Source organism: Ruegeria arenilitoris (assembly GCF_013035425.1).
Lineage (GTDB): Bacteria > Pseudomonadota > Alphaproteobacteria > Rhodobacterales > Rhodobacteraceae > Ruegeria > Ruegeria arenilitoris_A.
In genome coordinates this window covers 170,013-283,151 of sequence record NZ_WQHX01000004.1, presented here as the reverse complement: position 1 = coordinate 283,151, position 113,139 = coordinate 170,013, and the positions used below count along the sequence as shown (strand labels likewise).

The 113,139-nt window shown below is 53.2% G+C and carries 116 protein-coding genes, 3 tRNA genes, 1 other RNA gene and 1 pseudogene (2 of these 121 running past the window's edge); 59 read left to right on the top strand and 62 right to left on the bottom strand.

Annotated features, from left to right (window positions below; all coding sequences use genetic code 11):
- The 5 genes from GOV45_RS13885 to GOV45_RS13865 all read right to left on the bottom strand — a co-directional run.
- A protein-coding gene (locus GOV45_RS13885) for a peptidoglycan D,D-transpeptidase FtsI family protein (protein WP_170478829.1) crosses the window boundary here: on the bottom strand, positions 1-1,786 show its 5' portion. Its footprint begins 2 nt before the window's first position; 1,786 of the gene's 1,788 nt are visible here — the first part of the coding sequence; it begins with the start codon at positions 1,784-1,786; the stop codon is cut by the window's left edge — 1 of its three bases falls inside, at position 1.
- Positions 1,783-2,151, bottom strand: coding sequence for a cell division protein FtsL (gene ftsL, locus GOV45_RS13880; RefSeq protein ID WP_170478827.1), 369 nt, complete (start codon positions 2,149-2,151; stop codon positions 1,783-1,785). The genes GOV45_RS13885 and ftsL overlap by 4 nt, the downstream gene beginning before the upstream one ends.
- Complete coding sequence (rsmH, locus tag GOV45_RS13875) at positions 2,148-3,140, bottom strand: 16S rRNA (cytosine(1402)-N(4))-methyltransferase RsmH (protein WP_170479045.1); 993 nt, start codon at positions 3,138-3,140, stop codon at positions 2,148-2,150. The genes ftsL and rsmH overlap by 4 nt, the downstream gene beginning before the upstream one ends.
- A 4-nt stretch (positions 3,141-3,144) precedes the next feature.
- Entirely contained in the window at positions 3,145-3,648 is a 504-nt protein-coding gene (gene mraZ / locus GOV45_RS13870) for a division/cell wall cluster transcriptional repressor MraZ (protein WP_170478825.1), read from the bottom strand.
- Between the two features lie 381 nt (positions 3,649-4,029).
- Complete coding sequence (locus GOV45_RS13865; protein ID WP_170478823.1) at positions 4,030-4,308, bottom strand: hypothetical protein; 279 nt, start codon at positions 4,306-4,308, stop codon at positions 4,030-4,032.
- 256 nt (positions 4,309-4,564) lie between these two features.
- On the opposite strand from GOV45_RS13865, the gene GOV45_RS13860 reads away from it, so the two are divergent.
- The gene (locus tag GOV45_RS13860; protein ID WP_170478821.1) at positions 4,565-4,789 is read left to right on the top strand and encodes a DUF1127 domain-containing protein; all 225 of its coding nucleotides are present in this window, start codon (positions 4,565-4,567) and stop codon (positions 4,787-4,789) included.
- A 368-nt stretch (positions 4,790-5,157) separates the two neighbouring features.
- Positions 5,158-5,448 (top strand): DUF1330 domain-containing protein, encoded by a 291-nt coding sequence (locus GOV45_RS13855; RefSeq protein ID WP_170478820.1) that lies wholly within the window; start codon positions 5,158-5,160, stop codon positions 5,446-5,448.
- A gap of 4 nt (positions 5,449-5,452) precedes the next feature.
- Here GOV45_RS13855 and GOV45_RS13850 read toward each other — a convergent pair whose 3' ends face one another.
- The gene (locus GOV45_RS13850) at positions 5,453-7,849 is read right to left on the bottom strand and encodes an ATP-dependent helicase (RefSeq protein WP_170478818.1); all 2,397 of its coding nucleotides are present in this window, start codon (positions 7,847-7,849) and stop codon (positions 5,453-5,455) included.
- A 181-nt stretch (positions 7,850-8,030) separates the two neighbouring features.
- Here GOV45_RS13850 and GOV45_RS13845 point away from each other — a divergent pair, with 181 nt between their 5' ends.
- The 6 genes from GOV45_RS13845 to GOV45_RS13820 all read left to right on the top strand — a co-directional run bounded on the left by GOV45_RS13845 (position 8,031) and on the right by GOV45_RS13820 (position 15,457).
- Positions 8,031-9,830 carry a sensor domain-containing diguanylate cyclase gene (locus tag GOV45_RS13845; RefSeq protein WP_170478816.1) on the top strand — a complete coding sequence of 600 codons (1,800 nt, stop codon included), beginning with the start codon at positions 8,031-8,033 and terminating at the stop codon, positions 9,828-9,830.
- Between the two features lie 274 nt (positions 9,831-10,104).
- On the top strand, positions 10,105-13,542 hold the full coding sequence (locus tag GOV45_RS13840; RefSeq protein ID WP_170478814.1) for a pyruvate carboxylase: 3,438 nt from the start codon (positions 10,105-10,107) through the stop codon (positions 13,540-13,542).
- A 75-nt stretch (positions 13,543-13,617) separates the two neighbouring features.
- Positions 13,618-14,001 (top strand): MAPEG family protein, encoded by a 384-nt coding sequence (locus GOV45_RS13835; RefSeq protein ID WP_170478813.1) that lies wholly within the window; start codon positions 13,618-13,620, stop codon positions 13,999-14,001.
- Positions 14,002-14,326: 325 nt separating this feature from the next.
- Positions 14,327-14,401, top strand: a tRNA-Gly gene (locus GOV45_RS13830).
- A 33-nt stretch (positions 14,402-14,434) separates the two neighbouring features.
- Positions 14,435-14,509 (top strand) — tRNA-Gly (locus GOV45_RS13825).
- A gap of 81 nt (positions 14,510-14,590) precedes the next feature.
- Entirely contained in the window at positions 14,591-15,457 is an 867-nt protein-coding gene (locus tag GOV45_RS13820) for a GNAT family N-acetyltransferase (RefSeq protein WP_170478811.1), read from the top strand.
- Here GOV45_RS13820 and GOV45_RS13815 read toward each other — a convergent pair.
- On the bottom strand, positions 15,454-15,693 hold the full coding sequence (locus GOV45_RS13815) for an Lrp/AsnC ligand binding domain-containing protein (protein WP_170478809.1): 240 nt from the start codon (positions 15,691-15,693) through the stop codon (positions 15,454-15,456). The two genes, GOV45_RS13820 and GOV45_RS13815, sit on opposite strands and share 4 nt — an antisense overlap.
- A 153-nt stretch (positions 15,694-15,846) precedes the next feature.
- Here GOV45_RS13815 and hisB point away from each other — a divergent pair, with 153 nt between their 5' ends.
- On the top strand, positions 15,847-16,434 hold the full coding sequence (hisB, locus tag GOV45_RS13810; RefSeq protein ID WP_170478807.1) for an imidazoleglycerol-phosphate dehydratase HisB: 588 nt from the start codon (positions 15,847-15,849) through the stop codon (positions 16,432-16,434).
- The gene (hisH, locus tag GOV45_RS13805) at positions 16,435-17,073 is read left to right on the top strand and encodes an imidazole glycerol phosphate synthase subunit HisH (protein WP_170478805.1); all 639 of its coding nucleotides are present in this window, start codon (positions 16,435-16,437) and stop codon (positions 17,071-17,073) included. It begins immediately after the preceding gene.
- Between the two features lie 4 nt (positions 17,074-17,077).
- On the opposite strand, the gene GOV45_RS13800 is transcribed toward hisH, so the two are convergent.
- Positions 17,078-17,479, bottom strand: a complete 402-nt coding sequence (locus GOV45_RS13800) for a DUF2147 domain-containing protein (RefSeq protein ID WP_170478803.1) — start codon at positions 17,477-17,479, stop codon at positions 17,078-17,080.
- 134 nt (positions 17,480-17,613) lie between these two features.
- Here GOV45_RS13800 and hisA point away from each other — a divergent pair, with 134 nt between their 5' ends.
- Together hisA and GOV45_RS23640 are read left to right on the top strand one after the other, a co-directional pair.
- On the top strand, positions 17,614-18,336 hold the full coding sequence (gene hisA, locus GOV45_RS13795) for a 1-(5-phosphoribosyl)-5-[(5-phosphoribosylamino)methylideneamino]imidazole-4-carboxamide isomerase (RefSeq protein ID WP_170479043.1): 723 nt from the start codon (positions 17,614-17,616) through the stop codon (positions 18,334-18,336).
- A gap of 96 nt (positions 18,337-18,432) precedes the next feature.
- Positions 18,433-18,732, top strand: coding sequence for a DUF2867 domain-containing protein (locus GOV45_RS23640; protein WP_367648679.1), 300 nt, complete (start codon positions 18,433-18,435; stop codon positions 18,730-18,732).
- An 81-nt stretch (positions 18,733-18,813) separates the two neighbouring features.
- Here the strand turns inward: GOV45_RS23640 and GOV45_RS13785 are convergent, their stop codons facing one another.
- The gene (locus tag GOV45_RS13785; protein WP_170478802.1) at positions 18,814-19,260 is read right to left on the bottom strand and encodes a DUF302 domain-containing protein; all 447 of its coding nucleotides are present in this window, start codon (positions 19,258-19,260) and stop codon (positions 18,814-18,816) included.
- A 118-nt stretch (positions 19,261-19,378) separates the two neighbouring features.
- On the opposite strand from GOV45_RS13785, the gene hisF reads away from it, so the two are divergent.
- The 3 genes from hisF to GOV45_RS13770 all read left to right on the top strand — a co-directional run bounded on the left by hisF (position 19,379) and on the right by GOV45_RS13770 (position 21,115).
- Positions 19,379-20,140 (top strand): imidazole glycerol phosphate synthase subunit HisF, encoded by a 762-nt coding sequence (gene hisF, locus GOV45_RS13780; protein WP_170478800.1) that lies wholly within the window; start codon positions 19,379-19,381, stop codon positions 20,138-20,140.
- A complete protein-coding gene (locus GOV45_RS13775) occupies positions 20,137-20,454 on the top strand; it encodes a phosphoribosyl-ATP diphosphatase (RefSeq protein ID WP_170478798.1) in 318 nt (105 codons plus the stop codon). The genes hisF and GOV45_RS13775 overlap by 4 nt, the downstream gene beginning before the upstream one ends.
- Positions 20,455-20,539: 85 nt before the next feature.
- Positions 20,540-21,115, top strand: coding sequence for a hypothetical protein (locus tag GOV45_RS13770; protein ID WP_170478797.1), 576 nt, complete (start codon positions 20,540-20,542; stop codon positions 21,113-21,115).
- Between the two features lie 4 nt (positions 21,116-21,119).
- Here GOV45_RS13770 and GOV45_RS13765 read toward each other — a convergent pair whose 3' ends face one another.
- The 4 genes from GOV45_RS13765 to rlmB form a co-directional block, all read right to left on the bottom strand.
- Positions 21,120-21,590 (bottom strand): CoA-binding protein, encoded by a 471-nt coding sequence (locus GOV45_RS13765; protein WP_170478795.1) that lies wholly within the window; start codon positions 21,588-21,590, stop codon positions 21,120-21,122.
- Between the two features lie 198 nt (positions 21,591-21,788).
- Positions 21,789-22,211, bottom strand: coding sequence for a YHS domain-containing (seleno)protein (locus tag GOV45_RS13760; RefSeq protein WP_170478793.1), 423 nt, complete (start codon positions 22,209-22,211; stop codon positions 21,789-21,791).
- A 134-nt stretch (positions 22,212-22,345) separates the two neighbouring features.
- Complete coding sequence (locus GOV45_RS23720) at positions 22,346-22,618, bottom strand: hypothetical protein (RefSeq protein ID WP_170479041.1); 273 nt, start codon at positions 22,616-22,618, stop codon at positions 22,346-22,348.
- A gap of 12 nt (positions 22,619-22,630) precedes the next feature.
- Positions 22,631-23,404: a 23S rRNA (guanosine(2251)-2'-O)-methyltransferase RlmB gene (gene rlmB / locus GOV45_RS13750; RefSeq protein WP_170478791.1), complete on the bottom strand. Its 774-nt coding sequence runs from the start codon at positions 23,402-23,404 to the stop codon at positions 22,631-22,633.
- 115 nt (positions 23,405-23,519) lie between these two features.
- Here rlmB and GOV45_RS13745 point away from each other — a divergent pair.
- A tRNA-Tyr gene (locus GOV45_RS13745) sits at positions 23,520-23,603 on the top strand.
- Positions 23,604-23,685: 82 nt separating this feature from the next.
- Here the strand turns inward: GOV45_RS13745 and GOV45_RS13740 are convergent.
- Complete coding sequence (locus GOV45_RS13740; protein ID WP_170478789.1) at positions 23,686-24,207, bottom strand: DUF2478 domain-containing protein; 522 nt, start codon at positions 24,205-24,207, stop codon at positions 23,686-23,688.
- A gap of 300 nt (positions 24,208-24,507) precedes the next feature.
- Between GOV45_RS13740 and GOV45_RS13735 the strand changes: the two genes are divergently transcribed.
- Entirely contained in the window at positions 24,508-24,657 is a 150-nt protein-coding gene (locus GOV45_RS13735; protein WP_170478787.1) for a hypothetical protein, read from the top strand.
- 126 nt (positions 24,658-24,783) lie between these two features.
- On the opposite strand, the gene GOV45_RS13730 is transcribed toward GOV45_RS13735, so the two are convergent.
- The 3 genes from GOV45_RS13730 to GOV45_RS13720 are packed head-to-tail and all read right to left on the bottom strand — an operon-like array spanning position 24,784 to position 28,860.
- Complete coding sequence (locus GOV45_RS13730) at positions 24,784-26,850, bottom strand: ABC transporter permease (protein ID WP_170478786.1); 2,067 nt, start codon at positions 26,848-26,850, stop codon at positions 24,784-24,786.
- Positions 26,847-27,899 (bottom strand): betaine/proline/choline family ABC transporter ATP-binding protein, encoded by a 1,053-nt coding sequence (locus GOV45_RS13725; protein ID WP_170478784.1) that lies wholly within the window; start codon positions 27,897-27,899, stop codon positions 26,847-26,849. Before GOV45_RS13725 ends, GOV45_RS13730 begins: the two co-directional genes overlap by 4 nt.
- Before the next feature lie 10 nt (positions 27,900-27,909).
- A complete protein-coding gene (locus tag GOV45_RS13720) occupies positions 27,910-28,860 on the bottom strand; it encodes an ABC transporter substrate-binding protein (RefSeq protein WP_170478782.1) in 951 nt (316 codons plus the stop codon).
- Positions 28,861-29,227: 367 nt separating this feature from the next.
- Between GOV45_RS13720 and GOV45_RS13715 the strand changes: the two genes are divergently transcribed.
- Together GOV45_RS13715 and GOV45_RS13710 are read left to right on the top strand one after the other, a co-directional pair.
- On the top strand, positions 29,228-29,890 hold the full coding sequence (locus GOV45_RS13715) for a DNA-3-methyladenine glycosylase I (protein WP_170478779.1): 663 nt from the start codon (positions 29,228-29,230) through the stop codon (positions 29,888-29,890).
- Between the two features lie 42 nt (positions 29,891-29,932).
- Complete coding sequence (locus GOV45_RS13710) at positions 29,933-30,619, top strand: hypothetical protein (RefSeq protein ID WP_170478777.1); 687 nt, start codon at positions 29,933-29,935, stop codon at positions 30,617-30,619.
- 2 nt (positions 30,620-30,621) lie between these two features.
- Here GOV45_RS13710 and GOV45_RS13705 read toward each other — a convergent pair whose 3' ends face one another.
- Positions 30,622-31,032, bottom strand: coding sequence for a c-type cytochrome (locus GOV45_RS13705; protein ID WP_170478775.1), 411 nt, complete (start codon positions 31,030-31,032; stop codon positions 30,622-30,624).
- 96 nt (positions 31,033-31,128) lie between these two features.
- Between GOV45_RS13705 and GOV45_RS13700 the strand changes: the two genes are divergently transcribed.
- Positions 31,129-31,566 carry a DMT family transporter gene (locus GOV45_RS13700; RefSeq protein WP_170479039.1) on the top strand — a complete coding sequence of 146 codons (438 nt, stop codon included), beginning with the start codon at positions 31,129-31,131 and terminating at the stop codon, positions 31,564-31,566.
- On the opposite strand, the gene GOV45_RS13695 is transcribed toward GOV45_RS13700, so the two are convergent.
- Together GOV45_RS13695 and GOV45_RS13690 are read right to left on the bottom strand one after the other, a co-directional pair.
- Positions 31,550-32,236, bottom strand: a complete 687-nt coding sequence (locus GOV45_RS13695; RefSeq protein WP_170478773.1) for an ABC transporter ATP-binding protein — start codon at positions 32,234-32,236, stop codon at positions 31,550-31,552. The two genes, GOV45_RS13700 and GOV45_RS13695, sit on opposite strands and share 17 nt — an antisense overlap.
- A complete protein-coding gene (locus GOV45_RS13690) occupies positions 32,229-33,515 on the bottom strand; it encodes a lipoprotein-releasing ABC transporter permease subunit (RefSeq protein WP_170478771.1) in 1,287 nt (428 codons plus the stop codon). The genes GOV45_RS13695 and GOV45_RS13690 overlap by 8 nt, the downstream gene beginning before the upstream one ends.
- 383 nt (positions 33,516-33,898) lie before the next feature.
- Between GOV45_RS13690 and GOV45_RS13685 the strand changes: the two genes are divergently transcribed.
- Positions 33,899-34,258 (top strand): hypothetical protein, encoded by a 360-nt coding sequence (locus tag GOV45_RS13685; RefSeq protein WP_170478769.1) that lies wholly within the window; start codon positions 33,899-33,901, stop codon positions 34,256-34,258.
- 29 nt (positions 34,259-34,287) lie between these two features.
- Here the strand turns inward: GOV45_RS13685 and proS are convergent, their stop codons facing one another.
- Positions 34,288-35,628 (bottom strand): proline--tRNA ligase, encoded by a 1,341-nt coding sequence (gene proS / locus GOV45_RS13680; protein WP_170478768.1) that lies wholly within the window; start codon positions 35,626-35,628, stop codon positions 34,288-34,290.
- Between the two features lie 343 nt (positions 35,629-35,971).
- Here proS and GOV45_RS13675 point away from each other — a divergent pair, with 343 nt between their 5' ends.
- Genes GOV45_RS13675 through GOV45_RS13665 form a run of 3 tightly spaced genes read left to right on the top strand, consistent with a single transcriptional unit; the run spans position 35,972 to position 39,329 of the window.
- Positions 35,972-37,045 carry an AI-2E family transporter gene (locus tag GOV45_RS13675; protein WP_170478766.1) on the top strand — a complete coding sequence of 358 codons (1,074 nt, stop codon included), beginning with the start codon at positions 35,972-35,974 and terminating at the stop codon, positions 37,043-37,045.
- Positions 37,046-37,735, top strand: a complete 690-nt coding sequence (locus GOV45_RS13670; RefSeq protein ID WP_170478764.1) for a DnaA ATPase domain-containing protein — start codon at positions 37,046-37,048, stop codon at positions 37,733-37,735.
- Between the two features lie 49 nt (positions 37,736-37,784).
- Entirely contained in the window at positions 37,785-39,329 is a 1,545-nt protein-coding gene (locus tag GOV45_RS13665; protein WP_254448005.1) for a Ppx/GppA family phosphatase, read from the top strand.
- A gap of 12 nt (positions 39,330-39,341) precedes the next feature.
- On the opposite strand, the gene GOV45_RS13660 is transcribed toward GOV45_RS13665, so the two are convergent.
- The 6 genes from GOV45_RS13660 to scpA form a co-directional block, all read right to left on the bottom strand.
- Entirely contained in the window at positions 39,342-39,716 is a 375-nt protein-coding gene (locus GOV45_RS13660) for a hypothetical protein (protein WP_170478760.1), read from the bottom strand.
- 37 nt (positions 39,717-39,753) lie between these two features.
- Positions 39,754-40,767: an endonuclease/exonuclease/phosphatase family protein gene (locus tag GOV45_RS13655; RefSeq protein ID WP_170478758.1), complete on the bottom strand. Its 1,014-nt coding sequence runs from the start codon at positions 40,765-40,767 to the stop codon at positions 39,754-39,756.
- A 3-nt stretch (positions 40,768-40,770) separates the two neighbouring features.
- Positions 40,771-41,451 carry a molecular chaperone DjiA gene (locus GOV45_RS13650; protein WP_170478756.1) on the bottom strand — a complete coding sequence of 227 codons (681 nt, stop codon included), beginning with the start codon at positions 41,449-41,451 and terminating at the stop codon, positions 40,771-40,773.
- Positions 41,452-41,496: 45 nt separating this feature from the next.
- On the bottom strand, positions 41,497-41,985 hold the full coding sequence (locus tag GOV45_RS13645; protein ID WP_170478754.1) for a GNAT family N-acetyltransferase: 489 nt from the start codon (positions 41,983-41,985) through the stop codon (positions 41,497-41,499).
- Positions 41,982-42,578 carry a VOC family protein gene (locus GOV45_RS13640; RefSeq protein WP_170478752.1) on the bottom strand — a complete coding sequence of 199 codons (597 nt, stop codon included), beginning with the start codon at positions 42,576-42,578 and terminating at the stop codon, positions 41,982-41,984. Before GOV45_RS13640 ends, GOV45_RS13645 begins: the two co-directional genes overlap by 4 nt.
- A 120-nt stretch (positions 42,579-42,698) precedes the next feature.
- Positions 42,699-44,825: a methylmalonyl-CoA mutase gene (gene scpA / locus GOV45_RS13635; protein WP_170478750.1), complete on the bottom strand. Its 2,127-nt coding sequence runs from the start codon at positions 44,823-44,825 to the stop codon at positions 42,699-42,701.
- Positions 44,826-44,993: 168 nt separating this feature from the next.
- Here scpA and GOV45_RS13630 point away from each other — a divergent pair, with 168 nt between their 5' ends.
- The gene (locus GOV45_RS13630; RefSeq protein ID WP_170478749.1) at positions 44,994-45,440 is read left to right on the top strand and encodes a DUF4174 domain-containing protein; all 447 of its coding nucleotides are present in this window, start codon (positions 44,994-44,996) and stop codon (positions 45,438-45,440) included.
- Between the two features lie 76 nt (positions 45,441-45,516).
- On the opposite strand, the gene GOV45_RS13625 is transcribed toward GOV45_RS13630, so the two are convergent.
- From GOV45_RS13625 to GOV45_RS13605, 5 genes are all read right to left on the bottom strand, one after another.
- Positions 45,517-47,562 (bottom strand): acetyl-CoA carboxylase biotin carboxylase subunit, encoded by a 2,046-nt coding sequence (locus tag GOV45_RS13625; protein WP_170478747.1) that lies wholly within the window; start codon positions 47,560-47,562, stop codon positions 45,517-45,519.
- A 120-nt stretch (positions 47,563-47,682) separates the two neighbouring features.
- Positions 47,683-47,886: a hypothetical protein gene (locus GOV45_RS13620; protein ID WP_170478745.1), complete on the bottom strand. Its 204-nt coding sequence runs from the start codon at positions 47,884-47,886 to the stop codon at positions 47,683-47,685.
- 556 nt (positions 47,887-48,442) lie between these two features.
- The gene (locus GOV45_RS13615) at positions 48,443-48,796 is read right to left on the bottom strand and encodes a hypothetical protein (RefSeq protein WP_170478743.1); all 354 of its coding nucleotides are present in this window, start codon (positions 48,794-48,796) and stop codon (positions 48,443-48,445) included.
- Positions 48,797-48,798: 2 nt separating this feature from the next.
- Complete coding sequence (locus GOV45_RS13610) at positions 48,799-49,215, bottom strand: DUF6497 family protein (protein WP_254442588.1); 417 nt, start codon at positions 49,213-49,215, stop codon at positions 48,799-48,801.
- A 141-nt stretch (positions 49,216-49,356) separates the two neighbouring features.
- Positions 49,357-50,889 carry an acyl-CoA carboxylase subunit beta gene (locus GOV45_RS13605; RefSeq protein ID WP_170478742.1) on the bottom strand — a complete coding sequence of 511 codons (1,533 nt, stop codon included), beginning with the start codon at positions 50,887-50,889 and terminating at the stop codon, positions 49,357-49,359.
- 182 nt (positions 50,890-51,071) lie between these two features.
- On the opposite strand from GOV45_RS13605, the gene GOV45_RS13600 reads away from it, so the two are divergent.
- Together GOV45_RS13600 and GOV45_RS13595 are read left to right on the top strand one after the other, a co-directional pair.
- On the top strand, positions 51,072-52,277 hold the full coding sequence (locus tag GOV45_RS13600; protein WP_170478740.1) for a multidrug effflux MFS transporter: 1,206 nt from the start codon (positions 51,072-51,074) through the stop codon (positions 52,275-52,277).
- A gap of 63 nt (positions 52,278-52,340) precedes the next feature.
- Positions 52,341-53,741, top strand: coding sequence for a helix-turn-helix domain-containing protein (locus GOV45_RS13595; protein WP_170478738.1), 1,401 nt, complete (start codon positions 52,341-52,343; stop codon positions 53,739-53,741).
- Between the two features lie 62 nt (positions 53,742-53,803).
- Here the strand turns inward: GOV45_RS13595 and GOV45_RS13590 are convergent, their stop codons facing one another.
- From GOV45_RS13590 to GOV45_RS13565, 6 genes are all read right to left on the bottom strand, one after another.
- Positions 53,804-54,043 carry a YdcH family protein gene (locus GOV45_RS13590; RefSeq protein ID WP_170478736.1) on the bottom strand — a complete coding sequence of 80 codons (240 nt, stop codon included), beginning with the start codon at positions 54,041-54,043 and terminating at the stop codon, positions 53,804-53,806.
- Between the two features lie 141 nt (positions 54,044-54,184).
- Positions 54,185-55,843, bottom strand: a complete 1,659-nt coding sequence (betA, locus tag GOV45_RS13585; RefSeq protein WP_170478734.1) for a choline dehydrogenase — start codon at positions 55,841-55,843, stop codon at positions 54,185-54,187.
- 73 nt (positions 55,844-55,916) lie between these two features.
- On the bottom strand, positions 55,917-57,425 hold the full coding sequence (gene betC / locus GOV45_RS13580) for a choline-sulfatase (RefSeq protein ID WP_170478732.1): 1,509 nt from the start codon (positions 57,423-57,425) through the stop codon (positions 55,917-55,919).
- A complete protein-coding gene (betI, locus tag GOV45_RS13575) occupies positions 57,412-57,993 on the bottom strand; it encodes a choline-binding transcriptional repressor BetI (RefSeq protein ID WP_170478730.1) in 582 nt (193 codons plus the stop codon). Before betI ends, betC begins: the two co-directional genes overlap by 14 nt.
- A 57-nt stretch (positions 57,994-58,050) precedes the next feature.
- Positions 58,051-58,986 carry a DMT family transporter gene (locus GOV45_RS13570; protein WP_170478728.1) on the bottom strand — a complete coding sequence of 312 codons (936 nt, stop codon included), beginning with the start codon at positions 58,984-58,986 and terminating at the stop codon, positions 58,051-58,053.
- Positions 58,987-59,025: 39 nt separating this feature from the next.
- Positions 59,026-59,625 (bottom strand): LysE/ArgO family amino acid transporter, encoded by a 600-nt coding sequence (locus tag GOV45_RS13565; RefSeq protein WP_170478726.1) that lies wholly within the window; start codon positions 59,623-59,625, stop codon positions 59,026-59,028.
- An 85-nt stretch (positions 59,626-59,710) separates the two neighbouring features.
- On the opposite strand from GOV45_RS13565, the gene GOV45_RS13560 reads away from it, so the two are divergent.
- On the top strand, positions 59,711-60,598 hold the full coding sequence (locus tag GOV45_RS13560) for a LysR family transcriptional regulator ArgP (RefSeq protein WP_170478724.1): 888 nt from the start codon (positions 59,711-59,713) through the stop codon (positions 60,596-60,598).
- Between the two features lie 9 nt (positions 60,599-60,607).
- Here GOV45_RS13560 and GOV45_RS13555 read toward each other — a convergent pair whose 3' ends face one another.
- Both GOV45_RS13555 and GOV45_RS13550 read right to left on the bottom strand, forming a co-directional pair.
- Entirely contained in the window at positions 60,608-61,876 is a 1,269-nt protein-coding gene (locus tag GOV45_RS13555) for an MFS transporter (RefSeq protein ID WP_170478722.1), read from the bottom strand.
- 160 nt (positions 61,877-62,036) lie between these two features.
- Positions 62,037-62,777, bottom strand: coding sequence for a YebC/PmpR family DNA-binding transcriptional regulator (locus GOV45_RS13550; RefSeq protein ID WP_170478720.1), 741 nt, complete (start codon positions 62,775-62,777; stop codon positions 62,037-62,039).
- Positions 62,778-62,887: 110 nt separating this feature from the next.
- Here GOV45_RS13550 and GOV45_RS13545 point away from each other — a divergent pair, with 110 nt between their 5' ends.
- From GOV45_RS13545 to GOV45_RS13530, 4 genes are all read left to right on the top strand, one after another.
- Entirely contained in the window at positions 62,888-64,660 is a 1,773-nt protein-coding gene (locus GOV45_RS13545) for an SLC13 family permease (RefSeq protein WP_170478718.1), read from the top strand.
- A 16-nt stretch (positions 64,661-64,676) separates the two neighbouring features.
- A complete protein-coding gene (locus tag GOV45_RS13540) occupies positions 64,677-65,411 on the top strand; it encodes a glutamine amidotransferase (RefSeq protein WP_170478716.1) in 735 nt (244 codons plus the stop codon).
- A 73-nt stretch (positions 65,412-65,484) separates the two neighbouring features.
- Complete coding sequence (locus tag GOV45_RS13535) at positions 65,485-66,342, top strand: bile acid:sodium symporter family protein (RefSeq protein WP_170478714.1); 858 nt, start codon at positions 65,485-65,487, stop codon at positions 66,340-66,342.
- Between the two features lie 11 nt (positions 66,343-66,353).
- Positions 66,354-68,015, top strand: a complete 1,662-nt coding sequence (locus tag GOV45_RS13530; protein WP_170478712.1) for an FAD-binding dehydrogenase — start codon at positions 66,354-66,356, stop codon at positions 68,013-68,015.
- Positions 68,016-68,027: 12 nt separating this feature from the next.
- Here GOV45_RS13530 and GOV45_RS13525 read toward each other — a convergent pair whose 3' ends face one another.
- The 3 genes from GOV45_RS13525 to GOV45_RS13515 form a co-directional block, all read right to left on the bottom strand.
- Positions 68,028-68,768: a YbaY family lipoprotein gene (locus GOV45_RS13525; RefSeq protein WP_254448004.1), complete on the bottom strand. Its 741-nt coding sequence runs from the start codon at positions 68,766-68,768 to the stop codon at positions 68,028-68,030.
- A gap of 96 nt (positions 68,769-68,864) precedes the next feature.
- Positions 68,865-70,643, bottom strand: a complete 1,779-nt coding sequence (locus GOV45_RS13520; protein WP_170479033.1) for an SLC13 family permease — start codon at positions 70,641-70,643, stop codon at positions 68,865-68,867.
- Between the two features lie 91 nt (positions 70,644-70,734).
- A complete protein-coding gene (locus tag GOV45_RS13515; RefSeq protein WP_170478710.1) occupies positions 70,735-71,547 on the bottom strand; it encodes a TIGR00282 family metallophosphoesterase in 813 nt (270 codons plus the stop codon).
- An 89-nt stretch (positions 71,548-71,636) separates the two neighbouring features.
- Between GOV45_RS13515 and GOV45_RS13510 the strand changes: the two genes are divergently transcribed.
- Entirely contained in the window at positions 71,637-71,864 is a 228-nt protein-coding gene (locus GOV45_RS13510; protein WP_170478708.1) for a putative hemolysin, read from the top strand.
- A 13-nt stretch (positions 71,865-71,877) separates the two neighbouring features.
- Here GOV45_RS13510 and GOV45_RS13505 read toward each other — a convergent pair whose 3' ends face one another.
- Together GOV45_RS13505 and mgtE are read right to left on the bottom strand one after the other, a co-directional pair.
- A complete protein-coding gene (locus GOV45_RS13505) occupies positions 71,878-72,441 on the bottom strand; it encodes a 5-formyltetrahydrofolate cyclo-ligase (protein ID WP_170478706.1) in 564 nt (187 codons plus the stop codon).
- Entirely contained in the window at positions 72,438-73,832 is a 1,395-nt protein-coding gene (mgtE, locus tag GOV45_RS13500) for a magnesium transporter (RefSeq protein WP_170478704.1), read from the bottom strand. Before mgtE ends, GOV45_RS13505 begins: the two co-directional genes overlap by 4 nt.
- A 138-nt stretch (positions 73,833-73,970) precedes the next feature.
- Between mgtE and guaD the strand changes: the two genes are divergently transcribed.
- The gene (guaD, locus tag GOV45_RS13495; protein WP_170478702.1) at positions 73,971-75,266 is read left to right on the top strand and encodes a guanine deaminase; all 1,296 of its coding nucleotides are present in this window, start codon (positions 73,971-73,973) and stop codon (positions 75,264-75,266) included.
- On the opposite strand, the gene GOV45_RS13490 is transcribed toward guaD, so the two are convergent.
- The 3 genes from GOV45_RS13490 to GOV45_RS13480 form a co-directional block, all read right to left on the bottom strand.
- A complete protein-coding gene (locus tag GOV45_RS13490) occupies positions 75,263-76,597 on the bottom strand; it encodes an 8-oxoguanine deaminase (RefSeq protein ID WP_170478700.1) in 1,335 nt (444 codons plus the stop codon). The genes guaD and GOV45_RS13490 overlap by 4 nt on opposite strands.
- A gap of 118 nt (positions 76,598-76,715) precedes the next feature.
- A complete protein-coding gene (gene hisN / locus GOV45_RS13485) occupies positions 76,716-77,507 on the bottom strand; it encodes a histidinol-phosphatase (RefSeq protein WP_170478697.1) in 792 nt (263 codons plus the stop codon).
- Positions 77,508-77,551: 44 nt separating this feature from the next.
- Entirely contained in the window at positions 77,552-77,923 is a 372-nt protein-coding gene (locus GOV45_RS13480) for a helix-turn-helix domain-containing protein (protein WP_170478695.1), read from the bottom strand.
- A 341-nt stretch (positions 77,924-78,264) separates the two neighbouring features.
- Here GOV45_RS13480 and GOV45_RS13475 point away from each other — a divergent pair, with 341 nt between their 5' ends.
- Positions 78,265-79,221: an NADPH:quinone oxidoreductase family protein gene (locus GOV45_RS13475; RefSeq protein WP_170478692.1), complete on the top strand. Its 957-nt coding sequence runs from the start codon at positions 78,265-78,267 to the stop codon at positions 79,219-79,221.
- A 3-nt stretch (positions 79,222-79,224) separates the two neighbouring features.
- On the opposite strand, the gene GOV45_RS13470 is transcribed toward GOV45_RS13475, so the two are convergent.
- On the bottom strand, positions 79,225-80,106 hold the full coding sequence (locus tag GOV45_RS13470) for a LysR family transcriptional regulator (protein ID WP_170478690.1): 882 nt from the start codon (positions 80,104-80,106) through the stop codon (positions 79,225-79,227).
- A 127-nt stretch (positions 80,107-80,233) separates the two neighbouring features.
- On the opposite strand from GOV45_RS13470, the gene GOV45_RS13465 reads away from it, so the two are divergent.
- Both GOV45_RS13465 and GOV45_RS13460 read left to right on the top strand, forming a co-directional pair.
- On the top strand, positions 80,234-80,452 hold the full coding sequence (locus tag GOV45_RS13465; RefSeq protein WP_170478687.1) for a DUF1127 domain-containing protein: 219 nt from the start codon (positions 80,234-80,236) through the stop codon (positions 80,450-80,452).
- Between the two features lie 175 nt (positions 80,453-80,627).
- Positions 80,628-81,404, top strand: a complete 777-nt coding sequence (locus GOV45_RS13460) for a Bax inhibitor-1/YccA family protein (protein WP_170478684.1) — start codon at positions 80,628-80,630, stop codon at positions 81,402-81,404.
- Positions 81,405-81,538: 134 nt separating this feature from the next.
- Here the strand turns inward: GOV45_RS13460 and GOV45_RS13455 are convergent, their stop codons facing one another.
- From GOV45_RS13455 to GOV45_RS23325, 3 genes and pseudogenes are all read right to left on the bottom strand, one after another.
- The gene (locus tag GOV45_RS13455) at positions 81,539-82,045 is read right to left on the bottom strand and encodes a lipoprotein (RefSeq protein ID WP_170478681.1); all 507 of its coding nucleotides are present in this window, start codon (positions 82,043-82,045) and stop codon (positions 81,539-81,541) included.
- Positions 82,046-82,264: 219 nt separating this feature from the next.
- Positions 82,265-82,432 (bottom strand): 50S ribosomal protein L33, encoded by a 168-nt coding sequence (gene rpmG / locus GOV45_RS13450; RefSeq protein WP_010441901.1) that lies wholly within the window; start codon positions 82,430-82,432, stop codon positions 82,265-82,267.
- A 124-nt stretch (positions 82,433-82,556) separates the two neighbouring features.
- Positions 82,557-83,093: pseudogene (locus GOV45_RS23325) on the bottom strand (DUF533 domain-containing protein).
- A 499-nt stretch (positions 83,094-83,592) separates the two neighbouring features.
- Here GOV45_RS23325 and GOV45_RS13435 point away from each other — a divergent pair.
- The 3 genes from GOV45_RS13435 to GOV45_RS13425 all read left to right on the top strand — a co-directional run bounded on the left by GOV45_RS13435 (position 83,593) and on the right by GOV45_RS13425 (position 85,484).
- Positions 83,593-84,228 carry a DUF1326 domain-containing protein gene (locus GOV45_RS13435; RefSeq protein ID WP_170478675.1) on the top strand — a complete coding sequence of 212 codons (636 nt, stop codon included), beginning with the start codon at positions 83,593-83,595 and terminating at the stop codon, positions 84,226-84,228.
- 13 nt (positions 84,229-84,241) lie between these two features.
- A complete protein-coding gene (locus GOV45_RS13430; RefSeq protein ID WP_170478672.1) occupies positions 84,242-85,084 on the top strand; it encodes a DUF2182 domain-containing protein in 843 nt (280 codons plus the stop codon).
- Between the two features lie 67 nt (positions 85,085-85,151).
- Positions 85,152-85,484 carry a GYD domain-containing protein gene (locus GOV45_RS13425; RefSeq protein ID WP_170478669.1) on the top strand — a complete coding sequence of 111 codons (333 nt, stop codon included), beginning with the start codon at positions 85,152-85,154 and terminating at the stop codon, positions 85,482-85,484.
- 7 nt (positions 85,485-85,491) lie between these two features.
- On the opposite strand, the gene rnpB is transcribed toward GOV45_RS13425, so the two are convergent.
- The 5 genes from rnpB to gatC form a co-directional block, all read right to left on the bottom strand.
- An RNA gene (gene rnpB / locus GOV45_RS13420) (RNase P RNA component class A) lies at positions 85,492-85,883 on the bottom strand.
- Positions 85,884-85,981: 98 nt separating this feature from the next.
- Positions 85,982-86,701 (bottom strand): N-acetylmuramoyl-L-alanine amidase, encoded by a 720-nt coding sequence (locus tag GOV45_RS13415; protein ID WP_170478666.1) that lies wholly within the window; start codon positions 86,699-86,701, stop codon positions 85,982-85,984.
- The gene (locus GOV45_RS13410) at positions 86,652-87,359 is read right to left on the bottom strand and encodes a hypothetical protein (RefSeq protein ID WP_170478663.1); all 708 of its coding nucleotides are present in this window, start codon (positions 87,357-87,359) and stop codon (positions 86,652-86,654) included. Before GOV45_RS13410 ends, GOV45_RS13415 begins: the two co-directional genes overlap by 50 nt.
- Before the next feature lie 43 nt (positions 87,360-87,402).
- Entirely contained in the window at positions 87,403-88,890 is a 1,488-nt protein-coding gene (gene gatA / locus GOV45_RS13405; protein ID WP_170478660.1) for an Asp-tRNA(Asn)/Glu-tRNA(Gln) amidotransferase subunit GatA, read from the bottom strand.
- A gap of 3 nt (positions 88,891-88,893) precedes the next feature.
- Positions 88,894-89,181, bottom strand: coding sequence for an Asp-tRNA(Asn)/Glu-tRNA(Gln) amidotransferase subunit GatC (gene gatC, locus GOV45_RS13400; RefSeq protein ID WP_170478658.1), 288 nt, complete (start codon positions 89,179-89,181; stop codon positions 88,894-88,896).
- Positions 89,182-89,420: 239 nt separating this feature from the next.
- Between gatC and GOV45_RS13395 the strand changes: the two genes are divergently transcribed.
- The 3 genes from GOV45_RS13395 (at position 89,421) to GOV45_RS13385 (ending at position 91,076) form a co-directional block, all read left to right on the top strand.
- Positions 89,421-89,579, top strand: a complete 159-nt coding sequence (locus tag GOV45_RS13395; protein ID WP_170478656.1) for a hypothetical protein — start codon at positions 89,421-89,423, stop codon at positions 89,577-89,579.
- Between the two features lie 140 nt (positions 89,580-89,719).
- Complete coding sequence (locus GOV45_RS13390) at positions 89,720-90,283, top strand: DUF4202 domain-containing protein (protein WP_170478655.1); 564 nt, start codon at positions 89,720-89,722, stop codon at positions 90,281-90,283.
- 37 nt (positions 90,284-90,320) lie between these two features.
- Positions 90,321-91,076, top strand: coding sequence for a class I SAM-dependent methyltransferase (locus GOV45_RS13385; protein WP_170478653.1), 756 nt, complete (start codon positions 90,321-90,323; stop codon positions 91,074-91,076).
- Here the strand turns inward: GOV45_RS13385 and GOV45_RS13380 are convergent.
- A complete protein-coding gene (locus GOV45_RS13380) occupies positions 91,049-91,726 on the bottom strand; it encodes a ceramidase domain-containing protein (protein WP_170478651.1) in 678 nt (225 codons plus the stop codon). The genes GOV45_RS13385 and GOV45_RS13380 overlap by 28 nt on opposite strands.
- Before the next feature lie 57 nt (positions 91,727-91,783).
- Between GOV45_RS13380 and GOV45_RS13375 the strand changes: the two genes are divergently transcribed.
- Both GOV45_RS13375 and GOV45_RS13370 read left to right on the top strand, forming a co-directional pair.
- Positions 91,784-92,476: a metal-dependent hydrolase gene (locus tag GOV45_RS13375; protein WP_170478649.1), complete on the top strand. Its 693-nt coding sequence runs from the start codon at positions 91,784-91,786 to the stop codon at positions 92,474-92,476.
- A gap of 10 nt (positions 92,477-92,486) precedes the next feature.
- Entirely contained in the window at positions 92,487-93,455 is a 969-nt protein-coding gene (locus tag GOV45_RS13370; protein ID WP_170478647.1) for an adenylate/guanylate cyclase domain-containing protein, read from the top strand.
- 26 nt (positions 93,456-93,481) lie between these two features.
- On the opposite strand, the gene GOV45_RS13365 is transcribed toward GOV45_RS13370, so the two are convergent.
- Complete coding sequence (locus GOV45_RS13365; protein ID WP_170478645.1) at positions 93,482-93,943, bottom strand: nucleoside deaminase; 462 nt, start codon at positions 93,941-93,943, stop codon at positions 93,482-93,484.
- Positions 93,944-94,004: 61 nt separating this feature from the next.
- Here GOV45_RS13365 and GOV45_RS13360 point away from each other — a divergent pair, with 61 nt between their 5' ends.
- From GOV45_RS13360 to GOV45_RS13295, 14 genes are all read left to right on the top strand, one after another.
- A complete protein-coding gene (locus GOV45_RS13360) occupies positions 94,005-94,820 on the top strand; it encodes a pseudouridine synthase (protein ID WP_170478643.1) in 816 nt (271 codons plus the stop codon).
- Positions 94,821-94,995: 175 nt separating this feature from the next.
- A complete protein-coding gene (locus GOV45_RS13355; protein ID WP_170478641.1) occupies positions 94,996-95,910 on the top strand; it encodes a 5-bromo-4-chloroindolyl phosphate hydrolysis family protein in 915 nt (304 codons plus the stop codon).
- A gap of 30 nt (positions 95,911-95,940) precedes the next feature.
- Positions 95,941-97,131 (top strand): toxic anion resistance protein, encoded by a 1,191-nt coding sequence (locus tag GOV45_RS13350; RefSeq protein WP_170478639.1) that lies wholly within the window; start codon positions 95,941-95,943, stop codon positions 97,129-97,131.
- A gap of 11 nt (positions 97,132-97,142) precedes the next feature.
- Positions 97,143-98,096, top strand: coding sequence for a DUF2927 domain-containing protein (locus tag GOV45_RS13345; RefSeq protein WP_170478636.1), 954 nt, complete (start codon positions 97,143-97,145; stop codon positions 98,094-98,096).
- A 28-nt stretch (positions 98,097-98,124) separates the two neighbouring features.
- Positions 98,125-99,267 carry an SPFH domain-containing protein gene (locus GOV45_RS13340; RefSeq protein ID WP_170478633.1) on the top strand — a complete coding sequence of 381 codons (1,143 nt, stop codon included), beginning with the start codon at positions 98,125-98,127 and terminating at the stop codon, positions 99,265-99,267.
- 39 nt (positions 99,268-99,306) lie between these two features.
- On the top strand, positions 99,307-100,398 hold the full coding sequence (locus tag GOV45_RS13335; RefSeq protein ID WP_170478630.1) for a TFIIB-type zinc finger domain-containing protein: 1,092 nt from the start codon (positions 99,307-99,309) through the stop codon (positions 100,396-100,398).
- Between the two features lie 66 nt (positions 100,399-100,464).
- Entirely contained in the window at positions 100,465-101,133 is a 669-nt protein-coding gene (locus tag GOV45_RS13330; RefSeq protein ID WP_170478627.1) for a nitroreductase, read from the top strand.
- Positions 101,134-101,160: 27 nt separating this feature from the next.
- Positions 101,161-101,598: a D-aminoacyl-tRNA deacylase gene (gene dtd, locus GOV45_RS13325; RefSeq protein ID WP_170478624.1), complete on the top strand. Its 438-nt coding sequence runs from the start codon at positions 101,161-101,163 to the stop codon at positions 101,596-101,598.
- Between the two features lie 67 nt (positions 101,599-101,665).
- Entirely contained in the window at positions 101,666-103,660 is a 1,995-nt protein-coding gene (locus GOV45_RS13320) for a CocE/NonD family hydrolase (protein WP_170478622.1), read from the top strand.
- Between the two features lie 119 nt (positions 103,661-103,779).
- Complete coding sequence (locus GOV45_RS13315) at positions 103,780-105,366, top strand: ABC transporter substrate-binding protein (RefSeq protein ID WP_170478620.1); 1,587 nt, start codon at positions 103,780-103,782, stop codon at positions 105,364-105,366.
- A 15-nt stretch (positions 105,367-105,381) separates the two neighbouring features.
- The gene (locus GOV45_RS13310; RefSeq protein WP_170478618.1) at positions 105,382-106,338 is read left to right on the top strand and encodes an ABC transporter permease; all 957 of its coding nucleotides are present in this window, start codon (positions 105,382-105,384) and stop codon (positions 106,336-106,338) included.
- Positions 106,335-107,150, top strand: a complete 816-nt coding sequence (locus GOV45_RS13305; protein ID WP_170478616.1) for an ABC transporter permease — start codon at positions 106,335-106,337, stop codon at positions 107,148-107,150. The genes GOV45_RS13310 and GOV45_RS13305 overlap by 4 nt, the downstream gene beginning before the upstream one ends.
- Positions 107,147-108,784, top strand: coding sequence for an ABC transporter ATP-binding protein (locus tag GOV45_RS13300; RefSeq protein WP_170478614.1), 1,638 nt, complete (start codon positions 107,147-107,149; stop codon positions 108,782-108,784). Before GOV45_RS13305 ends, GOV45_RS13300 begins: the two co-directional genes overlap by 4 nt.
- 150 nt (positions 108,785-108,934) lie before the next feature.
- Positions 108,935-109,771 carry an alkaline phosphatase family protein gene (locus tag GOV45_RS13295; RefSeq protein WP_170478613.1) on the top strand — a complete coding sequence of 279 codons (837 nt, stop codon included), beginning with the start codon at positions 108,935-108,937 and terminating at the stop codon, positions 109,769-109,771.
- A 3-nt stretch (positions 109,772-109,774) separates the two neighbouring features.
- Here the strand turns inward: GOV45_RS13295 and GOV45_RS13290 are convergent, their stop codons facing one another.
- From GOV45_RS13290 to GOV45_RS13280, 3 genes are all read right to left on the bottom strand, one after another.
- Positions 109,775-110,698: an alpha/beta hydrolase fold domain-containing protein gene (locus GOV45_RS13290; protein ID WP_170478610.1), complete on the bottom strand. Its 924-nt coding sequence runs from the start codon at positions 110,696-110,698 to the stop codon at positions 109,775-109,777.
- A 12-nt stretch (positions 110,699-110,710) separates the two neighbouring features.
- Positions 110,711-112,600: an acyl-CoA synthetase gene (locus tag GOV45_RS13285; protein WP_170478608.1), complete on the bottom strand. Its 1,890-nt coding sequence runs from the start codon at positions 112,598-112,600 to the stop codon at positions 110,711-110,713.
- 156 nt (positions 112,601-112,756) lie between these two features.
- On the bottom strand, positions 112,757-113,139 hold the 3' portion of the coding sequence (locus tag GOV45_RS13280; protein WP_170478605.1) for an ABC transporter transmembrane domain-containing protein. It continues 1,426 nt past the right edge of the window; the window shows 383 of its 1,809 coding nt (coding positions 1,427-1,809); the start codon falls outside the window, past its right edge — the gene reads right to left on this strand; it ends in the stop codon at positions 112,757-112,759.

The following is a 113,139-nucleotide window of genomic DNA, read 5'->3' as shown; positions in this document are numbered from 1 at the left end:
AATTCGAGGTCAGCGTTATAGCAGCACCCGCTTCAGGCTCAAGCCGAGGTCGCAGACCCAACAGTGGAGCGACCCGGCCAATTAACTCAGCTGCCACTGGCACCGCAGTCCAGCCTGCAGTGCGACGTTTTTCGCCGTAAGCTAAGATCGTTGGCTCGTCGAGCGTTACGATCATTACATATTTCGGATCGTAGGCCGGAAAGATCGTGGCAAAGGTCGCAATGACTTTGTCATCGTAATACCCGCCTCGCGGCTTAGGCTTATCGGCTGTACCAGTCTTACCCGCCACTTCATAGCCCGCGACCTCGCCAAAGCTGGCAGTACCATTAGTAACAACTTTTCGAAGCATTCTTTGCGCTTGCTGCGCGGCATTTTCAGACAAAATCCGTCGACCGTATTGCGGGCCATTTTTCCTCAGAATAGTTGGGCTGACATAATGCCCGCCATTTGCAATGGTTGCGTATCCGGCTGCCAGGTGCATTGGGCTGGTTGAAAGACCGTGGCCATAAGAAATTGTTACAGTGCTCAGTTCGCCCCATTTTTTGGGCTTGAGCGGCACACCTCCTGCTGCTTCAACAATCTCGAAAGGGGTCGGTGCGAACATTCCCAGCGACTCCAGAAATTCCTGCTGCCGTTTTGCACCAATTTGCAAGGCTAAGCGACCAGTTCCGCGGTTCGAGCTGTGAACTATCACATCCGCGACGCTGATCTTGCCGTAGTTCTTGCCGTCAAATTCGCCGATCGGGAAACGGCCGATTTTCATCGGGCCGGATGTGTCGATGATGGTATTTGAATTCACCAGACCAAGCTGAACCGCCTGTGCCGCAGCAAATATCTTGAAAACAGAGCCCAGTTCGTAAACGCCTTGCACATAGCGATTGAACAAAGGACTGTCCGACGGGTCGAAACCCGATGTCGGAGGGCGCGGTCGATCATTTGGATCAAAAGACGGCAAGGACGCCGCTGAAATCACCTCACCAGTGTGCGCATTCATCAGAACCGCCGAAGCACCTTTGGCGTTCATGATTTTCATCCCGCCAAAAAGAACTTGTTCGACCGCAGCCTGAATCGTCAGGTCCAACGAGAGTTGAAGCGGCTTGTTACCGTTGGCCGGATCGCGCAGATAGTCGTCAAATTTCTTTTCGACGCCTGCAACGCCAATTAGTTCTGCCGCGCTTACGCCCTCGCGACCAAAGCCCGATCCGCCAAGAATGTGCGCTGCAAGCTTGCCATTAGGATAAAGTCGCATTTCGCGCGGACCGAACAGAATGCCGGGATCGCCAATGTCGTGCACAGCCTGTTTTTGCTCGGGGGAAATACGTTTCTTGATCCAAAGGAATTTGCGGTCACCTGTGAAGTCCTTGACCAAACGCTCTTTGTCCAAATCAGGAAAGATTGCTACCAGATGATCTGCCGCTGCGATCGGATCAATCATCAGCGGTGGTTGCGCATATACCGAATATGTGTCGAGGTTTGTTGCGAGAATGCGGCCTTCTCTGTCTACGATATTGGCGCGCTGCATCGCGATAGCAGCGCCTGGCGCGCTGGCCAATGGTTCCTGCGCTTCCGACGTGGCCAGCATGCCCATACGAAACCCTACGACCGAAAATGCGCAAAAAAAGAACAGCCCCAGTACCAAAAGACGCCCCTCGGCTCGTGCCCGAGCACGGTCTTTCATATCTTCATGACGCTGCTTAATGTTTTCCCGCTCGATCACTTTCGGGTTTTCACCCCTCGCGCGGGCATCCAGAATTCTGGCTAGTGGACGAAGCGGCTTGCGAGTCATGGTATCTGTACCTCGCCAAGGGCCTGTACATCAGTTATCGCCTGCAACTCGATTGGATCGACTATCGGCAGATCGGGGTCTTCGCCATAAGCAATACGATCTGCGCGTCCAAATTGTTCAGCGCGCAGCGGCAACAAACCCAAACGCTCGAAATTCAAGTCCGCGAGTTCGCGCAACCGGTCAGGACGGTTTAGATAGGCCCATTCAGCATTTAATACAGTCAACCGGGCTTGGGCCGCGCCGATCTGTTTTTGCAACGTCTGCGTCTCTTTGAGAACTTGCTGGGTTCGATAGTTTTCCTGATAAGCCCACAACGCCAATCCGAAAACAGCGAGAGCGGTCAACGCATACAGAATACTTTTCATTTCGACCTCACCCCCAATTGCGGCATTCCAATATCCCGTGAATCAATTTTCCCAGCTGGCGCATTTGTCCGAACAGCGACACGCAATTTAGCAGAGCGTGCACGAGGGTTTTCCGACAGCTCCCGCGCGTCAGGGCCGATCGCTTTTCGTGTTTTAATCACGAATTGCGGCAGATCTTCTTTCACCTCTGGTGCATAACGATTGGCTCGCCCGGTTTTGCCGGCACGTGCTTGAAGGAAGCGTTTAACCATCCGATCTTCAATAGAATGGAAGGTGACAACAGCCAACTGTCCACCCGGTTGCAAAGCTCGCTCGGCAGCCATAAGACCTTGAAACAACTCTTCGTATTCCGCATTCACCGCTATGCGCAGCCCCTGAAAACTGCGGGTTGCAGGGTGCGATTGTCCCGGTTTTGGTCGCGGCAGGCAGGATTCAATAATTTCGGCCAATTGCAATGTCGTGGTAATGGGCGCCTCGGCCCGTTTCCTTACAATGGCTTTGGCGATACGCCGGCTGGCACGTTCTTCACCGTAATGGAACAAAATGTCGGCGAGTTGCGTCTCGGTCGCAGTGTTGACCAAATCAGTGGCGCTTTCTCCCTCTTGGCTCATCCGCATATCCAGAGGACCGTCCTTCATAAACGAAAATCCACGATCTGCCCGATCCAACTGCATGGACGAAACGCCAAGATCCAGAACTACGCCGTCCAGATCCTTGGCAAATTGATCCATTTGGGAAAAGACACCCGGTTGCATCACCAATCGGCCCGCATAATCCTTTGCCCAGCCTTTTGCCATTTCGAACGCAAGTGGATCGCGATCGACTGCAATAACCTTTTCGGCGCCAGCCTCGAGCAATCCCCGAGTGTAACCACCCGCTCCAAATGTTCCGTCCAGCCAAACACCCGAAACCGGAGCGACACTATCCAGTAATGGACGCAGTAAAACGGGAATGTGTGGTTTCTCGGAAAGGGTCGGAGCGCCGGACATGCCGTCATCCGTCCCCGGTGCCGTCGAGGAATTCCATCGGGTCGAAGTCGTCAGGCAAGTCGTCCAGCCATTCCTCAGTGGTGGCCAGCTCTTCGGCCTCATAGGTCTCAGGCTTCCAGATCTGGAATGTGTCGCCAGCGGCAATAAAGAAAGCCTCGCCTTCCAGGTCAATTTTGTTGCGCAGCTTCACAGGCAAGACCAACCGTCCGGTTTCGTCCACGTTGGTTGGAAAAGACTGACCATGGAACATGCGCTGCAACATCTTGCGTTGCACTGATCCACGTTGCAAAGCGTCTATCTTGGCATCGACTTCGTCAATTGCCTCCATCGTGTAACATTCGAGATATTTTCGGCGATGATCGCCGTATACAATCACCAGCTCTGGGTTGTCTCCCGGTTGCCAGTTAGGGTCGGACGATTCAAGCACACGGCGAAACGAGGCCGGTATCGATACCCGCCCCTTCGTATCCACCTTGTGGTGGCTTTCACCTCTAAACCTGCGCGCCAAGACGACTGTCCCTTTCGCTTGCGCCCCACCTCGAATTTCACGTCCCCCCTGATGTAAAACGGCGGGTTGATCTGCTGCCACCGATCAACCCGCCGCATTGACCCGCTTTGCGGGATGTCCAGCTGCGCGCGCCACCTGGGGGGATGTCTGCTCGCCCGCGCGCCGGATCTCTTGTGTGATGAAAGCGAGATGCCTGTATGAAACCTACGTTGAATTCTTGGTTTGGGGTCGTTTAGCGCCCCTTACTGCCTCGTCCTCATCGGATGCATAAGGGATGACATGGGAAATCATGGAAATCAACACAAAAGTTGCAAGCTGTCGAGTGAATGGCGTGCGGTGTATACCAAAATTCAACAACAACACAACCCACTCATACCACAATTAGACTTTAAATGCACTTGATACGCAATATATGCCAACCTTGATTGCTCCCATGATTTCCCAAAAATTTTCTCTTTTTCCCAAAATTTGACCAACTACGCCTCCGAAAGCACTATAAATTCTCTCCGAATCGATAAAGGCTCGGGTCTTTGGAAGGCGACCGCCAACTTGACCCATGATTTCCCAATGATGTGGCTGAAACGGAAGTTGCTCGTTTATTTGATGGAAGGTATTGACGATACAAAGCTTGCTTCGACCTTTTTCGTGCTCAACTTGCAACCGAATGCGCCTAAATGTCAGGCAACCAAAAATTGACGCATGGCAACCCCAAGATGGACTTGACGACCATGCGGTGAAAAAACCTATGTTTTAAAGGCAAATTTACGCAACTTCGAAATTTCTGAACCAATCCATGCATTTGCTGCATAGCAGCATTGACTACGGCATCTATTGTGCATTCGCAGCAATCGCCTATCTTCAATCTCAAGCGAGCGCCGGGACACCTCGGCAGCGACTAAAATATCGGATCAAAACCATGGCAGTTGCGAATACACAGACTGAATTCAAAGGGAACCCGGATATCGGGTTTGCCCCATTGTACGAAACAGTAAAAATCCGTTTTCGGCGGTATCGCGTGTATCGGCAAACGGTCAATGAATTGTCGGCGCTGTCGAACCGCGAACTGGCCGACTTAGGCCTGAATCGTTCGATGATCCGCCGGGTGGCAATGCAGGCCGCCGAAGAAAACACAGCGCGATAGGCGCACAAGAATACCGAGATCAGGTCCTTCTCCTCCCTTTGGACCTGTATTTCAGCGGCAACGTCTTCCTCCTCCCTGACGTTGCCGCAATTTATACCGGTTTCGTACGCCGGAAGTGAATGCATCGGGACTTCCTCCTCCCTGTCTCGATGTTGAAAGCGCGCGGCGACGTTCTTCTCCTCCCTTACGTCGCCGCGTCTTACTCATTCCGGGGTAAAACCCGGGTTTGGATGCATCGGGCGCTTCTCCTCCCTGCCTTGATGTAGAAAAGAACGGCGGTTCCCCTTCTCCTCCCTGGGAACCGCCGTTTTTCTTTTTTTGCAAATGAACGTAAAACTCAGGTGGAATCGGAGCGTCAGGAGTTTCCAATGACCGCCTATTTTATTGCGCAGATTTCAATCCACGATCCAGATGGGTACCAAAAATATCTTGAGGGCTTTATGCCTATCTTTGACCGGCATGGAGGTCGTTTGCTTACGGTGTCCTCCAGGCCCGTCGAAGTGATTGAGGGCACATGGGTTGAAAATGGAATTGTATTAATGGAATTCCCGACGCTTGACGCCGCAAATGCGTGGAGAAACGATCCGGACTATCTCGAACTAGCGAAAATCCGACACCAGACAGCGACTACAAACATGGTTCTGGTCGAAGGTCTTTAGCGTCTCAGAACGGAACATCGTCCTTGGATGACAGGAAACGGGACACCACTTTCTTAATACCAGCCTTGTCGAAATCGACTTCGACCTTATCGCCTTCTATGCCGATCACCGCGCCATAGCCGAATTTCTGATGAAATACCCGCTCGCTCAGAGTGAAGCTGGCCACCGCCGTGGCGTCTATCACTGTGTTGCGACTCTCACGGGGTTGAGATGTCCCATACTGTCCTTGCCGCGCCTGCATACGCTTCCAACCGGGTGAGTTATATACATTCGCCTCTGCCGCGCGGGTTTCGATACTCGCGGTCGCCTGCCCACCACCATAAAGGCCCGGAGGCGTAAGCACCTCCACGTGATCCGCAGGCAATTCGTCAATGAAACGAGACGGCATAGAATTTTGCCATTGACCAAACACCCGTCGGTTGGCGGCAAAGGAAATCGTGCAGACTTCTTCTGCACGGGTGATTCCGACATAGGCCAGGCGACGCTCTTCTTCGAGACCTTTGACGCCCGTTTCATCCATCGACCGTTGCGATGGGAACAAACCATCCTCCCACCCTGGCAAGAATACGGCAGGAAATTCCAACCCTTTGGCCGCGTGCAACGTCATTATAGACACCTTGGCCCCGTCAGATTCCTGTTCATTGTCCATAACAAGGCTGACATGTTCCAGAAACCCTTGCAGATTTTCGAAGTTGTCCAGTTGGTTGACAAGTTCTTTCAGGTTTTCCAACCGCCCGGGCGCTTCTGGTGTCTTGTCGTTCTGCCAGTGACCGGTATAGCCAGATTCATCCAGAATGATTTGTGCAAGTTCGATATGAGAATGCTCCGGTTCACCATATCGAACAGGGGACACACCATCATCGATTACCGACTCGTCGTCGATCTCAATCCTTGGGCCCCGAGTCAGGGCATTCCATCGCGCCAGACCGTCGACCAATTGCCGCAAAGCTACTGCGCCTTTACCCTTAATCAGGCCATTCTCAACCGCTATCCGTGCGCCTTCGACCAGTGACACGCCGTTTTCGCGTGCTGACCGCTGTATAGTTTGCTGCGCTTTGTCGCCCAAACCGCGTTTTGGTGTATTCACGATACGTTCAAAGGCCAGATCATCTTCGGGACTGACGACCAGCCGGAAATACGCCATGGCATCGCGAATTTCCATTCTTTCGTAGAACCGGGGGCCCCCGATCACCTTGTAGGGTAGACCAATTGTAAGAAATCGGTCTTCGAACGCACGCATTTGGTGGCTGGCGCGGACGAGTATGGCGATTTCATCAAGCCCCATAGGGCGAACGCCGCGGGTACCGCCTTGCATCGCATCGATCTCTTCACCGATCCAACGCGCCTCTTCTTCTCCATCCCAATGGCCGATAAGCCGAACTTTCTCGCCCTCTTCTGCATCCGTCCACAGTTCTTTGCCGAGCCTGTTTTCATTGCCGCGAATTATATTGGACGCGGCCGCCAAAATATGTGGAGTCGAACGGTAATTCTGTTCCAAACGCACCACGTAAGCGCCCGGAAAGTCCTTCTCGAACCGAAGGATGTTTCCCACCTCTGCGCCGCGCCATCCGTAAATTGACTGGTCATCGTCACCCACGCAACAAATATTCTTGTGCCCTCCGGCCAGCAGGCGCAGCCATAGGTACTGGGCGACATTGGTGTCCTGGTACTCATCGACGAGAATGAAGCGAAACCAGCGCTGATATTGCTCCAGTACATCCGTATGAGCTTGAAAGATCGTTACCATATGAAGCAGCAGGTCGCCAAAATCCACCGCGTTCAGCTCTCTCAAGCGGGTCTGGTATTGCGCGTAAAGTTCAATACCTTTGCCATTAAATGCGCCAGCATCCACAGCGGGCACTTTGTCAGGGGTCAGCGCCCGGTTTTTCCAATCGTCGATGATGCCTGATAGCATCCTGGCAGGCCAGCGCTTGTCATCAATATTAGCTGCCTGAACCAACTGCTTTAGCAGGCGCAGTTGATCATCCGTATCCAAAATCGAGAAATTTGACTTTAGATCCACTAGTTCTGCGTGGCGGCGGAGGAGTTTCACGCAGATGGAATGGAACGTACCAAGCCAAGGCATTCCCTCGGCTGGCCGGCCAAGCATTCGCCCAACCCTATCCTTCATCTCTCGTGCCGCCTTGTTAGTGAAAGTCACTGCCAAGATTTCATTCTCTCGCACCCTGTGCGTTCTTAGCAGATGGGCAATGCGTGCCGTAAGCGCCTTGGTCTTACCAGTTCCTGCACCGGCCAGCATCAGCACAGGACCTTCCAGCCGCTCAACCGCTTCGCGCTGCGCCGGATTGAGGTCGTTAAGATAATCCGCTGACATCGCGGGCATCGCCCTCGCCGAAAGCGACGCGCCCTCAAAGGCGTCTGTTTCGTCAAAACTGCTCATAAGTCCAAACTACGCTTTAAGAGAGACCAGGGGAAGAGTTTGTTCACGGCTTGTTCGCAAGTTTATGCACTCTTTTTCTATGTTCAATTCTAAACAAAGACTTCGTAGCCAATTTGATTCGTTAACTTTCTGTAAAAGTTTGACCCGGATGCTTGCTCAACTGTTGTGGGAGCACGTGATCATGAAAATATCTGAGCCGGGGAACATGAGTCATCGGCTGAAATGGATCGGTATTTCGGCATTGCTGATAGCTTTGACCATTTCTGCTGGCTGGGGAGTATACAAACTCCCCGCGCCGGTGGTCGACCGTATGTTGCAAACGGACATTCTAAAACAAGCTGAATTGTGGAAACGCAGAGTTTCCTTGCATCTCGACGATCCAGAAAGAGCTTTGCGGACAGGTTATGTCGGCCCACGAGATGCAGAGTTCTTGTCTTCGATGCCGGAGGCTTCGGATGTCTATCGGTTCAAACTTTTAAACACGTCGGGACGCGTTGTTTGGTCCACACGACCGGATGAAATCGGCAACTATGAAGAACGCGCATTCTTTCGCAATGACGTGGCCAGAGGAATGAGTTACTATTTTCAGGAAGCCATTCCCCTTTCAGAAATCGATGGCCTGGACCTGCACTCAGACAACATTCAAAACGCCGTCCATCACCAAGTTGCTGAAATCTTTATGCCGGTCACAAAAAATGGACGTTTTTTGGGTGCAATTCAGTTTTTCACCGACATATCGGACCTTCGTACAACTTTCATTTCTCGACTGAGAATTTCACTAACAATTTTGAGTGGAATTGCCTTGATGGCGCTAGTTTGCGTGACGCTCGTTTCGTACCGGACCAACCGACTTCAAGTGCAGTCCTTGCGCAAACAATCCGCGAAGGAACGCGAACTGATGGATGAGCAATTGCGGCTGGCCCGCGAGGTCAGGCTGCTTGGCGAATTGAACGAATGGCTGCAATCCAGCCGTTCGCTCGAAGAACTATTCGACATGGTTTCGCGCTTCATGACCCACATCCTTCCTGACGCTGAAGGCAGCGTTTACGTCTACTCGAACTCTCGCGATGTTTTGGATGGATGCGCCAGTTGGAACGACGGCACCCACAAGGCGCACATTCACCCCGAAGGTTGTTGGGGTTTGCGCCGCGGTCGCACCTATGAGTTCGGGTCCTCGGAAATTGACTTTGTATGTGAACATGCCGAACCGCACGACGGGCGGCCCTATTTCTGTTTTCCCATCCTCGCGCACGGGGAAACCGTGGGGCTTTTGCATCTGCGCGCGCACGAAGGCGCTGGCGAGGAGTTTCATGCCAGCAAAAAACTGGCCCAGCTGTGCGCGGAACAAATCAGTATGGCCATCGCCAATGTACGGATGCGTGACCAATTGCATGACCAGTCAGTTCGCGACCCCCTGACCGGATTGTTTAACCGTCGTCATATGACTGAAACTTTGCGCAAATCAATCAGTCGAAGCCAGCAGACTGGATCAGCCCTAAGTTTGATTGCCGTAGACGTGGATCATTTCAAAAAGTTCAATGACACGCATGGTCATGATGCGGGTGACATGGTGTTGCGTGCGGTGGGTGCAGCGCTGGAACAGGGCTGTGACCGCGACGAAGTTGCCTGCCGCATCGGGGGCGAAGAATTCATGTTGATCCTGCCGGACAATACGCCTGACGAAGCGGTAATGCGCGCTGAACAGCTGCGACAGGCAGTCGAGGCCGTTACTGTACGCTATGGTGAGAAATCGTTGCCTCGTATCACTATCTCGGTTGGCGTCGCGCACTATCCGGCGCACGGCACCATGCCTCAGGATCTGATGAGGGCCGCTGATGACGCCTTGTACAGCGCCAAGGACAAGGACCGCAATCAGGTTCAGGTCGCCAGTCACACACCGCTGCCTGCTTTGAGACTAAGTGGCAAAGACGCTGTTGCCACGCACTCTGCCAAAGTTGTTAAGCCTGTTTCAGTGGCTTGAGTTAAGCAACTTCGGTCAAAAATGACTGCATTCGGCCCGACAAACGCCTGGGTGAAAGTCCACCAAATGAGTCGGGTCGAATGATCCCGAAGTCCATAAGCTGCTAACCTGTCTGCCTTGGCGATTGATGCTGCGGTGCAGCGCGTGTATTGTGCTAGCGCAAACATAGGCGTTTGCGAGCGTTAACATGCCGGTTCTACCCAGAACGACTGATATACGAGCGCATATTGTCCGCCTATGAACACGGCCAGACCAATACAGACCGGAACCTGAAATGACCGACTTCAAGAAAATCCTGATCGCCAATCGCGGTGAGATCGCAATTCGCGTTATGCGCGCCGCGAATGAGATGGGCAAACGAACCGTCGCTGTCTTTGCCGAAGAAGACAAACTGGGCTTGCACCGCTTCAAAGCGGATGAAGCTTACCGCATTGGCGAAGGGCTTGGACCTGTCGCAGCCTATCTGTCGATTGACGAGATCATTCGTGTGGCGAAAGCCAGCGGAGCAGATGCGATCCACCCAGGTTACGGACTGCTATCCGAAAACCCCGATTTTGTTGATGCTTGCGTGCAGAACGGCATTACCTTCATCGGGCCCAGGGCTGAAACGATGCGTGCCCTTGGAGACAAAGCAAGCGCCCGCAAAGTCGCAATCGCTGCCGATGTGCCTGTAATTCCAGCCACCGAAGTGCTGGGCGATGACATGGATGCAATCCGAAAAGAAGCAGCCGAAATTGGTTACCCGCTAATGCTCAAAGCTTCTTGGGGTGGCGGTGGACGCGGGATGCGCCCGATACTGTCGGAAGATGAGCTTGAGGAGAAGGTGCTTGAAGGTCGACGCGAGGCCGAAGCAGCCTTTGGCAATGGTGAAGGGTATCTGGAAAAAATGATCACCCGCGCACGTCACGTCGAGGTTCAGATTCTCGGAGACAAGCATGGACAGATCTATCACCTTTTCGAACGTGATTGCTCGGTCCAGCGCCGCAATCAAAAAGTCGTTGAACGCGCCCCTGCCCCATACCTCAGTGAAGCACAGCGCGCAGAGATCTGCGAACTTGGCCGCCGCATTTGCGCCCACGTGAACTATGAATGCGCCGGCACTGTCGAATTCCTCATGGATATGGAATCGGGCAAGTTCTATTTCATCGAAGTGAACCCCCGTGTGCAGGTTGAACACACCGTCACCGAAGAAGTCACTGGAATTGACATCGTTCAGGCGCAAATACTGATTGCCGAGGGCAAACCCTTGGCCGAGGCAACCGGCAAGGAAAGTCAGAAAGAGATACGCCTGAACGGTCATGCGTTGCAAACGCGCGTCACGACCGAAGACCCGCTGAACAACTTCATCCCAGACTACGGTCGTATCACCGCCTATAGGTCAGCTACAGGCATGGGCATCCGTTTGGACGGCGGCACGGCTTATGCAGGTGGGGTGATAACGCGATACTACGATTCGCTGCTGACAAAGGTGACTGCCTGGGCCCCCACGCCGGAAAAGGCCATTGCCCGGATGGATCGCGCCCTGCGTGAGTTTCGTGTGCGCGGTGTAAGTACAAATATTGCTTTTGTCGAAAACCTACTGAAACATCCGACCTTTTTGTCGAACGAATACACAACGAAATTTATTGACGAAACGCCGGACCTGTTCCAATTCAAAAAACGTCGTGATCGGGGCACCAAGGTTCTGAACTACATCGCGGACATTACAGTAAACGGTCACCCTGAAACGAAGGATCGTCCGCGCCCACGAGCCGATCTGAAAGAGGCGAAACCACCCGCACCCAGGGCCGAACCTCAGATGGGCACCCGCAATCTGCTGGAACAAAAAGGCCCTCAGGCCGTCGCGGATTGGATGAAAGCCCAACGGCAGCTTCTGATCACTGATACAACTATGCGCGACGGACATCAGTCGTTGCTTGCGACCCGGATGCGTTCGATCGACATGATCAAGGTTGCACCTAGCTACGCAGCGAATTTGCCACAGCTGTTCTCGGTCGAATGTTGGGGTGGCGCGACTTTCGATGTGGCCTACAGGTTCCTACAGGAATGCCCGTGGCAGCGGCTTCGTGACCTGCGTGAGGCAATACCAAACCTGATGACCCAGATGCTACTGCGCGGCGCTAACGGTGTTGGCTACACGAACTACCCGGACAATGTAGTGCAGGAGTTTGTGCGTCAGGCGTCGCAAAACATTGATGTATTTCGTGTGTTTGACTCGCTGAACTGGGTTGAAAACATGCGTGTGGCGATGGATGCCGTCGTTGAAAATGGAAAAATTTGCGAAGGCACAGTTTGTTACACTGGGGACATACTAGACCCGGGCAGGGCCAAATACGACCTGAAGTATTATGTTGGAATGGCGCAAGCGCTTCGCGACGCCGGTGCGCATGTTTTAGGCTTAAAAGACATGGCTGGCCTTCTGAAACCTGCTGCGGCACGAGTATTAATACGCGCGTTAAAAGAAGAAGTCGGCTTGCCAATCCATTTCCATACTCACGATACCGCCGGAATCGCAAGCGCGACCATATTAGCGGCATCCGAAGCCGGCGTAGACGCAGTGGACTGTGCGATGGACAGCTTCTCGGGCAATACGTCTCAGGCGACTTTAGGCACAGTGGTAGAAGCCTTGCGTCATACTGATCGTGACACTGGGTTGGACATCAAAGCCATCCGCGAAATCAGCGACTACTTTGAAGCGGTTCGCGGTCAATATGCAGCCTTTGAATCGGGGCTTCAGGCACCTGCATCAGAGGTCTATCTGCACGAGATGCCAGGCGGTCAGTTCACCAACCTCAAGGCGCAAGCCCGGTCCTTGGGGCTTGAGGAACGTTGGCACGAAGTCGCCAGCATGTATGCCGACGTGAACCTGATGTTCGGCGATATCGTCAAGGTAACACCGTCTTCCAAGGTCGTCGGTGACATGGCGCTGATGATGGTCAGTCAAGGCCTGACACGGGCGCAGGTGGAGGATCCTGAGACGGACGTGGCCTTCCCCGAATCTGTGGTGGACATGATGCGCGGTAATCTGGGCCAGCCTCCCAACGGGTTCCCGGACATAATCGTCAAGAAGGTGCTGAAGGATGAGGCTCCGAATACTGAAAGACCGGGAAAGCATGTCGAAGCCATTGATCTTGAAGCGACGCGGGCTGATCTTTCAAAGCAATTGGAAGGAATGGAGGTCGATGACGAAGACCTGAATGGCTATTTGATGTATCCAAAAGTGTTTTTGGATTACATGGGTCGCCATCGCAGCTATGGCCCAGTTCGCACGCTGCCGACGCGCACGTTCTTTTATGGAATGGAGCCGGGTGAGGAAATCACGGCCGAAATCGACCCGGGCAAAACATTGGAAATCCGCTGTCAGGCAATCGGTGAGACGGATGAAAATGGCGAAGTCCGGGTGTTCTTCGAGCTCAACGGGCAACCCCGCGTCGTTCGGGTACCTAACCGGTTGGTGAAAGCAACTACTGCACAGCGTCCGAAGGCTGAGCTTGGCAATGCCAATCATATTGGCGCTCCGATGCCGGGTGTTGTTGCCACAGTTGCCGTAAATCCAGGACAAGAGGTCAAAGAAGGCGACCTGCTGCTGACCATCGAGGCCATGAAAATGGAGACCGGCATCCACGCGGAACGCGACGCCGTAGTAAAATCAGTTCACGTTCAACCCGGCGGTCAGATTGATGCTAAGGATCTACTGATCGAACTGGATTAATCCGAATTTTATCGTAAGGTTTGTGTGGTCGCGCATTAAATTGCGCGACCTTTTAATTGAAACTGTGGAGCTGCCATGCTTGCCATCACACCGATTTACGCCGCATTGATTGCCGTTCTTTTCGTTTGGCTTAGCGCGAATGTAATTCGTCAACGACGGCGTGGACGGGTTTCAGTGGGTGATGGGGGCGATAAGGCCGTGCTCAAGGCGATGCGAACGCATTCAAATTGCGCTGAATACGCCCCATTTGCACTTCTGCTCGTTGCTATGGTCGAACTGCAAGGCGGCGGCGGTTTGTTGGTCAATCTTTTGGGGTTAACCCTGCTGGCAGGGCGCGTGTTGCACGCCTATGGCTTCGGAAAGACACCGCAGATCGTTGTATTTCGTCAGATTGGAATGCTGCTTACATTTGCCGCCATATTGATTTCTGCCATAGCAAACATTTTCCTAGCCCTGTAATTGGAATTCGAGGGTGCAACAGTTTCCGTCGGCGCGGTCTTTTGGTCGGCCTCTGGATTGGTCAAGTTCGAATAATTAACTGTTGTTTTTAAGTTTACCCAGTCCCAACAGTTTAGGGTAACTGCTAGGAAAACCAGTAATGCCAGCAAGACGATCTTTGCATTCTCAAACCACATTTCAGATTGATCCATTTGTTCTGATCTGCTCAGTTTTGCAGTTTTAACGCCTTAGAAGGACATTTCCGTCGCAAAGATTTTTTCGCTTTCTGCGTTTTTCCCCTTGCAGCTTTGCGTCAGAATTAATACTTCACGGCTCACTCAACGGCGCGGGCGTAGCTCAGGGGTAGAGCATAACCTTGCCAAGGTTAGGGTCGGGCGTTCGAATCGCCTCGCCCGCTCCATTGAGAGACCGACAGGTCACCGAAGTATCTGACGCGGGCGTAGCTCAGGGGTAGAGCATAACCTTGCCAAGGTTAGGGTCGGGCGTTCGAATCGCCTCGCCCGCTCCAGATACAAATTCTGAACACGCTGGTTCTTGCACACGCTATGCGCCATTGTGGTTTCAGATTAAGTTGTGTCGGAATTGTCTAATGTCGGATTACATCATTCGCCCACTTAAACTCACCGAAGTTCAGCACGCAGTTGATTGGGCTGGCCGAGAGGGATGGAACCCAGGCAAACATGACGCCGAATGCTTCCACCCGACAGACCCCGATGGGTTTCTTGGGGGTTTTCTCGACGGCGAGATGATTTCTTCTGTGTCCGCCGTGAATTACGATGACAAATTTGCATTCTTGGGTTTCTACATCGTCCGCCCAGAGTTTCGCCACCACGGCCACGGCCTTGAGATTGCGCAGCATGCTCTGGCCCATTGCAAGGGGCGCAACATGGGCTTGGATGGCGTGGTTGAACAGCAGGAAAACTACCGCAAGTCAGGATTCACCTTTGCATATAACAACTATCGTTTCGCGGGTACGAAACGTGAGATTCTGGACAAGCTTGGGCAAGCGTCGTCCCCCCAGCTGTCAGAGCTGAATAGTGCGACAGATGAACTATTAAGTTATGACCGGGCGCTCTTTCCAGCCTCGCGAGAGTTGTTTTTGCGGGACTGGTTGAATGCAGCCAGTCATGTATCTCGTAGCTATACGGAAAACGGTGTTCTGAAAGGGTACGTAACTTTACGGCCTTGCCAGACGGGGTACAAAATAGGCCCCTTGTTCGCCGACAACACCGAGATTGCGCAGCTACTTCTTGCGTCGGTTATAACGGATATTCCTGATGACCATCGGGAACATGAAATTTTCATCGATATGCCGCAACCTAACGCTGCAGCCTTTGCTTTGGCATCAGAACTAGGCCTGGAAAAAGTGTTCGAAACCGCAAGAATGTATTCCGATCACGAACCTGATATCGAACTGGAACGTGTCTACGGCGTCACCACGTTCGAATTGGGTTAGAACGCCTTGAACGTCATTGTGGTCAGTGACCGTTCGATATTCGGAATTACCAACAGGTTTTCGTCGATAAAATGGCCAACATCCTCATTCTCGGGAATGTAAAGTTTCAACAGCAAATCATATTCGCCGCTTGTCGAGTACAGTTCCGAGTGAATTTCCCGAAGCGCGATTTCTTCTGCGACTTTGTAGGTACTGCCGGGTTTACAGCGGATTTGGATGAAAACGCACGTGGACATGATTTGGCCCTGATGATTGTTGTTAAGTCAGGCTGACACGGTGGGCTTACATAGGCAATCCCCTGCAACAGTTTGGAGTGATTGGTGCAGCTGGTCTTTGAAACCCCGGCCAACCCTGTCTATAAGCGCGTCTGTAGTAAAAGGAACTCGCCCATGCGCAGCGCAAAAATAAGCCGCAGTACAGCCGAGACGGATATCTCTGTCGAAATCAACCTCGACGGAACCGGCGATTATGAAAACCAAACCGGTGTTGGTTTTTTCGACCATATGCTGGACCAATTGGCGCGCCATTCATTGATCGATATGACGATTAAAGCCAAGGGTGATTATCACATCGACGACCATCACACGGTCGAAGATACAGGAATCGCCTTGGGTCAGGCGTTGACGCAGGCGTTGGGCAATAAGAAAGGGATACGCCGTTACGGAGAGTGCCACTTGCCGATGGATGACGCCCAAGTGCGATGCGCGCTGGATTTGTCTGGCCGGCCTTTCCTGATCTGGAATATCGATTTGCCCACCCCCAAGATCGGATCGTTTGATACTGAATTGGTGCGCGAATTCTTTCAGGCATTCAGCACCCACGGCGGCATAACCCTGCACATTGACCAGTTGCACGGGTTTAATAGTCACCACATCGCCGAGGCAGCGTTTAAGGCTGTTGCGCGTGCGTTACGAGAAGCGGTTGAAACAGACCCGCGCAAGGCCGATGAGATTCCGTCGACCAAGGGCGCACTTTGAATGCTGACTGCTATAATTGACTACGAAAGCGGCAACCTTCACTCCGCCGAAAAGGCATTCCAGCGTATGGCCCAAGAGGTAAACGCTGGTGAAGTGGTCGTGACTTCGGACGCAGACGTCGTTGCACGAGCAGACCGTTTGGTTTTGCCCGGAGACGGGGCTTTTCCAGCTTGCGCAGCCGAGCTAAGGGGGCACAAAGGCATCTATGATGCGATGGTCGAGGCCGTAGAACAAAAAGGCAGACCATTTCTGGGTATATGCGTCGGCATGCAATTGATGGCGACAACTGGTCATGAATACAGTGAAACGGATGGTCTGGGCTGGATCGCAGGCGATGTCGTACGAATCGAACCCTCGGATCCGGCGTTGAAAGTTCCGCATATGGGCTGGAACGATCTGACACTGGAAAGCGGGCACCCAGTATTTGCGGGGGTAACCTCAGGCGATCACGTCTATTTTGTGCATTCCTATCATTTTCGCGTTACCAATCCGGCGCAGCGTTTGGCATACGTCGATTATGGCCAGCAGGTCACGGCTGTTGTCGGCCGAGACACTATGATTGGCATGCAGTTCCACCCTGAAAAAAGTCAGGACATAGGTTTACGAATGATTGGCAACTTTCTGACTTGGGCTCCGTGAAAAGCTATTGAACCCGTGTCCAGTCCTGCCCGCGGCAGACAAGGCCTCCGGCAACGCATCCCTTTACGGTCAGCTTGTTTTGTCCATCCAGCGACATTTTCGAATTATATGTCTTGTCTCGATCCGGCGCCCATATCTTGCCGCCATTGTAACTGCCGTCTCCCTCAGGGATCATATCCCAAATGATCTGTTTACCCAGATTTTCATAATCGAGTTGCTCGTTGCCATCCGCATCGAATGCCGTGTCGATCGTTCCGCAAATAGCGCTGCCGCATTCGGCGATGGATACGTGCAAATACCCTCCGGTGTCACCCGGAGCGGTTTTCCACAATCCATCAACCGGGTCAGCCGCGAATGCACCAGTGGCCAATACGGCAAAAGCCGCCGCAAGCTTGAACGTCTTCATGATATTCTCCCTGTTTTGTGGCCACTCTGGCCTGCTGAAACCCCATGAGCAAGATTGACTTAGCGTCGCGTTGCATCCCCTGCCCAGCATGTGCGATATCCCACGCGAACAAGTTCAATATAGGGCTGCATACCATGATCCTCTACCCCGCTATCGACCTAAAAGACGGTAACGCCGTTCGACTGCTGCGTGGTGAAATGGACAAGGCCACCGTGTTTAACGAAGATCCGGTAGAACAGGCCAGTGCATTCGTCGATGCTGGTTGTGAATGGCTGCATCTGGTTGACCTGAACGGCGCCTTTGCGGGCGAACCGGTAAACGCCGCCCCGGTCGAAGAAATCCTGAAGAATTGCGGGGTTCCAGCTCAGTTAGGGGGTGGAATCAGGGACATGACCACGATCGAAACCTGGATAGACAAAGGTTTGGCCCGGGTCATTCTGGGAACGGCGGCGGTCGAGAACCCCGAACTGGTGCACGAAGCCGCAGCGGCGTTTCCGGGCAAAGTCGCTGTCGGCATCGACGCCCGCAACGGGTTTGTCGCCACCAAGGGCTGGGCCGAGGAAACCAACGTAAAGGTTACGGACTTGGCCCGTAGCTTTGAAGACGCAGGTGTGGCGGCGATAATATACACAGACATCAACCGAGACGGTGCGATGCAGGGCCCGAATATCAAAGCCACAGCTCAACTTGCAAACTCAGTGGAAATTCCCGTTATCGCGTCCGGAGGCGTTTCTTCGATTTCTGACCTCATCGCGCTGCGGGATTGCGGCGCAGGTCTGAATGGTGCCATTTCCGGCCGTGCGCTCTATGATGGAGCAATTGATTTGAAAGATGCCCTGAAGACGCTCAAAGAATAGTTCCCTGTTGGACGAAAACGTCAAACGGTCACCGTTACCTTCACAAAGTATGCTTCACGAACGATTTAAGTCTGGAAATGTCTGGACTGCTTTTGTGTGGCATCTGAACTGCCACCTCGTGGGGCCGCAGGAAAAACCACTGCTTTTCCAGCATGGGTGACAGCGTTGGTACGCTTGCGAAGCGTTCTGGTCGACCCTATCGTCATCAGCAGAACTGGGCCGAAACCCCGGGACAATCTGGGAAATTTTCCAGTGGAACATGCTTATGAAACCGAGGTGACCGCAGGATTTGACGACCGCCATTTGGATTTTCGGGTTTCTATTCTATCAGGAACGGTCGCGTCTCTTTGCCCACATGGGTTCGCCGACATAACTTTTGCGGGCGTTTGTATTTAGCCGAAATTATGCCTTTCATATCTTGATCGCCCGAAACGCGCTTTCGCGTGTGAGCAAAGCCAGTAATTAGTCGTAGAAGGCTTATTCGGCGGCAGCAGAAGTAAGTTTAGCCAACGCACCGCGCATTTTGTCGATGACCGGGGATTTCTCCATTTTATCGAATTTATCCATGGTTTCCTTGGGGTCCTCGTATGCCAACCAGACCCGACCGCTGGCATCCTCATATACCTGAACCTTGAGAGGCAGAAACAATCCGGCACCCGGGTCGATCTGCATCGCTGGCGTCCCAAGCGCCGGATTGCCGAAAATCAAAACTTGGTTGGCAGGAATCGAAATTCCGACTTTTTCCGCTCCTGCAGCATGATCCACCCGGGCAAACACCGTGGCGCCAGCGTTATTCACGGCTGCTTCAAGGGCGTCCATCGCCTCGGTTACAGACTTGTCTGTGCCAACCTTTTTGATGTCGTCAGCAAGGGCCGTTACAGCATTCCCCAACGTCAGAAAAACAGCCAAAATCACACTGCGCATTTTGTTATCCTTTCGCTAAAATTTACTCAAAATTTCACAGGTCTTAGCCAATCTACAATCACAAGTCTGGCATCGGCGAGGCTTTGCCGTTACTGGTGCGCCAGCAAAGGACGCAGACATGCTGAAAACACGTATCATCCCTTGTCTCGATGTCGCAGACGGCCGAGTAGTCAAGGGTGTCAACTTCGTCGGCTTGCGCGATGCGGGCGATCCGGTGGAGTCAGCCAAAGCTTATGATGCTGCAGGTGCAGACGAAATCTGTTTTCTGGATATCCACGCCACTCATGAAAACAGGGGCACAATGTTCGACGTTGTACGACGAACTGCTGAACAGTGTTTTGTGCCACTAACAGTCGGTGGCGGTGTACGGACCAAAGAAGACGTGCGGGCCCTGCTGCTCGCAGGTGCCGATAAGGTTAGTTTTAATTCGGCCGCAGTAGCAAATCCCGACGTGATTGCAGAGGCCGCGGACCAGTTTGGCAGCCAATGCATTGTCTGTGCCATTGATGCCAAGACAGTCGGCCCAGGCAAGTGGGAAATATTCACCCATGGCGGACGCAAGCCGACGGGTATTGACGCAGTCGCATTCGCCAAAGAGGTAGCGGCCAAGGGAGCAGGAGAAATCCTGCTGACTTCCATGGATCGCGACGGCACTAAGTCCGGGTTCAATCTGCCTTTGACGCGCGCCATTTCCGACGCAGTTGATATACCAGTGATCGCCTCAGGCGGCGTCGGCAATCTGGATCATCTTATGGAGGGCGTCACCAAGGGGCGGGCGAGCGCGGTATTGGCAGCCTCGATCTTTCATTTCGGGGAATATACAATACGGGAAGCCAAAGAATACATGGCCGCCGCAGGCATACCAATGAGGCTGAAATGAGCATTCTTAACGATTTGGCCGCGACCATCGAGGCGCGAAAAGGCGCTGACCCCAAATCAAGCTGGACAGCGCAACTTCTGGCGAAGGGGCCTGAAAAATGCGCCGAGAAATTCGGTGAAGAGGCGATCGAAGCCATCATCGAAGCCATCAAAGGCGACCGTGATAATCTAACTAGTGAAGCTGCGGACGTGTTGTATCATTTGTTGGTTATGCTTGCGTCGCGGGATGTTTCACTGGACGACGTTTTGGCTGAACTGAGCCGCCGACAAGGCACCAGCGGAGTTACGGAAAAAGCGTCTCGATCGCAACGGTAACGTGCCGGGTTTCGTCAATCAACTTAACGTCTTATAGTGCCGATCCTAAGCGCCCGAAACACAGGACGGATCAAAGGACGAGGGAATGATCAAACCTCTTGCCCATGTGCTGACAATGCTTGCATTGCTGGCCCTTACCGCATGTTCTACGCCTCGTCCGGCCAATGAAGGCGATGTGCAAAAGCTTGCCATCGAGATTCAGGCGCTTGGGCCTGAAATTGATCCGCAGGAAGCACAACGCGCTGCCAGAGTCGCCTACGCCTATACTGCTCAGCTTGCGCAGGAATATCAGATCACTGACCCGCCTCTAATTCATAACGCCAAAGTTAACAAAGGCCTACGTCCCCGTGGTCTGTGCTGGCACTGGGCCGAGGATATCGAAAGGCGCCTCAGGCAGGAAAACTTTGAGACGCTGACAATGCATCGCGCTATCGCAAATGCGGATAACCCGTTCCGAATAGATCACAGCACAGCAATCATCAGTCGTAGGGGGGACTCGATGTACCAAGGGGTCATCTTGGACCCCTGGCGTTATGGGGGAGAATTATTCTGGGCTCCTCTGGCAGAAGACTCCCGCTACGAATGGGTGCCACGCGAAGTTGTACTGGAAAAACGGCGGCTGGACCAAGTAGCCCGACTTGCGCCGCTGGTCGTTGAGTAAAAGTTCATAGTTTCGAAGAGATCACGCCGGTTGCGAACCCACCCATTCGAAGTTCCCCGAACAGTCGTTGATATTCAATTTTAGGACAGTGGTTCATAATAACATCGACCCCACGTTCGCGAGCTGTATCCGCAGCTTCTGGGTGACTTATACCAATTTGCATCCAGATCGTTCTTAAATGTTGGAAGCAGGCCAGCGCCTCGTCCACAATAGGCGGGACTGCTTCGGACCTCCGAAAAATGTCCACCATGTCTACAGGCTGAGAAATGTCCGACAATGCCCCTTGCACTGTTTGACCGAATAGTTTCTTTCCCGCATGGCCTGGGTTTACCGGAATTACTGTGTAACCTTTTAGCGATAGATACCGCGCTACGTAGTAACTCGGCCGAACCGGGTTCATCGAAACACCGACCATAGCTATGGTTTTTGTGCGTTGCAGGACCCGTTTTAAAAACTCATCGGAATAATTTGTCATACCAAGACACTACGCGTTGCCATTTCAATAAAAAAGCGCTCAGGAGGTTCCTGAGCGCTAGTTGTTGGAACGAGGGACAGTGAAATGACCCGCGGCAGTTCCGTTCCGCGGTCACTGTGACATTTAAGCACGAGTTTAGTAAAAAAAAGAGGGCGCGCGCATTTTTGTGATGACAAACCGCGAATGGCGAAAAAACGCCTACCCCTGATACAGGACGGCGGGCCAGTGTTGGTCAGCCTGGCGGATATATCTTCCTACATTCTTTGCCCAAACTTTTTCAACCTTGGCAGAGTGAGTCAGATACAAACGGCCATTAATGATTTTCCAAGCTTTCGGGTCAGAACTCAGCAATTCTCCCTTGGCCATAGCATAGGCGCAATACCCGCCATATTGAGGCGCGAAAGCACGAGGATTGCGCTCAAAACGGTCACGATTTACCAAAGAATCAAAACGCCATTCAGCGCCTTTCCACATCAGCGAAAACCGCTTTTGCCCAATAACCGGTCCGGAAGTCCGGAAATAGGACACGGCATCATAGCCCGATACAGCGTATCCGTTACCGGCAAAAAACATAGGAAGAGTTTTAGCCCGCACCATGGGTGTAATTATCGAGCAAAACATTCCAGCAAGAAAAACTCTTCGTGGCAGCATATGCAAATCTTAGGCTTCTTATTGAAGGCTCTAACATGCCTGCATTACGAACTTACCGAAACCCCACCTGACAGGGTTGTGAACATCTGTGCCAACTTGGAGAGTTAGTCGAAGACATCCTCGATCACATCCCAAGCTTCATCCAGCACCCGCGAAAACAGGCCCTTTTTCTTTTTCTTAGGCTTTCGATGCCCTTTCTTTTGAAGATCCTGTCGCGTCGAAGCTTTCGCTAGTTTGGCTTTAGGCATCATCTTTAAGTCGTGCAAAGGCGCGCCGCAGCTGGCGCAGCTCAGCTCATGCTGTTTCTTGCCTCGCAGCACAAGGGCAGCTCGGGTACCGCAATAGCAGCAGGTAGCAATTTTATGAGGAGCGGAAATGGCGGCCTCCTATTAACCGTTTAACGACGTATATAGGGAAATTGCGGCGGCATTTGAGACATTCAATGATCCAAAACCACCGGCCGCGTCAATTTTGACTAATTGGTCGACGGTCTCTTTTGTTTTTTGCCTCAGGCCCGGCCCCTCGGCACCTAATACAAGCGCGACGGGAAGGTCGCGTTTTCCTTCCAAGGCCGCCTCGATTGTCTGTTCGGCTTCTCCGTCTAACCCCAACACAAAAAAACCCATTTCCTGCAATTCCACAATTGCGTCAGCAAGGTTGCGTACCCGTAAGTAGGGTTGCCGCTCTAACGCTCCGCTGGCAGTTTTCGCCAACGCCCCCGTTTCAGGAGCAGAATGGTGACGCGTCCCGATAACAGCGCTGGCCCCCAGCACTTCGGCAGAACGCAATATTGCGCCGACATTGTGCGGGTCTGTTACACGATCCAATAGCAATACCCGGGGGGTTTCTTGGCCAATACAGTTTTCAGCCAGCCCTCCCCAATCCAAGGGTTTAACTTCGAGTGCCGCACCTTGATGTACCGATGCCGGATCAATCGGCGCAGTGAACTTGCGGGGATCAGCCATTTCTGCATCGATGCCGGCGATCGCAATTGCCTCAGTCAGCTTGTCCCGCGCGTTCCGAGTCACGATCAGGCGCAGTTTCTGGCGCTTTGGATTCATTAGGGCATCACGCACGGCGTGCAATCCGAACAACCAGACCGTTTCTGAGGCGGCGGCCTTTCGTGCCTGTTCCTTCTCGACTACCCATTTGGGTTTCTTCATTTCTGGGCCTCCGGGCCGGGAAATACGTTTCATGCGTCTCAGCGGAATTTTCCTGTTGACGCTTCTTAGGCGCGCTAGTAATCACGCCTCCACGTCAGGTGCAACGCCTGATCGTGGGCGACAGGCCGCAAGGTGTGGCAGGGGACTGTAACTCCCTCGCGGAGACGCACGCCTGGTTCGATTCCAGGGTCGCCCACCATTTCACAACCTTAATATCCAAAAGTAATAGTTTCTTCGAAAACTTGATGGTTTGGTTTCATAAAGGCCGAGCAACACGCGCATCACGCGGCCGCGTTTCTCGTCCTATTGACACGTTCGAACCAGGCCACAATTGCATCCACGTTAGGCTCAAGCGCTTGTGCTGCACCATCAGTAAAATCTTTGAACTTTTCCTCGTTCAAACCGTTTACTCCGACCAATACCGGAATGTCCTGAGCTAGGGCCTCACCAATCACAGGTCGAAATCCGCGACCGTCGGATTCATGTTTTCCAAACTTGTTGATTATCAACAACTGTGGACCATCCGACAGTGAAGCTGTTACATACCCGACAGCCTCCTCAAGAGCAGCTGGATCCAGACGACACCCCCGCGACATCGTGCCCAGCGATTGTGAAATGCGGATCGTCGCGCCATCGGGCAGAACCCGCAGGTCCATGTCGCATTTTGTGTCGTCCGCGCATTCGGTGTTTGTCTGCACTACTCCTGAAAGTTGGGCGCCCTGGGCCAATAGTCTTTCTGCCACGGCACTGAGAAGCCTGTCAGTTGCTCCGCGATCAGTAGTGGTCACATAGGCCAAGTGCATTTGGTTGTCCTCTTAGTGCAGCATTCCAGCAATCCAGATAGCACGCATAGGCGTGCTCGGCCACTCCCCCAAGCTAAAGCAAAGTCGTTCAACTGAAAAAAGGTTCGTGCAAACCCTAGAAAATGCAGTGGAAAAAGGCGGGCCAAGCAAGCTTTGGCTCTGGTCCAAAGTTGAGGTTTTCGCAGAGGAAGACACCGCCAATAGCATTCATTTCAACGACGCGTCGATGGTCGTTGGACATCTTGCCAAACAAGTGCATCAGCTAACAAACCGAACAGAATAACAAACAATGAGCTTCTATTGATCAGAATGTTAGTGCGTGGTCACACTGTTACCTATGGGGAAATAGTTTACATAGGGTATGCCGACCCATCACACCTACTAGCGATCCACGCGTCTGGTACCCGTTGGTACGATGCAGCTGAGCACATGGGTCACTATGGAAGCTAGCAAGTCGTCCCAACCTGCTGCGGTCATATAAGAACAGAATGAGGCTTAGTTCAGAGTACGGCGTTCAGGCAATCTTTGCACCAAATAACGTGCTTGGAAGGGCTGATTTATCGCCGGACCAAGCTCTCAAAGCCCAAGAGCCTGACGCCGTTCTTCAGCAAAACCCTGTACTATTCGGTCGGCCACCAGTGCTAGAATCGCCATCGCTGCGCCAGCCGATATCCCCAACCCGACATCCGCCTGGCCCAGCGCCAAATAGATTGACTGGCCCAACCCCGTGGTACCGATCAAAGCTGCAATAACCAACATGGCAAACGCGTATAGAATGGTCTGATTCAGCCCCAATAGGATCGTAGGCGCGGCATAGGGTGCTCTTACGTCGCGCATGATTTGCCAATCGGTTGCACCACTTGAAATGGCGGCCTCCATCATTTCGTCTGGCGTGTTGACCAACCCGTGGCGAGTATAGCGTATCATCGGCACAATCGCGTATGCGCAGATCGCCAGAAAAGCCGAGAATTCACCAATTTGAAATACCATGAGAACCGGAATCAGGAACACGAACAAAGGAATTGTTTGCAGCATATCGCAGATCGGACGGACAATCTTCCAGATGGGTTCCCACACCGCACAAGCCAGACCGATCAGACCGCCAAAAACCGCACAGAAGAAAACCGCCGCCCCGCTGAGGTAGAGCGACAACAGCGCCCTTTCCCACAAACCCGACACGAGGATCGTGCTTAGTAACGCAACCACCAATACCGCAAGACGCGAACCGCCAGCAACCCAGCCAAGCGCTGCGGCACCGGTCAATACAAAGGGCCAAGGTAAGTTCGAAACACCGGTCTCGAGCATCCCAATCAGGATAAGCGCCACTAACCCACCTGTCAGATGACCACGCCAAGCAAAAACCAATGCTATTACAGCTCCAAAGACAAACAGGCCATAGCTCATCTGAGCGGTCCACTGAAAGCCCCAAGTAAACGGCAGCACGGCCTGATCCAAACCAATCCGAAGCGGTAACAGAACATAAAACAATGAGTTGTTTTTTAGAGCGTCCAGCCAAGGACCATTATTCTGGGTGAACGTCGTCAGTCCATTATCCACCGCTTGCGCAACCGGATCCAAAAGGGTCAAATCTGCCGGATTTGGAAGCCTCGCCCAGAAAACGGCCGTGAATGCCGCTGCAAAAGCCAGCATTGCCCAAACGACCTTTTGGTCGTACCTCTTACGCTCGGTCGCAAGGGTTCCACTCATCCGGTCGATTACCACCGCAAAAACTACAATGACCAAACCGGCCAGTAGCGACTCGCCGAACTGAGCCTTGCGCATGGTCAGCAGAACCTCCCAACCAATGTCGTTGAAGCCGCCAATCACGGCGGCAATAATCACCATCGAGAGGGCGGCCATCAGACATTGGTTCACGCCGACCATAATCTGAGTCGCAGCGGCGGGGATTTCGACCTGAAACAGCTGTTGGAAGCGTGTGCCACCTGACATAATGGCGGCTTCTTTTATTTCCGGTTCAACTCGCTCTAGCCCCAACATTACATTGCGAGCCATAGGAGGTGCAGCATATATGGCTGAAGCGATTAATCCGACAACCGGCCCGAATCCGAACAGTAATAAAAGCGGTGTCAGATAGGCAAATGTCGGCACGGTTTGCATTACGTCCAGCACCGCCTGAACAAATGACTTCACCTTTGGCACCTCGTTAGCGAGAATGCCTATTGCTCCACCCAGTATCAATGCAACTGGAACTGAAACGGCCACCAATGCCAGTGTGTTCATGCTTTCGGCCCAATATCCTGACGCCAAAACAAAGCTGAGACCCAAAAAGCCAAGTGCAGCCATCGGCAAGCCACCCAAATACCAGCCCAGCGCGGTTACAAGGCCTATCAGAATGGGCCAAGGAGTGTTGCTCAACACGAAATTGGCCCAGTTCATCGGATACGCCATTACGTCGGAAAACAGACGTGCAAAAGGTTTGATTGCATTTAGCGACCAGTCGAGAAAATTCCCAACCCATTGTGTAGCCGGCAATTCCCAGGCGGCTGGCCACTGGATCAACCAAGGCGCAAATCCTTCCAGAACAAGACAAACTGCACCAACGATTACAGTGATCAATGCCGCCTTCGCTCCGGCCGTCAAACGCGCGGAATCTTGTGCTGGAACATCCGTCAAAACTGTCATGTTTCGTCCACTTGCAAAGCAGCGGCTAAATCAGACGGATGTACCGTACCAACAACTTTGCCAGTGTCATCCCTGACCGGAACGGGTTCGTAAAGTTCCATGCAGTGCGCCAACGCCGCGTCAAGCGTCATCGCTGTGGTCAAACCCGGATCATCGGGGCCCGTTTCACTGCCTCTGTCGCGCATAACTGACCCAACTTTGGCGTGTTGGCCCTTTGCCACGTCCTTGGAAAACTCACGCACATAGTCGTCTACTGGGCGCAGAACTATGTCTGATGGCGTACCAATTTGAACAATTTTTCCATCGCGCATGATGGCTATTCGGTCAGCCAGCTTTAGCGCTTCGGCGATGTCATGCGTTATGAAAACAATGGATTTTTTCAAGGTCGCCTGAATGCGCAGAAATTCATCCTGCAACTGGCGGCGGATCAGCGGGTCAAGCGCCGAAAAAGGCTCATCCAGAAACCAGATGTCTGGGTTCACAGCCAAAGAGCGTGCGATGCCCACGCGCTGACGCTGACCACCAGAAAGCTGCCGAGGGAAACTATCTTCGCGCCCCTCGAGGCCGACGAGAGAAATGACTTCTTGAGCGCGGGCAAGACGTTCCTTGCGGCCCACACCCTGAACCCGCAGGGGATACGCTACGTTTTCGGCAACGGTCATGTGTGGAAACAAGCCAAAGTGTTGAAACACCATCCCAAGCTTTTTCCGCCGAAGATCGGTCAGCGCCTTCTTCGAGGCGCCTACCACGTTCTCACCCTCTACACGGATTTCGCCGCCTGTTCCCGGCAAAAGCTGAGAGATACAGCGGATAAGAGTGGATTTTCCTGAACCACTGAGCCCCATGATGACGAATAACTCGCCGTCGCGGACTTCAAAGTTGGCATCTTGCACGGCGGGTATGAAACCTGCATCGCGCAGGTCAGCTGCGGCCTGATCCGCATCATCCCCTGACCGAGACAGCGCTTCGGTCAGGGCTTTTTCAGCGCCTTGGCCAAAAACCTGCCAGAGATTCCGGCAGGCAATAGCTGGCGTATTCGTGTCAGTCACTTAAGTGAACTCACTGCGTTGCCGCGTCTACGACCGGACGCCATTTATCTTCATTTTCGGCCATCCAAGCGGCAACAACCTCTTCGACGGATCCACCGTCAACGTCAATTGCACCCATCATAGGCTGCTGATCTTCGACTGCCAGTTGATAGTTCGACAGGATTTCATAAGCAGCTGGCCATTTGTCAGCTATTCCGCTCCAACCTGCTTTGAAAATGCGTGAAGGTGCGAAGTCACAGTCATTCACAGCATTGGGGTTCGGTCCCCATGCAGGATCATTAAAGCAGGCCTCTTCACCCACCGGCAGGTCGACGAACTGAACATCATATGCAGACATTGCCCAATGTGGTTGCCAAAAGGTAATCAGAAGGGGAGATTTCCGCTCGGTCGACGCGCGGAGTTCCGCGATCAATGCACCTTCGGAGCCCGCTGGAACAGCCTTGAAAGGCAGATCGAGCCCGGTCATGCGATCCGCACCTGGGGTACCCCAGTCAGCCGGATAGTCAACCAAACGACCGCCTGGCAGCGTGTCGGCGGTAGCAAAAACTTGCGCGCATTCATTCAACGCTTCCCAAGCTGGCAAACCCGGGCAAAGTTCGGCTACATGCGCGGGATATGCGATGCCTTCCTTGGCATCCAGACCCAAATCACCCAGTTCAACAACGCCGCCTGCATCAACTTTTTTCGCATAATCGTCCGAAACGTTTGACGACCAGATTTCCATGGCGCCGTGGACTTCACCATCGGACATGGCCTGGTACATATTCATATAGCCCGCAGTAACATATTCGACGTTATATCCTGCAGCCTTGAGCATCTCACCCGCTACATGGGTCGAGATATGTTGACCGGTCCATTCATTGATCGCCAGTTTGATCGGTTCATCGACGGCGCCCATATCCGCTGCTGCAGCAGTGCTTGCCACAGTCATTGCTAAAAGGCTTACACCAAGTTTTTTCATGGAATATTCTCCCTGTCTTTTTTGATTGCCCCATGTGGCGAATTGTTCGCCCCAATGGCTTCACTTGCAGAAACTGTAAAGCAGAATGCACGAGTTAGTTCGGATGCAAAAGAGTGCACATAACGGTGTTATCGAATTTGTTGATCGATCAATCCAGCGAAACACCCCCACTCATAAGAACATCGCCCAAAGCTTCTGGTCAATTAACGGCGCTAGACTGCGGGAAATTGATTGACCAGTCAATTACAAAAGTGCGGGTCTGTGGTTCGATAAAACAAGCGACACCTTAGTTCCCGGGCTAAACAGGAAATAGGAACTTGCATACGTGAACAAAATGGCAACACTTGATGCAAGGAGGGTACGAGACATGCTTCATTTTGATGATATTTACAAATTGGCCGCAAACCGTCACGGCGGCTCGGACGCATTGGAAAGTAAGTTAGACAAGCCAAAGCCCTTGGCCGAACTGGTCGCCATGCCGGACGACCGTTGGCTTGCAACAATTACAAAGACGATCTTTCAGGCTGGGTTCAACTGGAAAGTTATCGAATCCAAGTGGGACGGGTTCGAGACCGCGTTTGATGGGTTCGACGTGGGGCGCTGCGCCTTCATGGATGACGAAAAATTCGACGCGCTATTGCAAGACACGCGTATTGTACGCAACGGGATCAAGATAGAGGCGGTCCGTGATAACGCAACCTTTCTGCTGGAACTGCGCCATGAAGGTGGGGTCGGTCAAGTACTGGGCGGCTGGCCGTCGACTGATTTCGCCGGATTGCTAGAGATGCTTGGCAAACGCGGATCGCGTTTGGGTGGAGCATCAGCGCAGTACGCGATGCGTTTTGCAGGACGTGACAGTTTCATTCTGTCCCGAGATGTGACTTCGCGACTGATTGCAGAAGGCGTGATTGACAAACCGGCGACTTCGAAAAAGGCGATGGCGGCAGTTCAGAGGGCTTTCAACTCGTGGATGGATCAGTCGGGTCGTTCGTTGACAGAAGTTAGCCGGGTTTTAGCTATGAGCCTTTGAAAACAGCTTGCAGCCCCTGCCTTGAGCATTACGGTCTAAGATATGGTGCGCCTCTTTCTAATTATTGTACTTTGTTTTTTCGCGTCCTGCGGTCGCCAACTGACCGAGCAGGAACGAGCATTTGCGAGCAACATCCAAGGAAACACGCTCGACTTGGACCGGGTTAGACTAGTCGAAGGTGCTCCGGTTGCCGCAGTCACCTATACCCGCAAGGCGCGGCCACGGTTGGCTTGTCGCGAACTAATACTTCCACCCGTTAAAACTGAGACCGTAACGGGCAGACCAGCGGCTGTCGCACTTTTTAACCGCGTTTATTTCACCAAAGACTGGTATCTGGACGATTACATGTCCAAATATCCCGACAGGGTGAACTTGATCGCCGCAATGCTACTTGCGCACGAATTGACACATGTCTGGCAGTGGCAAAATCGAGAGACAACCGGTTATCACCCTTTACGAGCTGCTGCCGAACATGGGCGCCAATCCGATCCCTATTTATTTGACCTCGATACATCCCCGGATTTCTTGGCATATGGCTACGAACAGCAAGGATCGATTGTCGAAGAATATGTATGCTGCCGTGCGCTTGACCCTGGTGCACCTCGCACGCAGCGGCTGCACGACATGCTCCAACCGCATTTTGACCTCGCATCTCTCCCCAACGGGCGCAGAGAAAGCGACGTCCTGCTTCCGTGGGATGGTGCCGAGATCGACGGTATTTGTCGCTGACTTTACTGTTCGCCTTGCAGTGTCTTGAGGTATGCAATTAAATCGGCAATCGGTTTGCTAGTCGGTATAGATTGCCCGGAGTCTGTTTTGATTGTGGTGTCCCGGCCCTCAAAAAACGGACCATAAACCGGCATTGGGCTACCATGGCTGACTAAAGGTTCTTGCCCGTCGATGCGCGCGACAACCCGCTCTGTGGGAAATTCACCGCCCGAAGTTACCAACTTTGTCAGATTGGTAGGTTGTATAACCAGCACTCCGGCCATTGGCCCATTTCCTATTGCGTCCAGCCCATGACAGGTCGCGCAATAATTCATATAGATTTCTTCCCCAGATTCTGCGTCCTGCGACCACGCTGGCACAGATATCGTAAGCGCTGCTGCTAAGGCAAAAATTTTACCTATCCAACCTGCCATAATTTCCTCCAACAAAATTAGATGAGTTCAAGCTTGCCCGACAGAGGCGATACCGCAATGATCCAGATCAACGAGATCAGCGCAGAGGTTCAACACATGGCACATTACGCGGCGATCATGCTAGCGGCTGGAATTGGTGTTCCAATTCTCGCTGCGCTGAACGCTACCCTTGGAAAAATGATCGGGTCGCCCAATGCGGCGGCTGTAATCCTGTTTGCCGTCGCACTTACCGCCTCTGTGATCGTTCTGCTCGTACTGCCAGCCGACCACGCATTCGCCAAGGCGGCAAAGGTTCCAAAACATCTGTTTCTGGGAGGTGTATTAGTTGCTTTCTACGTGCTGGCCATCACCCATGTCGCGCCTCATTTCGGGGTCGGAAACGCGGTGTTCTTAGTGTTGGTCGGACAATTAATCAGTACAGCTGTAATTGATCATTTCGGTTTATTTGGCGCTCAGGTAACGTCGCTCACTTGGATACGTGCAGGAGGTATCACCCTGATGACCATTGGCGTCGCGATCACACAGCTGGCTTAATCACTCCACTGTCCAAACGCACCGTTCGGTCCATTCGCGCCGCAAGCTCAAGGTTGTGTGTTGCGATGAGGGCGGACAGGCCTGCTTCGTGTACAAGATTCATCAAGACATCAAAAACCTGATCGGAGGTTTCAGGATCAAGATTTCCGGTGGGTTCGTCCGCCAGCAATACACGCGGCTCGTTCGCCAGCGCGCGGCAGAACGCCACTCGCTGCTGTTCCCCACCCGACAGGGCGGCAGGGCGATGATTGGCACGTTGGGCTATGCCTACCCGCTCCAACAGTTTCAGTGCGCGCTCATTCGCAGCCGTTTGTGCCACGCCGTTGGCCAGTTGAGGCAGGACAATATTTTCAAGGGCTGTAAACTCTGGCAACAGGTGGTGGAACTGGTAAACGAATCCGACATCCTTACGCCTGATCGCTGTACGAGTGCGATCTCTTTTACCAGTCGCCTCTTGCCCGGCAATCTGAACCGTGCCCGTGTCCGGTACGTCCAGCAACCCTGCAATATGCAGCAAAGTGGATTTTCCGGCTCCGGATGGCGCTACCAGCGCAACCGCCTCTCCGGCACGCAGTTCCAGATCGGCTCCGCGCAATACCTCAATTTCGCCGGGTGTTCCTTTGAGATAGGTTTTGCTGAGACCCTGCAACCTTAGAGTGACATCATTCATAGCGCAGCGCCTCAACCGGATTTAGCCGAGCTGCGCGGCGGGCCGGGAAATATGTCACGAAAAAGGACAATCCAAGAGACAGGGCGACGGCCTTAAGCACATCTGAAAGATGCAGTTCGGCAGGCAACGCATAGATTCCTCGGATGGCAGGGTCCCATACACCACCGCCCATCGCATAGTTTACGAAAGAAAAGATAGGATCGATGTAAAGCGCAAAAAGACACCCGAGGACTACGCCCATCGCAGTACCGATAATTCCGGTGAACGCACCGCAGATAAAAAACACGCGCAGAACCGAGCCCTCGCTCAATCCTATGGTTCGTAATATGCCAATGTCCCGCCCCTTGTTTTTTACCAACATAATGAGCCCCGACACGATGTTCATCGCGGCGATCAAAACGAGGATCGACAAAATGATGAACATCACATTGTCTTCGACCTCAAGCGCCCTGAGAAATCCACCCGAAGCATCTTGCCAGGTCCATACCCGTGATCGGCCTCCTGCGGCCTCGAGGATCGGTATCAGCACAGGGTTCATGTTCTCTGGCTGTTCCACCATGACCTCGATCTCGTCCGCGGCGCCTTCGCGGTTAAAAAAGCTCTGCGCCTCTTCAAACGGCATGTAAAGCCGTGTCCGGTCGATGTCATAACGACCAGAAGAAAACACATAGACCACGTCGTATGCATTTACCCGCGGGGATGTTCCAAAAGCCGTCTTCACCCCATTGGGCGAGGTCATCTTGATTTTGTCGCCGACCGTGGCACCGATTGCACGTGCAACGCCCGAGCCGATCGCGACGCCTTCCGCGAACTGCGAAAGATCCCCTATCGCCTTATCGCTATCAGCGATTCCGGGAAGAGTAAGCAGGTCGTCAGCACGAATACCGAACACTTCGACGCCGGTACTTCGTTCGCGCTTTGTTAAAAGTACTTGCCCTTTGACCAACGGCGCTGTGCGCGCAACACCCGAAACCTGGGCGATCCGTGCCGCCATGTCGTCATAGTCGGCGATGGTCCGGTCAACGCGGCCCTGTGCGTCGATTTCCCCAGACGAGTAGACTGTTACATGCGCATTCGCACCTAAAATCGTGCCCACGAACTCGGAACGAAACCCCGACCGCACCGCCAGCGTTGCGATTAAGGCAAATACTGCCAAAGTAATACCGATCAGCGAAATCCAGGTCATTACGCTTACACCACCTTCAGCGCGGCGGGCGCGAAGATATCGCCAAGCAATTTTCCACTCGAAAGGCGCAAAAGGAGGAGGGGTTTTGGTCATTCAGGCTCCGGGCGTTTTATGCTGTGGCGACCCTTTCGGCAATTTATCGGATGGTCAAGCCGATCATCATTTATTGGCAATCTATTTAACGTTCTCAGGCTCATAACCTCAGCCGAATCTATTGTGAAACGAATCAACTTTAAGCTTCATCGCCGCCGCTCTATCCATTGGCGAGAAACTGCCGGAAAAAATATACTCCAAGTTGTGACCCCCTTCACAGGCAAGGACTTATTGTTTCAGTAATGAAGTTAATGCGCGCAATTCGCGAGGTACTGAATTCTAAATGCAACATTAACTGAGCAATTTTATTCCACGTTTTGCTTATTTTTCGAAACTTTGACACCCTTTCATGGGGGAACACATTTTCAGAGCGGGGGTCGCTCATGAGTATTCAAGAAAACGTAGGGGGGAAGGGCCCGATACCGGCCCGAAAATCAACAACAGAACTGGATTGCGAATCCGCAGCGTTGTTGCGTGCGGCCATTCGCCCAATATTTGACAGCGCGGCGAGTTGGGGAAATCTGGCGGACTTGCTGACCCAGAAGGGTTATCGGCTAGCGTTCCGTCAAGGAATTCTTTGCGTAACCGATCGAACTACTGACGAACGCGTCTGCGGCCTAAGATTTTTGGGGTTCGAATTCCGGGAGCTTGTTCGTCGCATGGGGCGCCCGATTGTCGTGGCTCGCGGCAGCGAAGCAGACGGTGACGTGTTGGCCGCGCGGCCAACACAAAACGACACCTGACATTATTTATGAACTGAACCGCCCTAGCATCAGGCAATTTTTGCGTATATTTGAGCAACCTTGGCTACTGCTGCCTCGGGGCTAAGCTCTTCGCTTTCACCGGTACGGCGGCTGGTTAGTTCGACGACACCGTTTTTCAATCCGCGCGGGCCCACGGTGATCCGCCAGGGCAAACCGATTAGATCCATCGTTGCGAATTTGCCCCCTGCCCTTTCATTGCGATCATCATACAACGGCTCCAACCCCAACGCGGTCAACGCGTCGTAGATCGATTCACAAGCAGTGTCTGCTTCATCATCACCTTGCTTCAGATTCACAATCCCACAATGAAATGGGGTCACGCCTTCTGGCCAGATTATACCTTTGTCGTCATGGCTCGCCTCGATAATTGCGCCGACCAAACGGCTAACACCAATCCCATGACTACCCATGTGGACCGGTAACGGCTTACCGTCCGGCCCCTGAACCGTCGCGCCCATCGCTTCAGAGTACTTGGTGCCAAAATAAAAGATCTGTCCCACTTCGATCCCTCGCGCAATCCGGCGGCGTTCCTCAGGGACCTCATTAAACAAGGCCTCATCATGAGTTTCATCTGTGCGAGCGTATTTCGAGGTAAACTCTTCCAATATTGCCTGACACTGATCACGAGAATCATAGTCGATCTCGCGGTCACCAAAAGTCAGGTCTGTGACTGCGCTGTCGTAGAAGACCTCGGACTCACCTGTGTCGGCCAGCACCAGAAATTCATGTGTATCGTCGCCGCCTATTGGGCCAGAATCGGCGCGCATCGGTATGGCCTGCAGGCCCATGCGTTCGTAAGTGCGCAAATAACTAACCAAATGGCGGTTGTATGCGTGCAGGGCATCCTCTTTCGTCAGATCAAAGTTGTAACCGTCTTTCATATAAAACTCACGGCCACGCATCACGCCGAAACGTGGACGTATTTCGTCGCGAAATTTCCACTGTATCTGGTAAAGAGTAAGAGGCAGATCTTTGTAACTACTGACATGTCCGCGGAAGATGTCCGTCACTAGTTCCTCGGCAGTGGGCGTATATAACATATCCCGGCCATGGCGATCCTGCATTCGCAACATTTCCTGACCATAGTCGTCATAGCGCCCTGACTCGCGCCACAGGTCTGCGGATTGTAAAATGGGCATCTGGATGGCGATATGACCGGCACGCGCCTGCTCTTCGTGTACAATATTTTCCAGTTTGCGCAGAACTTTGAAACCCAACGGCAACCAGGAGTATATACCGGCGGCGGCCTGTTTGATCATACCAGCGCGCAGCATCAACCGGTGGCTGACGATCTGGGCCTCGGACGGGTTTTCCTTGAGCACGGGCAGAAAGTATCGGCTGAGGCGCATTTTTTGACCTTCAAAGGTAAGAATTCGACTTCAACCGTGATTATGCCAAAGCTACGCCGGGGGCAATCGCGCTTCGGTCTTTTTTGAGACCGGACGTCAGTGGTCATTCGTTCAACTTGGTCGGGTGGTATTTCGAGTGGAATGAGAATTTCAGAATTGGAACATCGAAACTTCAGGGAAAGAAGACGCCATGTGGTTCCACTCGAGCTGGCAAGTCTGGGTGCCAGCGCCTTTTAGGGCCTATGCTGCTAAATTGCGATAAAACGCATGCGCCATGAACCTCTTGCATCATACACTCCATTGCGCCAAGAACGCCTCAGGCCCCGCAACAAAGGAACGCGCAATGGCTTTGCCGGTTAGGGATCAGCTTAGGTATTGGGGCATTGCGGCTATTGTTTTTGTGTTGCTGTTGTGGCTGTTGGGCGATGTCTTACTACCTTTCGTAATTGGTGGCGCAATCGCCTATTTTCTGGATCCGGTCGCTGACCGGCTTGAAAAATTGGGCCTGTCGCGCGTTGCGGCGACCGGTATAATTACTGTCGTCGGTGTGTTGGGGTTCGTCCTCATGATCCTTATGGTGGTCCCCGCCCTGATTACCCAGATGTTGGACCTGGTCGACGTTCTTCCCAGCCTTTTCAAAGAGCTTCGAGCCTTCATCGAAAAGCAGTTTCCATCGCTTTTAGATAGAGAGTCGAACACTCATCAAATGTTGGTTTCATTTGGAGAGACGCTTAAGTCGAAAACCGGGGACGTCTTGCAAACGGTGTTATCTTCGGTGGGCTCAGCTATCAATTTGTTGGTCCTTCTTGTCATCGTTCCCGTCGTAGCCGTTTACATGTTACTCGACTGGGATCGTATGATAGCCAAAATTGGTGATTTGCTGCCCCGAGACCACGCACCCACGATAAAGCGTCTGGCCCGTGAAATTGATGATGTTCTGGCGTCCTTTGTACGCGGAATGGGTACTGTTTGCCTAATTCTGGGAACATATTACGCCGTCGCACTCATGATAGTTGGATTACAATTTGGCCTGATTGTTGGGTTTATTGCTGGTTTGGTCACCTTTATCCCTTATCTGGGCGCATTGATCGGCGGCACACTGGCGATCGGATTAGCGCTGTTCCAATTTTGGGGCGATTGGGCGCATGTTGCTTTGGTCGCCGCTATTTTCATGGTTGGGCAAGTCACAGAAGGCAATTTCCTAACGCCAAAACTCGTCGGCCACTCGGTCGGCCTTCACCCGGTCTGGCTGTTGCTAGCTCTATCTGTATTCGGTGCATTGTTCGGTTTTGTCGGTATGCTGATCGCCGTACCGGTAGCCGCCGCTATCGGCGTTCTGGCAAGGTTTGGCACGACGCAATACTTAAGCAGCCGCCTATATACAGGCCTGGATGGGTCGGCGCAGGACAACGAATGAATGGCCACCCAACTTAGTTTTGATCTTCCATCGAAAACCGCCCTAGGGCGCGAAGATTTCTTTGTCTCACCCACCAACGCGCTTGCTGTGGCAATGATTTCAGCGACTTCCTGGCCTGGCAATAAGCTCGTACTAAGCGGCCCTGCTGGGTCCGGCAAGACACACTTGGCTCATGTCTGGGCAGCCGAGTCAGGCGGGCGGATCATTCCTTCTGTTGATTTAGTGAACGAAGATGTGCCCAATCTGGCACGCACCTCAATCGCAGTAGAAGATGTGCCCCAGATTTCCAGCGACCCTGAACGACAGAAAATATTGTTCCATCTGCATAATATGGTGCTTGCAGAAGGCAACGACCTGTTAATGACTGGCCGGCGTACGCCAAATCTGTGGGCCCTTTCGCTGGCGGACTTGCAAAGCCGGGTCGACGGCGCTCACCATGTTGCGCTTGAAGGCCCTGATGACGCGCTTTTAGGTGCCGTGTTGGCCAAACTTTTTGTAGATCGCCAACTGAACCCCAGTCCAGACGTAATCGCGTATCTAGTCAAGCATATGGACCGCAGTTTTGAAACTGCGTCCAAAGTGGTGGGTCTTATTGACGATCTGGCTCTCCGCGAAAAACGCGAGATCAACCGCGCTTTGGCAGTGCGGGTTCTTACTAATTTACGCTCCGAACTCAATTCATATGATTGACCGAAGTTTAACGATTTCGCATCCTGCTAAGCAAAGGAATGGGGAATTCATGGAACAGACCGGCGAGACTGACACCGCGGACTACGGCCCGTTTGGAAGGCCTTTGTTCGACGACCCCGGTGCAAGGGCGCTGGCCCGTGTTGGGGTTGTTGACGTTGGATCGAACTCTGTCCGAATGGTTATCTTTGATGGTGCCGCGCGTTCGCCTGCCTACTTCTTCAATGAAAAGGTCATGTGCGAACTTGGCGCTGGGCTTTCAGATACGGGTCGCCTGAACCCACTTGGACGGGAACGCGCACTTGCGGCGTTACATCGCTTTCAAGTTCTTGCGGACGATCTCGGCCTGCCAGCCTTACACTCTGTTGCCACCGCCGCCGTGCGAGAAGCCAAGGATGGCCCGGAATTCTGCGAAGAGGTCAAATCCAAGACCGGCCTAAACATCAACGTCGTTGATGGCGAAGAAGAAGCGCGATTATCTGCCCAAGGTGTTTTGCTCGGCTGGCCTGGAGCGTACGGATTGATTTGCGATATTGGTGGTTCTTCGGTCGAATTGGCAGAAATTGGTGATGGTAAAGTTGGCCGCAGAATGACTTCGGCACTTGGCCCTCTAAAATTGCGCGACATCAAAGGCGGGCGACGAGCCAGAAAGGCGCATATCAAAGCAACTATGGAAGAAATGCGGGATCAGATGGGTCCGCAAAAGGACCGTCTGTTTCTTGTCGGCGGAAGTTGGCGGGCATTTGCACGACTGGATATGTTGCGTCGGAATTACCCCCTGAATGTACTGCATGAATACCGTATGAGTAACAAGGCGGTCCGCGATACGATTAAGTTCATTGAAAATGGGGACCCAGACAAGCTGCGCAGTCAGGCGGGTGTCTCAAGCTCGCGCATGGCATTAATGCCCTATGCGATGGACGTTCTTTCCCGATTAATCCGGACATTCAAACCAAAAGACATTGCAATCTCAAGTTATGGCATTCGTGAAGGGTTGCTGTTCGAACAAATGCCGCGACGTGTTCGCGACCGCGATCCCCTGATCGAAGCGAGCCGGTTCGCCGAAGCCAAGGATGCCCGCCTGCCCGGATTTGGAAAGCACCTTTTCGACTTCGTGATGCCCCTGTTTAAATCAGCGCCACCCCAAAAAGTTCGCCTGATCAAGGCGGCTTGTCTGCTACACGACGTCAGCTGGCGAGCCCATCCCGACTATCGCGCCGAAGCGTGTTTCGAATATGTTACCCGAGCCAACATGAGTGGACTGAAACATTCAGAAAGAGTTTTCATTGGATTGGCTCTGCAACACCGTTATCGCAACAAGCGCGAAGGAAACCGCTTTGCCCCATTGTACGAATTGCTGGATGAGCGCGGACAAAATGAGGCTGAAATTTTGGGTAAAGCACTGCGGTTCGGTGCGATGCTATGGATGCAACCTGATGCAGCGATGGGAAAACTCCGGTTTTTCCCAAAAAAGCAAGAACTTGACCTGATACTCCCCAAATCCGCCGCGCCTTTGTTCAACGAAGTGGCTGAGGCAAGGTTCAAATCTCTGGCAAACGCCTTGAACTCCGATACACGCATAATCATGCAGGGTTGAACTTGTCAGAACTCAGATATCAGTGAATTCTTCCGTTGAAGGTTCTTGTGCCCTAGGAGGCTCAGGTTCCTCGGGCTGAGGTTTTTTTCGAATTATGATGTCGCCATTAGGCAGCATTTCGGGCGTCTCGTATAACCCCCAATCCTGAACCTGAGCAGCGAGTTCAGCAAGCGCTGGTCCCATTTCCTGAATAAATGTTTGCATCGCGGGCCCGAACTGATCAGCAAAGCCTAGCAATTCATCAAAAGAGGGCTCCATTTCCTGCCGCAAACCTTCCAGGAACATTTCAGCTCCGCGTTCCATAAGCGATTTGCCATTATTTTCCTGCGCCTTTGCAGGCAATGCGGCAGTGACGCTCGCAACGCAGATCAATAGAATACGTGTCATGCTGGAAATATAGGACGCTGATACCTTTGTTGAAAGGTCAGAGATCAATATCCAGAGTGACCGGAAAATGATCCGAAGCATCCAGCAGCGCGTCGCGCAATTCCGTGTTAGACCAGCAGGCAGCATCCTTAAACGGATGCCAAATTCTCCAGCGAGGTTGAAGATCACGTAAATCCTTGCTGACCATTATGTAATCCAACAGCGCCTCAAGATACCTGCCCTCCTGTGGTAAAGCGAACCTTGCCGTTGAAAGAGAAACGTCTGGTCGCGGGCCATGCGTTTGTGCAGCGTGCGGGTCGTAAAGGCCCGCTTTGAGCAGGATTTCGACGGATGATCTTCCAAACAAATGTTCAAATTCATCCAGACCGGGGCCATCGTTCAGGTCGCCTAACAAAACGACGGGCTCGGATTTTTCTAAATGTGACCGTACCCGTTGAGCCAGCCACACGGCCTGCGCCAGCTGCTTTCGCCTGTTCGCAATGGAAAGTCGGATCGCTTCGTCCCGAGTGGTCGCTCCGTGCGGCGACTTTGATTTCAGATGCGTACCAATCAAACGGAATGTTTTCCCCGAGTTGGTTTCAATCTCCAACTCCAGCGGAGGTTTTGAAAACCTCACAATATCCTCAGTCGCGTCCACATCTAGATCGATACGAAAGAAGGTATCGAACCGCGGTGCATCCAGGCTGCCGTTTTCATCGGCTGGTTCCCCAATCGGATCATGCCTGAGTGTCATCACGGATGGATCATACAGCAGGGCCAACTCTTGATGAGTTTCATTTGGAAACCCCATCACCGCTTGTGAGGTTCTCAGGTTAAATGCCTCAGTAAAACGCAAAAGTGCACGCACGGTGTTCTGTGTTCTGCCTGTGTTGGGTGCTTCGACGATCAAAATTGCGTCGGCATCAATTGCCGTCAAAACCTTGGCGATAGCCTCAATTTGCTGAACTTTTGTTACGTCGTGCCGCCCAGACCAGCTATCATCCACGATAAGTTTGTCGTTGCGGTCGAACAGATTGGCAAACCACTCAATATTATAGGTGGCCATCCGCATAGTTCAGACCCTTGCGCCGTTGATTTCGTCCCAGGCGCGGTTGATATCTATCATTTTCTTTTCAGCGAGGCGCACGGCTTCTTCTGGAACTCCGCGCGCCATCATTGCGTCCGGATGCGTCTCGCGCACAAGCTGCCGCCAAACTCGCCTGATTTCCGGCAAAGGCATGTCGGGCGCAACCCCTAGCACTGTGTAGGGATCATTAGGTGCGTCCAGGACAAATCGCGCTCGAAGTGCCATAAACTGAGCCTCGGACTGACCAAAGATGCGGCTGACCTCTGCAAGAAATTCGTTTTCGTTGGGATGATAAAAACCGTCTGCCATTGCGATATGGAACAGTCCTTCCATCAAATCGCATAGCGTGTTGTTGTCGTCCGCAAACATGCGCGAAATTTTTCTTGCGTAATCCTGATAACCTGCCACATCCGTTCGCGCCATGTCGAACACTTTTGCCGCGCCAGCCTCATCTTCGCGAGCGATCTGAAAGACTTCGCGGAAAGCGGTGACCTCGTCGCGGGTCACATGTCCGTCGGCCTTGGCCATCTTGGCCCCTAACGCGATTACGGCGATTGCAAAGGCCACCGAACGCTCAGGCGGAGTACGCAACTTTTCAAAAACAGCAGTCAGACTTTCGCCTTTGGCTAGCGCGTTTAGTGCATCTGATATTCTGGTCCATATCGACATGAGCGCACCCTAACGCGCCGTGCTGCCGCTGTCAGGTGCAACAGTTCAGTTCGATGCAAGAATTTTCTGCATCAAAACCAAATCAAGCCAACGCCCCCATTTTCGTCCAACCTGCGGCATCCGGCCAACTTCGGAAAATCCAAGCGCCATATGGAAGGCTATCGCCGTAGGGTTTTCAGATGAAATACCCGCGACCAAAACATGGACATTATTTTCAATTGCCGCATTTTCCAAAGTAGTCATCAAAGCGCGACCTATTCCTCTGCCTCGCGCCTCAGGCGTCAGTTGAATTGAGTGCTCGCGGGTATGTGCGTAGCCAGGCCCTGACCGGAATGGGCCATATGTGGCGAACCCAAGGACCTTCCCTTCCTCCTCTGCCACCAGAAAATACCCGGATCGAGCCTCAATATCTGCTGCAATACTTTCGGGTTGGCGCTCCTCAGTTGTGAAGGTCGCAAGACTGTCTCTTATGATTGTGTTGGTGATCTGAGTAATAGAAGCCGAATCTGCGGGCTGTGCGTGACGGATTTTCATTCCAAGGTGCGAACGCCCCAGGGCGTTTCAAACTCTGCCCGTATCGCTGCGGGACCGGTATCGAACTCGATCAGTTTTATCTGTCCCAACAACTTTGCCAATTCCAAAGCGTCAGGGTGATATACAATCAGGCGCCGTAATCGAACACCGCTGGATTGCAACATTCGTGCAGGGTGCAAATCCCCCTGCCATTGGATTAGCGCCGGATACAGGTTGTCGTACGGCAACCTCCCCGAGGCGGGCACCGCCATACGCCACCGTAATGCACCTCGATCCAGATCTATCGGAGTTACTGGCCCGTCAGGCAAAGTTATGGCGTCAATGTCCGACACGCGGCAAATCCAGTTTGTCAGACGCGCAGGACCAGAGAAACGATCCAAATCAAACCAACGGGGTTGTTCGGGTGCAGGCGCATCTGGGTCGACTGCGATTGCCTCCAAATAAAGACCGTCTTCAAGCCCAAGCAGGCGATTGTAAGTACCGAATTTCGCGTGTTTGCCTCCCGGCTGCAAAGAAACACCAAGAGCTTGCTCGACGTGCGCAGTCGCGGCTTCCAGCGTACTGCCTGAAACCGCTATGTGATCCAATTGCATCTATAGCCTCCTTCAGAACATTGGACGGCATATTCAACACCGCACCTACGACAACATCTTTGTCGCAAACTTATTACACACGACATAACAAGAAAAACTTTGTTCGCCGCCATCAAAGCATTAGCGTTTGGCGACGGCAATCAACCGCAGAATGTCCTGGGCGGCTTCAGGAATATTAGTGCCCGGTCCGAATATCGCCTTCACGCCGTGATCGTAGAGGAACTGGTAATCCTGTTGTGGAATCACGCCGCCGCAAATGACGATTATGTCCTCTGCCCCTGCTTTCTTAAGCTCTTCGACAAGTTGAGGCGCAAGAGTTTTGTGGCCAGCCGCCTGTGAAGATATTCCAACCACGTGAACGTCATTGTCCACCGCATCCTGTGCAGCTTCGGCTGGCGTTTGGAACAAAGGCCCTACGTCCACGTCAAATCCGATATCCGCGAACGCCGTTGCGATCACCTTGGCACCGCGGTCATGGCCGTCCTGACCCATTTTGACAACCAGCAAACGCGGGCGACGACCTTCGGATTGGGCGAATTCCTCGATCGATTTCTGGATTGCCGCAAAACCTTCGTCGCCCTCATAAGCGGCACCATAGACTCCGGCCAGTGTCTTTACTTCGGCCCGGTGACGACCGAATTCCTTTTCCATTGCCATGCTGATCTCTCCTACGGATGCGCGGGCGCGGGCTGCCTCAACAGCGGCCGCCAACAGGTTGCCACCTTCGCGCGCGGTTGCGGTCAGATTGTCCAACGCGCGTTGGCACGCGGCCTCGTCACGGGTAGCGCGGATACGTTCTAGTCGGGCGACCTGAGCCTCGCGAACGGCAACATTGTCGACGTCGAGAATATCGATCGGGTCTTCCTGTTCCTTGCGGTATTTGTTGACGCCGACGATGACTTCTTCACCCCGGTCGATCATGGCCTGACGACGCGCAGCGCTTTCCTCGATCCGCAGTTTCGGCATTCCCGACGCAACAGCCTTGGTCATGCCGCCCATTTCTTCGACTTCCTCCATCAATGCCCAGGCTTTTTCAACCAGCTCATTGGTAAGGCTTTCTATGTAGTAAGAACCAGCAAGCGGATCGACCACGTCGGTAACACCGGTTTCTTCCTGCAGTACCAACTGGGTGTTTCGCGCGATGCGAGCCGAGAAATCGGTGGGCAGCGCAATTGCTTCATCAAGAGCATTGGTGTGCAGCGACTGTGTCCCACCCAGAACAGCACTCATCGCTTCATAAGCGGTGCGGATGACGTTGTTATAGGGGTCCTGCTCTTGCAAAGACACGCCCGATGTCTGGCAGTGGGTCCTAAGCATTTTCGACCGCTCGGACTTTGCACCGAAGTCAGTCATCACCCTGTGCCACAAGGTGCGTGCGGCACGTAACTTCGCTATCTCCATAAAGAAATTCATGCCAATAGCGAAAAAGAACGACAAACGACCTGCGAACTTGTCCACGTCCATGCCGGCCTCGGTCGCCGCTCGCACATATTCACGCCCATCGGCAAGCGTGTAGGCCAGTTCCTGAACGAGGTTCGCGCCAGCCTCTTGCATATGATAGCCCGAAATCGAGATTGAATTGAATTTCGGCATCTCGTTCGAAGTAAATTCGATGATGTCCGAGATAATCCGCATCGAAGGATCAGGCGGATAGATATAGGTGTTGCGCACCATGAACTCTTTCAAAATGTCATTCTGAATGGTGCCTGACAGAACAGATTTGTCGTGCCCCTGTTCTTCGCCTGCGACGATGAAACTCGCCAGAATGGGGATAACCGCGCCATTCATGGTCATGGAGACCGAAACTTTGTCCAGCGGAATTCCATCAAACAGAATCTTCATATCTTCAACGCTGTCGATAGCGACCCCTGCTTTTCCCACGTCACCGACCACACGCGGATGATCGCTGTCGTAACCCCGGTGGGTGGCCAAATCGAATGCCACGGAAACACCCTGCTGTCCGGCTGCCAGATTGCGGCGATAAAAAGCGTTTGATTCCTCGGCGGTAGAAAAACCGGCATACTGCCGGATCGTCCATGGACGCCCGGCATACATTGTCGCCTTCACACCGCGTGTGAACGGCCCGAAACCGGGCAAAGACCCCATATGGGGCAGACCCTCAGTATCTTCCTTTGTATACAGTGGCTTAACCGGAATACCCTCTAGTGTATCCTTAGTCAGATCGTCCAACGGACGTCCGCGCAGCTCATTCTCTGCAAGCGCTTGCCAGTCCTTCGCGTTGGTCATTGCATGTTCCTCTTGTTAATTCTGATCTCCGCAGAGTTGGAACTGCGGTTGAAAGTGTTCCGGGTGATCACCTGAATCGCAGTGATGCGCGACATTTTGAGCGCCATGTGAATTTCGCTGGTCGCATTCGTCGGTACACAGGCTATATTCATCTCAGCAGGAGGCCTTATGACACGAACGCTTGCCTTTGTTTTTGCGACACTATTCCCCTTGGCTGCGTGGGCGGCTGATGGCGCTGCGCCCGCGGACGATGATTTCATTCGTCCGGCAGGCGATAGCGACCTGAGCGAGTTTCTTTGGACCCACCGCCCAATTGTTGTCTTTGCAGACACGCCAGCCGATCCCCGCTTCCAAGAGCAGATCGACATGTTGCTGGACGGTGAAGAAGCCATGCGAGATCGCGACGTAATTGTCTTTACAGACACTGACCCATCGGCACGCTCTGCCGTTCGATCAAAGCTGCGCCCACGAGGGTTCCAGATGGTGTTTGTCGACAAAGACGGCGTGGTCAAACTACGTAAACCTTCGCCTTGGAGCGTTCGGGAAATCGGTAGATCAATCGACAAAACCCCGTTGCGCCAACGCGAAATTCGCGAACGCCGTGAAGGGGGATAAACCCGACATTCCGGTCGCCAAATACTAATGCCCAAAGCCGTCGAGATCCGTTTACTTGGCGACTGGGTCATCATGATCACTCAAACTCGATAATCACATCATCAACTGCGAGACTGTCGCCTGGACCCGCGTTGATTTTGGCAACAACGCCTTTCTTTTCAGCGCGCAGAATATTCTCCATCTTCATCGCTTCGACTGTGCACAGGGCCTGCCCCTCCTGCACCTCCTGACCGACTTCGACATCAATCTTCACGATCAGTCCGGGCATTGGGCAAAGCAGCATTTTCGAAGTATCAGGCGGCAATTTCTCCGGCATTAACCTGGCTAGTTCCGCTTGACGCGGACGCCGCACGTGCACCTTAAGGTCTGCCCCCCGATTACGGATCCGGAAACCGCCCGAGATCTTTCCGGCCTTAAGGACCAACGGGCTGCCGTCAACGTCAAGAACCGCTAGTTGATCGCCGGGCGTCCAGTCAGATGTGACGCGCAGGGTAGAACCATCTTCAAAACGAACGGTTGCGCCTTCTTTATCGGCTCCAACCCGAACCGCGAATTCATGACCCTGTAGCGTAACCACCCAGCGGTTGCCCACTTTGCGTTCATGATTGTCCATTCTTCCCGAGACACGCGTCCGGCGAATTTCAGCGACACGGTGCATTGCTGCGCAGGAGGCAGCGATGCGACGCAGATCAGTTTTGGGCAATACGACCCCTTCAAAGCCGTCAGGATATTCTTCGGCAATAAAGGCCGTCGTCATGTCACCACTTATGAATTTTGAGTGGTCCATCACCGCTGATAGGAATGGTAGATTGTGCCCGATACCTTCGACTTCGAAACTGTCCAGCGCGACGCGCATCGCCTCGATCGCCTGCTCTCGCGTTGGCGCCCAAGTGCACAACTTGGCGATCATCGGATCATAATACATGCTGATCTCGCCCCCCTCATAAACGCCAGTGTCATTGCGCACCGCATTTTCGCCACTAGGCGCATCGCCTTGCCATTTGTCATTTGCCAAAAGCGGACCAGCGGCAATCTCTTGCGGTGGGCGATAGCGGGTCAAACGGCCAATAGATGGCAAGAAATTTCGATAGGGATCCTCGGCGTACAGACGGTTTTCAATAGCCCATCCTGTCAAGGTCACCTCGTCCTGCGTAATCGACAGCTTTTCACCCGCCGCTACTCGGATCATTTGTTCCACAAGATCGACGCCGGTAATCAACTCGGTCACCGGGTGCTCGACCTGCAAACGTGTGTTCATTTCGAGAAAGTAAAAGTTCTTGTCCCCGTCAACGATGAACTCAACCGTCCCCGCGCTGGCATAGTCCACCGCTTTGGCCAAGGCCACTGCCTGCTCTCCCATGGCTTTTCGCGTGTCAGGATCAAGGAAGGGCGACGGTGCTTCTTCCACAACTTTTTGGTTGCGTCGCTGAATCGAACATTCGCGCTCACCCAAATAGACTCCATTGCCATGGCCGTCGCACAGCACCTGAATTTCAATGTGACGTGGCTGTGTCACGAACTTCTCAATGAAAATCCGGTCGTCGCCAAAGGAATTAGCCGCTTCATTCTTGGAAGACTGAAAGCCTTCTCGCGCTTCGCCGTCATTCCACGCAATTCGCATTCCCTTGCCACCGCCACCAGCGCTGGCCTTGATCATCACCGGATAGCCAATTTCGTTCGAAATTTTCACCGCTTCTTCGGCGTCTTCGATCAAACCCATATAGCCCGGCACCGTAGAGACGCCCGCATCCTGAGCGATTTTCTTTGACGTTATCTTGTCACCCATCGCTTCGATTGCGCCCTTTGGCGGGCCGACAAACGCGACACCTTCCGCTTCTAGCGCTTCTGCGAATTTTGCGTTCTCAGATAGGAAACCATATCCAGGGTGAACCGCCTCCGCCCCGCTTTGTCGGATGGCGTCCATTACCTTATCTATCACGATATAGGATTGATTGGCAGGCGGAGGTCCGATGTGAACAGCCTCATCAGCCATTGAAACATGCAGCGCGTTCTTGTCGGCGTCCGAATAAATGGCAACAGTGCCAATTCCCATCTTTTGGGCCGTCTTGATGACGCGGCAGGCTATCTCGCCCCGATTGGCGATCAGGATCTTTTTGAACATGAAACGTCCTTTGTCTTTGTATTCGGGAAACGCAAAGCGCCGTTGCAGGATCTGACCCCAGCAACGGCGTTTAGCTTGATATCGGAAGGAGCGACGGCACGCGCCCGCAAGAATTCCGGGTTATCTACAAGTGTTCTGTGTTTTGCAGTAAAGCACATTGCCTGCGGCGCCGACCACCGCGCCCAATAGCGGGTCGGCACTGACCACTGCTGCGCCCACAGCTCCCGCGCCGCCACCAAGCAGCGCCTGTTCACCGACGGTGTCGCCACACGCTGCGAGACCCGCGCAGGCCGTCGCAACAAACAAGAGTTTCGAGATTCGCATTTATTCTGCCCTTTACGCCTTCTAATTGTTGTCGGTGGCAAATGGTACAATCCATCGTTGTTATTCAATAACAACATCTGAGACATTCGATAATGCGCAGAAAGTTGCTGTTCGCGGTAGGAGAACGGCAAAAAGAAAACCGCGGACAGAGATATGTGGGGAACACAGACCTGCCCGCGGAAGGAAGGGGTACGGAATAGTAGGTGCATGTGCGACGCAGGCAAAGTTGAGCCGCACGGCACAGACAGCTTGCATGCTACATTTTCAGCCGCCAACAATGCACTTTTTCCAGTTGCGATTCCGGCTGAAACCTGCCCATCGGAATTATTGTCGCGCAGTTTTGCGCCTATTCCGGAATTACTCGATTCAGTAGCTTCATATGACGCCAGAACCCAGTTTGTGAGTAAATTTAAATGCACATGGCCTTCTTGGTTCCTATCGGACATCCGGAATTTTGGGGCAATTTTCGACTTGCGTGAGCGTACTCTCATGCCAGCTGCATTGGGCCTCATATTCCGTCTATCACGAATATGATTTTCAGCTGTCCCAGTCACCTTTACCGCACCCCATCCAATATATCGGCAAAAGACTGTCGTGCCGTGTCCACGTCAATTACCAACAAAGCTTCGTAGCTGGACGGATCAAAAGGGTCTTCTGCAGCGACGACTTCCCGTCCAAACAGCCAGCTCAGCCGACCAGCATCCAAATTGCCGCGCTCAAAAGGCTGATCGCCGAAATGCTGCCATAAAGCCTCGAAAAACGCAGCGTCAGCCCGCCGGTCAGCAGGTTTTCGATCGCGAAAACGTTTCCTGCGGGTCAAAGGTGTTACGCCTTTGGGATTGGCCCGGCGAATTGTGAACTGATAGTCGGTGCCGGCCAGGCGACCGGGAAATCCACGGTGCTTTATCATGATCAAAGCCCTTCCCAAATACACTGGGATTGTTCCAATCGGTAGGCTTCAAAAAATTGCGTCGCCTCGGGCGAAGAGGAGCCGAAATCGATTGGCCGATCCGAGAATGAGATAACAACCCGTGCTGGATCCAGTTTGTGCTGAGCTACATAAGGAACCGCCAAAACCTCGCAAAGGTGCGCCATATCGACAACAGCCACATCATAGGTGATGCGCCCGACGGTCGAACCGATTTTGGGCGCAACAAACCGAAACCGCACCCAAAGTTCGCCCGGATTGGTGTCTAGCAGAACGTTACTTAATTCAACCGGTTGCCCGGATGGCACTGGCAGAAGATTTTCCGCCATTGCTTGCCCTGGGAACCACGCCACAGACAAAACCAATGTCGACCATCCAAGTTTATCCCTCAGACGACTCATGCCTGACACCGAGGCTAAGCGAAAGACGCGGTTGGATTTCTTGCTGATATGTCTTTTGCGGCGGTTCATTGGTTAACTAGCGCAATGGCATCTAAGTGTTGAACGTGTCTAATCGTCAGGCAGTGTTACGCCCCGTTGCAGCTAGAGCGGAATATTGTCATGTTTTTTCCATGGGTTTTTCAGCTTTTTGTTTCGCAAGCTCGCGAATGCCCGAGAAACCCTACGACGGGTGGAATGAGGCATGATCACCTCGTCAATGAAGCCACGCTCTGCCGCAACAAACGGATTGGCAAAGCGATTCTCATAGTCCTGAGTGTGTTGCGCAATTTTGTCGGCATCACCAAGATCAGCGCGGTGAATAATCTCGGTCGCGCCCTTCGCGCCCATGACGGCAATCTCGGCTGTCGGCCAGGCATAGTTGAAATCCCCGCGCAAATGTTTTGAAGCCATCACGTCGTACGCACCGCCGTAGGCTTTGCGTGTAATTACCGTAACCTTTGGAACTGTTGCTTCTCCGTACGCGAACAACAATTTCGCGCCGTGCTTGATTACGCCGCCATATTCCTGCGAGGTCCCCGGCAAAAAGCCGGGCACGTCCACAAGCGTCAAGATTGGAATCTCAAAACAGTCGCAGAACCTTACGAACCGGGCTGCCTTTCGTGAGCTGTCGATGTCCAGACAACCGGCCAGAACCATCGGCTGGTTGGCGACCACACCTACCGTTTGTCCCTCCAAACGGATGAATCCGGTGATGATGTTCTTGGCAAAATCTTCCTGAATTTCGTAGAAATCACCCTCGTCAGCCACTTTTGTAATGAGTTCCTTCATATCATAGGGGGTATTTGGGTTGTCCGGAATCAAAGTGTCCAATGATGCTTCGATCCGGTCAGGCTCGTCAAAGAAAGGGCGAACAGGTGGCTTTTCACGATTATTCAGCGGCAGAAAGTCAACTAGGCGCCGAACTTCAGCTAATGCCTCGACATCGTTTTCAAACGCTCCGTCCGCAACCGAGGACTTTTTGGTGTGCGTGGAAGCTCCACCCAATTCCTCTGCGGTAACAACTTCGTTCGTCACGGTCTTCACGACATCGGGGCCCGTAACGAACATGTAAGACGTGTCTTTCACCATGAAAATAAAATCCGTCATGGCTGGGCTGTATACCGCTCCGCCAGCGCATGGACCCATAATAACGCTAATCTGCGGCACCACGCCCGACGCCATGATATTTCGCTGAAACACCTCAGCATATCCTGCAAGCGACGCCACACCTTCCTGAATTCGCGCTCCGCCAGAGTCGTTGATGCCAATTACAGGCGCACCATTCTGAATAGCCATGTCCATGATTTTGCAGATTTTCTGAGCGTGCGTTTCTGACAGGGAACCACCAAAAACGGTAAAGTCCTGCGAAAATACATATACCATGCGACCGTTAATCGTGCCCCAACCAGTAACGACTCCATCCCCTGCGGGCCTTTGGTTTTCCATTCCGAAATCAGTGCAACGGTGGCTGACGAACATGTCGAATTCTTCAAAGCTGCCTTCGTCGACCAATAATTCGATTCGTTCACGCGCAGTAAGCTTCCCTCTTGCGTGCTGCGAGTCGATCCGCTTTTGCCCACCGCCCAGCCGTGCATTGTTACGGCGCTCTTCAAGCTCGGAAAGGATGTCTTTCATGGCGATAATCCCCTGTCAAATTTGGCGCGACTTTATAATTAAGCCTGCACCGACCAAAGAGTTTTTCGGCAAATTTGCAAACTAGTAGCAATCCGCCCCTAGGAAAACGCAAAGTTGCTAACTCACCAAATCAATTGCAAAGACGAATAGTAATCGAACAAACCTACCTATACATGTGAACCATGCAGTTCAGCTCTCAATCATCGCATCGATCTCCGCCCAGCATAACAACACTTGTTTTACTTTCCGGGCTTTCCGCACTGAGCATGAATCTGTTCCTGCCCAGTCTACCCAACATGGCTCTTTATTTCGACGCTGACTACAAAGTCATGCAACTGTCCATAGCGCTCTACCTTTTGGTAAACGCAGTGCTCCAGATTCTTATCGGCCCTATCGCGGACAAGGCCGGACGCAGGCCGGTTCTTTTATGGGGGCTTGCCCTGTTTCTGCTTTCCACATTGGGCTGTATTTTTGCCCCCAACGCGCAGGTATTCCTAGCGTTTAGAATGTGTCAGGCCGTTATCGTAGTTGGCATCGTGCTTAGCCGAGCCGCAGTTCGTGACATGTACTCTCAAGATCAAGCAGCATCAATGATTGGGTATGTGACCATGGGCATGGCCATAGTACCTATGATCGGTCCGGCAATCGGTGGATTTCTGGAGGAAGGGTTTGGTTGGAAGGCTAATTTTTGGCTGCCCTTCGGATTGGCAGCACTTACACTCGGCTTAACTTATTATGACTTTGGCGAGACTGCAGCCAAGAGCGGCAAAACACTTATCGAGCAATTCCGCGAATTTCCAGAACTGCTGAGATCGCCTCGATTTTGGGGCTATTCATTGTCCTCTGCTCTTTCTTCGGGCGCATTCTTCGCCTATCTGGGCGGCGCCCCATTCATTGGCACTCAGGTTTTTGGATTGAGCGCATCTGAGGTTGGGGTTTATTTTGGCGCACCGGCAATTGGGTACTTCTTCGGGAATTTCATTAGCGGAAGATATTCAGTGCGCTTTGGCGTCAACAGAATGGTTTTTTATGGCTGCTGGCTGAACGCTATTGGGGTGATTTTGTCAGCCGCCGTGTTCTTGGCTGACTTGGGTACTGCCCTCAGTTTTTTCGGCTTTATGACCTTTGTCGGCCTCGGCAACGGGATGTCCATTCCAAATGCGACAGCTGGGGCACTGTCAGTGCGTCCACATCTGGCCGCGACGGCCTCGGGATTGAGCGGTGCCATTATGCTGGGCGGCGGGGCAGCCCTTAGCGCGTCAGCAGGTGCCATGCTGACCCGCGAGACCGGAGCAATGCCCCTGCTATGGCTGATGTTGGGCACCTCAGTTATGGCAATTATTGCCATCTATACTGTAATTGTGCGTGAACGGCAGTTGGGCCTGTAAGAGCTTGCGAACACCGGTTTGCAAAGTTAGCTTTCCGGTGAAGTAAATCTGCAAAGGCACTCAATGGCCACTCAAAAGCTATACGCAGGCGCGAAACTACGAGAAATGCGCACGCGCCTCGCCGTGACCCAAAAGGAATTTGCCGCCAAGCTAGGTATTTCCCTGCCCTACCTGAACCAGATGGAGAATAATAACCGGCCGATCTCGACCACTGTTGTTCTTGCCCTTGCACAAGAGTTCGGGATGGACGTCACCGAACTGAGTACCGGCGACAGCGAGCGGCTTGTTTCCGACATGCGTGAGGCATTGGCCGATCCTTTGTTTGCCGACAATATGCCGCCATTGGCGGATCTAAGGTTGACGGCTTCGAATGCCCCTGCCCTTGCCCGTGCATTTATCGAGCTGCATAGAACCTATCGCCAAACCCACGAACGGCTGGCGTCGCTGGACGAAGCTTTGGGTCGGGAAGATGCTCAGATTCAAGCAAGCCCGTGGGAAGAGGTTCGAGATTTTTTTCACTATTGTGACAACTACATTGATGCCGTCGACCGTGCAGCCGAGAGATTTGCTGCGCAAGCTGCAGATGTTGGCGACATTCGAAAAGCCGCGGTCGATAGCCTTTCAGCGCAGGGAATTCAAGTTAGTTTCGCCGATATTGAAACTCTCCGCAGCTATGATGTGGCAAACAAAACCCTGCGTTTGTCATCGCGTGCAGCGCCGCAGACACAGGTTTTTCAGCTCTTGCTTCAGGTCGCTTTGATAAACCAGGACAAATTGCTCGAAGCTACTCTGGACTTTGCTAAATTTCAAAGCGAAGAGGCGCGGTCCATCGCAAAGATCGGCTTGGCCAACTATTTCGCTGGCGCGTCATTGATGCCCTACGCCACCTTTCTTGCGGCTGCGCAAGAAGCTCGGCACGATCTAGAACTTCTTAGCAACCGTTTCGGCGCCTCAATCGAACAAGTTGCGCATCGGCTGTCCACCCTGCAACGCCCCGGCGCGAAGGGTATCCCGTTTTTCTTTGTGCGTGTCGATCAGGCAGGAACAATAACCAAACGCCATTCCGCCACTCGGCTTCAGTTTGCGCGGTTTGGTGGCGCTTGCCCGCTTTGGAATGTTCATCGAGCATTCGAAACACCGGGACATTTCCTGCGCCAACTGGCTGAAACGCCAGACGGTGTAAGGTATATTTCGTTAGCTTGCGATGTTTCGAAATCCGGCGGTTCTTTCGGGGCTCCTGTGCGCCGCTATGCAATAGCCCTAGGGTGCGAGACACGTCATGCCAGAGCACTTGTTTATGCTGACAACCTCGATATCGACAATGCGAGCGCCTATGAGCCGATCGGTATCTCATGCAGAATATGTGAGCGTCAAACCTGCCACCAGCGTTCTGTCCCGCCGCTGGAAAGGCGACTGACCATAGACGCGCATACCCGCGGAACACTACCGTATCAAGTGACTTGAAATGTGTTCTGGAACGACGACACTTAAGCCGGTTTAAGGGCGGGATGATCCCGCCCGTCAAGTTAAGCTTTCGACAAAATCCCCCAGATTTCATCCTTGAGGGCTGCACGCTTTTTCCGCAGCTCGACCTCGGCCAATTCCTCCATCGGTGAAACGTTGGTTTCGGCCCGATGAACAGTGCGATTCAATTCGTGATACTCTTCTGCCAGCCGAGCAAAATGTGCATCGGTTTGTTTAAGCTGGCTCATCAGTTCAACCTTGTCTGGGAATTCTTCGGCCAGTTCATGCGGGGTGTGAGACATCCTGTTCGCTCCTTTGTTTGGCGTTGCGTCCAAGTTTTATCGATGTCCAGAGGCCGTCACTTTGACCCCGATCAAGTTTCCGTCCAAATCAATTTTGACACCAAAAAGAATAATCCCATCAGGTTCGCCCTGACCAGAATTTTACCTTTGCTGCGATGCCCAGTTGGGATGTATCCAAGGCCTGTCATTTGCTTTTGGCAAAGGATCTTTGCCCAACAAGTGATCCGAAACTTTCTCACCCACCATGATAGAAGGAGCGTTCAGGTTTCCGTTGGTGATCTGCGGAAAGACCGAGCTATCTGCAACGCGTAACCCGTCGACTCCGATCACGCGCCCATGCGGATCAACAACGGCCTGTTTGTCGTCAGTCCGTCCCATTCGACAGGTTCCGCAAGGGTGATAGGCGCTTTCTGCATGTTCAGCGATAAAACCATTTAACTCTTCGTCGGATTGCAAAGACGCGCCAGGTTGGATTTCTTCCCCCGCGAAATGTTCGAATGCTTCCTGACCAAAGATTTCTCGTGTCAGTCGAATGCAGGTCCGGAAATCCTCCCAATCCTTTTCGTGGCTCATGTAGTTGAAACGGATCACCGGTGCATCTTCAGGTCGATTTGATCGCAACGTGACCGTACCACGGGACGGGGAACGCATCGGGCCAACATGTGCCTGAAACCCATGTCCTTCAGCGGCGGCCTGACCGTCATAACGTATCGCCATAGGCAAGAAGTGATACTGGATATCTGGGTATTCGACACCTGGTTGCGACCTGATGAACGCAGCGCTTTCAAATTGGTTTGATGCCCCAAGCCCAGTTTTGGTGAACAGCCACTGCGCACCAATCAGACCCTTACTGATGAGGTTCCAGTGTTTGTACAATGTAATCGGCTGCAAGGATGCCTGCTGGATATACAGTTCCAAGTGATCCTGCAGGTTTGCGCCGACGCCGGGTCGATCCGCAACCACGTCGATTTCGTGCTCCGCCAAGTGTGAGGCCGGCCCGATACCGGACAGCATCAGCAATTTGGGTGAGTTTATCGACGACGCCGCCAAAACGACTTCTCGATTGGCCTTGATAACCTCCTTCTTCCCACCGCGGATCAGTTCGACACCTGCTGCACGTCCCTCCTCAAAAACGACGCGTGCAGCCAGTCCCCTGACGATACTGCAATTCTCGCGCCTGAGCGCAGGCTTTAGATATGCGTTTGCTGCTGACCATCGTCGACCTTTCCAGACAGTCTGCTCCATCGGGCCAAAGCCTTCTTGCTTTTCGCCGTTGTAGTCGCCTGTTACCTCGTAGCCGGCTTGCCTTCCCGCGTCGACAAAGGCTTGAAACAAAGGGTTTTCACGCGGTCCGCGCGATACGTGTAGAGGCCCGTCTTTACCTCGCCACGTTGGATCCCCACCATGACCGTTGTCGTGCCATGTTTCCATGCGTTTGTAGTAAGGCAAGACATCGGAATAGGACCACCCGTTCGCTCCCATCTCGGCCCAGGTGTCAAAATCACGCGCGTGCCCTCGTACATAAACCATCCCGTTTATCGAGGAAGATCCTCCAATGACCTTACCCCGAGGGCATGCCAGCCGGCGATTGTTTAAATGAGGTTCTGGTTCAGACCTATAGCCCCAATCATAACGCGACATGTTCATTGGGTAACTAAGTGCGGCCGGCATCTGAATGAACGGCCCCGCATCGGTACCGCCATGTTCAATCACCAGAACCGAGGCACCCGCCTCGCTCAACCGATACGCCATCGCACATCCGGCGGATCCAGCGCCTACGATGACAAAATCTGCTTGCATTATTTAATCTCCATTGCCCGGGGGATCAGAGTTCTTAATGGCCTGGTCTCTACCCGCGGGATGATCTTCAGCGTTACTCGCCGCGAGGAAAGCGTTGGCTATCTTCGACGTCGTTTAAGTCCATGTGGTTGCGCATGTATCTTTCCGAGGCCTTTTGCAGGGGCTGGTAATCCCAAGGATAATAACCGCCCTGCCTAAGCGCCTCGTACACAATCCATCGTCTAGCCTGACTTGCCCGGACATCTGCGTCGTAGCGGTCCAGATCCCAACGAGCTTCGGACTTGGCTCGCAACGTCTGCAGCGTTCCGGCGTGCTCTGGCCTATCTGCCAAATTATTCAGCTCATGCGGATCGTCATTAAGATCGAACAGCTGATCAGGATCCAACGCACAACGATTGAATTTCCACTTTCCATACCGCAGAGAAACTAGCGGCGCATAAGACGCCTCTGCCGCGTATTCCATTGCGACCGGTGTTGTACGCTCAACACCTTGCGCCAACGGAACAAGGTTTTCACCGTCTGTCCAAGGCGCGATTTCCGCCATATCGACACCCGCCAAAGCACCCAGCGTCGGAGTGACATCGATTGTAGAAACGGGATCGTCAATACACCCAACGGGCAGCGAAGTTGCCGAAATCATGAGCGGAACCCGAGCCGAGCCTTCGAAGAAGTTCATCTTGAACCACAATCCTCGTTCACCCAACATGTCGCCATGATCCGAGACAAACAAAATGATTGCCTCTTGCCGAGTGTTATCCAGCACTTCCAATAATTCGCCGATCTTTTCGTCAAGATACGAGATGTTCGCAAAATAGGCTCGACGGGACCGGCGGATATCCTCCTCTGTAATGTCGAAACTCCGCCAGTCATTGGCGTCAAATATCCGTTGCGCGTGCGGATCCTGATTTTCGTAACCAATGTCGGCAATTTCAGGCAAAAGGTGTTCGCAGTCTTCGTAAAGGTCCCAGTATTTTCGCCGTGCGACATATGGGTCATGCGGGTGCGTGAAGCTAACGGTCAGGCTCCAGGGACGATCGTCTTTGCCTCGGGCCAAATCATAAAGCTTGGCCTTAGCGTGGTAAGCGACTTCGTCGTCATACTCCATCTGGTTGGTGATTTCTGCAACACCGGCACCTGTGACTGAGCCCATATTGTGATACCACCAATCGATCCGCTCGCCTGGTTTTCGGTAATCCGGAGTCCAACCGAAATCAGCCGGATAGATGTCCGTCGTCAGCCGGTCTTCGAAGCCGTGCATTTGGTCTGGACCAACAAAGTGCATTTTCCCGGACAGGCAGGTATAATACCCCGCGCGGCGCAGATGATGCGCGTAGGTCGGGATATCACTGCGAAATTCGGCTGCATTGTCATAAACCCCGGTTCGGGAGGGCAACTGACCCGTCATGAAACTGGCCCGGCCAGGCGCGCACAACGGAGAAGCTGTATATGCGTTTGCAAACCGTGTGGACCGTGCCGCCAGTTTTTTCAGATTTGGTGCGTGCAGCCAGTCTGCCGGACCATCGGGAAAGAGGGTGCCGTTCAACTGATCCACCATGAGGATCAGAATGTTAGGTTGGGTCATTCTCTGCCTCTAAAAACCTGGCGAGAACACGCAGGGCGTGATCCACTGCCAATTGCGGCTCTTCCGGTGCGCTAAGTGCAGCGCGGATATAAAGCCCATCTATCAATGCTATCATATCCTCTGCAGCCTCGACCGGATCGGACAAAGCAGGGCGCATCGCGTCAATCAGGTTTGAACGGATACGCGACTGATAGATTTGCCAAAGACGCAGCGCGTCCCCGTTGGTTTGCGCCAGCACATAGAAGGTCATCCAAGCTGCAATGACGTCCGGTGTAAAACACGCGGGCCCAAAGCACGCACGAATGATGGCATGCGGGCGTTCACGCGGCGCGGCCTGTTTCAGCTCTTGGCGTGCCTCTGCCCCGAAATCGCTTAAGATCTGTCGCATTGCGGCAAGAAATATTTGGTCTTTTCCACCGAAATAGTGATGCGCCAAAGCGCTGGACATTCCCGCGCGCTTGGCGATCTGACTGACAGTAACGTCCAACGATTTCTTTACACCCAACTCCGCAATTGTCGCTTTGACAATCGCGTCCCGGCGGATCGGTTCCATTCCCAATTTTGGCATAACCGCCTCTCAGCCTCACCTAATCCGTTCGAAGGCTAAGAGTATTTTATTGACTCGTCAATCAACAACCTTTCGCAAACGCTCGGGCGGGCATTCCGAACCCGAAGGCGGCGTGCCGCTTGAACGTTTTAGAACAGCCTCCCGCCACGCAATGAAACTGACGGCTGCCAGAATCAACGTTCCGCCCGCCACAACCCAGATGTCGACGCTTTCGTGAAAAACGATGGCCCCCAGTAATGTGGCCCAGATTAATTGCAGGAATGTGACCGGCTGAGTGACGGCAACAGGTGCCGCTTGTAGCGCAAGTGTCATGAAATAATGCCCGGCAGTGGCAAAGCTGGCTACTAAAAATAATACTCCAAGGTCACGCAGGCTCGGCGGTTCCCAAACGGCGACAGCAAAAGGTATAAGCGCAATTGTCACCCAGATCGAAAGATGAGCCACAACAACCGAAGGTCGGATATCACGCACCATTACCTTGGCCAAAAGGTAAGACCCCCCCAATGCCAATGATGTTCCCAGCATTGCGATATGCCCCGGTGAAACTTCGCGGAAACCCGGACGCAAAATGATAACAACACCGACCAACGCCACGCCAATCGCTGCAATTCGGCGAAAGGCAAGTCTTTCCCCAAGAAAAAGCGCTGCGCCCAGCGTGACGTATACCGGTGTCATGTAGTTCATCGCTGTGACCTCGGCCAACGGAATGCGCGTCATGGCGAAAAACCACAGCATTACCGCCGCTGCATGAACCACTCCGCGTAGGCCAAAAAGGGTCACATTTCGACGGGTCAAACGTGTAGCGACAATGGCGCGCAAAGCCGGAAGCAGAAATACCAACCCCAATGCGTACCGCAAAAATGCCGCCTGTATTGGGTTCATAGTCGATCCCAATGTCTTGACCAGCGCCGTCATGACCACAAAGGACATACCTGCGGCAAACATCCAAAACATGCCGGCAATTGGGCGCGATTGATCAGTGGCAATACTCATGGGTTTGTTGAACACCTAAACCCGGCACTCCACAACCCTTCACATGGCAACAAGTTTAAGTGCGACCCCCAGCATCACGATCCCTATAATTAGATCTAATACTTGCCACGACCTCGGACGCCTGAAAACCGGAGCCAAAATACCCGCCCCATACCCAAGCGAAAAAAAGAACACGAAACTGGACGTCATCGCGCCAATGGCGAAAGCCATCTGATCTTCGTACTGTGCTGAGATTGAACCGATCAAAACGACGGTGTCCAAATAGACATGAGGGTTCAGCCAGGTAAATGCCGACACGGTCAGCAATGCGGCACGCAAGGTCATGCTTTGGCCTGGCCCAGTTTCAAGGACCGATCCGCCCCGCCAGGCAGAATTGAAACTTCGTAGCGCATACCATGTCAAAAATACTGCACCGCCATAGCGCATCGCCGTTTCGAACCATGGCGCGGCCTGCGTCAGAGTTCCAAAGCCGGCTACCCCCGCGGCGATCAGAATGGCATCTGAGGTTGCGCAGATCAGGCACAAAGCAAACACATGCTCTCGTCTTAGGCCTTGTCTGAGCAGGAAGGCGTTTTGTGCGCCAATTGCCAGGATCAGGCTGAATCCCAAGGCGAAACCTGCAATCAGCGACGTTGTCATTTTGCCTCCATATTCGGAGGCGTTGACTAACCCACTTTGCTGGCTCTATCAAATTAAAGAAACTTCTCCTAAGTTAGAATCTCTAATGCGTTTCGACCCCCATCTACTGTCCGCTTTGTCCGCTATTTTGCGGCATGGGAGCTTTGAGGCTGCAGCTTCGGAACTTGCGGTGACACCTTCGGCCATATCGCAGCGGATCAAAGCATTGGAAGACCGTGTTGGCGCGTCTTTGATCCAGCGAGGCAACCCATGCTCCGGCACCCCGACCGGACTACGGATAGCGCGTCACGCCGAGGATATTGGACTTTTAGAGGCTCAACTGACCAGAGAACTGGCGCTTGAAACCAGTCCGGGCGCGGCACGCGTGAGGATCGCGGTTACTGCAGACAGTCTGGCAACCTGGTTTATTGATGCTATGGCTAAAGTTGACGGAATGCTCTTCGATCTGGTGATCGATAATCAAGATTACTCGGCTGCGTGGTTACGCCGCGGCGAGGTCAGCGCCGCCATTTCCGTAGGCGGTCATGCCGTAAGCGGTTGTGATACCTTTTCACTTGGGTCTCTACGCTACTTGCCTACTGCAAGTCCTGACTTTATTCGAAAATGGTTCGCAGTCGGCGTAACGCCCGTGACTCTGGCCAAGGCTCCTTGCCTGATATTCAATCCAAAAGACAAACTGCAGAGCACCTGGATCGAGGCGCAAACCGGCACCCGTATTTCGCCGCCTTCGCATTTTCTGCCTTCATCACAAGGTTTCGTCGACGCCGCCATCGCTGGCGTGGGTTGGGGGATGAATCCCGAAGTCCTGGTGCGACCCATGCTCAAAGACGGCAGGCTTTGCGAGCTAGTCCCCGGCAAGCCGTTGGACATTCCACTGACATGGCAAGTCGGAAGGATACTTGCCCCCGCCCTGACTTCGCTAACCCGGGCCGTCAGGCAAGCAGCGGCACAGATTATGGTTCCATCCGAATGAGGACTTAAGTTAAAGGTTTGCACCCTTTACCTCTTTAGGAATGACGACGCGGTAACATAGGACCGCCGCCAAAATACTTACCGCACAGATGAACATGATGGCCAAAGAAACTTCGTGCATGTGCGCGACCGCTGCCAGGACCGATGAGATAACAACGGCGGATATGCGGCATATGCTTTTGATTGCTGCCGCCCCTTGTACGCGTTGATCTTTCGGAGCCACATCAAGAAAATACAATTTCCGTGCACTACTGACACCAGTGACCGCCACGGTCACGACAAACAACGCGACGGCATGCAAATGAATGTCATGATCGGCACCCAGATAATGTACACTCAGCAACGCGATCCCTGTGCATGCTACCATCAGCGTGCCTGCAACCATGACGGCTCGATGGGATTTCATATTCACAACCTGCCACAACGGCGCAGATACAAGATATCCCGAAGCGGAAGAAACAATCATCGCGGTCAGTCCCTTTGCAGATGAATGGTGCGCTTCCGCAGCGATCAAAGCGAAGAAGGGTACCGAAAGTGACACCACAACCAAAGGCAGCCTCATGACCATATAGTGTCGGAACCATGGTTGTTCAAACATCTTGGAAATGTTGGTGAAATTCTCAACGAACCTCGTTTTTCCAACATCTTTTTCGGAGGTTTCCTTCTTCTTTTCCGCCTCGGCCATCGCCAGAATTGAAAGGCCAGAAAGAACGAAAAATGTTACAGAAACTGCTATGACAGCCGAGTGGCGCGAGAACGGTGGAGCGTCCTTCATGATCTGATGAATCAATAATGCCAAACCAATCGTAGCTAACCCTCCAGCCCCAAGCTGAAGGTAATGCAATGCCATCCGAGACTTTGATTTGACATGATCCCCAATCAGGTCCGTGTAAAGCAGTGACTGAACTTCTTCGATCAGACCAATCATCAAAAAAGCAGTCGCAAATGCCAAAGCAACAATCGGGACAACACCAGTAGCGGCCAAAGCCAAAGCGAGAACCAAACAGGCCCCGACCGCGATCTCGGTCAACGCAATCGCCCGTTTTTTTCGTTCACGAGCCGCTATCGAATGCGCAAGGAATACGTCAGCGACCATACTTCCAAACATACGTATCGAGACTAGAGCACCGGCGAGAAACATTGGTAGCTCAAGCGACACCGCCAGGAAGGGCAAAACGACCGATGGGCTTCCGAGTGTCCACGCGACCTGAGACAATATGCTTTGACCGGCCAGAACCGGGACATTCCGTCTTGCAAGATCAGGGGAGGTATCCGCCATACGCTCATTTCAGGAGTGACTTGAAGTCCAATCATCCCTCTTGTTTTGTGTGCTCTTTTCGAATGTACCGTCTTTGCACCGAACGGCCAAGTAGCCAATCACAGTACGAAAAACCCCAGCCATTCGGCCGGGGTTCAAAAGGTTTCAGGTCAGATGCTGTTCAGAGTTGCGCCATGACCTCGTCAGTAGCTTCGAAATTGGTTGTAACTCGTTGCACGTCGTCGTCATCCTCAAGTGCATCGACCAACTTCATCAGTTTCAGCATATCCTCAAGACCCAACTCCGTGGTCGTAGTGGGTTTCCAAACCAGCTTGGTGGATTCCGACTCTCCCAAATTGGCTTCCAACACGTTTGAAACTTCGTTCAGATCGGTATCCGCGCACCAAATAATGTGGCCATCATCCGAACTTTCAACGTCTTCGGCGCCAGCATCGATAGCAGCTTCGAAAATAGTGTCCGCATCGCCAGCAGAAACGGGGTAAACCACCTCTCCTTTACGTTCGAACATGAACCCGACCGAACCGGTTTCACCAAGGTTGCCGCCATTCTTGGAGAAAGTCGAACGGACAGTCGACGCGGTGCGGTTGCGGTTGTCGGTCATTGTCTCGACAATTACAGCTACACCGTTAGGGCCGTAGCCTTCATAACGGATTTCCTCGTAATCGTCGCCTTCACCCGCAACAGATTTCTTGATGGCGCGGTCAATCACATCCTTGGGGACCGAGTTCGACTTGGCCTCTTTCACCGCTAGACGCAGGCGCGGGTTCTTGTCAGGATCAGGGTCACCCATCTTGGCGGCGACTGTGATCTCTTTGGATAACTTGGAAAACAGTTTGGACCGCGCGGCGTCCTGACGACCCTTGCGGTGCTGGATGTTGGCCCATTTGGAATGGCCTGCCATATTGCGTCCTCGTCTTCGTAATTACGTATTTGGCGCTCATATAGACGTTTGCGCACCGTGTGATCAAGGGATCGGCTTGCCCGGACCGTCACGGTGGCTATGGTGTCGTTATGACAACTGACCAGATCATTCTTTTTAGCCTTTTCATCAGTGTGTTCGGAATGTTGCTGTGGGGGCGGTTCCGCTATGATCTGGTTGCGTTTGCCGCCCTTATGATCGGCGTCATTTTGGGCGTCGTACCCATAGACAACGCTTTTTCGGGATTTGGTCACCCCGCCACGATTATAGTTGCGCTTGTACTTGTGGTCTCAGCGGGCCTTGTACGGTCTGGAGCTGTATTTCTTATCACGCGCACGTTGGTAGATGCCTCGCGTGGGTTGGGGGCTCATATTGCCCTGATGGGAGGGATCGGAGCAATCCTGTCGGCTTTCATGAACAACGTGGCTGCACTTGCGCTCTTGATGCCGGTAGACATTCAAACCGCGCGCAAAGCTGGCAGGTCAGTTGGATTGAGCCTGATGCCATTGAGTTTCGCCACCATTTTGGGTGGCATGGCCACTCTGATCGGAACTCCACCGAACATAATCATCGCATCGATAAGAGCCGAAACACTAGGCGAACCGTTTCGCATGTTTGATTTTGCTCCGGTCGGCGGCCTTGCCGCGATTGTTGGTCTTGCCTTCGTTGCCCTAGTGGGCTGGCGGCTGATACCAAACCGTGGTCCACAGGTAGAAACGTCTGAGGCTTTGGCCGAATACATTGCTGAGCTTACAATTCCGCCAGAATCCGCCCACATCGGGAAGCGGGTCAGCGAATTATATGAAGTTGCTGAAAAATCCGACGTGGCGATCATTGGCCTGATCCGTGACGATAAACGGCGCTATGGCAGATCAGCTCATGCTACGCTGAAAGAAGGTGACGCATTGGTGCTGGAAGCCCGTCCCGAAGCATTGGATGAGTTTCGGGCGGCGCTAGCTCTGGATTTCTCGGACTCACGCCGTCAGGAGCTTTTGACTGCCGAAGGGGACGGTTTGGAGGTGACCGAGGTTGTCGTCACTGAAAACGCGCGTATTACCGGACGAACGGCCCAGGCAATTGGTCTGGCTTGGCGCCAGAGCACGGTTTTAATGGGAATTTCGCGTCAGGGGCGCAGCATAACAAGTCAGGTCCGAAAAACCGTGGTTGAGCCCGGTGACATCCTGCTCTTGTTGTGTCCGCGGGACCGCACCTCTGATGTGACCGAGTGGTTAGGGTGTTTGCCGCTGGCCGAACGCGGTTTGAACGTTACCGCAAACGAAAAAGCTTGGCTGGCAATCGGGTTGTTCGCAGCCGCGGTTCTGGCCGCCAGTGTCGGGATTATTTATCTACCGATCGCGCTGGGTCTGGTCGTGATAGCCTATGTGCTAACCAAGATCATGCCGATTGCTGATGTTTATAACCACATCGAATGGCCCGTTGTCGTTTTGCTTGGCTCAATGATTCCATTAGGCAGCGCCTTGGAAAGTTCCGGCGGCACAGAACTTATAGCAAATGCGCTGGTACAGCTCACCGATGGCTTACCTGCGTGGGCTATTCTAACCGTGCTGATGGTCGTAACCATGACCTTGTCAGACGTGCTCAACAATACGGCGACAGCCATTGTTGCGGCCCCGGTCGGTATTCAGATGGCGCGCGCGCTCGAGGTTTCGCCCGACCCGTTTCTGATGACCGTTGCCGTCGCGGCTTCGGCCGCGTTTCTTACGCCAATCGGGCATAAAAATAACACGCTGGTTCTTGGACCGGGCGGTTATCGTTTCGGCGACTATTGGCGCATGGGGTTGCCGCTGGAAATTCTGATCATTGCAGTTTCCGTGCCCGCAATCCTTGTCTTCTGGCCATTATGAGCGGTAGTAGCGCGGAATGAAACGATTTCTTATCCTTCAATTGCGACCGGAAACCGATGCGTCGGATGCTGAATTTGCATCGATATTGGACAAAACAGAGCTGTCGCAAGAACAGGCCCATCGCATCCGCCTGGACCGCGAGTCATTGCCTGAAAAATTGAACGTTTCAGAATATGCGGCTGTCATCGTTGGGGGTGGACCCGGGTGCGTCAGTGATGATCCAGACGAAAAATCCCCGTTGGATGCACGCATTGAAAACTCGATAATGGGCCTGATGCCGCAGATCACGGCAATGGACCATCCGTTTATGGGGTGTTGTTACGGGCTGGGAATTCTGGCCGCCCATTTGGATGGCAACGTGAGTAAAAAGAATTTCGGAGAGCCCGTAGGCCCGTCCACTTGCCGACTAACCCAAGACGGTATGCAAGATCCGTTGACGGCAGGCCTGCACACTGTTTTCGACGCCTTTGTTGGCCACAAAGAAGCTGTGCAGGAACTACCCGCCGGTTGCGTTCATCTGGTCGCCTCAGACCCCTGCCCGTATCAAATGATCCGGTGGGGGCAGAATGTATATGCCACGCAGTTTCACCCCGAAGCGGATGCCAAAGATTTTGAACAGCGCATCAACATTTACAAAGACCATGGATATTTCCCACCGGAAGATGCGCAGTCACTTATCGATCTATGCCACGCAGCTGATGTCACTCAGCCTGGTGAAATCCTGCGCCGTTTCGCGCAGCGTTACGGGTGACCTAACGGCGCGGTTGCTTGCAAGGTGGCGGCTCGCATAGATTGGTCCGAAGCGACTTTGGGAGGAGTTGTATTTGGATCTATTAATCAATGTGGGCCTGCCAATTTCCTTGGCGATAATCATGCTGTCTTTGGGTATCGGGTTGGAGATTGCAGACTTCCGGCGCGTTCTAAGCCGCCGTTACCCTTTCGCCATCGGTGCAATATGTCAGGTGGTTCTTCTGCCCATTGCCGCATTTGCAACCGTAAAGCTGTTCGCTTTACCACCAGAGATCGCCGTTGGATTCATGCTGTTGAGTTTTTGCCCTGGCGGCGTCACCAGCAATATACTGTCAAAACTCGCCAAGGCGGACGTTGCGCTGTCAGTCAGCCTTACCGCCGTGATAAGCCTCCTTTCAATTCTGACCGTCCCAATCCTTGCTGCATGGGCAATCGGCCATTTCATGGGTGAGAATGCCCCAGAGGTTTCCATCAGTGGATTGGCTGTGGCCATGTTTTTGATCACGACATTGCCAGTGGCAATTGGTGTCGCCATCCGAAACTTTGCCGAGGGATTTGCAGACCGTGTTGATGCGCCTTTGGCCAAACTTGCAACAGCATTGTTCATACTAATCGTCGTCGCCGCTTTGGCCGGAAACTGGCAGTTGTTTGTGGAAAATCTTGGCGTGATGGGGGCAGGCCTGATCTCGTTGAATGTGGCGCTGTTACTGATTGGATTGGGTCTAGCGCGTGTCGCGAACCTTTCGTGGAAAGAGAGCAAGGCGATTTCAATCGAAACTGGTATTCAGAATTCTACACTTGGAATCACACTAGCAGCCCTGATTACTGGAACGGAAAGCGGATTCAGCCCACTTGCATTGCCCGCTGCAGTTTACGGGATCACAATGTACGCAGTTGCGATCCCCTTTCTGATCTGGTTCCGAAGCCACTGAAAGGATGAACCATGGGCGAAAACAAGGCGGACGCGATTGTTGTTGGCGGTGGCCTTGCCGGTCTGGTTGCTGCGGCCGAATTGGGTGATCGCGGCAAAAAGGTCATTGTGCTGGACCAGGAACCCGAACATTTTCTGGGCGGTCAGGCGTTCTGGAGTCTTGGTGGCTTGTTCATGGTTGATACCCCAGAACAACGCCGGATGGGAATCCGCGACAACCGCGAACTGGCTCTTCGTGATTGGATGGGTAGTGCGCAGTTTGATCGCGAAGAAGACCGTTGGCCCCGAAAATGGGCCGAAGCTTACGTCGAATTCGCAGCGGGAGAAATGCGCCCTTGGTTGCACAAGATGGGTCTGCGTTGGTTTCCGGTGGTAGGCTGGGCAGAACGTGGCGGTTCGTTCGCTGATGGGCACGGCAATTCTGTGCCTAGGTTCCACATCACCTGGGGCACAGGTCCAGGTGTGCTTGAACATTTCATCCGCAGGGTAAAAGACCATGTGGCGGCTGGACTAATACAATTGAAGTTTCGGCATCAGGTAAGCCATATCATTATGCAAAATGGCTCTGCCAAGGGCATATCCGGTGAAGTGCTTGCGGACGACACCGCCCAACGCGGTGGCAAAACCAACCGTGACGAAGTTGGTGAATTCGAAATCTATGCACCATCGATAATTGTTACGTCGGGCGGGATTGGCGGCAATTTTCAGATGGTACGAAAAGCATGGCCGCGCGAGCGTTTGGGCGAACCGCCCCAAAATATGGTGGCCGGAGTACCGTTCCATGTCGATGGGCGAATGATCCCCATCAGCGAGAAAGCCGGGGGACACATTATTAATGGCGATCGCATGTGGCATTACACAGAAGGTGTGCGGAATTGGGACCCTATATGGCCTTCGCACGGAATCCGCATCTTACCGGGCCCAAGTTCGATGTGGTTTGACGCCTGCGGCAACCGACTGAAACCGCCTTGCCTGCCTGGTTTCGACACATTGGGTACGCTGCACGAGATCCTAAAAACCGGATACGATTACAGCTGGTTCATTCTGACGCAAAAGGTGATCAAGAAAGAATTCGCCCTTTCTGGCTCGGAACAAAATCCGGATTTTACCTCTGGAAGTTGGAAAGAGGTGATCCGCCAGCGCATCCTTTCAGGATCAAAGGCAACCGCCCCTGTCGAAGCCTTTAAGGAAAAGGGCGAGGATTTCGTCGTCGCGAATACCTTGACCGAGTTGGTAGGTGGAATGAACCAACTCGGAGCCGGCCTGATTGATGAAGCCCATTTGCGGGAACAGATTGAAGCGCGGGACGCGCAAATCGGCAATCCGTTTTCAAAGGACGCTCAAATAATGGCGATTCTCGCTGCCCGCAATTATCTCGGTGACAAATTAATCCGCACTGCCAAGCCGCACCGGTTCCTTGAACCTAAAAACGGTCCGCTTATCGCAGTCAAGCTGCACATCCTAACACGCAAAACTTTGGGAGGACTACAAACCAATCTGGACAGCCAGATGTTAGGCGCAGACGGAAATATCGTTCCCGGCCTCTTCGCTGCTGGCGAGATCGCCGGATTTGGCGGTGGTGGATATCACGGTTACAATGCACTTGAGGGCACCTTTCTAGGAGGATGCATTTTTTCAGGCAGAAATGCAGGACGCTCCAGAGCTGTAGCCTAGTGTGCCGCTGCGCTACGGTGTGCGGACGAAATTCACGACAGGTTCGCCAGCTTCATCAAGAAACACCAAACTGTTCCCTGAAACGGCGTAGGTCGTTACCTTTTGCAGTGCATCGAAGAACTGCTTTTCAACTTCTTCTATCGATGGCGGGCAAGCCATCAAGGTAGCGGCCATATTGTCAGGGAAATTTATCGAATTCCCTGAAATCTCAACCTGACCGGAAAAACGGTTACAACCGCCAGTACCACCAAAAGTTCCACCCTCGGCAAATTCGATCTGCGGTTGCCGTTCGGCATTCAGCACGTCTCCGTTCAAACCGACCGCTGTCCACTTGCTGTTCTCAAGGGAAGCAAGGCCCTGCCCCGCCGCTTGCACAAGAACCAAATCGGCTGAATTTCCTGCGCCGTTTGTTATGACGGGATAGGCCTGATCAGTGGTCATTAGCAATTTGTCTCCCTGATACATTGTGGCGCGCACCACATATTGCATTCTGTCGTCGATCAAAGCGTCATCATAATTTAACTCAAACGGCGCGGGCACGCCCGTTAAAGCGTACCTTTGTGCCGCAAGGGTCACCGATGATGCATCTGCTCGGGATACATCCTGAAGTTCCACAAATAATGTCGTGCCTGGCCGCACGGCTATTCTTTCGCGGTACGTTGCCGTGCCTTCGATCGTTCCTGCCAGTGCTCCGTTGAAAATGGTTGCCGAAGCCATCATGGAAAGCAGCGCGATCCGTCCTGTTTTGGCCATGGGTTCATTCCCTTTCGCAATATCGTGACTCAAAAGTCGTAAGTTCTTTTGAAATTACAAGGACATCTCCGAAAAATCAGCGGTTCTGTGCCGATATCAAAGGGGCCAGATGAGTGGGATCAACAAAGACGCTAATAATCCAACGGTTAGGTTAAGTGGCACACCTACTTTAAGAAAATCAGTGAACCGGTATCCACCGGGACCGTAAACCATCATGTTAGTCTGATACCCTATGGGTGTTGCAAATGAGGCCGATGCCGCAACCATCACTGCAACGACCAGCGGTCGCGGATCAATTCCGACAGCCTGCGCCAGACCAATCGCGATTGGTGTTACGACAACGGCAACAGCATTGTTCGACACAAGTTCGGTCAGAATAGAAGTCAATAGATAGACGGCCCAGATAATCAGGAATGGCGGCAGCGAACTTAGCCCGGGTGCGACGGTTTCGACAATCAGGGATACGGCGCCGGACTCTCCTAACGCCGCGCCAATTGCCAGCATCGCGAAAATCAGGGCCAACAAGCGACCTTCAACAAAGGAAAACGCCTCATCCGCGTCGATACATCGGGTTATTAAGACGATTGCCACCGCTACAATAGACAATAAAAGGATCGGGGCCACGCCTAGCGCAGCCAATGCTACGATACCAACGAGAGCACCGATAGCGATAGGCGCATGGCTGCGACGGAAAGCGCGCACCGAAGGTTGGCCCACGTCCACCATATCCATATCTGCCGCCAGTTTCTGAATGTCAGCGGCGGCGCCCTCTAGCAAAAGGGTATCGCCGACCCGGACAACCAGATCATCCAGCTGCCGCCCTATGTTCTGATTCCGGCGATGCACTGCAAGGACATAAACGCCATATCGGCGGCGCAAACGCATCGCACCCAATGTGCGTCCTACCATACGGCATCCCGGCGTGATCAGGACCTCAACCGTCTTGGTTTCGACCGCTGAAACCTGATCCACACGCTTGAGCTCTTTGTTGGTCTGCAGGCTTAGTAACTCAGTCATTTCGGTTCGCAGTACTACCCTGTCGCCGACGTTCAGTGTCACTCCTTTAAGGTTGCGGCGTAGCGATTCGTCTCCGCGGACAACATCAATCAAGCGAACGCCTGGACGTTTAAACAATTGCACACCAGTGACTTCGCGCCCAATCAGGTTGCTATCTGGTGGAATGACGGCCTCTGTAAAGAATTTCATCTTTGATTTGTCGCTCAGAAGGGACGCCAAGCTGTCGCGCTCCGGCAATAAACGCGGCGCAATAAAGCGCAGGTAAATCATGCCATAAATTACAAGGGCAATGCCCAACGGTGTGACTTCGAATATCGTAAACGCTGCCATTCCCTGCGTACGCGCAACACCATCAACTAACAGGTTCGTCGAGGTTCCGATCAGTGTCAGCGTACCACCCAAGATCGCTGCGTAACTGAGCGGTATCAACAACTTGGAAGCCGGCAGGTTCAACGTTCGCGCGATCTGTACGAACACCGGAATCATGACGACAACGACTGGCGTGTTCGAAACAACCGCCGAAGCGAGAATAACAAATGCCATCAGCAACCCAATTGCAAACCTTGGGTTTACCTGTGCTTGTTTTTGGGCGACAGATGTAAATGCATCCAAGGCACCAGTCCGGACGAGTGCTCCCATCACAATAAACATGGCTGCGATTGTCCAAGGTGCTGGATTGGAAAGAACAGTCAGCGCGCTCTGGTAGGGTAGAATGCCGGTTATTAGCATTAAGGCAACGCCGCCGATTGCCACGACCTCGGTCGGGTAGGCCTCGCGAAGGAACATTGCAAACATACCCGCGACAATTACCAGCGCCAGTATTGCGCTGGCCATATCTGTGAGTTGAAGGAATTGCATTACTGGTATTCTGTCCGAACCCTGGCCTGGCGCAGTTGCCTTTAAGACAGTGTCCCGCATTGGGCGCAACAGGGCAAGCCTGTCGTTTAGTTCAGGGTGCAGCCGGCTGCAAACACCCGCCAATCCGCACCATTCTTACGCTTTTCGCCTGCCCATCGCGATCATCTGTTTCAACAAAAACACCACTCAGGGTGGCTTCGCCACTGGCGGGCGTGAAACGAGCCTTTGGCATCCCGGTAATAAAGCGGCGCATAGGTTCCTGTTTATCCATCCCGATAACCGAGTCGTAGTCACCGCACATACCGGCATCAGTCAAATAACCCGTACCGCGGGATAAGATTTGCGCGTCCGCTGTCGGAATATGGGTATGGGTTCCAACCACAAGACTTGCGCGACCGTCGCAATAATGACCCATGGCCATTTTTTCCGAAGTAGCCTCGCAATGCATTTCCACGATGATGGCCTGGGCCTGTCCGCCACGAGGATGAGATTTCAGGATCGGCTCGATGGCCGAGAAGGGATCGTCGAACGGGCGTTTCATAAACACTTGTCCAAGCACCTGTGCCACCAGAACCTTTCGGCCACCTGGCGCTGTATAAAGTCGATGACCGCGACCCGGAGCGCCCTTTGCAAAGTTGATTGGGCGCACGATACGCGGCTCGTTTTCGATGAACTGCAGCATGTCTTTTTGGTCGAAAGCGTGATCGCCTAACGTCAGGCAATCGGCGCCCGCATCCAACAACAGCTTTGCGTGGTCACCACTCAACCCCATGCCGTTCGAAGCGTTTTCGCTGTTCACCACAACAAAATCCAGACGCCAATCCTCCCGAAGACGCGGCAGGAGCTCTTGAACCGCGGCGCGACCAGCACGCCCCACAACGTCACCAAGAAATAATATCCTCATGCAGTCTGTCCTAAGTGTGGTATCCCGTTAGCACAAGTGATTAAACTGCCGCCCTCAACTGCCAGATCGAATTCCATTGGAGTTTCAACATGCACCGCTTTCTCGCCTCGACCATAGCCTTGATGACAGTCGCAGCCTGTGACTCTGAGCCCGAGCAATCGACGGAATTAGCAAACCCTGCTGCGACTTTCTGTATAGAGAGCGGCGCGAAATATGAAATCCGCGACGGCGTGAATGGTCAATCGGGCGTGTGCATTCTGCAGGACGGCAGCGAAGTAGACGCGTGGGAATATTTCCGAGAAAACAATCCTGGCTGAAATCGGAGCCAGTCTAAGACTTGATCGAAATTACGCGGCTTTCCGTGACCACCATATCTAACAGCTGGTCAGTAGGCTCTAACGGCAGCTCCCCCACCTCCTGCCCATCAAAGGCAAATCCAATAGCGAGTGTCGGATTGTTGGCACGCAACCTTGCAAGGGTACGGTCGTAAAATCCGCCTCCATAACCAAGGCGTCCGCCGCTAGCGTCGAACGCCACCAAAGGTACGATCAAAATCTCGGGATCAAAGTAGTCCTCTATTTCCGGAACTTTCGCTCCAAACGGGCCATCCTTCAGCGTGCCTTCGGGCGTCCAGCGGGAAAACTTCAACGGTTGACCCGCGCCTTGAATAACGGGAACGCCAACCGGACCATAAGCAGCTGCTTCTGCCATTGCCGGCAGTGGATCAATTTCGGTTCGGATAGGAATGTATCCCGATAGGGGCACCCCGCGATACCCTGCCAACACCTCAGATAATCTACCGGCGGTTCCTGGCAACCTTAGATCAAAGCCCGTCTTACGGCGTTCAAATGCGGCTTTTCGCGCAGCGGCTTTTTTTTCGGTCAGATCGGTCAAAGTAGCACCACGCTTGCAAGTCCAAGGAAGATAAAGAAACCCATGACATCTGTTGTTGTGGTTACAAAGGTTCCAGATGCAAGCGCAGGGTCAACTCCTATACGATCCAACGCAACTGGAACAACCGTTCCGACAAAACCAGCTATGATCATATTCACAACCAATGCCGTGCCGATCACAACGCCCAGCATCGGTGAGGCGAACCACATCATTCCAACTATGCCCAATACGACGGCAAAACACAGCCCGTTCAGCATGCCAACCAATAACTCTCGTCGGATGACCCGTAGAACGTTTGATCCGGTAAGGTCGCGAGTGGCCAGCGCCCGCACCGCAACAGTGAGGGATTGCGTCCCAGCATTTCCGCCCATTGACGCAACGATAGGCATCAGAATGGCCAAAGCTACCAACCGATCAATCGCAGCCTCAAACTGGGAAATCACCAGCGAGGCACAGATTGCTGTACACAAATTGACCGCAAGCCAGGGCAGGCGTCGTTTGCTAGTGGCGGCAACGCTGTCGGACAACGAACTTTCGTTGCTCACGCCCGCGAGGTGCAACATATCCTCTTCGTATTCTTCGTCCAGAACGACCATTGCATCGTCGATGGTGATGACACCGACAATACGTCCATCCGCATCCACCACTGGGGCTGAAATCAGGTGATACTGATTGAACGCATAGGCTACATCCTCTTCATCCTGATCAACGGGGATGGTGTGGAATTCCTGTTCGGCGATATCGCGCAAGGCTATTTCACGCCGCGCGGCCATAAGTTTCCCGAGTGTAACTTGCGCAGTTGGCTTCAAACGGGGATCGATGAGTACCACGTGATAAAACTGCTCCGGCAGGTCGTCGTTGGCCCGCATGAAGTCAATTGCCTGACCAACCGTCCAATGCTCGGGCGCCATAACAATCTCGCGCTGCATAAGTCGGCCGGCCGAGTTTTCCGGGTAGGCCAGTGCCTGCTGTGCCGCATGGCGATCTGTCTCCTCCAGCGCGTCAAGAATGGTTTCCTGCTGTGGCTCTTCCAGATCTTCCAAAAGGTCGACGACATCGTCGCTTTCCATTTCGCGAACCGCCTCGGCAAGTACGTCGGGACGCAGTACAGCGATGACCTCTTCTCTGACGGCTTCATCCAATTCGGACAAGATGTCGCCATCAAATTCCTTGTCGTAAAGTCGGATAAAACGCGAGCGGTCGTAAGGATTAATCTGCTCCAGAAGGTCGGCAATGTCGGCTGGGTGCAGTGGCTCCAATAACTCGATCAGTTTACCGCGATCATCAACATCCACCGCATAAAGAATGGACGCCACTGTTCTGCGATCAAGCGCATAGGCGTCCTCCTCCCGCGGTTGGTCGGGTCCGGCTTCGTCTTTGACTGTAGTCATGCGCAACCCTCGCGTCGGTGATTTGCGTCTAAATAGAAGAAGCAGCTACCAGAAAACAATGACAATGCGCAGATTTACCCGCAACATGCGCCCGCTTATGCTGTAACGCAGCACAAAACTGGGTGGAGTATGGGAAACATGCCTCAAAAAACGTTACTGAAGGGGCGCGTTCTAAGCTTTTTGGAGTCACCTTTCGCCACCGAACCGACACGGGCGACAAACACTCATGAGGCGGTACTGATCGAAGACGGGAAAATAAAAGCACTGGGTTCGATAGCCAAATTGTCGCAAGAGCATCCAGAAGCGCAAGATGTGGAATATGGCCAGCACCTGATCATGGCAGGGTTTATCGACCCTCATGTGCACTACCCGCAAACGGCAATGATCGCCAGTTGGGGTAAGCGTCTTATCGACTGGCTCAATACTTACACTTTCCCTGAGGAAATGAAATTCGGTGATCCCCGATACGCGTCGGAAATTGCCAACCGCTATCTTGACCTCACGGCATCGCACGGAACGACCACGATGTGCAGCTTCTGTACGATCCACCCAGAGAGCGTTGACGCGTTTTTTGAGGCTGCACAATTGCGTGGGCAGCGCGTCGTGGCAGGCAAAACCTGTATGGATCGCAATGCCCCTGAAGGCCTCCGCGATACGGCTCAAACCGCCTACGATCAGTCGCAAAGCCTGTTGGAAAAGTGGCACGGGGTCAATCGGCTGTCCTATGCCATCACGCCACGATTTTCGCCGACGTCGACGCCTGAACAGCTTGAGGCAATGGGTGCTCTTTGGGCAAAGTACCCTCAATGCCTGATGCAGACGCATCTGTGCGAACAAACCGACGAAATCGAGTGGGTCCGATCTCTGTTTCCGAATGCCCGCGATTATCTGGATACCTACGAACAGTTTGGTCTGTTGGGCGGTAACGGGCTGTACGGACACGTCATTCATCTTGAAACACGCGAGCGTGACCGTCTGCGCGAAGTGGGCGCGGCCCTGATACATTGTCCGACCTCAAACACGTTTATTGGATCTGGCTTGTTTGAACTGGATGACCTTATGCGACAGGGGCACAGGATCGGTCTGGCCACAGATACGGGCGGCGGGTCCAGTTTCTCGATGCTTCGTACAATGGCAACTGCCTACGAAATCGGACAGTTGCAGGGAACGGCGCTCCACCCGGCGCAATTGCTATGGCTGGGCACGGTTGGTTCCGCGCAGTCACTTCGGATGGATGACTGCATCGGAAATATTGCGCCAGGATTGGAGGCCGATTTGGTCGTCCTTGATCTTGCGTCGACTCCTGACATTGCGCAACGAGAAGCAACGGCTGAGGACCTTTGGGAGGCTGTGTTCCCAACCATCATGATGGGCGATGATCGGGCGGTAGCCGATGTTTGGATTGGAGGAAACCGGGTCAGCCGAAAACCTTAATTCCGCAGAGCGCGGGCAAGTTGGTTCTGGCGTTCTATCGCTGTTGGCAAATCGATAGTTGTGACGTGACCACCACGCACGACTTGTCGTCCTTCTACAAAGAGATGTTTGACACGCATCGGGCCGGACAACAGCAAGGCCGCCGGGTCCCAACTGCCCGCGCTCTCAATACTCCGTGTATCCCAAACCGCAATATCGGCGCGTTTTCCAGGCATCAAACGACCACAGTCAGGTCGGTTCAGAACATCTGCACCGCCTCGTGTTGCGATCTCCAGCGCCTCGCGGGACGACATGGCGTCGGCCCCGTTTACAACACGCTGCAGCAACATCGCCTGTCGGGCTTCAAGCATAAGATTGCCATTGTCGTTGCTGGCAGAACCGTCGGCGCCAAGGCCAACGCTTACTCCTTGGTCACGCATTTTACGAACCGGAGCAATCCCCGATCCAAGGCGGCAATTTGAGCATGGGCAATGGGCCACTCCTGTTCCGGTTCTGGAAAATAGGTCAATTTCGACGCTATTCAGCTTCACACAATGCGCGTGCCAGACATCCGGTCCTGTCCAACCCAGATTTTCAGCGTATTGGCCGGGGCGACAGCCGAACTGAGCCTGAGAATAGGCGATATCTTCATCATTTTCGGCCAAATGGGTATGCAGCATGACGCCTTTGTCCCGCGCCAGCAACGCTGTGTCCTGCATCAATTCTTGACTGACTGAAAATGGCGAACATGGCGCCAATCCCACCCTGCACATCGCGCCTTCCATCGGATCATGAAACGCATCCACGACGCGGATCATATCCTCTAATATCACGGACTCTGGCTCGACTAAGTCGTCTGGCGGAAGGCCGCCGCCGCTTTCCCCGATACTCATCGCGCCACGCGTCGGGTGAAACCGGATGCCAACCTCGGCGGCCGCCACGATGGTATCGTCCAGACGAGATCCATTGGGATAGAGATACAAGTGATCAGAGCTGAGCGAGCATCCTGACAATGCCAATTCTGCCAGCCCTATTTGGGCCGAAGTAAACATCTCTTCAGGGCCAAACCGCGCCCAGATAGGATAAAGCGTTTTAAGCCAACCGAACAATAGGGCGTCCTGACACCCTGGTACTGCGCGGGTCAGAGTTTGGTACAGGTGATGGTGGGTGTTCACCAACCCCGGCGTTACGACACACCCAGTTGCGTCATGCACTTCGCCCGTGGTCTCTAACCCATGACCGATTTCTGCGATTTGCCCATCACGGATCAGCAGATCGGCCTGTTCCGGTTCACGCCGCTCGTCGTCCATTGTTAGAATAGTGTCAGCGTTACAGATCAAAAATTCAGACATTTTTCGCGCTCCTGCAATTGCCCGTCTCATGCAAATGGAGTGCGAAGCTGGTGGAAAACGGGCTCAAGAACCAGCACGTGAAAATGGTAATCTTTCACTACATCGACAGCAACAGAATTCAATATTGCTTTAAGATTTCCAAAGCCGCTGCATGCAGCTCGGCGTTGGCAGCCGCCAGAGCACGCCCCCCACCATGAGCTGGGTCGCCTTTCCAATCTGTCACAACCCCACCGGCTGCGTGAATCAACGCGATTGGGGCTTGGATGTCGTAAGAATTCAGCCCCGCCTCGATAACAAGATCGATCTGTCCAGCAGCCAGCAAAGCATATGCGTAGCAATCCATCCCGTATCGGGTCAGCTTGGCGTGTTGTGAGACAGCACGAAACGCCTCAGCCTCATTTGGAGTGCCGACTTCGGGAAAGGTGGTGAACACAATTGCTTCTTCAAGCGACTGCGTCTTGCGTGTCGTCAGTTTGCGTTGACCGGCCGGTCCCGTAGCAATGGCCAGTTCACCCTGTCCCATGAATCGTTCGCCAATATAGGGCTGATCAATCACACCCAGGCATGGACCGGTTTCATTACTAAGCGCGATCAGGACACCCCAGGTCGGCGTACCGCTAATGAACCCTCTTGTTCCGTCAATTGGATCCAAAACCCAAGTTCGACCGCTGGAACCCGCCGAATGTCCAAACTCTTCACCTAGAACGCCATCATCAGGTCTGTGTTCGGCAAGTACAGCTCTCATCGCCTTCTCAGCCTCACGATCGGCGATGGTCACGGGATCAAATCCGCCTTTGTTCTTGTTGTCGGTTTCCAAATCGGGCTGCCGAAAAAACGGTAAAATGGCCACCCGCGCTGCGTCGGCCATTGTTTCGGCTATTTCAAGATCATTGGATGGGCTGTGTCGCATGTGGTACCCGTGCGATCACTGCGCCCCATTGTCAAGTGGGTCGATCAGGCAACTTCGCTCAGTACGCGGGCGAGTTCGAAAAGCCTGCGGCGCTGATTTTCTGGAATGGCGTAGTACGAGCGGACAAGATCCAGCGCTTCCTTGTCCCCCATCAGATCGGCAGGAACCGACTTTTTGTCATTGTTGCCTTTGGTTTCGTCTTCCAGGCCTTCGAAGAAAAAACTGACCGGGACATCCAATGCCTCTGCGATATCCCAAAGGCGAGACGCGCTTACACGGTTGGCCCCAGTTTCATATTTCTGGATTTGCTGAAACTTGATACCAACCTGCTGCGCTAACTGCTGCTGGGTCATGCCAATCAGCCAGCGGCGATGCCGGACGCGTTTGCCAACATGAACATCGACGTGATGGGTCATTGGTACTCTCCTTTTTAACTCAAACAACCATCCGGGAAATCGCTACAACACACACCCCGGCACAGCAGCGGGATGCTGATTACAAACTCCCCAACTCGGATACTCCCCCCGAATGGCACCCTTAAGCACTATGACGCATTCCATCTATTTTTCAAGCGGGTTGTATTCGGTGTTGCGAATAGTTGTTTGTGGTTGTGTCAAAAAGTTCATCTGTGTGAGTTCGTTTTCAGATTGGAAACAAAATTCGGCACCTACTTCGCAGAACACATCGCACAGACTCTTTCGAATTGACATTCATTGCGCGTCTATTGCCTATGCCCAAGACGATCAGGAGGGCCCACATGCTTGCGTATTGTGTCGAGACTCAGGGAAAACCGCCAACGCTGACAACTTTGGCCTTACCGACGCCATCCGACGGGCAAATACGTGTGCGGATCAAGGCTTGCGGCCTGAACTTTGCGGATCTTTTGATGCAGAAAGGCACGTATCAGGATACGCCCGAAGCCCCTTTCGCTCTGGGAATGGAAGTCGCGGGCATTGTTGACGAAATCGGAAACAATGTTTCGACCATCGCTCCGGGTGACCGTGTGGCGGTTTATTGTGGTTTTGGCGGGTTGGCTGAATACGGTGTCTTTGACGCAGATCGGGCGGTTCCTCTTCCCGAAACAATGAGTTTTGAAGATGCTGCCGCCATTCAGATTGCTTACGGAACCAGCCACATCGCGTTGGACCATCGCGCGCGGCTACAGCCGGGCGAAACGCTGCTTGTAACTGGTGCGGCAGGTGGTGTCGGCCTGACTGCCGTTGAGATTGGCAAGTTGATGGGTGCCAAAGTCATTGCTCAGGCGCGCGGCGCCGAAAGGCTGTCGGTAGCCGCGAATGCCGGAGCTGACTATCTGGTCGACGCCAGTGAGGACCTGCGCGAACGCGTTCTATCTTTGGGTGGCGCGGATGTTGTTTATGACGTGATTGGTGGCGACGTTTTCAATGCTGCGTTTCGGGCCACTAACCCAGAAGGCCGCCTATTGCCAATAGGTTTTGCAGGGGGCGAAGTGCCAAATATCCCAGCCAACCATTTGCTGGTAAAAAACCTGACCGTGATTGGACTGTATATCGGCGGATATTTAAAGTTCCGCCCCCAGATTGTGCAGGAAAGTTTTTCGACTCTGTTTCAATGGCACAAAGCAGGGCGGATCAAGCCCCATATTAGCCACGTCCTGCCACTTGGACAGGTGGCCGAAGGGATGCAATTGCTAAAAGATCGGAAGTCGACGGGTAAAATCGTGATTTCACTTTGAACCCTAGGCGACAACTGCCTTAAGCGGTGAGCCCCCGAGCATGAGAAAGTTCTGCCTTACCAAAGAAGCAAGGGCGTCAACAACTGCGTCGCGTCCTTTATCAGCCCCATAAAGATTGATTCGGTGTGCAGGTAACTCTGGCAAGGCGCCACCCGATTCGATCTGCTCAAGATGGGCAGCCTCGGTACCGTCGAGCATCGCGTGAACGGCCAAGTCTGCGCTTACAGTCGCCTCGATGGTGCGGTCATTCTCGGTTTCAACAGACAATTCCCATGGAATACCTGCTGCATCCAAAGCAGCGATAACCTGAGGACGGAACAAGCAGCGTCGTCCAAGTGCAAGCGGAATTGGTCGCTTGCGCCATGCGGAACCGCCCGGCGCGCCGATCCATCTAAGTGGAAGTTCGGCAATAGTCTCGGCTCCGTCTGCTCCAGAAGCCTCCGTGGTAAGTATGAGATCGCATTCGCCGCGCCGGTACATCTCTTTCAATTGCATCGAGTAGGAAGAAACCAGTTGCACGCGTACGCGCGGAAAGTCGGCGTTGAAGCGCTGCAATACACGTGGGATAGCGGGATAAACAATGTCATGGGGCACACCCAGAACAACTTCGCCCTCAAACGCCTGATCCGTAAGCTTTGAAATAACTTCATCGTTTAGCGCGACGATGCGGCGGGCATAAGCAAGCAGTTGCTCGCCTGACGCAGTGAGCGCAATAGTCCTTCCGCTGCGATCCAAAAGCTCCAGTCCTAAAAGCTCCTCAAGTCGCTTTAGCTGCATTGAAACTGCTGACTGGGTCAGATGCAGAAATCCCGCAGCGCGTGTTACGCCACCGTGATCAGCAACGGCAATAAAGGATCGAAGAGTTGTAATGTCCAAATTACGCATATTCACGATTCCTTATGGATCACGTCATAAACATTCATTTTCATAATATTGCATGTTGCTCCATATATATCAACATAATTGATCTAATGAAAAAGAACCATCAAGGTTAAATGAAAGGGCAATCATTATGACCCAAATAGCTATCTCTCACGCTGGAAGCACGAAACGCGTCGCCAAACGCAAGATTTTTTGGAATTTGCTTAATCTTGCCCGACAGCGTCGCTCACTTGCCAGGTTGGATGATCATTTGCTTGACGATATCGGGCTGACCCGCCGCGAAGCAAACGTTGAGGCAACCCGCCACATCTGGGACGCACCTGATAACTGGGTAAAACAACTGTATTAATCGGACTGATCGTGTTTTGAGGCCGCCAGAAAAGGCGGCCCGAGCACATTACTGACAGTTTTGCTGAGTTTTAGGCGTAAAACCCTTGAATCGGCGGCCACACTCTCCGATATTTGCTTGGAAACCAGCCTGCATTCGCGGGCCGGGAACAGATGAATGAAGGGAGACCCTTTTAATGGCACAATTCGACACGATCCGGACGGCCACCGGTGCGCGCGCCGCCGAGATTGACGAGGGCCTACGCGCCCACATGAACAAAGTCTACGGCACAATGTCCGTCGGCATGCTGATTACATTTGCAGCCGCATGGGCAATTTCCGGGCTTGCAACAACAACCGATCCATCGGCGGCTGCCGCTCAACTAAGCGAAAGTAAGTATCTGACTTCGTTCGGATACACTTTGTTCGCGTCGCCGTTGAAATGGGTCATCATGTTTGCGCCTTTGCTATTTGTTTTCGGTTTCAGCGCCGGAATCAACCGCCTGTCCGCAGCGGGTGCACAGACAGTTTTTTATCTGTTTGCGGCAGTTATGGGTGTATCGATCAGCTGGATCTTCCTGGTCTTTACCGGTCAGTCGATAATTCAAGTGTTCCTGATCACGGCAATCGCATTTGCGGGACTGTCGTTGTACGGCTACACAACTAAGAAGGACCTCTCGGCGATGGGCACGTTCCTGATCATGGGCGTGATCGGCCTGATCGTAGCCTCGATCGTGAATATCTTCATCGCTTCTTCGGCTATGGCATTTGCCATCTCGGTTCTGGGTGTTCTGATCTTTGCCGGCCTGACCGCATATGACACTCAGAACATCAAAACCACTTACCTGCAGATGGCTCACTCCGGCGATCAAGAATGGTTGGGTAAAGCCGCGATAATGGGTGCATTAAGCTTGTATCTGGACTTCATCAATATGTTCATGTTCCTGCTACAACTGTTCGGCAACCGCGAATAAAATTCTGCAAATTAAAGCCTAGTTGGGCGGATCCGAAAAGGTCCGCCCATGTTTTTTGGTGGAAAGTCGAAAGCCGGGCCAAACGAAAACCCCTGCCGTTCAGGCAGGGGTTTGGGACTTGAGAGAGAAAAAGCTTAGCTACAGTTCAGTGGAACCGCAAAACCGGAACTCTTACCGGATGAACCTTTGCGATAGACTTGGCCGGCGGACAAACAGCCTGTGAACCGTTCAGTCTCGGATCCAAAAATTGAACCAACCGAGTTATCGACGCGGTTGCTGTTGCTTGGTGTGCGCAAGACGCCGAACAATTTCCCATTCACGGCGACCGTGCTAAGGAAAAGGGGTGTTGCGCTGCCCGACAGCTGCACCGCTGTCGTATCGCTGCGTCCACCGTTATCGATAGCTACACCAGCCATCTTTTCCAGTTCAGCTTTATCTGACGTGACTTGAATGGTCGGCAATTCAGCAAGCTCTGCCGGAACATTGGTTGCAGGCGGAATGAACGCAGCTGCGCCAGCCACTTCGGAAATCGTGCGCGGTTCTCCGTCTATTCCGGTGAACCCGACCCCTTGTCGGTTAAAGGGGTCTTCGCAGGCCGAAAGGGTCAGGGCGGCAAGTGCGGGCAATATGATTTTTTTCATGACGGTCAACATTTTGGGTCGGTTAGGCGAAGCGTAGCGGCAGGTGACGCGAAATTGCAACCCGCGCGAAAACAGAATACTTGAATGGCTGATGCGCCTCTGCAACGGCCTGATTTCCATCATCCAATGTTCGAGTGATTTTCCAATTGCCCAATGAGCATAAAAAAAAGGGCCCCTGCCAGTGCAAAGTCCCTTTGAAATTTCACCATTGAGGGCAGATTATTTTATCTTGCCTTCCTTGTACTCGACGTGTTTGCGAGCGACCGGATCGTACTTACGAATGGTCATCTTTTCAGTCATAGTGCGAGCATTTTTCTTGGTCACATAGAAATGGCCCGTGCCCGCGGTCGAGTTCAGACGGATTTTGATTGTCGTCGGCTTCGCCATGGTTATCTCCTGCGTCCGAAAAGGCAGGGGCCTTTCGGTTGAATCCTCTTGAGCGTGCGCTTTTACGCCTTGCACGGCCTATGTCAAGGGCAATTGCCTAGGGAGCAGCGGTTGCAGATATGCGCTAGCTGAACAATGTCGGCGCACCCATATATTCGTGAATTTGGTTGCGTTCAGAGTCCGACAGTCCCAAAGCTGAGGCCAATTGATGCAAATAGTCAGCTTCGCGCTCATTGTCCAAACGAATCGCCGCAAGGGACGTGGCGTAGATCTGAGCCCGAAGAGGCGCCCCGGAATCCGCAGCCAGCCCCATCACGTCGATCGGAGCTTCTAGTTATTCTTGAACAAAGGCGCGTTCTTCGTCGCTGATATCATCGCCCAATTCACCCAAGATGGTTTCCTTTTCTTGCGCATCCAATTCTCCGTCAGCCTTGGCCGCCTGAATCATTGCTCGCAGCATTAGCTTGGCATGCTGTTCCATGGCTGCCCCGCCCGGAGTGCCATTGAACACCGTCTCAAGCATATCAACAGTTTGTTGGCTACCAGTTTTGGCAGCCCCCTGCATTGCGTTCATCAATCCACCCAAACCAGCAGCACCAGCCGGGTCGGCGATTCCGAGTTTGCCGATCATCTCTTGCAACCCCGAAGCCCCACCGGGCATTCCAAGCTGTTCAGCCATCTTGCCAAGCTGATCTATTCCAAATCCACTGCTTGCGCTTTGCATTGCGTCCTGTAAACCAGCCATGCCGCCCATTTGCTTGTATTTTTCAAGCCCCTTTGCCGCAGCAAAACCGACAGCAACCGAAGCCAATGCTTTCATGAAACTCATTTCATTCCTCCCAATGGATGGCGCATTTTATGGGACACTATCGTAACACCTGCATGTATTCAGACAAACCAGCGTCCGATCTGAACACTTACCTGAAATTCGCTTTGTCATTCGGAGCAGTTGTCCACCACCATAACGCTTGAATCTGAACACGGGTTCATCCCAAGTTTGAAATGTGGCACGTTCAATTGAACGGATCACGAAATCCTGATATGTTCGGCGTAACCCACTAAGTTAAGAAGCCAATTGCGGGCTCGAACTTCGAGGCACCAAAAAACAGGCAAACCCTCTGTCGGCAGAGTTTATATGCATGACATTTTTTGGGGGCATCATGACTGAGTGGACTATTCAAGGTGAAGAGCTGGCAAACTGTAACTGCAATTTTGGTTGCCCATGCCAATTCAGCGTTCTTCCAACACATGGCAATTGCGAGGCAGTGGTTGTTTTCGATATCAAAAGTGGTCACTACGGCGATACTGATCTAGCCGGAGTTCGAGCTGCTGGCGTTTATTATTGGCCCGGCCCTATTCACGAGGGTAACGGCCAGATGCAGTTGATTGTTGATGAGTCCGCCAGCGCGGAGCAACGCGCAGCCCTTCAAGCAATCATGACCGGTGAAGACACCGATGAAATGGCGACGATGTGGTATGTCTACAGCGCCATGGCCCCAACAAAGCATGAAACGCTCTATGTCCCGATTGAACTTAGTTGGGACCGGGACGAACGCTCAGGCTATGCCAAAGTGCAAGGTATTTTCGATGTCGAAGTCAGCCCAATTCCGCACATTGTTTCAGGTGCAGCTCATCGTGCCTCGATCCAGTTGCCGAACGGTTTTGAGTATCGTCATGCCGAGGCAGCTTCTGGTTCCGCAAAAACGCATGGCGGCGAAATTAGCCTGACCTTTGACGCAACCCATGCGCATTTGGCCCATCTGAATATTTCGGGTCACGGTGTAGTTGGAGCCTGATCAGAGCCTTACGATGACCACATCCGATACTTCGCCGCGACCTGGAATGATTGAGCGGCTGTTGCGGCATGACCGCTATATTGTGCTGGGCAGCGTATCTCTAGTTGTTCTCGCCGCTGCTTGGTACACGATCACCGGGGTCGGCATGAACATGTCGGCGCTGGAGATGACGCGCATGGCCGGCCCAATAGGTGAACCGATGCAAATGGGCGGTCCGCCCATTTGGACCCTCAACTACGCTGTTCTGATATTCCTTATGTGGTGGGTCATGATGATTGCGATGATGACGCCTAGCGCCGCGCCAACAGTGCTGCTCTATACCGCGTTAAAGCGTGTTGGTCGCGATCAGAACGCCGCTGTTTGGCTCAGTTTCTGTTTCCTTACCGGGTACCTAATCGCATGGGCCGGATTCAGTCTTGTCGCAACAGGCGCGCAATGGGCATTGGAACTTATCGGTTTGGCCGACGGACCCATGATGACGATACGATCAAAGGTATTTGCTGGCTGTGTTCTGGTATCTGCGGGCGCTTATCAGCTGTCAGATCTCAAAACTGCGTGCCTCAAACATTGTCAAAGCCCGGCCCGCTTTCTATCAAAACACAATCGGCCTGGCGCTTATGGTGCACTGCGAACAGGTGCTTTGCATGGGGTGTACTGTCTTGGCTGCTGCTGGGCCTTGATGGCGCTGCTATTCGTTGGCGGCATCATGAACCTCTATTGGATCGCAGGGATCGCTTTGTACGTCGCCCTCGAGAAATTGCTGCCCCGTGCAAAATGGCTGCCGATACTTACCGGCCTTTGCCTGATTGCGGCGGGGCTTTGGCTTGTCCTAACGGCGTTTGTGACCGGTCTTTGATGGGTATCGATGGCTGTGGAACCGGCCAAATTTTGGGTTCCGATGCAAAAATTGTAGGAGAAACACAATGCCTGTTTTTATCACCTATGCTTCGTATTCCCAATCTGGCGTTCAAGGAATGTTGGAAAAGCCAGCAAACCGAACTGGGCCGGTAAAGGCGTTGCTGGAAAAGGTGGGCGGCAAGTTGCTGGCGTTCTACATGACAACTGGTTCGAATGACGTTGTCGTTATCAGCGAGGCACCAGACGGAACCGACGCGGTAGCGGTCGGTATGGCAGTGGCTGCCTCCGGAGCGGTAGATAAGATCGAGACTGTTCGCGCATGGACGGCAGACGACTTTGTTTCAATCGCGGAAAAGGCCGCTGCCTTAACCGGTGCCTACACACCTCCGGGCAGCTGACGGTATAACGCGCGGAGGGCCTGTAAGCCGGATCTTGTTCCGGGGTTGCCCCCTTCGATGACCATTCCTCTAGGCCGTACATTGCTGCACGGCTCCAGCTGCCAACCCGGTCCCTCTCGGCCAAGACGCGCTTAGCGGCGGTATCGGCTGGCGCCGACCGGCCCGCGCGGGGACCCTATTTGGCATTGCTCCCGGTGGGGCTTGCCGTGCCGCCACTGTTGCCAGCGGCGCGGTGGGCTCTTACCCCACCGTTTCACCCTTACCACACGAATGTGGCGGTTTGTTTTCTGTGGCGCTTTCCGTCGGGTTGCCCCGCCCGGGCGTTACCCGGCACCGTTGCCTTGTGGAGTCCGGACTTTCCTCTCGGGCGTAAGCCCCAGCGGCCATCCGGCCCTCCGCGCACGGGGGTGGGTATGCGGTGCGACAGACCACGTCAAGGGTTCAGGTGGCATTTGGGTTTGACGGCATTTTGTCACTCTAACCAGAAACGCTATGGCTCAACCCAAATTGGTTGAGCTGCCAAATGGCTCAAAATCTGCTGATTCAAGAGGACCATTGGCCCATGGTCGAAACCTCAGGCGTACGGCGGCAAGTAATGCTTCGTCATCCACATCAGCTGTGTAACCGGCATTTCGCGCAAGCGTTCGGAAAGTATGAAACTGCTCGTCCTTAGGGTCTTTGTTGAAACCAATAGTTGAAGCTATGCTTTGATGTTCCAAACGCGACCAGTCAAAACGCGGACCGGGGTCACTTTTTCGGCCTGGAGCCATATCAGAATGGCCTATAACCCCTGAGGGTTTGACAGACCAGCGCACTTTTATTTGACCCAACAGTTGTTCCAAGGTCGTCATTTGTGGTTCAGAAAACGGATGATTGCCGGCATTGTCCAGTTCAATGCCAATCGAGCGGGAATTTATATCGGTCTTATTGCACCAACTCCCAGCGCCTGCATGCCAGGCGCGGTCTTCTTCGCGAACCAATTGCCAGAGGGTTCCGTCAGATCCAATCAAGTAATGAGCCGATACCTCATGCACTGGATCACACAACCGTTCCAGCGCGGCAGCGGCACTTTGCATCGCGGTATAGTGAATAACGATCAGCGACGGCGTAAGACCATCCCGGCGCGGGCCGAAATTGGGGGATGGGCGCCAGATCGGCGTAAGTGGATCAGTTGTTGATGGCACTGCGGAACGGGCTTGGATCCCAACCGCACGCATATCCGTCTCCGTCTGGGTCAAGTCCTTTACGGTCTCGTTGAGGTCCGCCGCTTGAAAGAAACTCGATTTGCGCCTGATCTGGTGAAGTGAAACGGGAACAGTTTCGTTGCGCTTTGGCTTCAAGATTGAAACCCGCTCGACTATAAAGTTGCGTGCCAACAGGGTTTGAAGTGTTCAACGCATATTGAACGATGTTGGGTTGACCGTCCTGACCGCGCGCCGGAACCGCCGTAGGAGCCACGACCTCGTAAGTCTGGCGGTTCTGTTCTATCAGAGCGGCGTCGGATTCTATGCTGCGCCGACCTGAAACGGCAGTAAAATCCTGCTCGTCCGAAATTCCTGGATTGCTGATTGGTTGCACGAGCGCGGTTTGCGTAGACTGTCCAGATGTGCTGGCCAAAGCAGCAGCGGTCTGGTTGGCGATATCGGCACTGTCACCGCCCACTGATACGGCCCCTTGCGGGTCCTGTGCTGACAGCGGTTGTTGTGAAACTTCCTCGGGTGGCAACAGCGGATTTCCAGTATATCCCTGCCCGGTCAGTTCCGCCTCTCGCTGCGCCTGATACTGAGGCGTATTGAAACCCGTTCCCTCGACAGGTGCCACCGTGTTGCACGCACCAATCAATCCTATTACGGGGATCAGAAGCAAATTGCGCATTTGGCTTTTCCGTCTCTGTGCGTTGCCTGTACTGCCCGAAGGCTTACCACCAATTCACGGGCTTTGCCACAAACCCTGCTGCACTTTCCAACGAATAGGCGGTATTGAGCAGGTCGCCTTCATCCCACGGGCGCCCAATCAGCTGAAGACCCAGCGGAAGACCTTTCTTGTCAAGGCCAGCAGGCACCGAGATACCAGGCAATCCCGCAAGGTTTACCGTCACGGTAAAAACATCGTTCAAATACATTTGAACTGGATCAGCCTCGGTCATCTCACCCAGTCCGAATGCTGCCGAAGGAGTTGCCGGCGTTAGAATCGCGTCGATTCCGGCGGCAAATACGTCCTCGAAGTCTTTCTTGATCAAGGTACGCACGCGGCGCGCGCGATTGTAATAAGCGTCGTAGAAGCCTGCCGACAGAACGTAAGTTCCAATCATGACACGACGCTGGACCTCATGACCAAATCCCTCGGATCGCGTTTTTTCGTACATTTCAGTTATGCCGTCGCCTTGTGCCAATGTGGCGCGGTGGCCATAACGAACGCCATCGTAGCGCGCCAAGTTCGACGACGCTTCGGCAGGAGCAATAACGTAATACGCAGGCAAGGCGTATTTCGTGTGCGGCAACGAGATATCGACTATCTCGGCACCTGCGGCCTTTAGCATTTCAGCGCCCTCTGACCAGAGTTTTTCTATCTCGGCGGGCATACCATCCATGCGGTATTCTTTGGGGATGCCAATTTTCTTGCCTTTGATATCCCCGGTAAGCATACCTTCGAAATTCGGTACGGCCAGTTCGGCGCTAGTAGAATCTTTGGGGTCGTGACCGCACATCGTTTCCAGCATGATCGCCGCGTCCCGCACGTTTTTGGTCATCGGCCCCGCCTGATCCAACGACGAGGCAAACGCAACAATACCCCAGCGCGAGCATCTGCCATAGGTCGGTTTGATGCCCGTGATGCCGGTGAATGCAGCTGGCTGTCGGATCGAGCCGCCAGTATCTGTCCCGGTGGCCGCAAGACACAAATCCGCAGAAACAGCTGCTGCGGAACCGCCGGACGAACCACCCGGTGTCAGCTGCGCATCATCGTTACCGCGCCGCCAAGGGCTGACCGCATTTCCGTAAACAGAGGTCTCATTTGACGAACCCATAGCGAATTCGTCCATATTCAGTTTGCCCAGCATCACAGCGCCATTATCAGCCAACTGTTGAGAAACCGTCGACTCGTACTCTGGCTTGAACCCTTCAAGGATTCTTGAGGCGGCTTGAGAAGGCACACCCTTGGTGCAGAACAGATCTTTAATACCAATCGGCAGACCGCACATGGAAGGCGCGTTTCCCTTCTTGATCCGCTCGTCCGCGGCTTTAGCGCGTTCAAGTGCGATTTCGGGCGTTTTGTGGACAAACGCGTTCAGCGCGGCGGCTTCATCAATTGCCTTCAGGCAAGATTCAGTAAGCTCGACCGAGGTCACCTCACCTTTGCGCAATGCATCACGCGCTTCGGCTAATCCCAGCTTGTTAAGTTCGCTCATGTCTTACTCCACAACTTTGGGAACAGCGAAAAAGCCCTCGCGCGCGTCGGGCGCATTTGCCAGAACCTTGTCTTGCTGGTTGCCGTCGGTGACCACATCTTCTCTGCGCTTCAGACGCATCGGCTCCACCGACACCATCGGGTCGACACCCTCTACGTCAACTTCATTCAATTGCTCAATGAAGCCCAGGATCGTGTTGAATTCGGATGCCAGCGCCGGCAGCGCGTCATCCTCGACCTTGATCCGGGCCAGTTTCGCCACTTTGGCGGCGGTACTTTGGTCAATTGACATCGGCTTCCCTCAAATTCGCTCAGAGGGCATTTACCTGTCCGTCGCGGCAGTCGCAAGAGCACCAGATTAACGGGATCAATTTCCGCGCATTAAGCCGAAGAAAGTTCCCGTTTATGCGGTGTTCGGTTAGGTAAATCGAAATAACGAAAAAAGTGAACCGGTTAGTTCATTTTGGCTCTTGAAAAATGAACTAAACAGTTCATTTCAGTCTGACGGCGCAGCAAACATGGAGAAAGGCAATGAAAACCTTTTTTATAGCGTTCCTTATGTCCACTTCATTTCTGACGGCACAGGCACAAGCCTTTAGTCTTAGCATGGATAACCTAGTCCGCGATCTGAATTTCCCCGATCCAATCGCGGAGCCTGTAACCAAAGATAAAGTTCAACCAGAGCGATAAAATGGCCCTTGAGCCCGGGTCGGATCCCCCCTGACCCGGGCGCGTTTAAATTGAATGCTGCGCAGCTGTTCCCAACTCGTTAACATCGAAAAGATGATGCCCAACCTTGGCTCAGTGTAGTCGGCGCAACGGAGCTAATAATGACCGCTCGAATGCAACTTGTTCTGGACGCCATAGACGCGGCCAATTCACAAGATCCAAATCTGGAAAATGGTACGCCCGAGGCTTTGCTTTATGGTCAACGGATGACTGCAGAACTTGAAAGACTCTTCCCAAATGCTTCGGAAGAACTGCAGATTGCCGCGCGGGGGCAGCATGTTGAACGTTGGAAACTAAAACGGTCCGAATATCCTGAAGGTCGCGCAGGATATTTAGCTTGGCGTAAGGCGCAGGGCGAGTTCCACGCAAAGGTTGTTATGACTTATATGAAAGATGCGGGCTATGACCATGAGCAGCTTGAAACCGCGAGTCAAATGTTGCGCAAACATGGCATAAAGCGTGACGCCGAAGTACAGGCGTTGGAGGATGTGATCTGTTTCGTGTTTCTTAAATGGTATTTTCAGCCCTTTGCCGCCAAGCACTCCGCCGAAAAGATACAAAGGATCGTTGAAAAAACTGCGCGAAAGATGTCGTCAGATGGCCGTGCGCGAGCGTTGCGGGAGTTCGATTTGCCCGAAGTTCTGGCGGCAGCCTTTCAACCATGAAATTGTTAATTCCAACATACACCGGAGACTCAATCCGATGGATCAACTCAAACTCTTGGTGGATCTGCATATAAAGGGACAAAGGCAGGGCCCCGGCGGTAGGGACGCGACCCGGCGTGCAATCGATCTGGCTGGACTGAACAAGAAACAGCCTTTGAAAATCGCTGATATTGGCTGTGGCACTGGGGCGGCCAGTCTGATCCTTGCCCAGAACCTAAATGCCGAAATTTGCGCCGTAGACTTTTTGCAGGACTTTCTTGACGAACTCGATACTCAAGCCGTGAAGCTTGGACTTGCAGATCGCATCAAGACGCTGCTCGCGTCGATGGAAGCACTGCCATTTCAAGATGCCTCGCTGGACGTGATTTGGTCTGAAGGCGCCATCTACAATATTGGGTTTGAGAACGGGGTTCGGTACTGGCGTAAGTTCTTGAAACCGGGCGGTATCTTGGCAGTTTCCGAGCTCACCTGGCTCACCCGAAACCGACCAGACGCTTTGACCCGTCACTGGTGTCGGGAATACCCCGAAGTCGGACTGCCGTCTCAAAAGATCGGGCAGCTAGAAACACATGGGTACGAGGTTTTGGGCTATTTTCCTTTGTCACCAGATTGTTGGCGCGACAACTACTATGGCCCAATGCAAGGCAGGTTTGCTAACTTTTTGGACAAGCACGGACATTCAAGCGAAGCCATGGCGCTTGTCAGCGCCGAGCAGACCGAGATTGACCTTTACGAAAAGTATTCATCTTTTGTGAGTTACGGATTCTACGTTGCGCGCAAATTGCCGGACTGACCGTTACGCCTTAACAGCGATCGACGATACACCTCGATCATCCATCCCAACATCGTTGCATTCAGTATGTGCCACATAAAATGCGTGCCAACTGAAAAAGAGCCACATAGCGGTTCGTCTAATGCGCGGAAAGTTATAGATGCTATCAGGATGACAGCGCCCAACGCCAAGCCGCGTGCCGTACCTGGCGCTCGGTGGCGTAATAAGGCTGCGTAGATCAATATTAATAACGGAATAGGGGCATAACTCGCCGAGCCGCCAAGACCGGGTATCGTTTGAAACAATGGGAGTGTCACAGCGACGAAAGGGAAAAACAGCAGCGTGAGTGCTGCCGCGAGCCAGGGTTTCAACCCCCAAACATCCCGGTTTATTGCAAAAATATATACCAGCACAAACATCAGAATAGGTGTGACATCTGCGACCGCGGCCCAAACCTTAGCATGCGTGTGAAATAAAAAACTGCCAACACCGATTCCAGCCAGAATTGCAATCAAAAGATAGGCTAGAGGTGCCTTCTGACCGGCAACACGGCTCCACATAATGAAGGCCGAAATCAGAAATGCTAAATTCGTCACGGCATTTATTGGTTCGGCCCAATAAGCAGGCGACAGCCGCTCACAGTATCCATCAATATATTCTGACCATTCCATAGATTTTTACATAGCGGATGCTAGGCTGAGACCAAGCTGTATGTTGGAGGATTCTTGATGAATATCATTTGGCTGGGACATGGAAGCTTCAGAATTGAAACCGAAGGTCAGGTTTTTCTGATTGATCCATGGTTGACCGGAAACCCTTCTCTGCCAGAGGCGCAGCACGATGACGCAGTTGAAGGCGCGACGCATATACTTTTGACACATACGCATTTTGACCATGTGGTCGATGTGCTGCCACTGGCAAAGCACTTGGGCATTCCCGTGGTCGGCCAATACGACCTGATGGGCTATTGGGCCGAAGCCGAAAACATCGAAACCGTCGGATTTAACAAAGGTGGAACCGTCAACCTGAACGGCATAAAAGTTACCATGGTACCGGCATCACACAGTTCAACCTTTTCGACTCCGGAAGGATTGCGAACAGGCGGTTCAGAGGTTGGTTTTATTATCGCTGCCGAGGGACGTACGGTTTATGTTTCGGGCGACACAGACATAATGGCCGACATGGATTGGATGGGCGACTATTATCAACCCGATATCGGAATTTTGTCGGCTGGCGGTCATTTCACAATGGACATGAAAGGGGCTGCATATGCGGCTAAACGGTTTTTCAAATTCAAAACGGTAATACCCTGCCACTACAAAACCTTTCCGATCCTTGAGCAGACGGCTCAGGATCTGATTGATGGTCTGCCCGGTGTGGATGTGATCGAACCAGAAGTTATGCAGGCAATCAGGTTGTAGGTTCAGCTTTATGAGCAAGATAACTCCGTCGCCGGAACTGGCCGCTGTTGTGCGCAGATGGAACCTTGCCGTTCAGAACCAGGACCAAGCAGTCTTGATGAACATGTTGTCGAAATCAGAGCACTTGCGGTATCAGGGCTCTGCAGACGGTGAGTGTTGGTCCGGAACTGTGTTTCGAGACGGATTTGCAGATCATGTAAGGGAAATTCCGGAATTCGACTGGGATGAACACAGCTTGGAAGCCTTTGAATGTGGCGAAGTTGGCTGGGCCCATTGTTCTGCGACGCTCACTTTTGCAAGTAATGGAAATTCGACACCCCATCGGTTCACATTTGTGCTGAACTTAGAAGACGGCATCTGGAAAATGGTACAGCTGCATGTGTCCAACCCTATGTCCAATCTGGAGAAGATTGGTGTGGAACATGAGGCACTTAACGCCCTTGTCGAAGCTGCGCGTATCGGATTTCAGCAAGATCAGAGCGATGGTATAGCCTCAGTCATGTTTACCGACATCGCAGATTCTTCTGAACTGACACGCAAACTAGGCGACCATGAATGGGCGGATATAATCTCAAGGCACTTGGAACTGGCCGAAGGAATCATAGTTTCGCACCGGGGAAGATTGGTCAAATCGCTCGGTGACGGCACAATGTCTATCTTCACTTCCGTACAAGATTCGGTGGACGCGGCGGTGAACCTTCAGCGACGCAATGCGTCAATCGACACTGCGAAGATTTTGCGCCTAAGGATCGGCATTCACACCGGTGAAGTTATCCAAAAGGATGAAGATTTTTTTGGAACGGTTGTCAATAAAGCGGCACGCGTTACAGATGTCAGCGGTCCAAACGAAATTCATGTTTCGGATGTTACGCGCCTGATGCTTGATACAGATCCTAATGGGCGGTTCGGTCCACCAAAACCTGTCTTGCTGAAAGGGTTCGGAGGCCGCCAAACGGTGTACAGTCTTAATTGGAAGTGAACAGCTTTCACCTTTCAAGGAGCTTACTAGTTTTTTCCGGCGCGTTTTTCTGCAAAAAACGATTGGAGCAGTTTTTCACATTCCTTGGCAGCGATCCCGTCATAAACCTCAGGAACATGATGGGACTGAGGGTGTATAAACACCCGGGCGCCATGGGCGACGCCACCAGATTTAGGATCAGACGCACCATAATAAATACGCCTGATGCGTGCCGCCGCCATTGCCGCAGCGCACATAGCGCATGGCTCCAGCGTTACATAAAGATCGAAACCCGGCAGGCGCTCAGACTTAGTGACAGCGCAGGCTTCCCGCAGAGCAAGTATTTCGGCATGCGCAGTGGGATCCTTCAATTCGCGCGTCCGGTTTCCAGCCTTCGCCACGACGCTTCCACTGGGTGACACGACCACAGCTCCAACCGGAACTTCGCCGCGACCTGCCGCGGCACGCGCCTGTTCCAACGCCAATTCCATATGCGATCTGAACATCATGCTTCTGACTGCCTCAGAAACCTGGCTTTCGCAAGTCGTCGGGATAGGTTAAGGCCGGAGGATGAGAAACACCCCTCCTCCAGGCGACCGGATCGCCAAAGTCTTAGCACGCGCAGGCGTCGCCTCTCGTCGCGAGGCAGAGCGGATGATCAATGCAGGCCGCGTCGCCGTCAATAGCAAGACAATCGACAGCCCTGCACTAAACGTGACGGTCAATGACAAAATCATTGTCGATGGCAAACCGATTTCTGAACCGGAACCAACTCGTCTTTGGCTATATCACAAACCTCCGGGTTTGGTTACATCCACGCGAGATGAGAAAGGCCGAGCAACAATTTATGACAGCTTACCCGAAGATATGCCGCGGGTTATGAGCATTGGCCGTTTGGACCTGAACTCGGAAGGGTTGTTGTTGCTGACCAATGACGGCGGCATAAAGCGCAAGCTTGAATTGCCTTCGACAGGCTGGCTGCGAAAGTACCGGGTGCGTGTAAACGGCCGACCAAAAGACGAGGATTTCGCGCCGTTGCGTAACGGCCTGATAGTCGAGGGTGAGCGGTTTCAACCCATGACGGTGACTTTAGACCGACAGCAAGGGGCCAATGCGTGGCTTACTGTTGGCCTGCGAGAAGGGAAAAACCGGGAGATTCGACGCGCGATGGAAGACATCGGTTTTGCCGTCAACAGGTTGTTGCGTGTTTCATATGGACCATTTCAACTGGGCGCGCTGAAGGCAGGCGAAGTCGAGGAAGTTCGCCGTCGTGTCATGCGCGATCAGCTGGGTCTGGATGAAGGGGTAAAACCGGGAAACCCTTCAAAGCGTCCGGTCCGGCCGCAACGCAAACGTGCGACCGTAAGCAAGAAACATCGCAATTGACGACGGTTTGTAAACCTTCCCCCTAGCGCCAAGCCCTCGCTTCCACTAAATTTTCCTAGGAAACTGTGATGAGGGGGCATCATGTCCGGTTCCGGAGTTCAAAAATTCGCTTATGTGGCGTTGTTGGTGGTGATGTTTGGCGTTTGCACCGGCCTGCTGGGAGGCTTGTAACAGCATGGCTAAGCGGTATGGCGGGAAATTCAGCCCTCAGGGCGGGTCCGAGCCGGACGCACAGCCTCCGCGCGGACAGTTTGACGGTGCACGCGTCGAACCCGCAGGCGCACGCGCGAACGTCTTGTTCGTACCAGCTATTCCACTTGTATTTTTGTCCCTAAATGATGGTGCTATTGGCATGACCATCGGACTAGTGGCAGCAGGTTTGCTGACGGCTGCGGCTTTTCTGCTGCGCGAAGGATTGCGTGCCGAGGCAGCTTATAACGAACGACGGACGGCCCGGCGCCCTGCTTTTCCCCGAAAGATCAGTGCAAGTGTTCTGACTGGTTTGGGAGTTGCGCTAGCATCTTACCGAACTGAATTGATAAGCACAGACGCCGCCATGCAGCCGAGCTTGCTGGCTCCGATCTTGTTTGGTGGAGTCGCGACCGTTTTGCACTCGGTTTCGTTTGGCTTTGATCCGATGAAGGACAAGGGCATGGAAGGAATAGACACTTTCCAGCAAGACCGCGTAGCCCGGGTCGTTGAAGATGCGGAAACACATCTGTCTGAAATGACGGATGCCATAAAACGGGCCGGAGATCGTAGGATCGAAGCACGTGTAGAAAAATTTCAGACAACAGCCCGAGATCTGTTTCGCACGGTCGAGGAAGATCCGCGCGACTTGGCGGGTGCACGAAAATACCTGACGGTGTATCTGCAGGGCGCACGCGACGCGACGGTAAAGTTCGCAGATGTTTACGCCAGAACGCGCGACCCCCGAGCGTTAGCAGATTACTCGGCTTTACTGGACGATCTTGAACAGAATTTCGCGGCGCGAACCAGAAAAATGTTATTGGATGATAGAAGCGACCTGACGGTCGAAATTGATGTGTTGCGCGAAAGGTTGCAGCGCGAAGGAGTCCGGCTTGACTGACCGGCCAATATTTGAGCGAGGATTTACCCAATGTCCGAAGACATCAAGAACAAGGCCGTTGAAACAGAAACTCTGGTTCAGGAAGTGACAGCCGTCGCGCTGCCTGAACCAAAGGCCGAAGTCGTTACGCTGGAAGAGGCTGACGAAGCCGTCAGTGCAGAGATCCGAAAACGCATGGACGAGATCGACATGGACAACACGAACTCGATCGTTGCTTTTGGATCTTCAGCCCAAGCAGAACTGCAGGAAATCAGCCAGGCCATGCTGGCAGATGTGAAGAACAAGGATGTAGGGCCTGCTGGTGATAGCCTTCGTAACATCGTAACCACCATTCGGGGGTTTTCGGTCAGCGAACTTGATGTTCGTCGCGAACGCAGCTGGTGGGAAAAATTGTTGGGCAGAGCCGCTCCATTTGCCAAGTTCACCGCCCAGTACGAAGAAGTTCAGAACCAGATCGACAGGATCACTGACGATTTGTTGGGGCATGAACATACCTTGCTAAAAGACATCAAATCACTGGATTTACTCTACGAAAAGACCTTGGGATTTTATGATGAACTGGCGCTTTATATTGCTGCTGGCGAAGAAAAACTGACTGAACTGGACAGCCACGATATTCCTGAAAAAGAAGCTGAGGTCGAGGCCGCCCCAGAGGACGAACAGGTAATGAAAGCGCAGGAATTGCGCGACCTGCGCGCTGCACGAGATGATCTGGAACGCCGCGTTCACGATCTGAAATTGACACGGCAAGTAACAATGCAATCTCTGCCCTCGATCCGACTGGTGCAGGAAAATGACAAATCGCTTGTTACCAAGATCAATTCCACGCTGGTAAACACTGTTCCACTTTGGGAAACCCAATTGGCGCAAGCCGTGACGATCCAACGAAGCGCCGAAGCTGCGGCGGCAGTCCGGGATGCAAACGATCTTACGAATGAGTTGCTGACGTCCAACGCGGCCAACCTGCGGCAGTCAAACAAAATGATCCGAGAAGAGATGGAGCGTGGCGTTTTCGATATTGAGGCTGTCAAAAAGGCCAACGCCGACCTGATTGGCACGATCAACGAAAGCCTGGCAATCGCAGATGAGGGCAAAGCCAGACGAGCTGCTGCTGAGGAAGAATTGCAAAAAATGGAGGCGGAACTGCGCGATACACTGGCATCTGCCAAAGCTCGCAAGGACGGTCTGGGCGACACCGCCAACACAGCAGTCCCCAGCTGAGGTTGGGGGCCATGGTCCCGAAAGGACATCAATTTAGATTGACCTTTGGGGTCATTGCCCTGCTGGTGGTGGCAGGGTGCGAAGACGTGGTTCCAACCGTCACCGCGCCCCAACCTGAACCCGTCCAAACTGTTGAAACCGCCAATGCTTACGTGCCGCCATCGGCGGCCAGTCAGGATTTGGCAAGGTTCTACAAGCGAGTAGAACGCGATTTGCAAACGCGCGGACTGCTAAGGACCGACGGGGGCGGGCCTGACACACCGTACGAATCCGATGATCTGGCCAGAAACTTCGAAACAATCGCTTTTTACAGCGAATACCCGGACGATATTGCCTCGGTTGGCGCCCGGCGGACAGACGGGCAACTGAGCCGCTGGTCGAGCCCCGTGCGCATCCAGCCCGAATTTGGTCCCTCGGTCCCACCGGAAGTGCGAAACAAGGATCGGGAGGACGTTTCCAATTATTCCAAGAGATTGGCCAGATTGACCGGTCATCCTATTTCGACCGTCAGTCGAAACGGAAACTTTCATGTGTTTTTTGCGGGCAAGGATGACGGTAGCTATGTCGTTGGTCGCCTCAAACAGTTAGTCCCGAATATTGGACAAAGCACCTTGGACCTGATCGCTAATCCGCGCCCTTCTTTTGACTGTTTTGTATTCGCCTCTGCCACGAACTCGGCGCCGAACGTTTATGTGCGTGCTGTCGCTTTAATTCGGGCCGAACTACCCGATCTTGTGCGGTTAAGCTGCATCCACGAAGAAATCGCGCAAGGTTTGGGCCTGCCAAACGACAGCCCGGCTGCCCGGCCTTCGATATTCAATGACGACGATGAATTTGCGTTACTGACAAGTCATGACGAACATCTGCTGAAATTATTGTACGATCAACGTTTGCAACCAGGCGTCTCGGTGGAAGACGCACGTCCAGTGGTGCGGAACATTACCCGTGAATTGATGGGGTTATAACGTTGACCCCAAAAACAGGAGAACCCCAATGGGAATATTCGATTTTCTGACCGGAGAATTCATTGACGTCATTCATTGGGTGGATGACACGCGGGATACCATGGTCTGGCGCTTCGAACGCGAAGGTCACGCGATCAAATACGGGGCCAAGTTGACTGTCCGCGAGGGTCAAGCAGCGGTTTTTGTGCATGAGGGGCAGTTGGCGGATGTTTTCACTCCGGGCCTTTATATGCTCGAGACCAACAACATGCCGATACTGACTACGCTGCAGCATTGGGATCATGGTTTCCAATCACCATTCAAGTCCGAAATCTATTTCGTCAACACAACCCGCTTCAACGATCTAAAATGGGGAACAAAAAATCCAATCATGTTGCGGGACCCAGAGTTTGGGCCGACCCGTATTAGGGCCTTTGGCACGTATACGGTACGAGTGAAGGACCCAGCGAAGTTCCTCGTCGAGATCGTTGGCACTGACGGCGAATTTACAATGGATGAGATCAGTTTTCAGATCCGGAACATAATCGTTCAGGAATTCAGCCGAGTGATCGCAGGCTCCGGAATTCCGGTCCTCGACATGGCCGCAAATACGGCCGACTTGGGCAAACTCATCGCGGCCGAGGTGTCACCTGTTCTTGAGGGCTACGGATTGGAAATGCCCGAGTTCTACATTGAGAACATATCATTGCCTCCGGCAGTCGAAGCCGCGCTCGACAAGCGGACTTCGATGGGTTTGGCAGGCGATCTGGGCAAGTTCACACAATATTCTGCCGCCGAAGCGATGACGGCCGCGGCCAACAACACTGGCCAAGGCGGGGGTATGGGCGCAGGATTGGGAATGGGCATGGGAATGGCAATGGCGAACCAGATGGCAAACATGGCATCGGGCCAGCCAAGTGGCCCATGGGGTGCGGCGGCATCATCACAACCCTCCACTCCGACGACTCCACCGCCGCCTCCGCCCGTTGAACATGTTTGGCACATAGCCGTCGATGGCCAAACCAGTGGGCCGTTCTCCAAGGCCAAGATGGGTCGAATGGCGACCGAGGGAGAGATCACGCGGGACACACATGTCTGGACGGCTGGTCAGGACGGATGGAAAAAGGCAGGCGATGTTCAGGAACTGGCGCAACTGTTCACGATTCTGCCCCCACCGCCGCCCGGCGCGTAGACACGGATTTTCTGCCCAAAAAACAAGGTGATCCGCGCTATGAGCACTGAAGAACACCGTTTCCCCTGTAACCAATGTGGAGCGGATTATCGTTTTGATCCAGCCAACGGAACGCTGACCTGCGATCATTGCGGAAACTCGGAACCTATCGGTGACGGGCCTTGGGGTGGCGCCAACTTACGAGAGTTGGATTTTGACGCCGCAGTGGCGGATCGCTTACCTGACAGCGAAATCGAAGAAACTCGGATTCTGACCTGCCCCAACTGCGCTGCGCAGGTCGAATTCGACCCGAACACGCATGCAGCGGAATGCCCGTTTTGTGCCACGCCAGTTGTCACGGACACCGGCATCAGCCGCCATATCAAACCCCGCGGCGTCCTGCCTTTCGCGCTGGACGAGCGATCTGCAAATAAGGCCATGAGTGACTGGCTGGGACGTCTATGGTTCGCGCCAAATGGCTTGAAAGACTATGCGCGCAAGGGCCGGAAAATGCAGGGTATATACGTTCCATATTGGACATTTGATGCTGATACCAAATCGTCTTACCGGGGCGAGCGAGGGACGGTCTATTACGAAACTCGCACAGTCGTTAAGGACGGGAAACGCGTTCAACAACAGGTGCCAAAAATCAGGTGGTCACCAAAATCCGGTCGTGTGGCCAGATTCTTTGATGATGTTCTGGTTCTGGCTTCGCGATCTTTGCCAAAGTCCTACACCGATGCTTTGGAACCATGGGACCTGCCAGCGCTGGAACCTTATCAGCCAGAGTATTTGGCGGGTTTTCGGGCCGAAGCCTATACCGTCGAACTTCGCGAGGGCTATCAGGAGGCCCGGAGTTACATGGCACGCGTTATCGAAAGGGACGTTCGATTCGACATCGGAGGTGATCGTCAGCGCATCCATGCGGTCGAAACTGACGTTCGGGATGTCACTTTCAAACATATTCTGTTGCCGGTTTGGATGGCGGCATACAAGTATCGCGGACAAACCTACAGGTTTGTTGTCAATGGCCGCACCGGGCGCGTGCAAGGGGAAAGACCTTGGTCGGCAATAAAGATAACGATTGCGGTGACTTTGGGGCTAATAGTTGCCGCTGCGATTGGTTATATGGCAGCGACCGGTCAACAGTAATTTCTATGCGCTTGCTTGAGTTCGAAACGGAGTGCATCTTCCTGAACTGAAACAGGGAGTGACCGTTTGACCATCTCAGTTTTGAATCAATTGCTGCGGGGACGCTACTCGTGCAGAGCCTTTCGACCCGATCCAGTTCCTAAGACAGAGATTGAGCAGTTGCTCATTAGCGCGGGACGTGCACCAAGCTGGTGCAACGCGCAACCTTGGAAAGTAGTCGTTGCCACCGGAGATGAAACAGACAGGTTCCGTAGAGCATTGCAGCAGGAGGCGACCAACCGCCCACCTGCCCCAGATATGCCGTTCCCAACAAGCTACTCCGGAGTTTACCAGGATCGCCGGCGCGCGTGCGGCTGGGCGTTGTACGAAGCGGTCGGAGTCAAAAAAGGCGACCGCGAAGCGTCCCAACGACAGATGATGGAAAATTTTGCCCTGTTTGGAGCTCCGCATTGCGCAATTCTATCCAGTCCCGTTGAGCTGGGTTCTTATGGCGCCATGGACTGCGGAGGTTTCGTAACGGCCTTTTCCTTGGCCGCTCAATCGCTTGGTTTGGCATGCATTCCCCAGGCCGCCGTGGCTTCTTATGGGCCGTTTCTGCATCGCTACTTTGACATATCGGATGACCGGCTGATCCTTTGTGCTATTTCCTTCGGCTACCCTGACACTGACCATCCAGCTAACGGGTTTCGAACCGACCGCGTACCCTTGGGTCAATTCGTTGACTGGCGTGGCTAACAGATAAGACAGAGGATCATATCGTTCATGCGAGCATTGTTGCAAAGAGTGTCGAAGTCTTCTGTATGGACCGATGGTGCCTTGATCGGTCAATCCGGCCCAGGTCTGATGATCCTTGTTTGTGCAATGCACGGAGATGGTCCAGAGAAGGCCGCTCAACTGGCGCAAAAAATAGCTAAGCTACGGATATTCAAGGACGAAGTTGGAAAAATGAACAGATCGATCCTGGATGTTGGCGGCTCGGCTCTGGTGGTCAGTCAGTTTACCTTGGCCGCCGATACGACGCGTGGCAACAGACCCGGCTTTTCGGACGCGGCCCCTGCAGCGGAGGGTGAGCGTCTTTTCAATGCCTTCGTCTCAAACCTCGCTGACCACGGGATTCCTGTGGAAACTGGAGCTTTCGGAGCGGACATGTCGGTTGAACTCGTCAACGATGGTCCCGTGACAATCTGGATGGAAAACTGATGAGGGGCGAAAGCGCGTCACCCGACTTTGCCGCAGGAACTCAACCAACTGAAAGGAAGTCGACCATATGACTCCAGCTGCCAATTCGCTGCGCGACATCGAAGATCTTCCTGACATGGGCATCAAAATGTCCGACGGTTGCCGATTGTCAGCGCGGATGTGGATGCCTTTGGACGCAAAAGAGGACCCTGTTCCTGCCATTCTTGAATACTTGCCCTACCGGAAACGCGACGGCACGGCGACCCGCGATGCCCTGACCCATCCGTGGTTTGCCAAGCGTGGATATGCCTGCGTCCGCGTTGACATGCGCGGCAATGGTGACAGCGAAGGGTTCATGGAAGACGAATACACCCAACAAGAGCTGGACGATGCAGTCGAGGTCATTGACTGGTTGGCACGGCAGCCATGGTGCAATGGCTCGGTAGGTATGATGGGCATCAGTTGGGGAGGGTTCAACGCCCTTCAGGTGGCAGCGATGCAGCCTGACGCCCTGAAAGCGATCATAACCTTATGCTCGACAGCGGACCGGTACGCCGACGACATACACTACAAAGGTGGCTGCCTTTTGAACGAGAACTTGGGCTGGGGCGCAACGATGTGGTCTTATTCCTCTCGTGCGCCTGACCCGGCACTACGCAAGGATTGGCGCGAGATTTGGGAAAAGAGGTTGGAAGCAGAACCATTTCTGCCGTCAGTCTGGCTGCGCCACCAAACACGTGATGACTATTGGCGGCACGGTTCCGTTTGTGAAGACTTCAACGCAATCAGTGCTGCAACTTTGGCGATTGGCGGTTGGGGCGATAGCTATAAAAACACTGTGCCGTTACTGGTCGAAAGACTAGCGGCTGTTACAAAAGGGATCGTTGGGCCTTGGGTTCACAAATACCCTCATTTCGCAGTTCCCGAACCCAGGATTGGGTTCTTGCAGGAAGCTCTTCGATGGTGGGACCGTTGGCTCAAAGGTATCGAAACCGGCGTTGAAAATGATCCCGATTATCGGGCCTACTTAATGGATGGCGTTCGTCCGGCACGATGGTATTCCGAACGACCGGGGCGTTGGATCGCCGAGTCAAATGGCGCAACTGCGCATATAACGCCCTTAAAGATGACTTTTAGCAACCTTGGGCTCGACAAGACCGGTCCGCTGGACCAACGCGTTAGCTCGCCGCAACACTGTGGAATGGAAAGTGGAGAGTTCTGTGCCATTTGGCTAGGCCCCGACATGCCGGGTGATCAACGCGCTGATGATGCCCTGTCGGTTTGCTTCGATGGCCCCGGGTTGACCGAAGATCTGGACATAGTCGGCGCACCTCGGGTTCGGTTAAGTCTAAGTTCCGATAAACCGCAAGCACAGGTCGTGGTACGTCTGAATCATGTCCATCCCGACGGTGCCTCTACCAGAATAACTTATGGTGTGCTCAATCTGACCCATCGCAATGATCATGCACGGCCCAAGGCTCTAGCGCCCGGTCAAACTTATGAAGTGACGCTTGACCTTGATCATATTGCTTATCGCGTTCCGAAAGGCCACAGCCTGCGCGTAGCCATTTCCAACGCCTATTGGCCGTTGATCTGGCCGTCGCCCGAGGTTACCGAACTTCACTTAAGTGACGGCGATATCACCATACCGGTGAGACCGACCGCCGAAACCGATGAATGGTTATTTGCCCCGGCTGAAAGCGACGCGGAGCGCAAGCTTACGACTTTGCGGACTGCGACAAATTCAAGACGTATTGAAACGGACATGAACACAGGCCTGCTTCACCTGACACTTGAAGATGACTTCGGCCTTGCCCGAGACGACGAACACGGCCTGATCAGTGGAGGAAGCGCCAGCGAATCATGGTCGATCCATCCTGATGATCCATTATCAGCACGAGGCGAATGTACTTGGGTGCAGGAGATGGTCCGAGGGGACGTGAACCTCAGAACCCAAACCAACTGTGAAATGTGGTCAGATCGTTCCGATTTTCATCTTCGAGCCAGTATAATGGCCTACGAGAACGGCAAGGTAATCCATTCCCGCCAGATCGAAGACACGATACCGCGGGAACAAGTGTAAATCCGGCATGAAACTCGATTTACATTAAATCTTGCCCGATGAGCGGAAATGCGCAACTTTGACCCATGCGTCAATAAAAGCCCGTAAGTGGCTTGATCCAACCAATTGGGAGATTTTGGATGAACGAACAACTCACTCACATGACCAAAGAGGTGACGGCTGGTAAGCTGACACGTCGTGAATTCATGGGCAAAGCTGCGGCCTTAGGAGTTTCCGCTGCGATGGCCAGCACAATGTTCGCAAACGCCGCGCGCGCGGCTGGCCCGAAAAAGGGCGGAGATCTGAAGTTCGGCCTTCAGGGCGGTGAATCGACCAATTCTCTTGATCCAGCAACCTATGCAAGCTCAGTTCCGTTCCAGAATGGTAAACAGTTCGGTGACCAGCTGGTCGAAGTCGCGCCGGACGGAACGATTGAACCTCGGCTCGCAGAAAGCGTCGAAGGTAGCGCCGACGCCAAAGTTTGGACGTTCAAACTGCGCCAAGGGGTTGAGTTCCACAACGGCAAGACCATGACCAGCGAGGACGTGCTGAAAACAATGCAGCGCCACTCGAACGAAGATTCAAAGTCTGGTGCTCTGGGCATCATGAAGGGTATCGAGTCCATGAAAGCGGACGGTGACAACTTCCAGGTCACTCTGACCGAACCGAACGCGGATTTGCCCTATTTGATGGCCGACTACCACCTGATTGTTCAGCCAGACGGCGGCATGGACAATCCAGGTGCCGGCATCGGAACCGGTCCTTACAAGCTGGAGGTAGATGAGCCCGGTGTTCGCCACATGTACACCAAGTTTGAAAACCACTGGAACAGTGATTTTGGCAATTTCGACAGTGTCGAAGTCGTGGTCATCAACGACGCGACAGCGCGTACCGCGGCGCTGCAGTCGGGACAAGTTCACGCCATCAACCGGGTCGAACCAAAGGTGGCCGATTTGCTGGGTCGCGCGCCGAATCTGACCGTGCATTCGACCGCTGGCCGCGGCCATTATGTGTTCATCATGCATGTGGACACGGCACCTTTCGATAACAACGATCTGCGTTTAGCGTTGAAGTATGCCATCAACAGAGAAGAACTGGTTGAAAAGGTACTGCGCGGTTACGGCTCGATCGGTAACGACATGCCAATCAACGCAGCATATCCGCTGTTTGATGAAACTATCCCGCAGCGTGAATTCAGTGTTGAGAAAGCTGCAGAGCATTACGCGAAATCCGGCCATGACGGATCACCAATTATTCTGCGTGTTGCAGATGGAGCATTCCCAGGTGCCGTAGACGCTGCGGCGTTGTTCCAACAGTCCGCTGCGCAAGCTGGTATTCCGCTGGAAATCAAGCGCGAACCTAATGATGGATACTGGTCCGAAGTCTGGAACGTGCAGCCTTTCTGCGCCTCTTATTGGGGTGGCCGTCCGGTACAGGATCAAATGTATGCAACTGCTTACTTGTCGACCGCCGACTGGAACGACACAAGGTTCAAGGTTCAGGCGTTTGACGATCTCTTATTTGCAGCTCGAGCCGAGCTTGATCCGGAAAAGCGCAAAGGCATCTACAGCCAGATGGGAATGATGGTCCGCGACGAAGGCGGCCTGATCTGCCCAATGTTCAACGATTTTGTAGAGGGTATCAGCAATCAGCTCGACGGCTGGGAGACTGATCCGACACAAGAGATGATGAACGGCAACATGTCCCGCAAGATGTGGTTCGTCTGATACGGACGACAGATAATGCACCCCATCATCAAATTGGTTTTCCAGCGCCTTGCGCTGGGAATCCTCCTGCTCTTCGGTGCATCGGCTCTGATATTCGGCCTCACCGAAGCCCTGCCAGGGGATGCCGCCCAGGCTGTCCTTGGTCAAGCTGCAACCCCCGAAGCGTTGGCAAATCTGCGCGAGGAAATGGGCCTGGATCGCCCTGCCCTAACCCGCTATTTCGAATGGTTAGGGGGTATCCTGCAAGGCGATCTTGGCCAGTCGCTGACGAATAAGCTCGACATCGCGGAGTCTGTCGGCAGTCGATTAGGCAACACGTTGTTTCTAGCCTTTTGGGCAGCGATCGTATCTGTGCCTCTGGCTATTTTTTTGGGTCTTCTAGCTGTGCGTTACCGCGACCGCTGGCCGGACAAGCTGATTTCGGCAGTGACCCTTACAACTATATCTATTCCTGAGTTTTTGATCGGTTACGTGCTGGTCTACTTTATCGCGGTAAAGCTCGGCATGTTCTCGCCGCTTGCCATGATCAATGAATCAATGACGCTGGGACAAAAACTGAATTCGATTGCTTTGCCAGTCATTGTGCTAACCATGGTGGTTTTGGCTCATATGATGCGGATGACCCGCGCCGCAATCCTGAACGTTATGCAGTCGGCTTACGTTGAAACGGCCGAGTTAAAGGGCCTGAACAATTTCAAGATTATCTATCGCCATGCATTGCCCAACTCCGTCGCACCCATCGTAAACGTGGTGATGCTGAACCTCGCTTATCTCGTTGTAGGCGTCGTAGTTGTCGAGGTCGTTTTCGTTTATCCCGGCATGGGACAGTACCTTGTGGACCACGTGACCAAGCGCGACGTGCCAGTAGTACTGGCCTGCGGGGTCATTTTCGCGGCGATATATATCGGGCTGAACATGATTGCGGACATCGTTGCCATTCTGGCCAACCCAAGGCTGAGGCATCCGAAATGAAGAACATCCCAATTTCCGCAATGATCGGGCTGGCTTTTACAGCCTTGTATTTCGTCATCGCTATTTTCGCACCCTTGCTTGCCCCGTATGGCATGGCCGAAGTTGTTGGCGATGTCTGGGAACCTTCGAGTTCGGAATTCTGGCTTGGGACCGACAATATCGGCCGCGATCTGCTTAGCCGGATGATCTATGGCGGGCGTACTACGATTTTCATCGCGACGGCCGCAACGATCCTCAGCTTCGTGACCGGTTCGATACTTGGATTTCTAGCCGCAGTTCTTGGTGGTTGGGCCGATCAAGTAATGTCGCGTGCCGTAGACCTTGTCATGTCAATACCATCGCTGATCACAGCATTGGTTGTTCTTGCAATGGTACCTGTCACTATTCCGGTTCTTATCGTGGTGATGGGTCTGTTGGACGCAACGCGCGTTTACCGGTTGGCCCGTGCGGTTGCTGTCGATATCGCCGTTATGGACTATGTTGAGGCCGCCAAACTACGTGGTGAAGGCCAAAGTTGGATTATTTTTAGGGAAATCCTGCCTAATGCCTTGTCTCCGTTGGTTGCGGAACTCGGTCTGCGATTCATCTTCATGGTTCTGTTTGTATCGACCCTTTCCTTCCTGGGCCTGGGTGTTCAACCGCCACTGGCAGATTGGGGCGGCATTGTTAAGGAAAACAAGGATGGCATTGTCTACGGTATCGGCGCGGCCCTCTACCCTGCCGTGGCCATCGCCACACTGGCGATATCGGTTAACCTTGTAGCTGACTGGGTTCTGAACCGAACCACATCGTTGAAAGGAGGTCGGGGATGAGTGATACCCTTCTCAAGGTCCGCGACCTCAAAATCGGTGCCACGGTCTACCCGCCGGGTGAAAAACCACATGACATCGAAATCGTGCATGGGGTCAGTTTTGACCTCGAACGAGGCAAGGTTTTGGGCCTGATTGGTGAATCAGGCGCAGGTAAATCTACCATCGGTCTGGCCTCGATGGCCTACGGCCGAGGAGGTGTTGAGATCACAGGGGGCGAAGTTTGGGTCAACGGACGCGATATTCTAAAAACCTCTGTTGGTGACATTCGCAATTTACGCGGCGGTGAAGTTACCTATGTTTCGCAATCTGCTGCGGCATCTTTCAATCCTGCGAAAAAGATCATGGATCAGGTGGTAGAAGCTGCGGTCGAGCATAAAAAGTTTTCTCGTAAGGAGGCTGAACGGCGGGCGCGTGAATTATTTGCAAAATTGGGCCTGCCTGATCCTGACAACATAGGTGATCGCTATCCTCACCAGGTTTCGGGCGGACAGTTACAGCGATGCATGACAGCGCTCGCGCTCTGCCCTGAGCCCGACTTAGTAGTATTCGACGAACCCACTACGGCGCTGGACGTTACGACTCAAATCGACGTTCTTATGGCCATCAAAGAAGCCATAGCCGATACAGGTGTCGCAGCGCTCTATATCACGCATGACCTTGCCGTTGTGGCGCAGGTGAGCGATGACATCATGGTTCTTCGCATGGGTGATACGGTTGAGTATGGCGATACCGATCAAATAATTAATAACCCACAAGAAGAATACACCCAGGCTTTGGTCTCAGTTCGTTCCATCGAACACGACGAGAAAAAGCCTACGCCAGAACCAGTGTTGAGCGTCGACGGGATCACTGCACGCTACAAAGGGCTGAATTTCGACGTGCTACATAACGTCAATGTGGAACTGCACCCCGGACAAACACTCGCTGTTGTTGGAGAATCCGGATCAGGTAAGTCGACGCTGGCCCGCGTTGTAACGGGACTACTGCCGCCACGCGACGGCGATATAACGTTTGCCGGGCGCAAGCTCAGCTCTGATCTGAAAGGACGCAGCCGTGAGGATCTGCGAGAGTTGCAGATGATCTACCAAATGGCTGACGTCGCGATGAACCCGCGTCAGACGGTTGGAACAATTATCGGGCGTCCGCTGGAATTCTATTTCAACATGCGTGGTGCGGAAAAACGCAAACGGATTATCGAGTTGCTGGATGAGATCGAACTGGGTGAGAAGTTCATGGATCGCTATCCCGCCGAGCTGTCCGGCGGGCAGAAACAGCGTGTCTGTATCGCTCGTTCACTTGCTGCTAAGCCCAAGATGATCATTTGCGATGAGGTTACCTCTGCGCTCGACCCATTGGTGGCAGACGGCATTCTCAAGCTGCTGTTGGATTTGCAGAAGATTGAGGATGTGGCTTATCTGTTCATTACCCACGATCTGGCGACTGTGCGTGCGATCAGCGATAGTATAGCGGTCATGTATCAGGGACGCGTGGTTCGATATGGCTCCAAGAGCCAAGTGTTGAGTCCACCGTTTGATGACTACACCGACTTACTGCTCAGCTCGGTTCCCGAAATGCATTTAGGTTGGCTGGAAGAGGTCGTCGCGCACCGCAAAATGGAAAGCGCAGGAAACTAATCCAACGTTTGGAAGTCGCAAGAAACTTTAAATCCCGGCACTCTGCTCAAGCTTGTGTCGGGATTTTACTATTCAAGGCGTGAACAGGCGATCCAACATATATCAAACAGTTAACGTGCCAAGAGAAAGCCATCCGCTGGGAACAAGCTAATGAAACGTAAACTGCTGCTGATCATTCTGGATGGCGTCCCGTGGCGCAATTTCCGCCGTCTATTCGGGAACCTTGAAGGATGGGTCGATAGCGGTGAAGCCAGAATTTGGAAACACCGCTCGGTGCTACCGTCGACTTCCGCAAGTTGCTACGCTTCCATTCACACAGGTGTTTCTCCGCAAGAGCACGGTTGCACCGGAAACGCCAATGTCTTTCGCCTGAATCACAAGGACATCTTCAGTCAGGTGCGCGAGGCTGGTGGCGTCACCGGCGCAGTAGCGCACAGCTACTGGTCCCAGTTCTTTAACCGACACCCATACGATTACGTCCGCGACGTTGAATATGACGAACCCGAAAGCACGACGATAAACCACGGTCGGTTTCATTCGATGACAGGTTATGGCAAGGCCAATCAGATGACGCCATGCGACGTGGACCTGTTCGCTTCTCTAACCAATCTTTGTCTGCGGTTTGAACTGGACTACGGCCTCTTACACACCTGCACGCTTGACAGCATGGGGCATCGGTTCTTTCACGAAGGCGAAGAAATGGATCACGCCTGCTTTGTCATGGACGAGATGCTGGCGCCTTTTATAACTCGCTGGAGGAAGATGGGTTATGAGGTAATTGTGACTGCCGATCACGGTCAGGACGAACGCGGCCACCACGGGGGGCGCAGCCAGCTGCAGCAAGAGACGGCGCTTTATTACTTTGGTGACGCCGTAGGTCCTGAGCCGGACGTCGTGGTTGATCAGTTGCAGTTGGCGCCAACAATTCTGGATCGAATCGGTGCGCCACTGGCTGATACGATGAAGGCGGATACTTTTCTGCGCTAGTACTCAATCATAAGGCCAAAGGCCCTGTCCCAAGGCCTCGATTGCTACCGATATTCGTTCGAAACTGTCGGCTGCACGCTTCACTGATGTTCGGGCGCGCAAATAACCATGAATCAAACCGGATTCATTTATCCAACAGGCCGTCCCGCCTGCCGCTGTAATCCGTTTGCAGTAAGTGGCACCATCATCGCGCAGAGGGTCGCAATCGGCTGTTACAACGACAGTTGGCGGCAGCCCGACAAAATTAGTGTCATGTAGCGGTGCAAAGCTGGGGTCCCCTTCAGGGATATTGCCGCCACATCGAACCCGTTCATAAAACAGAACGTCTTCACGGGTCAGAAGCGGTGCGTGCGCGTGCTCGACGTACGACCCCTTTGATGTGTCACCTCCTAATCCGGGGTAGATCAGGACTTGTCCCAGAATGTTTTCCACTCGATCTCGTGCATAGTGCGCCAGTGCCGCAGCGAGATTGCCGCCGGCGCTATCGCCAACCAAGACAATGGGATCGCCAAACTTACGAACCACCCAATTAAGAGCGTCCCAACTGTCCCGGAACTGTGCGGGATGCGCGTGTTCAGGGCAAAGCCTGTATTCCACAGCAACGATCCGATAGCCGGTTTGCGCGCAAAATTCGGCGCAAACATCGTCGTGACTGTCCAACCCACCAACAACAAAACCGCCACCATGAAAATAGACAACTGTTCTTGTTGGAGTACCGGCCGTATAGACCCTGACGGGAACGCTATCGGCCGACATATCCTGTGTTATCACGCCGTTTGGTCTTGGTTGGCGAAAATCGGCGCACATCCGGTCATACAGGCGGCGCTGATCCGAAATAGACAACTCGACCGCATCATCGGGATAGCTTTCGGCAGTGCGGCGTATGAACGCCCATGTCTCTTCGTCGATTAGGCGCTCATAGTTCATTGTCCCTCCAGTTTATTCAGAACGCTCCCATGGTCGGGTGAACGACCCCAAAACTTTGGCAACATCGTCCTCGGAGGAGCCGTTCGCGTCAAGCTGTGCAACAAGGCCACGCTTTTTATCATCGACTACCGACACTACGCGGGCAGAAACACCCGCCGATTCCAAAGCCTCATTGTAAATGCGGGTGATGGCCTGTTTGCGCAAATCCGGTTTAAATACCTTACCCACAGCAGTTTTTGGCAATTCGTCCAGAATCGTCATGTGCTTGGGTTGCGCGGCACGTTCGTGCACATGGACCTTGCAGTATTCCATCAGCTCTTGTTCCGTTGCACTGGCACCGTCAACCAATTCGACAAAGGCGCACGGTACTTCGCCCGAATGGGAATCCGGCTGGCCAATGGCACCTGCGAATGCCACCGCGTCGTGACCCAACAATGCCTCTTCGATTTCCGCGGGATCGATATTGTGACCCCCACGAATGATCAGGTCCTTGGCACGACCGGTTATCCAGAGGTAACCGTCTTCATCAAAACGGCCCAGGTCCCCCGTCCGTAAGTACTTGTCGAAATGATACAGGTTCGTGTTCTTTTCCGCCTCGGTATACGTATTGCCTGGGAAAACACCGGGGTTTGAAATGCAAATCTCCCCCACTTGATCAGTATCGCACTCTATCGGTCCATCAGCGCCATCCTGTAGGATTTTCACGTCAGTGTACGGAAATGGAATGCCGATCGAGCCGATCTTCTTCTCTCCGTCCACCGGGTTGCACGAGACCAGACAGGTTGCTTCGGTCAGGCCGTAACCTTCGACGATTGTGACCCCCGTCGCCTCTTCGAAGCGGCGGAAAAGTTCGACCGGCAGAGGTGCTGAACCAGAGAAGGCCGTTTTCACACTCGAGATATCCGCGTCTACGGGTCGCTGCATCTTAGCGGAAATTGCTGTTGGAACGGTGATGATGAACGACACCTTCCAGCGCTCGATAAGTTTCCAGAAATTGTCGAATACGCCGTCTCCGCGATAACCCGCTGGTGTGGGGAATATTACATGCGCCCCCGAAGAGACGGCCGCCATGATGATCACATGCACCGCAAAAACGTGGAACATCGGCAACGGGCACATGATTACGTCGTTTTCGTCAAACAACAGCGTGTTGCCAAGCCAGCCATTATAAATCAGTCCAGAATACTTGTGCTGTGCCACCTTTGGCATGCCAGTTGTTCCACCCGTGTGGAAGAAACAGGCAACTCGATCCTCCTTGCTGTCTTCGAAGGTCAGGGTCGTCGGTTGCTTGGCAATTTCCTTGTTAAAGTTCAGGTAATCGGCGTGTGCCAATTTCTCTTTGTCGCCCATTTTGGGGCGAAGTAAGGGCACGAGCCACGATTTCGGCGGCGTTAAATAGCGGTTTAGATCGATTTCCAAAACGGTGTTAACGCTCGGCGCGTGTCTAACCGCTTCTTCGACTTTTTGTGCAACATCCGTTTTGGGGAAGGATTTCAACGTGACAACGACCTTTGCGTTGGTTTCACGCAATATGGCCGCGATCTGTTCAGGCTCCAGCAGCGGATTGATCGGGTTCACTATCCCGGCGACTGCGCCGCCCATCAATGTGGCAAGCGTCTCGTTGCAATTTGGCAAAACATAAGCGACAACATCTTTTTCCCCGACACCCAGCGAACGAAAGAGGTTTGCCGCCTGATTGACTTTGCCCAGAAGTTCGGACCAGGTCAGTGTCTCAGCCTTATCCGTCGGGCCAGACAAAAGCTGGAAGCTCATTGCGTTGTGATTCGGAAAATTAGCCGCCGTGCGCGTCAGCAATTGGTGGAAAGTTACAGGCACGTCCCTGTCTTCCCAAGCCATTTCCTGTTCGATACGCACTTTGTCTTCCAGTCCTACAAAGGCCATTTGGTTCCTCCCCGATTTTCTCCCCTAACGTGCAAGGGTGTTTGTTTGCCCCAAGATGGAAGCAAAACAGTGCCCACGCAAGCGAGGGCTTAACCGTGGAAGCCATTTAACTGTAGTATGACGCTGCGACGGTTCCCGACGTGCCGGTACGTCACATTACGACGAAACACCGCCATCAGTGAACTGAAGGCGGGCAAGCCTGGCATATAGACCGTCCTGTGCAACCAAATCATCATGCGTACCTTGTGCCGCAATACGTCCAGCTTCAAGCACCACTATCCGATCAGCCTTTTTTACTGTTGCCAACCTGTGGGCCACGATCAAGGTTGTTCGCCCGGCACGCATCTGATCGACGGCACCCTGAACAGCACGCTCGCTTTCTGAATCGAGTGCTGAGGTTGCCTCATCCAACAATAGAACCGGAGCGTCACGCAGGATAGCACGGGCAATGGCGATGCGCTGCTTTTGTCCACCGGAAAGCATCACTCCCCGCTCACCAACGAAGCTGTCGTAACCGTCCGGCAGAGCGGTAATGAAAT

Bases quoted from the DNA above. Each gene is read 5' to 3' on its own strand.
- betC (WP_170478732.1), bottom strand. From the start codon at position 57,425: ATGACCCAACCTAACATTCTGATCCTCATGGTGGATCAGTTGAACGGC.
- GOV45_RS13710 (WP_170478777.1), top strand. From the start codon at position 29,933: ATGGTGCGCCTCTTTCTAATTATTGTACTTTGTTTTTTCGCGTCCTGC.
- GOV45_RS13655 (WP_170478758.1), bottom strand. From the start codon at position 40,767: ATGCGGATGGCCACCTATAATATTGAGTGGTTTGCCAATCTGTTCGAC.
- GOV45_RS13775 (WP_170478798.1), top strand. From the start codon at position 20,137: ATGAGCATTCTTAACGATTTGGCCGCGACCATCGAGGCGCGAAAAGGC.
- rsmH (WP_170479045.1), bottom strand. From the start codon at position 3,140: ATGTCCGGCGCTCCGACCCTTTCCGAGAAACCACACATTCCCGTTTTA.
- GOV45_RS13570 (WP_170478728.1), bottom strand. From the start codon at position 58,986: ATGAGTATTGCCACTGATCAATCGCGCCCAATTGCCGGCATGTTTTGG.
- GOV45_RS13345 (WP_170478636.1), top strand. From the start codon at position 97,143: ATGGTCCCGAAAGGACATCAATTTAGATTGACCTTTGGGGTCATTGCC.
- betI (WP_170478730.1), bottom strand. From the start codon at position 57,993: ATGCCAAAATTGGGAATGGAACCGATCCGCCGGGACGCGATTGTCAAA.
- GOV45_RS13590 (WP_170478736.1), bottom strand. From the start codon at position 54,043: ATGTCTCACACCCCGCATGAACTGGCCGAAGAATTCCCAGACAAGGTT.
- GOV45_RS13650 (WP_170478756.1), bottom strand. From the start codon at position 41,451: ATGTCGATATGGACCAGAATATCAGATGCACTAAACGCGCTAGCCAAA.
- gatC (WP_170478658.1), bottom strand. From the start codon at position 89,181: ATGTCAATTGACCAAAGTACCGCCGCCAAAGTGGCGAAACTGGCCCGG.
- GOV45_RS13625 (WP_170478747.1), bottom strand. From the start codon at position 47,562: ATGTTCAAAAAGATCCTGATCGCCAATCGGGGCGAGATAGCCTGCCGC.
- GOV45_RS13340 (WP_170478633.1), top strand. From the start codon at position 98,125: ATGGGAATATTCGATTTTCTGACCGGAGAATTCATTGACGTCATTCAT.
- GOV45_RS13640 (WP_170478752.1), bottom strand. From the start codon at position 42,578: ATGCAATTGGATCACATAGCGGTTTCAGGCAGTACGCTGGAAGCCGCG.
- gatA (WP_170478660.1), bottom strand. From the start codon at position 88,890: ATGAGCGAACTTAACAAGCTGGGATTAGCCGAAGCGCGTGATGCATTG.
- GOV45_RS13605 (WP_170478742.1), bottom strand. From the start codon at position 50,889: ATGAAAGACATCCTTTCCGAGCTTGAAGAGCGCCGTAACAATGCACGG.
- GOV45_RS13540 (WP_170478716.1), top strand. From the start codon at position 64,677: ATGAAACGATTTCTTATCCTTCAATTGCGACCGGAAACCGATGCGTCG.
- GOV45_RS13430 (WP_170478672.1), top strand. From the start codon at position 84,242: ATGACCACATCCGATACTTCGCCGCGACCTGGAATGATTGAGCGGCTG.
- rlmB (WP_170478791.1), bottom strand. From the start codon at position 23,404: ATGAAGAAACCCAAATGGGTAGTCGAGAAGGAACAGGCACGAAAGGCC.
- GOV45_RS13565 (WP_170478726.1), bottom strand. From the start codon at position 59,625: ATGACAACGTCGCTGATTGCAGGTTTCGCCTTGGGATTCAGCCTGATC.
- GOV45_RS13665 (WP_254448005.1), top strand. From the start codon at position 37,785: ATGGAACAGACCGGCGAGACTGACACCGCGGACTACGGCCCGTTTGGA.
- GOV45_RS13460 (WP_170478684.1), top strand. From the start codon at position 80,628: ATGGCACAATTCGACACGATCCGGACGGCCACCGGTGCGCGCGCCGCC.
- GOV45_RS13690 (WP_170478771.1), bottom strand. From the start codon at position 33,515: ATGACCAAAACCCCTCCTCCTTTTGCGCCTTTCGAGTGGAAAATTGCT.
- GOV45_RS13425 (WP_170478669.1), top strand. From the start codon at position 85,152: ATGCCTGTTTTTATCACCTATGCTTCGTATTCCCAATCTGGCGTTCAA.
- GOV45_RS13730 (WP_170478786.1), bottom strand. From the start codon at position 26,850: ATGACAGTTTTGACGGATGTTCCAGCACAAGATTCCGCGCGTTTGACG.
- betA (WP_170478734.1), bottom strand. From the start codon at position 55,843: ATGCAAGCAGATTTTGTCATCGTAGGCGCTGGATCCGCCGGATGTGCG.
- GOV45_RS13685 (WP_170478769.1), top strand. From the start codon at position 33,899: ATGAGTATTCAAGAAAACGTAGGGGGGAAGGGCCCGATACCGGCCCGA.
- GOV45_RS13785 (WP_170478802.1), bottom strand. From the start codon at position 19,260: ATGCGCAGTGTGATTTTGGCTGTTTTTCTGACGTTGGGGAATGCTGTA.
- GOV45_RS13370 (WP_170478647.1), top strand. From the start codon at position 92,487: ATGAGCAAGATAACTCCGTCGCCGGAACTGGCCGCTGTTGTGCGCAGA.
- hisH (WP_170478805.1), top strand. From the start codon at position 16,435: ATGCTGACTGCTATAATTGACTACGAAAGCGGCAACCTTCACTCCGCC.
- GOV45_RS13385 (WP_170478653.1), top strand. From the start codon at position 90,321: ATGGATCAACTCAAACTCTTGGTGGATCTGCATATAAAGGGACAAAGG.
- GOV45_RS13560 (WP_170478724.1), top strand. From the start codon at position 59,711: ATGCGTTTCGACCCCCATCTACTGTCCGCTTTGTCCGCTATTTTGCGG.
- GOV45_RS13820 (WP_170478811.1), top strand. From the start codon at position 14,591: ATGTCGGATTACATCATTCGCCCACTTAAACTCACCGAAGTTCAGCAC.
- GOV45_RS13300 (WP_170478614.1), top strand. From the start codon at position 107,147: ATGAGTGATACCCTTCTCAAGGTCCGCGACCTCAAAATCGGTGCCACG.
- GOV45_RS13615 (WP_170478743.1), bottom strand. From the start codon at position 48,796: ATGATAAAGCACCGTGGATTTCCCGGTCGCCTGGCCGGCACCGACTAT.
- GOV45_RS13550 (WP_170478720.1), bottom strand. From the start codon at position 62,777: ATGGCAGGCCATTCCAAATGGGCCAACATCCAGCACCGCAAGGGTCGT.
- GOV45_RS13545 (WP_170478718.1), top strand. From the start codon at position 62,888: ATGACAACTGACCAGATCATTCTTTTTAGCCTTTTCATCAGTGTGTTC.
- GOV45_RS13480 (WP_170478695.1), bottom strand. From the start codon at position 77,923: ATGACCCATCACGTCGATGTTCATGTTGGCAAACGCGTCCGGCATCGC.
- GOV45_RS13840 (WP_170478814.1), top strand. From the start codon at position 10,105: ATGACCGACTTCAAGAAAATCCTGATCGCCAATCGCGGTGAGATCGCA.
- GOV45_RS13765 (WP_170478795.1), bottom strand. From the start codon at position 21,590: ATGACAAATTATTCCGATGAGTTTTTAAAACGGGTCCTGCAACGCACA.
- GOV45_RS13455 (WP_170478681.1), bottom strand. From the start codon at position 82,045: ATGAAAAAAATCATATTGCCCGCACTTGCCGCCCTGACCCTTTCGGCC.
- GOV45_RS13660 (WP_170478760.1), bottom strand. From the start codon at position 39,716: ATGACACGTATTCTATTGATCTGCGTTGCGAGCGTCACTGCCGCATTG.
- proS (WP_170478768.1), bottom strand. From the start codon at position 35,628: ATGCGCCTCAGCCGATACTTTCTGCCCGTGCTCAAGGAAAACCCGTCC.
- GOV45_RS13510 (WP_170478708.1), top strand. From the start codon at position 71,637: ATGCACCGCTTTCTCGCCTCGACCATAGCCTTGATGACAGTCGCAGCC.
- GOV45_RS13670 (WP_170478764.1), top strand. From the start codon at position 37,046: ATGGCCACCCAACTTAGTTTTGATCTTCCATCGAAAACCGCCCTAGGG.
- GOV45_RS13850 (WP_170478818.1), bottom strand. From the start codon at position 7,849: ATGAGCAGTTTTGACGAAACAGACGCCTTTGAGGGCGCGTCGCTTTCG.
- guaD (WP_170478702.1), top strand. From the start codon at position 73,971: ATGCCTCAAAAAACGTTACTGAAGGGGCGCGTTCTAAGCTTTTTGGAG.
- hisF (WP_170478800.1), top strand. From the start codon at position 19,379: ATGCTGAAAACACGTATCATCCCTTGTCTCGATGTCGCAGACGGCCGA.
- GOV45_RS13395 (WP_170478656.1), top strand. From the start codon at position 89,421: ATGAAAACCTTTTTTATAGCGTTCCTTATGTCCACTTCATTTCTGACG.
- GOV45_RS13390 (WP_170478655.1), top strand. From the start codon at position 89,720: ATGACCGCTCGAATGCAACTTGTTCTGGACGCCATAGACGCGGCCAAT.
- ftsL (WP_170478827.1), bottom strand. From the start codon at position 2,151: ATGAAAAGTATTCTGTATGCGTTGACCGCTCTCGCTGTTTTCGGATTG.
- GOV45_RS13860 (WP_170478821.1), top strand. From the start codon at position 4,565: ATGGCAGTTGCGAATACACAGACTGAATTCAAAGGGAACCCGGATATC.
- hisB (WP_170478807.1), top strand. From the start codon at position 15,847: ATGCGCAGCGCAAAAATAAGCCGCAGTACAGCCGAGACGGATATCTCT.
- GOV45_RS13815 (WP_170478809.1), bottom strand. From the start codon at position 15,693: ATGTCCACGTGCGTTTTCATCCAAATCCGCTGTAAACCCGGCAGTACC.
- GOV45_RS13360 (WP_170478643.1), top strand. From the start codon at position 94,005: ATGAGAAACACCCCTCCTCCAGGCGACCGGATCGCCAAAGTCTTAGCA.
- mgtE (WP_170478704.1), bottom strand. From the start codon at position 73,832: ATGACTACAGTCAAAGACGAAGCCGGACCCGACCAACCGCGGGAGGAG.
- GOV45_RS13335 (WP_170478630.1), top strand. From the start codon at position 99,307: ATGAGCACTGAAGAACACCGTTTCCCCTGTAACCAATGTGGAGCGGAT.
- GOV45_RS13315 (WP_170478620.1), top strand. From the start codon at position 103,780: ATGAACGAACAACTCACTCACATGACCAAAGAGGTGACGGCTGGTAAG.
- GOV45_RS13465 (WP_170478687.1), top strand. From the start codon at position 80,234: ATGACCCAAATAGCTATCTCTCACGCTGGAAGCACGAAACGCGTCGCC.
- GOV45_RS13410 (WP_170478663.1), bottom strand. From the start codon at position 87,359: ATGCGCAATTTGCTTCTGATCCCCGTAATAGGATTGATTGGTGCGTGC.
- GOV45_RS13380 (WP_170478651.1), bottom strand. From the start codon at position 91,726: ATGGAATGGTCAGAATATATTGATGGATACTGTGAGCGGCTGTCGCCT.
- GOV45_RS13290 (WP_170478610.1), bottom strand. From the start codon at position 110,698: ATGAACTATGAGCGCCTAATCGACGAAGAGACATGGGCGTTCATACGC.
- hisN (WP_170478697.1), bottom strand. From the start codon at position 77,507: ATGCGACACAGCCCATCCAATGATCTTGAAATAGCCGAAACAATGGCC.
- GOV45_RS13700 (WP_170479039.1), top strand. From the start codon at position 31,129: ATGGCACATTACGCGGCGATCATGCTAGCGGCTGGAATTGGTGTTCCA.
- GOV45_RS13475 (WP_170478692.1), top strand. From the start codon at position 78,265: ATGCTTGCGTATTGTGTCGAGACTCAGGGAAAACCGCCAACGCTGACA.
- GOV45_RS13695 (WP_170478773.1), bottom strand. From the start codon at position 32,236: ATGAATGATGTCACTCTAAGGTTGCAGGGTCTCAGCAAAACCTATCTC.
- scpA (WP_170478750.1), bottom strand. From the start codon at position 44,825: ATGACCAACGCGAAGGACTGGCAAGCGCTTGCAGAGAATGAGCTGCGC.
- GOV45_RS13310 (WP_170478618.1), top strand. From the start codon at position 105,382: ATGCACCCCATCATCAAATTGGTTTTCCAGCGCCTTGCGCTGGGAATC.
- GOV45_RS13630 (WP_170478749.1), top strand. From the start codon at position 44,994: ATGACACGAACGCTTGCCTTTGTTTTTGCGACACTATTCCCCTTGGCT.
- rpmG (WP_010441901.1), bottom strand. From the start codon at position 82,432: ATGGCGAAGCCGACGACAATCAAAATCCGTCTGAACTCGACCGCGGGC.
- GOV45_RS13470 (WP_170478690.1), bottom strand. From the start codon at position 80,106: ATGCGTAATTTGGACATTACAACTCTTCGATCCTTTATTGCCGTTGCT.
- GOV45_RS13720 (WP_170478782.1), bottom strand. From the start codon at position 28,860: ATGAAAAAACTTGGTGTAAGCCTTTTAGCAATGACTGTGGCAAGCACT.
- GOV45_RS13760 (WP_170478793.1), bottom strand. From the start codon at position 22,211: ATGTTTTGCTCGATAATTACACCCATGGTGCGGGCTAAAACTCTTCCT.
- GOV45_RS13305 (WP_170478616.1), top strand. From the start codon at position 106,335: ATGAAGAACATCCCAATTTCCGCAATGATCGGGCTGGCTTTTACAGCC.
- dtd (WP_170478624.1), top strand. From the start codon at position 101,161: ATGCGAGCATTGTTGCAAAGAGTGTCGAAGTCTTCTGTATGGACCGAT.
- GOV45_RS13645 (WP_170478754.1), bottom strand. From the start codon at position 41,985: ATGAAAATCCGTCACGCACAGCCCGCAGATTCGGCTTCTATTACTCAG.
- GOV45_RS13525 (WP_254448004.1), bottom strand. From the start codon at position 68,768: ATGGCCAAAACAGGACGGATCGCGCTGCTTTCCATGATGGCTTCGGCA.
- GOV45_RS13800 (WP_170478803.1), bottom strand. From the start codon at position 17,479: ATGAAGACGTTCAAGCTTGCGGCGGCTTTTGCCGTATTGGCCACTGGT.
- GOV45_RS13320 (WP_170478622.1), top strand. From the start codon at position 101,666: ATGACTCCAGCTGCCAATTCGCTGCGCGACATCGAAGATCTTCCTGAC.
- GOV45_RS13365 (WP_170478645.1), bottom strand. From the start codon at position 93,943: ATGATGTTCAGATCGCATATGGAATTGGCGTTGGAACAGGCGCGTGCC.
- GOV45_RS13740 (WP_170478789.1), bottom strand. From the start codon at position 24,207: ATGCACTTGGCCTATGTGACCACTACTGATCGCGGAGCAACTGACAGG.
- GOV45_RS13295 (WP_170478613.1), top strand. From the start codon at position 108,935: ATGAAACGTAAACTGCTGCTGATCATTCTGGATGGCGTCCCGTGGCGC.
- GOV45_RS13610 (WP_254442588.1), bottom strand. From the start codon at position 49,215: ATGAGTCGTCTGAGGGATAAACTTGGATGGTCGACATTGGTTTTGTCT.
- GOV45_RS13415 (WP_170478666.1), bottom strand. From the start codon at position 86,701: ATGCGTGCGGTTGGGATCCAAGCCCGTTCCGCAGTGCCATCAACAACT.
- GOV45_RS13520 (WP_170479033.1), bottom strand. From the start codon at position 70,643: ATGCAATTCCTTCAACTCACAGATATGGCCAGCGCAATACTGGCGCTG.
- GOV45_RS13715 (WP_170478779.1), top strand. From the start codon at position 29,228: ATGCTTCATTTTGATGATATTTACAAATTGGCCGCAAACCGTCACGGC.
- GOV45_RS13770 (WP_170478797.1), top strand. From the start codon at position 20,540: ATGATCAAACCTCTTGCCCATGTGCTGACAATGCTTGCATTGCTGGCC.
- GOV45_RS13600 (WP_170478740.1), top strand. From the start codon at position 51,072: ATGCAGTTCAGCTCTCAATCATCGCATCGATCTCCGCCCAGCATAACA.
- GOV45_RS13675 (WP_170478766.1), top strand. From the start codon at position 35,972: ATGGCTTTGCCGGTTAGGGATCAGCTTAGGTATTGGGGCATTGCGGCT.
- GOV45_RS13435 (WP_170478675.1), top strand. From the start codon at position 83,593: ATGACTGAGTGGACTATTCAAGGTGAAGAGCTGGCAAACTGTAACTGC.
- GOV45_RS13620 (WP_170478745.1), bottom strand. From the start codon at position 47,886: ATGCGAATCTCGAAACTCTTGTTTGTTGCGACGGCCTGCGCGGGTCTC.
- GOV45_RS13855 (WP_170478820.1), top strand. From the start codon at position 5,158: ATGACCGCCTATTTTATTGCGCAGATTTCAATCCACGATCCAGATGGG.
- GOV45_RS13355 (WP_170478641.1), top strand. From the start codon at position 94,996: ATGGCTAAGCGGTATGGCGGGAAATTCAGCCCTCAGGGCGGGTCCGAG.
- GOV45_RS13555 (WP_170478722.1), bottom strand. From the start codon at position 61,876: ATGGCGGATACCTCCCCTGATCTTGCAAGACGGAATGTCCCGGTTCTG.
- GOV45_RS13595 (WP_170478738.1), top strand. From the start codon at position 52,341: ATGGCCACTCAAAAGCTATACGCAGGCGCGAAACTACGAGAAATGCGC.
- GOV45_RS13375 (WP_170478649.1), top strand. From the start codon at position 91,784: ATGAATATCATTTGGCTGGGACATGGAAGCTTCAGAATTGAAACCGAA.
- GOV45_RS13845 (WP_170478816.1), top strand. From the start codon at position 8,031: ATGAAAATATCTGAGCCGGGGAACATGAGTCATCGGCTGAAATGGATC.
- GOV45_RS13285 (WP_170478608.1), bottom strand. From the start codon at position 112,600: ATGGCCTTTGTAGGACTGGAAGACAAAGTGCGTATCGAACAGGAAATG.
- GOV45_RS13350 (WP_170478639.1), top strand. From the start codon at position 95,941: ATGTCCGAAGACATCAAGAACAAGGCCGTTGAAACAGAAACTCTGGTT.
- GOV45_RS13705 (WP_170478775.1), bottom strand. From the start codon at position 31,032: ATGGCAGGTTGGATAGGTAAAATTTTTGCCTTAGCAGCAGCGCTTACG.
- GOV45_RS13835 (WP_170478813.1), top strand. From the start codon at position 13,618: ATGCTTGCCATCACACCGATTTACGCCGCATTGATTGCCGTTCTTTTC.
- GOV45_RS13515 (WP_170478710.1), bottom strand. From the start codon at position 71,547: ATGAGGATATTATTTCTTGGTGACGTTGTGGGGCGTGCTGGTCGCGCC.
- GOV45_RS13490 (WP_170478700.1), bottom strand. From the start codon at position 76,597: ATGTCTGAATTTTTGATCTGTAACGCTGACACTATTCTAACAATGGAC.
- GOV45_RS13530 (WP_170478712.1), top strand. From the start codon at position 66,354: ATGGGCGAAAACAAGGCGGACGCGATTGTTGTTGGCGGTGGCCTTGCC.
- hisA (WP_170479043.1), top strand. From the start codon at position 17,614: ATGATCCTCTACCCCGCTATCGACCTAAAAGACGGTAACGCCGTTCGA.